The organism is Streptomyces araujoniae, from assembly GCF_050871195.1.
Classification (GTDB): domain Bacteria; phylum Actinomycetota; class Actinomycetes; order Streptomycetales; family Streptomycetaceae; genus Streptomyces; species Streptomyces bacillaris.
Genome location: NZ_CP194070.1, coordinates 1 through 111,515, shown reverse-complemented (window position 1 = coordinate 111,515; position 111,515 = coordinate 1). Strand labels below are relative to the sequence as shown.

General features: G+C 73.1%; 103 protein-coding genes and 1 pseudogene (1 of these 104 running past the window's edge). 55 read left to right on the top strand and 49 right to left on the bottom strand.

Going from position 1 to position 111,515, the window contains the following annotated elements; translation table 11 throughout:
• Positions 1–813, top strand: the 3' portion of a protein-coding gene (locus tag ACQ9ZG_RS00520; RefSeq protein ID WP_109914566.1) for an acyl-CoA synthetase. 687 nt of this gene lie to the left of the window's left edge; 813 of the gene's 1,500 nt are visible here — the last part of the coding sequence; the start codon falls outside the window, past its left edge; the stop codon is at positions 811–813.
• Between the two features lie 37 nt (positions 814–850).
• Here the strand turns inward: ACQ9ZG_RS00520 and ACQ9ZG_RS00515 are convergent, their stop codons facing one another.
• The 4 genes from ACQ9ZG_RS00515 to paaK form a co-directional block, all read right to left on the bottom strand.
• Positions 851–1,618 (bottom strand): amino acid ABC transporter ATP-binding protein, encoded by a 768-nt coding sequence (locus ACQ9ZG_RS00515; protein WP_109914565.1) that lies wholly within the window; start codon positions 1,616–1,618, stop codon positions 851–853.
• Positions 1,615–2,499, bottom strand: a complete 885-nt coding sequence (locus tag ACQ9ZG_RS00510) for an amino acid ABC transporter permease (protein WP_109914564.1) — start codon at positions 2,497–2,499, stop codon at positions 1,615–1,617. Before ACQ9ZG_RS00510 ends, ACQ9ZG_RS00515 begins: the two co-directional genes overlap by 4 nt.
• Positions 2,496–3,386, bottom strand: coding sequence for an ABC transporter substrate-binding protein (locus tag ACQ9ZG_RS00505; RefSeq protein ID WP_109914563.1), 891 nt, complete (start codon positions 3,384–3,386; stop codon positions 2,496–2,498). Before ACQ9ZG_RS00505 ends, ACQ9ZG_RS00510 begins: the two co-directional genes overlap by 4 nt.
• Positions 3,387–3,510: 124 nt before the next feature.
• On the bottom strand, positions 3,511–4,806 hold the full coding sequence (paaK, locus tag ACQ9ZG_RS00500) for a phenylacetate--CoA ligase PaaK (protein ID WP_109914562.1): 1,296 nt from the start codon (positions 4,804–4,806) through the stop codon (positions 3,511–3,513).
• Positions 4,807–5,018: 212 nt separating this feature from the next.
• Between paaK and ACQ9ZG_RS00495 the strand changes: the two genes are divergently transcribed.
• Positions 5,019–6,539 carry an alpha/beta fold hydrolase gene (locus ACQ9ZG_RS00495; protein ID WP_499279616.1) on the top strand — a complete coding sequence of 507 codons (1,521 nt, stop codon included), beginning with the start codon at positions 5,019–5,021 and terminating at the stop codon, positions 6,537–6,539.
• 84 nt (positions 6,540–6,623) lie between these two features.
• Here ACQ9ZG_RS00495 and ACQ9ZG_RS00490 read toward each other — a convergent pair whose 3' ends face one another.
• The gene (locus ACQ9ZG_RS00490; protein WP_109915241.1) at positions 6,624–8,243 is read right to left on the bottom strand and encodes an acyl-CoA synthetase; all 1,620 of its coding nucleotides are present in this window, start codon (positions 8,241–8,243) and stop codon (positions 6,624–6,626) included.
• Between the two features lie 166 nt (positions 8,244–8,409).
• Between ACQ9ZG_RS00490 and ACQ9ZG_RS00485 the strand changes: the two genes are divergently transcribed.
• The 4 genes from ACQ9ZG_RS00485 to ACQ9ZG_RS00470 all read left to right on the top strand — a co-directional run bounded on the left by ACQ9ZG_RS00485 (position 8,410) and on the right by ACQ9ZG_RS00470 (position 12,461).
• Positions 8,410–9,210, top strand: a complete 801-nt coding sequence (locus tag ACQ9ZG_RS00485) for a crotonase/enoyl-CoA hydratase family protein (protein WP_099220325.1) — start codon at positions 8,410–8,412, stop codon at positions 9,208–9,210.
• A 91-nt stretch (positions 9,211–9,301) separates the two neighbouring features.
• On the top strand, positions 9,302–10,249 hold the full coding sequence (locus tag ACQ9ZG_RS00480; protein WP_109915242.1) for a Zn-ribbon domain-containing OB-fold protein: 948 nt from the start codon (positions 9,302–9,304) through the stop codon (positions 10,247–10,249).
• Positions 10,250–11,302 carry a thiolase family protein gene (locus tag ACQ9ZG_RS00475; protein ID WP_109915243.1) on the top strand — a complete coding sequence of 351 codons (1,053 nt, stop codon included), beginning with the start codon at positions 10,250–10,252 and terminating at the stop codon, positions 11,300–11,302.
• Positions 11,295–12,461, top strand: a complete 1,167-nt coding sequence (locus tag ACQ9ZG_RS00470; RefSeq protein ID WP_109915244.1) for a thiolase family protein — start codon at positions 11,295–11,297, stop codon at positions 12,459–12,461. Before ACQ9ZG_RS00475 ends, ACQ9ZG_RS00470 begins: the two co-directional genes overlap by 8 nt.
• A gap of 45 nt (positions 12,462–12,506) precedes the next feature.
• On the opposite strand, the gene ACQ9ZG_RS00465 is transcribed toward ACQ9ZG_RS00470, so the two are convergent.
• Positions 12,507–14,081 (bottom strand): hypothetical protein, encoded by a 1,575-nt coding sequence (locus ACQ9ZG_RS00465; protein WP_499279612.1) that lies wholly within the window; start codon positions 14,079–14,081, stop codon positions 12,507–12,509.
• Positions 14,082–14,396: 315 nt separating this feature from the next.
• Here ACQ9ZG_RS00465 and ACQ9ZG_RS00460 point away from each other — a divergent pair, with 315 nt between their 5' ends.
• Positions 14,397–14,897: a hypothetical protein gene (locus tag ACQ9ZG_RS00460; protein ID WP_003971159.1), complete on the top strand. Its 501-nt coding sequence runs from the start codon at positions 14,397–14,399 to the stop codon at positions 14,895–14,897.
• A gap of 207 nt (positions 14,898–15,104) precedes the next feature.
• On the opposite strand, the gene ACQ9ZG_RS00455 is transcribed toward ACQ9ZG_RS00460, so the two are convergent.
• The 3 genes from ACQ9ZG_RS00455 to ACQ9ZG_RS00445 all read right to left on the bottom strand — a co-directional run bounded on the left by ACQ9ZG_RS00455 (position 15,105) and on the right by ACQ9ZG_RS00445 (position 19,901).
• Positions 15,105–17,318, bottom strand: a complete 2,214-nt coding sequence (locus ACQ9ZG_RS00455) for a terpene synthase family protein (RefSeq protein ID WP_109914986.1) — start codon at positions 17,316–17,318, stop codon at positions 15,105–15,107.
• Positions 17,319–17,487: 169 nt separating this feature from the next.
• Positions 17,488–18,231, bottom strand: coding sequence for a transglycosylase SLT domain-containing protein (locus tag ACQ9ZG_RS00450; protein WP_109914987.1), 744 nt, complete (start codon positions 18,229–18,231; stop codon positions 17,488–17,490).
• Between the two features lie 530 nt (positions 18,232–18,761).
• Complete coding sequence (locus ACQ9ZG_RS00445; protein WP_084996825.1) at positions 18,762–19,901, bottom strand: aminoglycoside phosphotransferase family protein; 1,140 nt, start codon at positions 19,899–19,901, stop codon at positions 18,762–18,764.
• 231 nt (positions 19,902–20,132) lie between these two features.
• Here ACQ9ZG_RS00445 and ACQ9ZG_RS00440 point away from each other — a divergent pair, with 231 nt between their 5' ends.
• Positions 20,133–21,629 (top strand): DNA-binding protein NsdB, encoded by a 1,497-nt coding sequence (locus ACQ9ZG_RS00440; RefSeq protein ID WP_028417043.1) that lies wholly within the window; start codon positions 20,133–20,135, stop codon positions 21,627–21,629.
• Between the two features lie 203 nt (positions 21,630–21,832).
• On the opposite strand, the gene ACQ9ZG_RS00435 is transcribed toward ACQ9ZG_RS00440, so the two are convergent.
• Positions 21,833–23,314: a SpoIIE family protein phosphatase gene (locus ACQ9ZG_RS00435; protein WP_499279607.1), complete on the bottom strand. Its 1,482-nt coding sequence runs from the start codon at positions 23,312–23,314 to the stop codon at positions 21,833–21,835.
• Positions 23,315–23,595: 281 nt separating this feature from the next.
• On the opposite strand from ACQ9ZG_RS00435, the gene ACQ9ZG_RS00430 reads away from it, so the two are divergent.
• Together ACQ9ZG_RS00430 and ACQ9ZG_RS00425 are read left to right on the top strand one after the other, a co-directional pair.
• Complete coding sequence (locus tag ACQ9ZG_RS00430) at positions 23,596–24,420, top strand: phosphotransferase (protein WP_181398077.1); 825 nt, start codon at positions 23,596–23,598, stop codon at positions 24,418–24,420.
• 160 nt (positions 24,421–24,580) lie between these two features.
• Entirely contained in the window at positions 24,581–24,838 is a 258-nt protein-coding gene (locus ACQ9ZG_RS00425; protein WP_109914387.1) for a type B 50S ribosomal protein L31, read from the top strand.
• 223 nt (positions 24,839–25,061) lie between these two features.
• Here ACQ9ZG_RS00425 and ACQ9ZG_RS00420 read toward each other — a convergent pair whose 3' ends face one another.
• Positions 25,062–25,709 (bottom strand): DUF1275 family protein, encoded by a 648-nt coding sequence (locus tag ACQ9ZG_RS00420; RefSeq protein ID WP_499281558.1) that lies wholly within the window; start codon positions 25,707–25,709, stop codon positions 25,062–25,064.
• Positions 25,710–25,937: 228 nt separating this feature from the next.
• The gene (locus tag ACQ9ZG_RS00415; RefSeq protein WP_109916744.1) at positions 25,938–26,438 is read right to left on the bottom strand and encodes a tetratricopeptide repeat protein; all 501 of its coding nucleotides are present in this window, start codon (positions 26,436–26,438) and stop codon (positions 25,938–25,940) included.
• 158 nt (positions 26,439–26,596) lie between these two features.
• Here ACQ9ZG_RS00415 and ACQ9ZG_RS00410 point away from each other — a divergent pair, with 158 nt between their 5' ends.
• From ACQ9ZG_RS00410 to lepB, 9 genes are all read left to right on the top strand, one after another.
• A complete protein-coding gene (locus ACQ9ZG_RS00410; RefSeq protein ID WP_258312316.1) occupies positions 26,597–27,304 on the top strand; it encodes a VanZ family protein in 708 nt (235 codons plus the stop codon).
• Positions 27,305–27,427: 123 nt separating this feature from the next.
• Positions 27,428–28,219, top strand: a complete 792-nt coding sequence (locus ACQ9ZG_RS00405; RefSeq protein ID WP_028417036.1) for a DUF4389 domain-containing protein — start codon at positions 27,428–27,430, stop codon at positions 28,217–28,219.
• A 118-nt stretch (positions 28,220–28,337) separates the two neighbouring features.
• Positions 28,338–29,042 carry a DUF4230 domain-containing protein gene (locus tag ACQ9ZG_RS00400; protein WP_026238069.1) on the top strand — a complete coding sequence of 235 codons (705 nt, stop codon included), beginning with the start codon at positions 28,338–28,340 and terminating at the stop codon, positions 29,040–29,042.
• A gap of 298 nt (positions 29,043–29,340) precedes the next feature.
• A complete protein-coding gene (locus ACQ9ZG_RS00395; RefSeq protein WP_018491107.1) occupies positions 29,341–29,856 on the top strand; it encodes a lytic polysaccharide monooxygenase auxiliary activity family 9 protein in 516 nt (171 codons plus the stop codon).
• Positions 29,857–30,057: 201 nt separating this feature from the next.
• Entirely contained in the window at positions 30,058–30,729 is a 672-nt protein-coding gene (locus ACQ9ZG_RS00390) for a TNT domain-containing protein (RefSeq protein WP_084996829.1), read from the top strand.
• A 5-nt stretch (positions 30,730–30,734) separates the two neighbouring features.
• A complete protein-coding gene (locus ACQ9ZG_RS00385) occupies positions 30,735–30,968 on the top strand; it encodes a hypothetical protein (protein WP_028417034.1) in 234 nt (77 codons plus the stop codon).
• A 178-nt stretch (positions 30,969–31,146) separates the two neighbouring features.
• Complete coding sequence (locus tag ACQ9ZG_RS00380) at positions 31,147–31,659, top strand: mycothiol transferase (protein ID WP_028417033.1); 513 nt, start codon at positions 31,147–31,149, stop codon at positions 31,657–31,659.
• Positions 31,660–31,768: 109 nt separating this feature from the next.
• A complete protein-coding gene (locus ACQ9ZG_RS00375) occupies positions 31,769–32,080 on the top strand; it encodes a hypothetical protein (RefSeq protein WP_028417032.1) in 312 nt (103 codons plus the stop codon).
• A gap of 124 nt (positions 32,081–32,204) precedes the next feature.
• Entirely contained in the window at positions 32,205–32,909 is a 705-nt protein-coding gene (gene lepB / locus ACQ9ZG_RS00370) for a signal peptidase I (protein WP_109915118.1), read from the top strand.
• 31 nt (positions 32,910–32,940) lie between these two features.
• Here lepB and ACQ9ZG_RS00365 read toward each other — a convergent pair whose 3' ends face one another.
• The 5 genes from ACQ9ZG_RS00365 to ACQ9ZG_RS00345 form a co-directional block, all read right to left on the bottom strand.
• Complete coding sequence (locus ACQ9ZG_RS00365) at positions 32,941–33,384, bottom strand: protein-tyrosine phosphatase family protein (RefSeq protein ID WP_028417030.1); 444 nt, start codon at positions 33,382–33,384, stop codon at positions 32,941–32,943.
• A 105-nt stretch (positions 33,385–33,489) separates the two neighbouring features.
• Positions 33,490–35,529 carry a PTS fructose transporter subunit IIABC gene (locus tag ACQ9ZG_RS00360; protein ID WP_109915119.1) on the bottom strand — a complete coding sequence of 680 codons (2,040 nt, stop codon included), beginning with the start codon at positions 35,527–35,529 and terminating at the stop codon, positions 33,490–33,492.
• A gap of 154 nt (positions 35,530–35,683) precedes the next feature.
• On the bottom strand, positions 35,684–36,631 hold the full coding sequence (gene pfkB / locus ACQ9ZG_RS00355; protein ID WP_028417028.1) for a 1-phosphofructokinase: 948 nt from the start codon (positions 36,629–36,631) through the stop codon (positions 35,684–35,686).
• On the bottom strand, positions 36,628–37,389 hold the full coding sequence (locus ACQ9ZG_RS00350) for a DeoR/GlpR family DNA-binding transcription regulator (RefSeq protein ID WP_099220191.1): 762 nt from the start codon (positions 37,387–37,389) through the stop codon (positions 36,628–36,630). The genes pfkB and ACQ9ZG_RS00350 overlap by 4 nt, the downstream gene beginning before the upstream one ends.
• A gap of 201 nt (positions 37,390–37,590) precedes the next feature.
• Positions 37,591–37,839, bottom strand: a complete 249-nt coding sequence (locus ACQ9ZG_RS00345) for a DUF6296 family protein (RefSeq protein WP_028417026.1) — start codon at positions 37,837–37,839, stop codon at positions 37,591–37,593.
• Between the two features lie 185 nt (positions 37,840–38,024).
• Between ACQ9ZG_RS00345 and ACQ9ZG_RS00340 the strand changes: the two genes are divergently transcribed.
• Positions 38,025–38,870, top strand: coding sequence for a PepSY domain-containing protein (locus tag ACQ9ZG_RS00340; RefSeq protein ID WP_109915380.1), 846 nt, complete (start codon positions 38,025–38,027; stop codon positions 38,868–38,870).
• A gap of 93 nt (positions 38,871–38,963) precedes the next feature.
• Here ACQ9ZG_RS00340 and ACQ9ZG_RS00335 read toward each other — a convergent pair whose 3' ends face one another.
• Positions 38,964–40,217: a serine hydrolase domain-containing protein gene (locus tag ACQ9ZG_RS00335; RefSeq protein ID WP_499279603.1), complete on the bottom strand. Its 1,254-nt coding sequence runs from the start codon at positions 40,215–40,217 to the stop codon at positions 38,964–38,966.
• Positions 40,218–40,389: 172 nt separating this feature from the next.
• Complete coding sequence (locus ACQ9ZG_RS00330) at positions 40,390–42,423, bottom strand: ATP-binding protein (RefSeq protein WP_109914616.1); 2,034 nt, start codon at positions 42,421–42,423, stop codon at positions 40,390–40,392.
• A gap of 197 nt (positions 42,424–42,620) precedes the next feature.
• Between ACQ9ZG_RS00330 and ACQ9ZG_RS00325 the strand changes: the two genes are divergently transcribed.
• The 8 genes from ACQ9ZG_RS00325 to ACQ9ZG_RS00290 all read left to right on the top strand — a co-directional run bounded on the left by ACQ9ZG_RS00325 (position 42,621) and on the right by ACQ9ZG_RS00290 (position 50,350).
• Positions 42,621–43,325 carry an alpha/beta fold hydrolase gene (locus tag ACQ9ZG_RS00325; protein WP_109914615.1) on the top strand — a complete coding sequence of 235 codons (705 nt, stop codon included), beginning with the start codon at positions 42,621–42,623 and terminating at the stop codon, positions 43,323–43,325.
• An 11-nt stretch (positions 43,326–43,336) separates the two neighbouring features.
• A complete protein-coding gene (locus tag ACQ9ZG_RS00320) occupies positions 43,337–43,582 on the top strand; it encodes a hypothetical protein (protein WP_146225495.1) in 246 nt (81 codons plus the stop codon).
• 151 nt (positions 43,583–43,733) lie between these two features.
• Complete coding sequence (locus ACQ9ZG_RS00315) at positions 43,734–44,291, top strand: DUF6630 family protein (protein WP_109914614.1); 558 nt, start codon at positions 43,734–43,736, stop codon at positions 44,289–44,291.
• Between the two features lie 174 nt (positions 44,292–44,465).
• A complete protein-coding gene (locus ACQ9ZG_RS00310) occupies positions 44,466–44,627 on the top strand; it encodes a hypothetical protein (protein WP_165272765.1) in 162 nt (53 codons plus the stop codon).
• Positions 44,628–45,252: 625 nt separating this feature from the next.
• Positions 45,253–46,605, top strand: a complete 1,353-nt coding sequence (locus ACQ9ZG_RS00305) for an ABC transporter substrate-binding protein (protein WP_109914613.1) — start codon at positions 45,253–45,255, stop codon at positions 46,603–46,605.
• A 3-nt stretch (positions 46,606–46,608) separates the two neighbouring features.
• Entirely contained in the window at positions 46,609–47,577 is a 969-nt protein-coding gene (locus ACQ9ZG_RS00300) for a carbohydrate ABC transporter permease (protein ID WP_109914612.1), read from the top strand.
• Positions 47,578–47,596: 19 nt separating this feature from the next.
• On the top strand, positions 47,597–48,550 hold the full coding sequence (locus ACQ9ZG_RS00295; RefSeq protein WP_028417018.1) for a carbohydrate ABC transporter permease: 954 nt from the start codon (positions 47,597–47,599) through the stop codon (positions 48,548–48,550).
• Positions 48,551–48,739: 189 nt separating this feature from the next.
• On the top strand, positions 48,740–50,350 hold the full coding sequence (locus ACQ9ZG_RS00290; protein WP_109914611.1) for a glycoside hydrolase family 13 protein: 1,611 nt from the start codon (positions 48,740–48,742) through the stop codon (positions 50,348–50,350).
• Between the two features lie 261 nt (positions 50,351–50,611).
• On the opposite strand, the gene tsaD is transcribed toward ACQ9ZG_RS00290, so the two are convergent.
• Positions 50,612–51,685, bottom strand: coding sequence for a tRNA (adenosine(37)-N6)-threonylcarbamoyltransferase complex transferase subunit TsaD (gene tsaD / locus ACQ9ZG_RS00285; protein ID WP_165272764.1), 1,074 nt, complete (start codon positions 51,683–51,685; stop codon positions 50,612–50,614).
• A gap of 114 nt (positions 51,686–51,799) precedes the next feature.
• Positions 51,800–52,735, bottom strand: coding sequence for an aminoglycoside phosphotransferase family protein (locus ACQ9ZG_RS00280; RefSeq protein WP_499279601.1), 936 nt, complete (start codon positions 52,733–52,735; stop codon positions 51,800–51,802).
• 205 nt (positions 52,736–52,940) lie between these two features.
• Here ACQ9ZG_RS00280 and ACQ9ZG_RS00275 point away from each other — a divergent pair, with 205 nt between their 5' ends.
• Positions 52,941–53,606, top strand: a complete 666-nt coding sequence (locus tag ACQ9ZG_RS00275) for a lysophospholipid acyltransferase family protein (protein ID WP_499279599.1) — start codon at positions 52,941–52,943, stop codon at positions 53,604–53,606.
• 264 nt (positions 53,607–53,870) lie between these two features.
• Complete coding sequence (locus ACQ9ZG_RS00270; RefSeq protein WP_109917613.1) at positions 53,871–54,674, top strand: VOC family protein; 804 nt, start codon at positions 53,871–53,873, stop codon at positions 54,672–54,674.
• A 16-nt stretch (positions 54,675–54,690) separates the two neighbouring features.
• Here ACQ9ZG_RS00270 and ACQ9ZG_RS00265 read toward each other — a convergent pair whose 3' ends face one another.
• From ACQ9ZG_RS00265 to ACQ9ZG_RS00250, 4 genes are all read right to left on the bottom strand, one after another.
• Positions 54,691–55,539, bottom strand: a complete 849-nt coding sequence (locus ACQ9ZG_RS00265) for an endo alpha-1,4 polygalactosaminidase (RefSeq protein ID WP_109917614.1) — start codon at positions 55,537–55,539, stop codon at positions 54,691–54,693.
• 72 nt (positions 55,540–55,611) lie between these two features.
• Positions 55,612–57,012, bottom strand: a complete 1,401-nt coding sequence (locus tag ACQ9ZG_RS00260) for a sensor histidine kinase (protein ID WP_499279597.1) — start codon at positions 57,010–57,012, stop codon at positions 55,612–55,614.
• Entirely contained in the window at positions 57,009–57,671 is a 663-nt protein-coding gene (locus ACQ9ZG_RS00255) for a response regulator transcription factor (protein WP_084996850.1), read from the bottom strand. Before ACQ9ZG_RS00255 ends, ACQ9ZG_RS00260 begins: the two co-directional genes overlap by 4 nt.
• Positions 57,672–57,844: 173 nt before the next feature.
• Entirely contained in the window at positions 57,845–58,762 is a 918-nt protein-coding gene (locus tag ACQ9ZG_RS00250; RefSeq protein WP_109914392.1) for a LysR family transcriptional regulator ArgP, read from the bottom strand.
• A 66-nt stretch (positions 58,763–58,828) separates the two neighbouring features.
• Between ACQ9ZG_RS00250 and ACQ9ZG_RS00245 the strand changes: the two genes are divergently transcribed.
• Positions 58,829–59,440, top strand: coding sequence for a LysE/ArgO family amino acid transporter (locus ACQ9ZG_RS00245; protein ID WP_109914393.1), 612 nt, complete (start codon positions 58,829–58,831; stop codon positions 59,438–59,440).
• Between the two features lie 91 nt (positions 59,441–59,531).
• Here ACQ9ZG_RS00245 and ACQ9ZG_RS00240 read toward each other — a convergent pair whose 3' ends face one another.
• Positions 59,532–60,170, bottom strand: coding sequence for a ScbR family autoregulator-binding transcription factor (locus ACQ9ZG_RS00240; protein ID WP_028417007.1), 639 nt, complete (start codon positions 60,168–60,170; stop codon positions 59,532–59,534).
• Between the two features lie 153 nt (positions 60,171–60,323).
• Here ACQ9ZG_RS00240 and ACQ9ZG_RS00235 point away from each other — a divergent pair, with 153 nt between their 5' ends.
• The 3 genes from ACQ9ZG_RS00235 to ACQ9ZG_RS00225 all read left to right on the top strand — a co-directional run bounded on the left by ACQ9ZG_RS00235 (position 60,324) and on the right by ACQ9ZG_RS00225 (position 63,075).
• Positions 60,324–61,274, top strand: coding sequence for a ScbA/BarX family gamma-butyrolactone biosynthesis protein (locus ACQ9ZG_RS00235; protein WP_028417006.1), 951 nt, complete (start codon positions 60,324–60,326; stop codon positions 61,272–61,274).
• 76 nt (positions 61,275–61,350) lie between these two features.
• Positions 61,351–62,211: an NAD(P)H-binding protein gene (locus ACQ9ZG_RS00230; protein WP_109917013.1), complete on the top strand. Its 861-nt coding sequence runs from the start codon at positions 61,351–61,353 to the stop codon at positions 62,209–62,211.
• 177 nt (positions 62,212–62,388) lie between these two features.
• Complete coding sequence (locus ACQ9ZG_RS00225; RefSeq protein ID WP_499279594.1) at positions 62,389–63,075, top strand: ScbR family autoregulator-binding transcription factor; 687 nt, start codon at positions 62,389–62,391, stop codon at positions 63,073–63,075.
• Positions 63,076–63,093: 18 nt separating this feature from the next.
• Here the strand turns inward: ACQ9ZG_RS00225 and ACQ9ZG_RS00220 are convergent, their stop codons facing one another.
• The gene (locus tag ACQ9ZG_RS00220; protein ID WP_499279593.1) at positions 63,094–64,041 is read right to left on the bottom strand and encodes a helix-turn-helix domain-containing protein; all 948 of its coding nucleotides are present in this window, start codon (positions 64,039–64,041) and stop codon (positions 63,094–63,096) included.
• 157 nt (positions 64,042–64,198) lie between these two features.
• Here ACQ9ZG_RS00220 and ACQ9ZG_RS00215 point away from each other — a divergent pair, with 157 nt between their 5' ends.
• Positions 64,199–65,239 (top strand): NAD(P)-dependent alcohol dehydrogenase, encoded by a 1,041-nt coding sequence (locus ACQ9ZG_RS00215; RefSeq protein WP_018491071.1) that lies wholly within the window; start codon positions 64,199–64,201, stop codon positions 65,237–65,239.
• 99 nt (positions 65,240–65,338) lie between these two features.
• Here the strand turns inward: ACQ9ZG_RS00215 and ACQ9ZG_RS00210 are convergent, their stop codons facing one another.
• A complete protein-coding gene (locus ACQ9ZG_RS00210) occupies positions 65,339–65,692 on the bottom strand; it encodes an ArsR/SmtB family transcription factor (protein ID WP_109917120.1) in 354 nt (117 codons plus the stop codon).
• 155 nt (positions 65,693–65,847) lie between these two features.
• Between ACQ9ZG_RS00210 and ACQ9ZG_RS00205 the strand changes: the two genes are divergently transcribed.
• Both ACQ9ZG_RS00205 and ACQ9ZG_RS00200 read left to right on the top strand, forming a co-directional pair.
• The gene (locus ACQ9ZG_RS00205) at positions 65,848–66,966 is read left to right on the top strand and encodes an NADH:flavin oxidoreductase/NADH oxidase (protein ID WP_499279590.1); all 1,119 of its coding nucleotides are present in this window, start codon (positions 65,848–65,850) and stop codon (positions 66,964–66,966) included.
• 31 nt (positions 66,967–66,997) lie between these two features.
• On the top strand, positions 66,998–69,337 hold the full coding sequence (locus tag ACQ9ZG_RS00200) for an FUSC family protein (protein ID WP_499279587.1): 2,340 nt from the start codon (positions 66,998–67,000) through the stop codon (positions 69,335–69,337).
• Here the strand turns inward: ACQ9ZG_RS00200 and ACQ9ZG_RS00195 are convergent.
• The gene (locus ACQ9ZG_RS00195; protein ID WP_109915600.1) at positions 69,300–70,937 is read right to left on the bottom strand and encodes an FAD-binding oxidoreductase; all 1,638 of its coding nucleotides are present in this window, start codon (positions 70,935–70,937) and stop codon (positions 69,300–69,302) included. The genes ACQ9ZG_RS00200 and ACQ9ZG_RS00195 overlap by 38 nt on opposite strands.
• A gap of 61 nt (positions 70,938–70,998) precedes the next feature.
• Here ACQ9ZG_RS00195 and ACQ9ZG_RS00190 point away from each other — a divergent pair, with 61 nt between their 5' ends.
• Positions 70,999–71,655 (top strand): TetR/AcrR family transcriptional regulator, encoded by a 657-nt coding sequence (locus ACQ9ZG_RS00190; RefSeq protein ID WP_375138312.1) that lies wholly within the window; start codon positions 70,999–71,001, stop codon positions 71,653–71,655.
• A 72-nt stretch (positions 71,656–71,727) separates the two neighbouring features.
• On the opposite strand, the gene ACQ9ZG_RS00185 is transcribed toward ACQ9ZG_RS00190, so the two are convergent.
• Positions 71,728–73,626, bottom strand: coding sequence for an RICIN domain-containing protein (locus ACQ9ZG_RS00185; RefSeq protein ID WP_109915598.1), 1,899 nt, complete (start codon positions 73,624–73,626; stop codon positions 71,728–71,730).
• Positions 73,627–73,884: 258 nt separating this feature from the next.
• Here ACQ9ZG_RS00185 and ACQ9ZG_RS00180 point away from each other — a divergent pair, with 258 nt between their 5' ends.
• Together ACQ9ZG_RS00180 and ACQ9ZG_RS00175 are read left to right on the top strand one after the other, a co-directional pair.
• The gene (locus ACQ9ZG_RS00180) at positions 73,885–74,442 is read left to right on the top strand and encodes a TetR/AcrR family transcriptional regulator (RefSeq protein WP_109915597.1); all 558 of its coding nucleotides are present in this window, start codon (positions 73,885–73,887) and stop codon (positions 74,440–74,442) included.
• Positions 74,443–74,805: 363 nt separating this feature from the next.
• Positions 74,806–75,294: a DUF4430 domain-containing protein gene (locus tag ACQ9ZG_RS00175; protein ID WP_028416995.1), complete on the top strand. Its 489-nt coding sequence runs from the start codon at positions 74,806–74,808 to the stop codon at positions 75,292–75,294.
• Between the two features lie 136 nt (positions 75,295–75,430).
• Here the strand turns inward: ACQ9ZG_RS00175 and ACQ9ZG_RS00170 are convergent, their stop codons facing one another.
• Entirely contained in the window at positions 75,431–76,411 is a 981-nt protein-coding gene (locus ACQ9ZG_RS00170; RefSeq protein ID WP_499281557.1) for a MerR family transcriptional regulator, read from the bottom strand.
• Positions 76,412–76,507: 96 nt separating this feature from the next.
• Here ACQ9ZG_RS00170 and ACQ9ZG_RS00165 point away from each other — a divergent pair, with 96 nt between their 5' ends.
• Positions 76,508–78,043: an alpha/beta fold hydrolase gene (locus ACQ9ZG_RS00165; protein ID WP_499279585.1), complete on the top strand. Its 1,536-nt coding sequence runs from the start codon at positions 76,508–76,510 to the stop codon at positions 78,041–78,043.
• On the opposite strand, the gene ACQ9ZG_RS00160 is transcribed toward ACQ9ZG_RS00165, so the two are convergent.
• Entirely contained in the window at positions 78,033–78,443 is a 411-nt protein-coding gene (locus ACQ9ZG_RS00160; protein ID WP_084996863.1) for an organic hydroperoxide resistance protein, read from the bottom strand. The two genes, ACQ9ZG_RS00165 and ACQ9ZG_RS00160, sit on opposite strands and share 11 nt — an antisense overlap.
• A 116-nt stretch (positions 78,444–78,559) precedes the next feature.
• On the opposite strand from ACQ9ZG_RS00160, the gene ACQ9ZG_RS00155 reads away from it, so the two are divergent.
• The 3 genes and pseudogenes from ACQ9ZG_RS00155 (at position 78,560) to ACQ9ZG_RS00145 (ending at position 80,596) form a co-directional block, all read left to right on the top strand.
• Entirely contained in the window at positions 78,560–79,078 is a 519-nt protein-coding gene (locus ACQ9ZG_RS00155; RefSeq protein WP_109917405.1) for a MarR family winged helix-turn-helix transcriptional regulator, read from the top strand.
• A gap of 45 nt (positions 79,079–79,123) precedes the next feature.
• A complete protein-coding gene (locus ACQ9ZG_RS00150) occupies positions 79,124–79,750 on the top strand; it encodes a hypothetical protein (RefSeq protein ID WP_109917404.1) in 627 nt (208 codons plus the stop codon).
• Positions 79,747–80,596 (top strand): annotated as a pseudogene (locus ACQ9ZG_RS00145) (class I SAM-dependent methyltransferase). The gene ACQ9ZG_RS00150 and the pseudogene ACQ9ZG_RS00145 overlap by 4 nt, the downstream one beginning before the upstream one ends.
• Positions 80,597–80,822: 226 nt before the next feature.
• Here the strand turns inward: ACQ9ZG_RS00145 and thpR are convergent.
• Together thpR and ACQ9ZG_RS00135 are read right to left on the bottom strand one after the other, a co-directional pair.
• Positions 80,823–81,443: an RNA 2',3'-cyclic phosphodiesterase gene (thpR, locus tag ACQ9ZG_RS00140; protein ID WP_109914098.1), complete on the bottom strand. Its 621-nt coding sequence runs from the start codon at positions 81,441–81,443 to the stop codon at positions 80,823–80,825.
• Between the two features lie 87 nt (positions 81,444–81,530).
• Positions 81,531–82,067, bottom strand: a complete 537-nt coding sequence (locus ACQ9ZG_RS00135; protein ID WP_109914097.1) for a hypothetical protein — start codon at positions 82,065–82,067, stop codon at positions 81,531–81,533.
• Between the two features lie 427 nt (positions 82,068–82,494).
• On the opposite strand from ACQ9ZG_RS00135, the gene ACQ9ZG_RS00130 reads away from it, so the two are divergent.
• The 3 genes from ACQ9ZG_RS00130 (at position 82,495) to ACQ9ZG_RS00120 (ending at position 84,716) form a co-directional block, all read left to right on the top strand.
• Entirely contained in the window at positions 82,495–83,766 is a 1,272-nt protein-coding gene (locus tag ACQ9ZG_RS00130) for a cytochrome P450 (RefSeq protein WP_499279582.1), read from the top strand.
• A 5-nt stretch (positions 83,767–83,771) separates the two neighbouring features.
• On the top strand, positions 83,772–83,969 hold the full coding sequence (locus tag ACQ9ZG_RS00125) for a ferredoxin (RefSeq protein ID WP_053562550.1): 198 nt from the start codon (positions 83,772–83,774) through the stop codon (positions 83,967–83,969).
• Positions 83,970–84,098: 129 nt separating this feature from the next.
• A complete protein-coding gene (locus ACQ9ZG_RS00120) occupies positions 84,099–84,716 on the top strand; it encodes a DUF998 domain-containing protein (RefSeq protein ID WP_386697285.1) in 618 nt (205 codons plus the stop codon).
• An 81-nt stretch (positions 84,717–84,797) separates the two neighbouring features.
• Here ACQ9ZG_RS00120 and ACQ9ZG_RS00115 read toward each other — a convergent pair whose 3' ends face one another.
• A complete protein-coding gene (locus ACQ9ZG_RS00115) occupies positions 84,798–85,982 on the bottom strand; it encodes an SGNH/GDSL hydrolase family protein (protein WP_109917304.1) in 1,185 nt (394 codons plus the stop codon).
• Positions 85,983–86,112: 130 nt separating this feature from the next.
• Positions 86,113–86,685, bottom strand: coding sequence for a TetR/AcrR family transcriptional regulator (locus tag ACQ9ZG_RS00110; protein ID WP_109917303.1), 573 nt, complete (start codon positions 86,683–86,685; stop codon positions 86,113–86,115).
• Positions 86,686–86,771: 86 nt separating this feature from the next.
• Here ACQ9ZG_RS00110 and ACQ9ZG_RS00105 point away from each other — a divergent pair, with 86 nt between their 5' ends.
• Positions 86,772–87,263 (top strand): FBP domain-containing protein, encoded by a 492-nt coding sequence (locus ACQ9ZG_RS00105; protein WP_084996870.1) that lies wholly within the window; start codon positions 86,772–86,774, stop codon positions 87,261–87,263.
• An 81-nt stretch (positions 87,264–87,344) separates the two neighbouring features.
• Here ACQ9ZG_RS00105 and ACQ9ZG_RS00100 read toward each other — a convergent pair whose 3' ends face one another.
• A complete protein-coding gene (locus ACQ9ZG_RS00100; RefSeq protein ID WP_499279580.1) occupies positions 87,345–87,914 on the bottom strand; it encodes a DoxX family membrane protein in 570 nt (189 codons plus the stop codon).
• Between the two features lie 246 nt (positions 87,915–88,160).
• Here ACQ9ZG_RS00100 and ACQ9ZG_RS00095 point away from each other — a divergent pair, with 246 nt between their 5' ends.
• Together ACQ9ZG_RS00095 and ACQ9ZG_RS00090 are read left to right on the top strand one after the other, a co-directional pair.
• A complete protein-coding gene (locus tag ACQ9ZG_RS00095; RefSeq protein WP_499279578.1) occupies positions 88,161–88,673 on the top strand; it encodes a hypothetical protein in 513 nt (170 codons plus the stop codon).
• 85 nt (positions 88,674–88,758) lie between these two features.
• Entirely contained in the window at positions 88,759–89,601 is an 843-nt protein-coding gene (locus tag ACQ9ZG_RS00090; protein WP_109915908.1) for a DUF4097 family beta strand repeat-containing protein, read from the top strand.
• A gap of 7 nt (positions 89,602–89,608) precedes the next feature.
• Here the strand turns inward: ACQ9ZG_RS00090 and ACQ9ZG_RS00085 are convergent, their stop codons facing one another.
• Positions 89,609–90,718 (bottom strand): response regulator, encoded by a 1,110-nt coding sequence (locus tag ACQ9ZG_RS00085; RefSeq protein ID WP_109915906.1) that lies wholly within the window; start codon positions 90,716–90,718, stop codon positions 89,609–89,611.
• Positions 90,711–90,932, bottom strand: a complete 222-nt coding sequence (locus ACQ9ZG_RS00080) for a hypothetical protein (protein WP_109915752.1) — start codon at positions 90,930–90,932, stop codon at positions 90,711–90,713. The genes ACQ9ZG_RS00085 and ACQ9ZG_RS00080 overlap by 8 nt, the downstream gene beginning before the upstream one ends.
• Positions 90,933–91,347: 415 nt before the next feature.
• Here ACQ9ZG_RS00080 and ACQ9ZG_RS00075 point away from each other — a divergent pair, with 415 nt between their 5' ends.
• A complete protein-coding gene (locus ACQ9ZG_RS00075; RefSeq protein WP_258312208.1) occupies positions 91,348–92,895 on the top strand; it encodes an SNIPE associated domain-containing protein in 1,548 nt (515 codons plus the stop codon).
• Positions 92,896–93,003: 108 nt separating this feature from the next.
• Here the strand turns inward: ACQ9ZG_RS00075 and ACQ9ZG_RS00070 are convergent, their stop codons facing one another.
• From ACQ9ZG_RS00070 to ACQ9ZG_RS00045, 6 genes are all read right to left on the bottom strand, one after another.
• Positions 93,004–93,324, bottom strand: a complete 321-nt coding sequence (locus ACQ9ZG_RS00070; protein WP_109915750.1) for a hypothetical protein — start codon at positions 93,322–93,324, stop codon at positions 93,004–93,006.
• A 233-nt stretch (positions 93,325–93,557) separates the two neighbouring features.
• Positions 93,558–94,328, bottom strand: a complete 771-nt coding sequence (gene fabG, locus ACQ9ZG_RS00065; RefSeq protein ID WP_109915749.1) for a 3-oxoacyl-ACP reductase FabG — start codon at positions 94,326–94,328, stop codon at positions 93,558–93,560.
• Positions 94,325–94,594, bottom strand: a complete 270-nt coding sequence (locus tag ACQ9ZG_RS00060; RefSeq protein WP_018491040.1) for an acyl carrier protein — start codon at positions 94,592–94,594, stop codon at positions 94,325–94,327. The genes fabG and ACQ9ZG_RS00060 overlap by 4 nt, the downstream gene beginning before the upstream one ends.
• Positions 94,595–94,624: 30 nt before the next feature.
• Positions 94,625–95,581, bottom strand: a complete 957-nt coding sequence (locus ACQ9ZG_RS00055; protein WP_499279576.1) for a beta-ketoacyl synthase N-terminal-like domain-containing protein — start codon at positions 95,579–95,581, stop codon at positions 94,625–94,627.
• Positions 95,578–96,714 (bottom strand): beta-ketoacyl synthase N-terminal-like domain-containing protein, encoded by a 1,137-nt coding sequence (locus ACQ9ZG_RS00050; RefSeq protein WP_109917124.1) that lies wholly within the window; start codon positions 96,712–96,714, stop codon positions 95,578–95,580. Before ACQ9ZG_RS00050 ends, ACQ9ZG_RS00055 begins: the two co-directional genes overlap by 4 nt.
• Positions 96,711–98,747 (bottom strand): AMP-binding protein, encoded by a 2,037-nt coding sequence (locus ACQ9ZG_RS00045; protein WP_499279574.1) that lies wholly within the window; start codon positions 98,745–98,747, stop codon positions 96,711–96,713. Before ACQ9ZG_RS00045 ends, ACQ9ZG_RS00050 begins: the two co-directional genes overlap by 4 nt.
• Before the next feature lie 412 nt (positions 98,748–99,159).
• Between ACQ9ZG_RS00045 and ACQ9ZG_RS00040 the strand changes: the two genes are divergently transcribed.
• The 4 genes from ACQ9ZG_RS00040 (at position 99,160) to asnB (ending at position 104,890) form a co-directional block, all read left to right on the top strand.
• The gene (locus ACQ9ZG_RS00040; RefSeq protein ID WP_109915363.1) at positions 99,160–100,875 is read left to right on the top strand and encodes a class I adenylate-forming enzyme family protein; all 1,716 of its coding nucleotides are present in this window, start codon (positions 99,160–99,162) and stop codon (positions 100,873–100,875) included.
• Positions 100,872–101,324 (top strand): hotdog fold thioesterase, encoded by a 453-nt coding sequence (locus ACQ9ZG_RS00035; protein ID WP_109915364.1) that lies wholly within the window; start codon positions 100,872–100,874, stop codon positions 101,322–101,324. The genes ACQ9ZG_RS00040 and ACQ9ZG_RS00035 overlap by 4 nt, the downstream gene beginning before the upstream one ends.
• Before the next feature lie 191 nt (positions 101,325–101,515).
• Positions 101,516–102,988 (top strand): MFS transporter, encoded by a 1,473-nt coding sequence (locus ACQ9ZG_RS00030; protein WP_018491034.1) that lies wholly within the window; start codon positions 101,516–101,518, stop codon positions 102,986–102,988.
• 36 nt (positions 102,989–103,024) lie between these two features.
• Entirely contained in the window at positions 103,025–104,890 is a 1,866-nt protein-coding gene (gene asnB, locus ACQ9ZG_RS00025) for an asparagine synthase (glutamine-hydrolyzing) (protein WP_109915365.1), read from the top strand.
• Between the two features lie 374 nt (positions 104,891–105,264).
• On the opposite strand, the gene ACQ9ZG_RS00020 is transcribed toward asnB, so the two are convergent.
• From ACQ9ZG_RS00020 to ACQ9ZG_RS00005, 4 genes are all read right to left on the bottom strand, one after another.
• Positions 105,265–105,495: a hypothetical protein gene (locus tag ACQ9ZG_RS00020; RefSeq protein WP_018491032.1), complete on the bottom strand. Its 231-nt coding sequence runs from the start codon at positions 105,493–105,495 to the stop codon at positions 105,265–105,267.
• A gap of 315 nt (positions 105,496–105,810) precedes the next feature.
• The gene (gene tpg, locus ACQ9ZG_RS00015) at positions 105,811–106,368 is read right to left on the bottom strand and encodes a telomere-protecting terminal protein Tpg (protein WP_109914480.1); all 558 of its coding nucleotides are present in this window, start codon (positions 106,366–106,368) and stop codon (positions 105,811–105,813) included.
• A 3-nt stretch (positions 106,369–106,371) separates the two neighbouring features.
• Positions 106,372–108,489 (bottom strand): telomere-associated protein Tap, encoded by a 2,118-nt coding sequence (gene tap, locus ACQ9ZG_RS00010; protein ID WP_109914481.1) that lies wholly within the window; start codon positions 108,487–108,489, stop codon positions 106,372–106,374.
• A 56-nt stretch (positions 108,490–108,545) separates the two neighbouring features.
• Positions 108,546–110,945, bottom strand: a complete 2,400-nt coding sequence (locus tag ACQ9ZG_RS00005) for a DEAD/DEAH box helicase (protein ID WP_109914482.1) — start codon at positions 110,943–110,945, stop codon at positions 108,546–108,548.
• Between the last annotated feature and the right edge of the window lie 570 nt (positions 110,946–111,515).

Here is a 111,515-nt window from a genome sequence, read left to right as displayed (position 1 = left end):
CCGGACGCCGGCCGGATCTTCGACCTGGTCGAAGCGGGGCTGGCCGACAGCCTGTTCGCCCCGCCCACCGTCTGGATCGGCCTCTCCAACCACCCCGACTTCGCCGCCCGCGACCTCTCCGCCCTCCGCAAGGCGTACTACGGGGCGTCGATCATGCCCGTGCCCGTCCTGGAACGGCTCCGCGCCCGCCTGCCCCGCCTGGCCTTCTACAACTGCTTCGGCCAGAGCGAGATCGGCCCCCTCGCCACCGTCCTCGGACCCGACGAGCACGAGGGGCGGATGGAGTCCTGCGGCCGGCCCGTCCTCTTCGTGGAGGCCCGGGTAGTCGACGAGGAGGGCCGCGAGGTCCCCGACGGCACGGCGGGCGAGGTGGTCTACCGCTCGCCCCAGCTCTGCACCGGCTACTGGGACAAGCCCGAGGAGACGGCGGAGGCCTTCCGCGACGGCTGGTTCCGCTCGGGCGACCTGGCGGTCCGGGACGCCGAGGGCTACTTCACCGTCGTCGACCGGGTGAAGGACGTCATCAACTCCGGCGGTGTCCTCGTCGCCTCCCGCCAGGTGGAGGACGCCCTCTACACCCACCCGGCCGTCGCCGAGGCGGCGGTCGTCGGCCTGCCCGACGAGCGCTGGATCGAGGCCGTCACCGCCGTCGTGGTCCTGCGCGGAGAGGCGAGCGACGCCGAACTCATCGCCCACGCACGCGAGAAGCTCGCCCCCTTCAAGACACCCAAGCGGGTCGTCTTCGTGGCGGAGCTGCCCCGCAACGCCAGCGGGAAGATCCTCAAACGCGAGCTGCGGGACCGCCTGGCCTGAGGGCGTCACCCCGCCCGGCCGTCCCCGAGCCCCGCTTCTACAGCCGCCCCGCCTCCACGATCCGCCGCAGGAACCTCTGCGTCCGCTCCTCCCGGGGCGCGCCGAACACCTCCTGCGGGGTGCCGCGCTCCAGCACCACGCCCGCGTCCAGGAAGCAGACCTGGTCGGCCACCTCGCGGGCGAAGGCCATCTCATGGGTGGCGATCACCATCGTCATGCCCTCGTCCTTCACCTCGCGGACCAGGTTCAGCACCTCGCCCACCAGCTCGGGATCGAGGGCGGCGGTGATCTCGTCCAGGAGCAGCAGCCGGGGCCGTACCGCCAACGCCCGCACGATGGCCGTACGTTGCTGCTGGCCTCCGCTGAGCCGGTCCGGGTACTCGTCGGCCTTGGCCCCGAGCCCCAGCCGGTCCAGCAGTTCGCGCGCCTGCGCCTCGGCGTCGGCGCGGGAGAGGCCGTGGACGCGCCGCGGGGCGAGGGTGATGTTCTGCAGGACGGTGAGGTGCGGGAAGAGGTTGTACGCCTGGAAGACCACCCCGATCCGGCGGCGCACCGCGTCCGCGTCGGCCCGGGGGTCGGTGATCTCCTCGCCGTCCAGCCAGATCGCCCCGTCGTCCACCTCCTCCAGGAGGTTGGCGCACCGCAGCAGCGTGGACTTCCCGGACCCCGAGGCGCCGATCAGCGCGGTCACCGTGTGCGGGGCCACCTCCAGGTCCACGTCCCGCAGCACCAGCGACGTACCGAACGACTTGCGGACCTCCTCCATCCGCAGCACCGGGCCTCCGGGGACGGCTGCCGTGCTCATACGAGTCCTCCCTGCGCCCGCCGCCGGTCCATCCGGGCCGTCACCCAGTCGGTGAGCCGGGTCATCGGGATGGTCAGGGCGACGAAGACCAGCCCCGCCACCACGTACGGGGTGTAGTTGAAGTCCTTGCTGGCGATGATCTGCGCCGCGTACACGGCGTCGACCGCACCGGCGATCGAGACGAGACCGGTGTCCTTCTGGAGGGAGACCAGGTCGTTGAGGAGCGGCGGCACCACCCGGCGTACCGCCTGGGGCAGCACCACGAACCGCAGGGTCCTGCCGCTGCTCAGCCCCAGCGACCGGGCGGCGGCCCGCTGCGAGGGGTGCACGGACTCGATGCCGGCCCGGAAGACCTCCGCCACGTACGCCGAGTAGGTCAGCACGAGCGCCGCGCCGCCCAGCAGGACCGGGTCGTTGGTCACCCCCTCCAGGCGCAGCGCGGGCACCCCGAAGACCACCATCAACAGGCAGATGATCAGGGGCAGTCCACGGAAGAAGTCCGTGTAGGCGGTGGCCAGCGCCCGGATCGGGAAGAACACCGGGCCGCGCAGCGTACGGGCCACGGCCAGCAGCAGCCCGAGCGCCAGCACGGCGGAACCGCACATCAGCAGCAGCCGCAGGTTGAGCCAGAGGCCCTCCAGGACCTTGGGCAGCGCCTCGCGCGCGTAGTGGAGGCTGAAGAACGTCTCCTGCGTACGCTGCCAGCCCGGTGACCCCGTGATCAGGAAGTACAGCACCACCCCCGTCACCAGGGTGCTGGTCGCGGCGATGGCCGTGGCCCGCCGGGTGCGGGCGCGGCGGTGGCGCTCACGGGCGAGCCTGCGCTCGGAGGGGGTGTAGGCGTCCGTGCCCACCACGGGCGGCGTCTTGTGCAGCGTCACTTGAGCACCGGCGCGTCGACGGCGTCGGAGAGCCACTCCTTCTCCAGGGCGGCGAGGGTGCCGTCCTTCCGCAGGGCGTCCACCGCACCGCTCACACAGGAGGTGAGGGCCGACTCCTTGTCCAGCACCAGGCCGAACTGCTCAGGATTGTCGGTGGAGTTGGGGAACTGTCCGACGACCGTCGCCTCCGGCACCTCGGCCCCCGTGATGTAGAAGGCGGTGGGCAGGTCCACCACGATGGCGTCCACCTGGCCGGTCTTCAGCGCCGACTTGGCGAAGTCGTTGCGCTGGTAGACGGCGGGCTTCTGGTCCGGCTTCACCAGGTCGTCGATGAACTGCAGGCTGGTGGTGCCCACTTGGGCGCCCAGCTTGACGTCCTTCAGATCGGCCAGGCTGGTCGCCTTCGCGGCCTTCGACGACTTGAGAGCGACGACCGCCTGGCGCACGTCGTAGTAGCCCGACGAGAAGGCGACGGCCTTCCTGCGGTCCTCGTTGATGGAGACCTGGTTGATGTCGAAGTCGAACTTCTTGGCGCCGGGCGCGAACGCGCTGTTGAACGGCGTGTGCTGCCAGACCACCGCATCGCGCTCGTACCCGAGCTGCTCCGCCACCGCGTACGCCACGGCCGACTCGAACCCCTTGCCGTTGGAGGGGTCGTCGTCGGAGAACCAGGGGGCGTACGCGGGCTTGTCCGTGCCCACGGTCAGCTTCCCCGGGACCTCGGTGGCGAGCTTGCCCGGCGGGCACGCCCCGGCCGTCCCGCCGGCCTGGCCCGATGCCTTCGTCTGCGGCCCGGCCTCCGGCTGCGGGGCGCAGCCGGTCAGGGCGGCGAGGAGGACGGCGGCGGAGCAGGCGGCGGTGGCCAGGGAACGGTCGGCGAGATGCATAGCGGGAGACTTCCAGTGCACGGGCCTCCCTGTCGAGATTTTCCGGCAACTGTCCGCATGGTGAGAAGGGGTGTTGCGGACGTGTGAACTCCGTGGTGGGAGGCCTGTCTTCGGGTGGTCCCCGTCACTCCGTCCCGGTCTCCCGCAGGTCCACGATCCGCCGGATCTTGCCCACCGAACGCTCCAGCGACTCCGGGTCCACGATCTCGACGCCCACCGTCACCCCGACGCCGTCCTTCACCCCTGCCGTGATGGCCCGGGCCGCCTGCTCCCGATCGCCGGCGGTCGCGTCCGGCCGGGCCTCCGCGAGGACCGTCAGCGCGTCCAGCCGCCCGTGCCGGGTCAGCCGCAGCTGGAAGTGCGGGGCGACGCCGGGCGTACGGAGCACGATCTCCTCGATCTGGGTCGGGAACAGGTTCACCCCGCGCAGGATCACCATGTCGTCGCTGCGCCCGGTCACCTTCTCCATCCGCCGGAACGTCCGGGCCGTCCCCGGCAGCAGCCGCGTCAGGTCCCGGGTGCGGTAGCGGACCACGGGCATCGCCTCCTTGGTCAACGAGGTGAAGACCAGCTCCCCCTCCGCCCCGTCGGGCAGCACCTCACCGGTGAACGGGTCCACCACCTCCGGGTAGAAGTGGTCCTCCCAGATGTGCAGCCCGTCCTTCGTCTCCACGCACTCCTGCGCCACCCCGGGGCCCATCACCTCGGAGAGCCCGTAGATGTCGACCGCGTCGATCGCGAACCGGTCCTCGATCTCCCGCCGCATCGCCTCGGTCCACGGCTCCGCGCCGAAGATCCCCACCTTGAGCGAGGTCGTCCGGGGGTCGACGCCCTGCCGCTCGAACTCGTCCAGCAGCGTCAGCATGTACGAGGGGGTCACCATGATGATCTCGGGCCGGAAGTCCTGGATCAGCCGCACCTGGCGGGCCGTCATCCCGCCGGAGGCGGGGATGACCGTGCAGCCGAGCCGTTCGGCCCCGTAGTGCGCGCCGAGCCCGCCGGTGAACAGCCCGTAGCCGTACGCCACATGGACCTTGTGGCCGGGCCTGCCGCCCGCCGCCCTGATCGACCGGGCGACCACGTCGGCCCAGGTGTCCAGGTCCCGTTCGGTGTAGCCGACCACGGTCGGGCGCCCGGTCGTCCCGCTGGAGGCGTGGATGCGCCGGACGTCCGCCTCCGGCACGGCGAACATCCCGAAGGGGTAGTTGTCGCGGAGATCGGCCTTGGTGGTGAAGGGGAAACGGGCGAGGTCGGCGAGCGTACGGCAGTCCTCCGGCCGCAGCCCCGCCCCGTCGAAGGCGGCCCGGTAGAAGGGGACGTTCCCGTAGGCGTGGCGCAGGGTGGTGCGGAGCCGTTCCAGCTGGAGGGCCTCCAGCTCCGCGCGTCCGAGCTGCTCCGCCGCGTCCAGCATGGCTGTCATCAGGGCCCTTCCTCCCGAACCGGGCGACCGATCATTCGGTCGATCTTCCTGGGAGCAGTAATTCAGGAGGCCGGGGGCGCTGGCAAGAGCGGCGCACGGATCATCCCCGCGGGCCGGGCTCCGCTCCCCGACGCCCCGGCACCGGGATCCGCGGACCGGCTCGTGGCGAAGTACGTTGCGCGCGACGCCGTGCCCCTGTTCGGATGGGCGGTATGCCGAACTTCTCCGCGTACGACACCACCCGGCTCGCCTACCACCTGGTGGGGGAGGGCGAGCCGCTGATCTGCCTGCCCGGCGGGCCGATGCGGGCGAGCGCCTGCCTCGGGGAGCTGGGCGGGCTCGGTGCCGCGCGGCAGCTGGTCCTGCTCGACCTGCGCGGCACGGGCGACTCCGCCGCACCCGGCGACCCCGCCACCTACCGGTGCGACCGGCTCGTCGACGACGTGGAGGCGCTGCGCGAACACCTCGGCCTGGACCGGATCGACCTGCTGGCCCACTCGGCGGGCGCGAACCTGGCCCAGCTGTACGCGGCCCGGCACCCGGAGCGGCTGCGCACCCTCACCCTGATCACCCCCTCCACCCAGGCCGCCGGCATCCCCGTCACCCACCAGGACCTGCGCGACGCGGCCCGGCTGCGCAGCGGCGAACCCTGGTACGCCGAGGCCCGGGCCGCCCAGGAGGCGCTGCTCGCGGGCGGCCCCTTCGCCGAGCTGTGGCCCGCCGTCCGGCCGCTCACCTACGGCCGCTGGGACGCGGCCGCGAAGGCCCACGCCGCCGCCTCCGCGGGGCAGACCAACGCGGAGGCGCGCGGCCGGTACGACGACGGCGCGTACGACCCCGCCGCCACCGTCCCGGCCCTGCGCCGACTGACCGCGCCGGTCCTCGTCCTCGCCGGCGAGCTGGACGGCCACCCGAGCCCGGACCGGGCGGCGGAGCTGGCCGCGCTCTTCCCGTACGGCGAGTTCACCGTCCAGAGGGGCGCGGGGCACTTCCCGTGGCTGGACGACCCGGGCGCCTTCTCCCGTACGGTCACGGCCTTCCTCGACGGGGAGGTCCGGAGCGTGTCTGCGGGCGGGGTCCGGCTCGCCTACCGGGTGTGGGGCGACCCCGCCGCCCCGCCGGTCGTCCTCCTCCACGGCCGGGGAGGCTCCTCCCTCACCTGGACGCGGATCGCCGGGGAGCTGGCCGCCGACCACCGTGTGTACGCCCCCGACTTCCGGGGCCACGGGCTCAGCGACTGGCCCGGCCACTACTCCTTCGAGCTGTTCCGCGACGACCTGCACGCCTTCCTGGAGGCCCGCAACCTGCCCGGCGCCACCGTCGTGGGGCACTCCATGGGCGGGGTGGCCGCCTACCTCCTCGCCCAGCGCGAACCGGGCCTCATCGGCCGTCTCGTCATCGAGGACGCCCCACCGCTCCTCCCGCTCGACCCGCCCCGCCCGGCCGCCGAACACCCCGGAGGCGAGCTGGACTTCGACTGGCCCGTCGTCCCGCACACCGACGCCCAGCTGAACGCCCCGGACCCGGCGGCCCGCGAACGGCTGGCGGAGATCACCGCCCCGACGCTGGTCATCGGCGGCGGTACGACGAGCCACATCGACCAGGCCCAGCTGGCCCGCATGGCCGACACCGTCCCCGACGCCGAGTTCGTCACCATCGAGGCGGGCCACCTCGTCCACACCGCCCGTCCGGAGGAGTTCCTCGCCGCGCTCCGGTCGTTCGGCCTGGGGTGACCGCGCTGCTCGGCTCCACCCCGGCCACCCGGACGCCGTATCCGTGCGGGGGCCTGACGGCACAGCCCTGGCGGGCGGCGCCCCTCAGCCGTCCGCCCCGGCTGCCGCCACCGCCTTGGCCCAGCGGTAGTCCGCCTTGCCGCTCGGGGAGCGCCGGATCCGGTCGGCCAGGACCAGGGCGCGCGGGATCTTGTACCCGGCGAGCCTGGTCCGGCAGTGGGCCTGGACCGCGGCCAGGTCCAACGCCGCCGCTCCCTGGCGGAGTTCGAGGACGGCCGCGACCCTGCTGCCCCAGCGTGCGTCGGGGACGCCCGCCACGAGTGCGTCGTACACGTCCGGGTGGGACTTGAGCGCCTGCTCGACCTCCTCCGGATAGACCTTCTCGCCGCCGGTGTTGATGCACTGCGAGCCCCGGCCGAGCACGGTGACGATGCCGTCCGCGTCCACGGTCGCCATGTCGCCCAGCAGCACCCACCGTTCGCCGTCCTTGTGGAAGAAGGTGTCGGCGGTCTTGGCCGGGTCGTTGTAGTAGCCGAGCGGTACGTGGCCCCGCTGCGCGATGCGGCCGACCTCGCCCGGGGCCACCGGCTCGTACGTCACCGGGTCGACCACCGCCGTACGGGCGTTGACCTGGACCCGGAAGCCGCGCTCGGGGCCGGAGTCGGCGGTCGCCGTGCCGTTGAAGCCGGACTCGGAGGAGCCGAAGTTGTTGAGCAGCATCACCGTCGGCACCAGCGCCTGGAACTCGGCCCGCACCGAGTCCGACATGATCGCCCCGGAGCTGGAGACGGAGAACAGCGACGAACAGTCCGTCCCCCGCATCGGTCCGTCGAGGGCGTCGATCAGCGGACGCAGCATCGCGTCCCCCACCAGGGAGACGCTGGTGACCTTCTCCCTCTCGATCGTCCTCAGCACCTCCTCCGGCGCGAACTTGCGGTGTACGACCACCCGCTGGCCGAAGTTGAAGCCGATGAACGCGGTGAGCGTCGAGGTGCCGTGCATCAGCGGGGGAGTGGGGAAGAAGGTGATGCCGTCGCCGCCCGCCGCCACCCGCTCGGCCAGCTCCTGCGGGCTCTTCACCGGCTCCCCCGTCGGCGCGCCACCGCCGAGGCCCGAGAAGAACAGATCCTCCTGACGCCACATCACCCCCTTCGGCATACCGGTCGTGCCGCCGGTGTAGATGATGAACTGGTCCTCGGCGGAGCGGGGTTCGAATCCGCGTGACGGCGAGCCGGAGGCCTCGGCCTCGGTGAAGGGCACCGCCCCCAGGGTCACGGATGCCTCGGTGGACCCTACCCGGACCAGATGGCGCAGCGCCGGGGCCTGCGTGGACGCCGCCGCCACCCGCTCGTCGAACTCGCCGTCGAAGACCAGCCCGGCCAGATCCGCGTCCCGGTACAGGTAGACCAGTTCCTCCTCGACGTAGCGGTAGTTGACGTTCACCGGCACCAGGCGGGCCTTGAGCGCTCCCAGGACCGTCTGGAGGTACTCGATCCCGTTGTACAGGTGCAGGCCCAGGTGTTCGCCCGGGCGCAGGCCCGCGCCGATGAGGTGATGCGCGATCCGGTTGGCGGCCGCGTCCAGTTGGAGGTAGGTGAGACGCCGTTCGGCGCCCGTGCCGGGATGGTCGACGTACAGGAGCGCCTCTCGGTCGGGGACCACGTCCACGACCGACTCGAACAGGTCGGCAAGGTTGTACTCCACCGTTCCTCCTGACCCCGGATGACTGGCGACTCGGCCGTCATTAGAGCGCCGGTCGGCACAAGTGGGAAGGGGCGGCGCCGAAGGAATCTGACTGACAGTCAGAAAACTATTGAACTGTGGAGCCGCCTCCTGCAACCTGTTCCAGGTCCGCAGAGGGGAGTTCGTCATGGGCGGAACGGAACACCTGACCGTGGAGCGTGAGGGCGCCACGCTGGTGCTCACCCTGAACAGGCCGGAGGCCAGGAACGCGTTGTCGCTGCCGATGCTCGTCGGCCTCCACGACGGCTGGCTCGCGGCCGACGCCGACGACCGGATCCGCTCGATCGTCCTCACCGGCGCGGGCGGCGCGTTCTGCTCCGGCATGGACCTCAAGGCGCTGGCGGGCGACGGCATGGCGGGGCAGGAGTACCGCGACCGGATGGCCGCCGACCCGGACCTGCACTGGAAGGCGATGCTGCGCCACCACCGCCCGCGCAAACCGGTGATCGCCGCCGTGGAGGGCCCCTGTGTCGCCGGCGGCACCGAGATCCTCCAGGGAACGGATATCCGCATCGCCGGGGCGGGCGCCACCTTCGGGCTCTTCGAGGTCCGGCGCGGCCTCTTCCCGATCGGCGGCTCCACCGTCCGGCTGCCCCGCCAGATCCCCCGTACCCACGCCCTCGAAATGCTCCTCACCGGCCGCCCGTACACCGCCGACGAGGCCGCCGCGATCGGCCTCGTCGGACGCGTCGTGCCCGACGGCGCCGCCCGCGATGAGGCCCTAGCCGTCGCCGAACGGATCAACGCCTGCGGCCCGCTCGCCGTGGAGGCCGTCAAGGCCTCGGTCTACGAGGGCGCCGAGCTGACCGAGAGCGAGGCGCTGGCCGCCGAACTCAAGCGCGGCTGGCCCGTGTTCGCCACCGAGGACGCCAAGGAGGGCGCCCGCGCCTTCGCCGAGAAGCGCCCGCCCGTCTACCGCCGCGCCTGAGCCCGCGCCCCGAGTCCTGAACCCCACGCCCCGGGTCCTGAACCCCGGGCCCGGAGACCGGAGTTCTGATTCCCGAGCCTAGGAGAGAGCCATGACCGAGATCCTCAGCGCCCCGCTGGTGGTCGAGTTCCCCTTCACCCGCTCCCTGGGCCCCGTCCAGAGCGCCTTCCTCACCGGACTGCGCGAGCGCACCGTCCTCGGCGTCCGCACCGACGACGGCAGGGTCCTCGTCCCGCCCGTCGAGTACGACCCCGTCACCGCCAACGAACTCCGCTCACTCGTCCGGGTCGCCCCCACCGGCACCGTCACCAGCTGGGCCTGGAACCCCTCCCCCCGCCGCGGCCAGCCCCTGGGCACCCCCTTCGCCTGGGTGCTCGTCCGCCTCGACGGCGCCGACACCGCGCTCCTGCACGCCCTGGACGCCCCTGGACCCGACGCCGTCCGCACCGGGATGCGCGTCCGGATCCGCTGGGCCGCCGCCCGTACCGGAGCCATCACCGACATCGCCTGCCTCGAACCGTACGGCGGTGAGCCGGAGACCGCCGAACCCGTGCCCCACGACGGGGAGTTCGCCGACCCCGTCACCGGCATCACCGTCCCCGCCCGCCTGGACTACGTCCACACCCCCGGCCGCGCCCAGAGCGCCTACCTCAAGGCGCTGGAGGACCGCCGCACCGTCGGCGAACGCTGCCCCGCCTGCCGCAAGGTCTACGTACCGCCGCGCGGCGCCTGCCCCACCTGCGGCATCGCCACCGCCGAACAGGTCGAGGTCGGCCCACGCGGGACCGTGACCACCTTCTGCATCGTCAACATCAAGGCGAAGAACCTGGACATCGACGTGCCCTACGTCTACGCCCACATCGCCCTCGACGGCGCCGACCTCGCCCTGCACGGCCGCATCGCGGGCATCCCCTACGACGAGGTCCGCATGGGGCTGCGCGTCGAGCCGGTCTGGGCCGAGGGCGCCCGGCACGTGGACCACTACCGGCCCACCGGGGAGCCCGACGCCGACTACGACACGTACAAGGAGCTGGTGTAGATGCGAGACGTGGCGATCGTCGCCTTCGCCCAGAGCCCGCACCGACGGCGTACGGACGAACTCTCCGAGGTCGACCTGCTGATGCCCGTCCTCCACCAGGTGCTGGAGACCACCGGCCTCAGGGCCAACGAGATCGGGTTCACCTGTTCCGGCTCCGCCGACTACCTCGCCGGACGGGCCTTCTCCTTCACCATGGCGCTCGACGGCGTCGGCGCCCACCCCCCGATCTCCGAGTCCCATGTCGAGATGGACGGGGCCTGGGCGCTGTACGAGGCCTGGGTGAAGATCATGACGGGGGAGGCCGACACCGCGCTCGTCTACGGGTACGGAAAATCCTCGCCCGGCCAGGTCCGCGACGTCCTCACCCGCCAGCTCGACCCCTACTACCTCGCACCCCTCTGGCCCGACTCCGTCTCCCTCGCCGCCCTCCAGGCGCAGACGCTCCTCGACGCCGGCCGCACCGACCGGGCCGCCCTCACCGCCATCGCCACCCGCAGCCGCGCCGACGCCACCGCCAACCCGTACGCCCAGCTCACCGGGGACGTCCCCGTCGGGGACCTCCTCGTCCACCCGCTGCGCACCGGCGACTGCCCGCCCATCGGTGACGGCGCCGCCGCCGTGGTCCTCGCCGCCGGGGACACCGCCCGCGCCCTCTGCGCCCGCCCCGCCTGGATCCGGGGCATCGACCACCGCATCGAGGCCCACGGCCTCGGCGTCCGCGACCTCACCGACTCACCCTCCACCCGGCTCGCCGCCCGGCATGCCGGAGCCTTCGAGCGCCCCGTCGACACCGCCGAGCTGCACGCCCCCTTCACCGCGCAGGAGGTGATCCTCCGCAGGGCCCTCGATCTCGGCGACGACGTCCGCGTCAACCCCTCCGGAGGAGCCCTCGCCGCCAACCCGGTCATGGCGGCGGGCCTCATCCGGCTCGGTGAGGCCGCCGCCCGCATCCACCGCGGCGCGTCCGACCGGGCCCTCGCCCACGCCACCTCCGGACCCTGCCTGCAGCAGAACCTGGTCGCCGTCCTGGAAGGGGAGAGCACCCATGGCTGAGGAGCCCGTCGCCGTCGTCGGCATCGGCCAGACCAAGCACGTCGCCGCCCGGCACGACGTCTCCATCGCCGGACTGGTCCGCGAAGCGGCGGTCCGTGCCCTGGAGGACGCCGCACTGACCTGGAGCGACATCGACGCCGTCGTCATCGGCAAGGCCCCCGACTTCTTCGAGGGCGTGATGATGCCGGAGCTGTATCTCGCGGACGCCCTCGGGGCCGTCGGCAAGCCGATGCTCCGCGTCCACACGGCCGGTTCGGTCGGCGGGTCCACCGCACTCGTCGCGGCCAACCTGGTCGCCGCCCGCGTCCACCGGACCGTCCTGACCCTCGCCTTCGAGAAACAGTCCGAGTCCAACGCGATGTGGGGGCTCTCCCTGCCCGTCCCCTTCCAGCAGCCGCTGCTGGCCGGGGCAGGCGGCTTCTTCGCCCCGCACGTCCGCGCGTACATGCGCCGTACGGGAGCCCCCGACACGGTCGGCTCCCTCGTCGCCTACAAGGACCGCCGCAACGCCCTCAAGAACCCCTACGCGCACATCCACGACCCGGACCTCACCCTGGAGAAGGTCCAGGCCTCGCCCATGCTCTGGGACCCGATCCGCTACTCCGAGACCTGCCCCTCCTCCGACGGGGCCTGCGCGATGGTCCTCACCGACCGCGACGGCGCGAGCCGGGCCCCGCACCGGCCCGCCTGGGTGCACGGCGGCGCGATGCGCAGCGAACCCACCCTCTTCGCGGGCAAGGACTTCGTCTCCCCGCGGGCGGGCCGGGACTGCGCCGCCGACGTCTACCGGCAGGCCGGGATCACCGACCCGCGCCGGGAGATCGACGCCGTCGAGATGTACGTCCCGTTCTCCTGGTACGAGCCGATGTGGCTGGAGAACCTCGGCTTCGCCGCTGAGGGCGAGGGGTGGAAGCTCACCGAGGCGGGCGTCACCGAACTCGACGGCGACCTCCCCGTCAACCCGTCGGGCGGGGTGCTGTCCACCAACCCCATCGGTGCCTCCGGCATGATCCGCTTCGCCGAGGCGGCGCTCCAGGTACGGGGACGGGCGGGCGAGCACCAGATCGACGGGGCCACCCGGGCGGTCGGCCACGCCTACGGCGGCGGGGCGCAGTTCTTCGCCATGTGGCTCGTCGGCTCCCAGCCCCCGCCGGGATGACGGCCCGGGGCCGGACCTCCCGGGCGCACCCGGGGAGGCACCGGCTCAGGCCAGCGGGCAGCTGACCGGCAGCACCCGTTCGGTCAGCCGCCCCCGGAGCAGGCCGTCGGCGGTGAACTCCGCATCGGTGAGCCAGTCCGCCACCGTCAGCTGCTCCACCAGCGGCTCCAGCCCCTCGGGCCCGGCGCAGCACCAGGAGGCGAGGGGCTCCACCTCGACACCCTCGCCGTCGGGCCCCAGCCGGCCGTCGGCGCTGGTCCGCACGGCCAGGGCCAGGGCCAGCAGCCGGACATCGGCGCCGGTCTTCTTCTTGCGGAGCTTCTTGTCACCCACCACCCGCTGGGCCCACCCGCTCAGCTTGGGGCGGGTCTTGCGGCCGAAGACGAACGGACCCGGGCCGTCCTCGTCGGGCATCAGGGACGGGATGGTGATCGGGGTGGGGCTCTCGGGGCGGGAGGCGAGCAGCTCCTCGACCGTACCGGGGAAGGAGAGCCAGCCGCTCTCCACGAGCTTGCCGATCAGCTCCTCGGGATCCGTCAGGGGCAGCCCCCTGACGTCCTGCCCCACCAGGTTGCCGGTGCCGGTGAGCGCCGAGCGCAGGGTCAGCAGCACCGCCAGGAGACGGGCCTCCGCGCCGGGCGCCGGGGTGTGCCCGGCGACATGGGCGAGGATCGCCCGGGCGTGGTCCCACTGCGTGAGGCCCGGCAGCAGCCTGCTGGTGACCTGCCCGTCGCCCGCCGGGCTCTGGCCGGTGCGCTGCTGGTGCTGGAGGAGGGCGGCGGCGGCCGCCTGCTCGGCGCGCTCCGCCTCCAGCCGCAGTTCGGTCTCACCCGTCACCTCCGCCCAGGTCCGGAAGGCCTTCGCCTTGCGGGAGTGGAGCTCGGAGAGTTCGACCAGATCCGGTTCGGGGCGCTGCTGGTAGGCGCGGAAGAGATCGCCCAGCTCGATCAGCTCCTCGCGCAGGGCGACGGGGTGCAGGTCGAACGGCACGATCCGCTGCGCGATCTTCCCGGACCGGCGCTTGCGGCGGGGCCGGGGAGGGCGGGCCGCGGGCACCCCCTCGGGGACGGGGGCCGGGGCCGACGCGGCGTGGGAGAACTGCGGGCCGATCTGGGCGGGCGGCCGGGGCGCGGCGGACCGGGCCCCACCCGCCGGAACCCCCGGCGCGAGGGCGGCGGACGGCGCGGCGACCGCCGGGGCGGTGGCGACGACCTTCGCCGAGGGGTGGGCGGCCGCACAGCGCGCGCAGCACTCCAGGGCCCGCCACCAGCGCCCCTGCCGGTCGTTGATGACGGCCAGGACGACCGGGCCCCCGCACCGCGACGCCGGGGCGCGGTCGCGGGGGCCGTCGGTCCGCACATGGGTGTGGCAGTCGTCGGCCCGGCAGGCGCAGTACGCCTCGGGCCGGGGCCCCGACGCGGCCCGCAGATGCGTCGCCAGGTGCGCGACGGCGGCGGTACGGCCGACGGCGGCGGACGGCAGGACCTGGGGGGCGCAGCCCGGACGCCCGCACGAGACGCGTACCGCCGTACCGCCCCGGTCGGCCGGGTCCAGACGCACCATCCACGCGCGCCCCGCCACCCGCTCTTCCAGCCCGCCCACTGTGCCCTCCACCGTCATCCTGTCCTCTCCTCCGGCGCATCGCCGTACCCGTCTCGCGGCGCACCGCCGTTCCCGCATCCGCCGCTGCCACGGCGGACCGGGCACAGCGGTGATCCAACGGTATGCGTCACACGGGCCCGTCGTGCAGGAACTTGCGCCGATTCCACGCGGAAGAGTCGAGGGTGTGCCCGAACGTGCCCCGACGCGGTGCCGGAAGGGTAAGGGCAGGGGGCCGGGCACGATGTCACCGGCGGCCGGGAGGCCCGGCCCGGGGGCGGCGGCCGGGCCCGGGCCCGGCTCCCCGACGTGGGCCGGGCCACGTACCATGTCAGCATGTCCTTCCTCCGCCGCCGCAGCGCCGCAACACCCGCGGGCCCGGACTTCGATGTCCTGGCCATGGACCCGGGGGACTGGCCCGGCAACCTGGGCGCCGGTCTGCTCCCCGCGCCCGACGGCAGCTGCCAGGGCGTCTTCCTCCGTTACGACCTGTACGGCGGCCGCGGCCCGGCCATGATCATCGGCAATCTCCCGGAGGGCTCGCCCGCCCGGGAGACCGAGGAGGGCCAGGTTCCCTTCGAGGTGGCGCAGCTGCTGCTGGCCCTGGAGAACGACGAGCCGATCGAGGTCGTCAGCAGCGAGGACGTCCCCGTGATGCAGGGCGACAACCTGCTGATCGTCCGCCGGGTGAAGCTCTCGGAGAGCCGTATCGCCTGCGTCCAGTTCGACCGCAGCGACGGGGTGCTCGTGACCATCGCGAGCTGGGACCGGCCCATCACCGACGACCTCTACACCCTTCTGAAGCCCCTGCCCGCCGAGCTCTTCCAGCAGGGCTGAAACGTCACTGCATAGGCCGCCCGAATATGCCGGACGGCCTGTCCGGCCCGGCTCCTCTCCGGGCCTCTCTTCCGCTCACGGTCTCTCGCCGGCTCCGACCACCGGAGCGTCCGGGCTCCAGAAGTGTCCGGAACGGCGAACGGCCCGCCGCGCGTGTGGCGCGACGGGCCGTACGGCGTACGGCGGTGGCCGTGCCGTCCCCGGGAACTACGCCCTGCTGCCCGCCAGTTCCGTCATCAGCCGGGTCACCTGGGCCGCCGAGGTGCCGAGTCCGGTCGGCCCGGCGAGGATCTGCGGTGCGCCGTGCCCGCGGCGCAGATCCTCCTCGCGGTAGCGGCGGCAGCCCCGGTGCCAGATGAGGATGCCCGCGAGCCAGTGCTTCAGCTCCTGCACATAGCCCGCCAGCACCTCCCGGGCCTCGGCGTCGAGGGCGAAGTCGTCGTACAGCACCGGGAGTTCCACCTCCGCCACATGCAGGAACTGCCGCAGCCGGGACTCCATCAGGTCGTGCACGATCCGCACGCCCGTCGGATAGTCGACGCCGAAGAAGTTCTGGACGACCAGGACGCCGTTGTGCACCTCGCCCTCGTACTCGATCTCCTTCTGGTACGAGAACAGGTCGTTGAGCAGGCACGCGTAGTCCGCGGCAGCGTTCTCCAGCGAGCGCATCGGACCGCTCCGGTAGACCGCCTCGGGCACCTTCCTGCCGTGGGCGAGCCGGCACAGGCTCATCGTCAGGTCCGACCCGAAGGTCGCCCGCCGCATCTCTGTGTAGTCGACCGGGTCAGGGATACGGTTCTGCGCCTGGTTGGCCAGCTCCCACAGCCAGCTCTCGGTCATCGACTCGATCGCGGTCCGGAAGGCGCGCCGCGCGTCCAGGTCCATCGGCCCCGCCGTCCGGAGCCACAGATCGCCCAGCGACCGCTCCAGCGCGTTCACCGGCTCGGGGGTCGCCTCACCGTCCAGCGGCATGAAGAGCGAGAGCCGCTCGTTGGCCAGCCGGGCGCCGGCCAGGTCCCTGGTCCGCCCGTGCACCACGGGGAACCAGTCGTCACCGTACGTACCCCAGGCGAGCCACGCCGAGGAGATGTCCAGCTCCTCCGGCGAGGCGTCCGGATGGATGCCCGCCGCGCAGAGGGGGAGGTCGATCGCGAGGATCCGCTCCTCGTCCCAGATGTGCGAGCCCGGGACCCCCGGCTGCGCCTCCAGGATGCCCATGCGGCGCGCCCAGTCGACCAGTCGGAGCCTGGCCCCCTCCAGATGCGGGCTCAGCGTCGTGGAGAACGGCAGCTTCAGGTCGGGGACGATCGAGGGGCCGACGTGCTGGAAGGGCCGGTGGCTGTGGCTGCGGGCCCGCGCCGTCTCCGAGCGGAGGGTGAACTTGATGGAGGCGGCGGACATGCCGAAGCCCGCCACGGCCTCTCCGGCCCCGCCGCCGTTCATGTACCGGCTGGAGCGCATGTGCCACTCGTGGCCGCCGGACTGCCAGTCCTGGAGCCCCTTGACGTACGCGAGGACGGAAGCGGTCTGCGCCGGGTCGAGGCCCTTCTCCGCGCAGAGCGGGCCCAGTTCGGTGAGGGCGGTGTTCTCGAACTGGTGGAGCCGCGAGGTCAGCAGGTCGTTGACGGCCTCGGCGGCCTCCTGGGTCGTGCACCCGAGGAACTTCTCCAGGACCAGGACCCCGTTGCTGTTCTCGCCCTCGTCCTCGACCTCGCGCTGGTAGGAGAAGAGGTCGTTGCGCAGGTGCACCCCGTCGGAGAAGGCGTCCCGCAGGACCCGCAGCGGGCGCGACCCGGCCACGGCCGCGGGCACCTCGGCGTCGGCCGCGTACTCCACGAGCCCGGCCGACCAGGGGGCGCCGCCGACCTTGCGGCGCATCTCGATGTACTCGACGGGGTTGGCGATGCGGCCCTCGTTGATGTTGGAGAGCTCCCACAGCGACTCGTTGAGGAGGTTCTCCGTCGCCACCGCGAACCGGGCGCGCCACGCGTCCGACATCGAGGGGACCGTCCGCTCCCACAGGTCGGCGAGGCCCGCCTCGACGGGGTTCTCCGGCTCGGGCACGGCCGCCCCGCGCTCCATCGGCATGAAGGCGGGCAGCCGGTCGAGATAGCGCTTGGCGCCCTCACGGTCGGGCGTGCGCTTGAACAGCTCCAGGAAGTGGTCGTCGAAGAAGAAGACCCACACGTACCAGTCGGTGACCAGGGACAGGGCCTCGGCCGAGCAGTCGGGGTGGGTGTAGGCGCAGAGCAGGGCGTAGTCGTGCGCCTCGAGGTCCTTCTCCTCCCAGATGCCGGATCCCTCCAGCATCCCCATCCCGCGTGCCCACTCCCGGGTATGCGTCCGTGCCGCCTCCACATGAGGGTTGAGCCGGGCCGGATACGGAACATAGAAGTCCGGCAGTGAGAAGGGCTGTGCCATGTGCGATAGGCCTTTCCGGAAGGCTCCGCGCGGCGAGGGCGCGGATCGATGGTGTCCGCGCCAGCCCTACCCTTCGGCCAACCGGGGCACGCACCAGGGGGATTAGTCGGATAATCGCGGTCTGGTCTGTGCCTCTTCGGTGTGGCGGCCTGCGATGTGCGGCGTCCGCTCAGTAGGCGGAGTCGACGTTGTCGATCGAGCCGTACCGGTCGGCTGCGTAGTTGGCGGCGGCGGTGATGTTGGCGACCGGGTCGGTGAGCTTCTTCGGGGTGCCCTTGACGTGGTACGCGTCGAAGGTCGGCTGGATCACCTGGAGCAGGCCCTTGGAGGGGATGCCGTTGCGGGCGTTGATGTCCCAGTCGTTGACGGCGTTCGGGTTGCCGCTGGACTCGCGCATGATGTTGCGGTGCAGCCCCTCGTAGGAGCCGGGGATGTTCTTCTTCTTCATGATGTCGAGCGACTCGCGTATCCAGCCGTCGAGGTTGTCCGCGTACTTCTTGGGAGCGGCCTTGGGGGCGGCCTTCTTCGGGGCGGCCACGGCCTTGCGCTCGGTGGAGCGGTTGGCGGCCTGCTTCTCGGAACGCGCCTTCTCGGCCGCCTTCTTCGCCTCGGCCTCGCGCTCGGCGACGGCCTTCGCGGCGGCGGCCTTGCGGTCGGCCGCGACCTTCTTCGCCGCGGCGGCGTCGGCGGCCGCCTTCTTCGCGGCGCTCTCCGCCGCAGCCTTCTCCGCCGCGATCTCCTGGGCCGTCGGGGCGCCGGTGGCGGCCTTCCCTGCGGTGGCGGAGGACGTGGCGGCGGTGGGCTGCGCCTCGCTCTGCCCGCCGGTCGCGGTGATGGCCGTGACGGAACCGGCCGCGACGAGCGCGGCGGCGGCGAGCTTGTGGGAGCGGGTGACGCGGATGGTGCGGGGCATGCGGAACTCTTCCTGTGGGGGACGGGGCCTGCGGCCATGGGCCGCGTGGGCGGAGACCGGGGGATGCCGGCCGCGACCGCCGTGGGGCGCTCGTCGCGGGATCGGTCTCGGTGTCTGCCGGGATCCATGGTTAACGGCCGTCGAGACAGGAGGCAATGACCCTATTTACTAGGGTGAGTAGTTGATGGGGTGGAATATCCCTTTTGGCGTCTTCTTCGCGCCGCAAGGGAGCGGTCGCACCCACTACTCCGGCTCGTAGGTGACATGGGTCTCGTGGCGCGCCTCACCCGGGGGCGCCCCTCGGGTGGCGATCGGTCAATGTCCCGTCACGGAGCGGCACCGCCTTTCGCGGAGTTCGCCGCCGCCCCGGAGCCCGTTCCCGCTATGCCGTGCCCGCTATGCCGTGCCCGTGTGCCCGTGTGCCCGTACGTGCCCCCGTCCGGACACAGCACAACGCGCTGCGGGACCGGTGTGTCGGCACCGGTCCCGCAGCGCGCTTCCTTACACAGTGGCCTTCTGGCCGCCCGGACTCAGCGCGTCCCGACCGCCGCCCGCACCGCCCGCCGCGCCATCGCGCAGTCGTCGTGCAGCCGGCGCAGCAGCAGCCTCTGCTCCTCGCCCGAGGAGAGCACCCCCGGCCGGTCCTGCCCCGCGCTCACCGGGGGCGCCTCGCGCATGGTGCGCTGGACGGCCGTCTCGTAGTTACGGATCTCGCGGGTCAGCACGAGCATCAGGTTGACCAGGAACGCGTCCCGCGCGGCCGGGCCCCTGGCCTGCGCCAGCTGGCTGATCTGGCGCCGCGCCGCCGGGGCGTCGCCCAGCACCGTCCACAGCGTCGCCAGGTCGTAGCCCGGCAGATACCAGCCCGCGTGCTCCCAGTCGACCAGCACCGGGCCGGTCGGCGACAGCAGGATGTTGGAGAGCAGCGCGTCACCGTGGCAGAACTGGCCCATAGACTGACGGCCGCCCGCCTGGGCCAGACCGTGCAGCAGCTTCTGGAGGTCGCCCAGATCCCGGTCGGTGAAGAGACCGAGCTCGTGGTAGCGGGCGATCCGCGAACCGTAGTCGAGCGGCGCCTCGAACAGCCCGGGCGGCGGCCGCCAGGCGTTCACCCGGGCGATCGCCCCGAGCGCGGCCCGGATGTCGGCCCGCGGCGGGGCCTCCGCCGGATGCCGGGTCAGCGCGGCCACCCGTCCGGGCATGCGCTCGATCACCAGCGTGCAGTTCTCCGGATCCGCCGCGATCAGCCGGGGCACCCGCACCGGGGGGCGGTGCCGGACGAACGCGCGATATGCCGCTATCTCGTGCTGGAACCGTTCCGTCCAGGCGGGGGAGTGGTCCAGTAAACACTTGGCCACGGCGGTGGCCCGCCCGGTGGCGCCCACGATCAGCACGGAACGGCCGCTGCGCCGCAGCACCTGGACGGGGTTGAACTCGGGGCAGATGCGCTGCACGGAGGCGATGGCCATCCGCACCTGTGCGCCCTGCGGCCCGGAGAGGTCGATCCTGCCGCTGAGAGGTCCGGCACCCGGTCCCGCCGCCCGCCGGGTCCGGCCGCCCAGGCCCTGTGCCGGCGCACCGGCGTGGGGGGCGAGATACGGCCCGCCGCCCGTCCCCATGGGACGGAGCGGCCGGGGCGGGGCGGACACGGAGGACGATGCTGTGTACATGGGCGAGACAGATCCCTTCGTGCGCCGACAAGTTACGTACGCCAACCCGGCCGACGGCCGTTCGGCACCCTGGGGAGTACCTAGGGCTGCCGGGCGGGGTGGCGCTTTCCTACCTGACACCGGAGCGCGGGTGGCAGACCATCTGGCGGACCCTGGCGAACCCTGGCGAATAGTCACGGCGCATCTGACAGGGGGTTAGTGTCAAGTCAGCCGAGAACCTGGGGGCTTGACGTGACCGGAGAACCCAACACCCGTCTTTCCGACCTGTTCGGCCTGGCCGGCTGGTCCAAGGGCGAACTCGCGAGAATGGTGAACCGGCAGGCGGCGGCCATGGGCCACCCGCAGCTGGCCACCGACACCTCGCGGGTCAGGCGCTGGATCGACATGGGGGAGTCCCCCCGTGATCCCGTGCCGGAGGTGCTGGCTGCCCTGTTCACCGAGCGGCTCGGCCGTGTCGTGACCATCGAGGACCTCGGGTTCGGCCGACGCGGGCGTGCAGGGAAACGGCGTGACTCCGGGACGGAACGCGATCCCGATCAACTGCCGTGGGCGCCCGAGCGGACGGCAGCGGTCCTCACCGAATTCACGGGAATGGACCTCATGCTCAATCGACGCGGCTTGGTGGGTGCGGGCGCCGCGCTCGCCGCCGGCTCGACCATCGCCGGCCCCATGTACGACTGGCTGCACAGCGACCCCGTCCTGGCTGCCGACGCGCCACGCGCCAACGAACCGCAGCACGCCGACCCCGCCGGTCTCGACCGGTACGAGGCGGCGCCCGTGGGCTCCGAGGAGATCGAGGCCCTCGAGTACTCGGTCGAGGTGTTCCGGGCCTGGGACGCCTCCCGGGGCGGCGGTCTCCAGCGCAAGGCCGTGGTGGGCCAGCTCAACGAGGTGGGCGGCATGCTCGCCTACCGCCACCCCGACCACCTCCAGCGCCGCCTGTGGGGCGTCGCCGCCAACCTCGCCGTCCTCGCGGGCTGGATGTCCCACGACGTCGGCCTCGAACCCACCGCCCAGAAGTACTTCGTCATCGCGGCCCACGCGGCCCGTGAGGGCGGCGACCGGCCGCGCGCCGGTGAGGCGCTCTCCCGCGCCGCCCGCCAGATGGTCCACCTGGGCCGTCCCGACGACGCCCTCGACCTGATGAAGCTCGCCAAGTCCGGCTCGGGCGACGAGACCCTGCCCCGTACGCAGGCGATGCTGCGCACCATCGAGGCCTGGGCCCACGCGGCGATGGGCAAGGGCCAGGCCATGCGGCGCACCCTCGGTGAGGCCGAGGAGCTGTTCGTCTCGGACAAGGGCGACGTGCCCCCGCCCAGCTGGATGCAGATGTTCGACGAGGCGGACCTGCACGGCATGCAGGCCCTGGCGTTCCGCACGCTGGCCGAGCACGACCCGGCCGCCGCCGTCATGGCCCAGCGCCACGCCAAGCAGGCCCTGGAGCTGCGGGTGGGCGGACGCCAGCGCTCCAAGCTCTTCGACCACATCTCGCTCGCCTCGGCCTGCTTCATCGCCAACGACCCCGAGCAGGGCGACCGGTACGCGAGGCTCGCCCTGATCTCCATGGGGGAGACCTCGTCCCACCGCACCTGGGACCGGCTCCGCGCGATGTACCGGCTCACCGGCCAGTTCGCCGGGCATGCCAGGATCCAGGACCTCCGTGAGCAGATCGAGCGGTCGTTGCCGCAGAGCCCGATCGCGAGGAAGGCCAAGGGGGCCCAGGCGTGAACTCCGTACGGGTCCGCCGGCGGAGACCGTAACCGCCGCGCGCACCCCACGTCCTGACGCCCCGGCGATCCGAGGCCTCGGCGTATCCATGACCTGGTGTACCCACGACCTGGCGTGCAGAGGTCACGACGGTCCTCCGCCATGGCACCCGGCGGTCCTCCGTCAGGCAGTCCGGCAGCCCCGAGGGCCGGACCTCAGCCCCGTCATGCCCTGATACGGGCGACCAGCACACACGCGTCGTCCAGGCGCTCGGCCCCGCCGAACTCCTCGACCACGCCCCGCACGCACTCCTGTGCCGTACGGGCGTGTGCGAACCGGGGGGCGAGGGCGAGCAGCCGCTCCGGGCCCGCACCCCGGTCGTCGCGGCGGGTCAGGCCGTCCGTGTGCAGCATCAGCACATCGCCGGGGAGCAGCCGCACCTCCTCCTGTTCGTACGCGAACTGGGACCCGGCACCGAGGAGGACCCCGTCCGGGGGCGGCAGCTGTCGAGCCGTCCCGTCACGGAAGAGCAGGGGCGGCGGGTGTCCGGCCTGCGCCCAGGAGAGCACCCCGCCCGCGGAGTCGTACCGGCAGCACAGGGCGCTGCCCAGGGCGGACCGCATCGACGATTCGAGGAGGTGGTCGAGGTGACCCATCAGGGCACCCGGCTCGATACCGGCGAGGGCCATGCCGCGCAGCGCGCCGAGGACCAGGGACATGGCCGAGGTGGCGGGGAGCGCGTGCCCGGTCAGATCGCCGACGGTCAGCAGGGTCCGGCCGCCGGGCAGCTCCATCGCGTCGTACCAGTCGCCGCCGATGAGGCCGCCGGATGCGGAAGGGCGGTGGTGCGCGGCGATGTCCAGGGTGCCGGGGCGGTCTCCGGGAGGAGGGAGGCGCAGGGAACCGCGCCACGGCGGCGCCACGGACCCTTGAGGCTCCGCGGCCGTCGGCTCCTCCGCCTGCCCGGGGGAGACGCGTCCGGTAGCCCCGTCGTGCGGCGCCGCTTCGTGCGGGGCCGTGTCGTGGTGCCCGTCGCGCAGGGCCGCGTCCCGGCTCCGGTCGACGCTCTCCTCGCCACGGCGCAGCTCCCCGACGTCCCGGAGCACGGCCCACATGGCGGCGGTGCAGCCCTCGGCGTCGAGCACCGGTTCGCCGGTCATATGGAGGGTGCGGACCCGGTTGTCGGGGAGCACGATGCGGAACTCCCCGTCCATCGGCCGTCCGTCGACGAGACAGCCCGTCACCATGGCGGTGAGCTTCGCCTGGTCGTCGGGGAGGAGGACGGACGGCAGGTCGTCCAGGGAGAGCGGCGGTGAACCGGGCGGCCGGCCGAAGATCTCGTACAGCTCCTCGGACCAGCTGACCTCGTCGGTGAGGAGGTTCCATTCGGCGCTGCCCACCCGCTGCGGCGCGGGGCCGTCCGCGGACGGGCCGTCCGCGGGAGCGTGCCGTGCGCCGGAACGCCGGGCGGGGGGACCGGCCCTGAGCTGGCCCAGATGCTGGTCGAGGTCGTCGAGATGCTGGACGGCGAGGTCGCACAGGGCGCGCTGCCAGCGGGCCTGGGGGTCGTCCTCACCGGTCGCCGCGTCACGTCCCACGGCCGCCACGTCCCCGCGCAGCTGCCGGGCGCGGTGGATCAGCGCGTCGACGGCTTCGTGCGCGGGGGGCTGCGGTGCGGGGCGGTCCGCGAACAGATGGGACGGCATCTCGTACTCCGATACAGGCGCGGCGCGGCCGGGTCTCAGGGCGGCCGCTATCGACTTTCGCACAGCCCGCGGCGGCCCGTAAGGCATTCGACAACACTCGTCACGTAGTTGCTTCTGGCATATGCCAGCGGCTGTACGCGACCGGCGACGGTCCGAACGGACGTACGGGTCAAGGGTGTTGGCCTGTCCCTGTGGCACGGGCGTCGGCCGGCGGTGCCCGGTCGAGGGGCCGGGCCGGAATCCGCGTGCGGGCGGTGGCGCGGCCCGGGAGGATGGCCCGCATGCCCGGACCGCCGCGTGCTCCCCTGCCCCCGCAGTGCGTTCTCGACGCCTTCGGCCTGCGGGGCGTACCCGAGCCCCTGGCGGGTGGCCAGGGTCGGAGCGTGCGCGTCGGCGGGGCCGTCCTGAAGCCCGCGGAGGGGGCGGTGGAGGAGTCGGAGTGGGCGGCGTCCGTGGTGGAGCGGCTGCCCCGGGGTGCCGGGTTCCGGGTGCCCCGGCCCCTGCGGTCGGCCGACGGGGACGCCGTGGTTCACGGCTGGACCGCCGCCGAGTTCCTGGACGGGCGGACCGGCCCCCAGCGGCAGTGGTCGGGGGTGCTGGCGGCGGGCCGCGCTCTCCATGCCGCCCTGCGGGAGGAGCCCCGCCCCGACTTCCTGGACCGCCGGACGCACCCCTGGGCGGTGGCCGACCGGGTCGCCTGGGGTGAGCGGGAGTCCGACGTGGTCGCGGAACTGGCCGAGCCGCTCGCGCTGCTGCTCTCCCGGCGGCGGCCCGTCGAGGCGACGGCGCAACTGGTCCACGGTGATCTGGCCGGCAATGTGCTCCTCGCGCCCGGCAGGGACCCCGTCGTCATCGACTTCACCCCCTACTGGCGCCCGCCCCTCTACGCCGAGGCCGTCGTGATCGTGGACGGCCTGCTCTGGTACGACCTGCCGCCGGGCCTCCTGGCCGCCGGTGCGGGCGACCCCCGCCGGCGCCAGATGCTGATCCGGGCGCTGATCTTCCGGCTCGTCGCGCTGAGCGGGCTCGCCGGACCGTCCTGGAGCGCCGGGGAGAAGGAGGCCGCCCGCTTCCTCACGGTGGCGGAGGCCATCGAGCGCGGCTGATCCGGCCCGGGGAGTGCCGGCTGATCCGGCGCGGGAATGCCGACGGGGCGAGGCGCGTTCTTCCAGCAGAACGAAAACGAATCCCATCACCGTTACGGCGGTGGCGCCAGGCTCCTCCGGGCCTCGGCCGCCCGCCCCGCAGCGAGGAAGGAACGCATCGATGAAGCCCCGTATCCACCCCGTCTCCCGCCCCGTGGTCTTCCGGGACCGCGCAGCGGACGTCGCCTTCCTCGCCCGCTCCACCGCCGACTCCGGCGAGCGCGTGACCTGGGAGGACGGCAACACCTACCCCGTCATCGACGTGGAGACCTCGTCGGCGAGCCACCCGTTCTACACCGGGAGCCGGCAGGTGCTCGACGCGGCCGGCCGCGTGGAGCGGTTCCGCCGCCGTTACGGCACCGAGGCGCCGCGCGGCTGACCCGCCGCACCCCGAACCGCCGGCGGAACCGGGCGTTCCGTGTCATGGGTCACAGGGGCGGGGGCCCGGTTCCCGGGAACAACCCGAGATGGTTTATCGTTCACCTATACGTGGGAGCGAACGGCCGGCACCGCCGGGCCGCACCGACACCCCAGGGGAGAGCCGCGAGGCCGAGACCCGTCGGAGTCCTCCGCCGTGAGGCGGCCGCGCGTGACACCCACCCTCAAGCCGCCCCGGCTGGATTCCCCCGATCCGGCCGGGGCTTCCCCTTCGCCGGCGCTGCCCGCCACCCTCCGCGGCGCACGCCTTCGAGAGCCAGCGCCGCGATGACCAGAGCCACCGCGCCCAGCGCGGCCCCGGGACTCCAGCACCGCTCCGTCACCGCGGCGAGCCCCGCCCCGGCCACCACCGCGCCCAGCCGGCCCAGCACCCATCCGTCGCCCGGTCCCAGCTCCCGCGCCGCCGCTCGGCCGGCCAGGGAGGTGAGGGTCCCGGTGAAGTAGTTCGTCGGCGTCACCCGGGCGCGCCCCTGGATCCCCATCGCCAGCGAGACGAGTGCCAGCAGCCCGAGCCGGTCACCGTACGACGGCACCAGGCCGAACCCCCAGAGCGCGGCCGCCACCCCGAGCAGGACGGCCTCGGCGAGCAGCACCACGGCCAGGGGAAGCCGGGCCATCAGCGCACCGCACGCGGCCCCGCAGGCATACGCCGTCAACGCCGTGACCACCCGCAACGCCACACCGTCCTCGCCCGCCCCGGCCGCCGAGGCCCCCAGCAGCACCAGATTCCCGGTCATCACGCCCGCGAAGACCTGGCCCACACAGAGGAAGACGAACGCGTCCGCCGCGCCGGAAGCCGCGGAGAGAAGCAGCAGAACCGCCTCACCCCGCCGGGAGAGAACGTCGGTCCGGGGCGCGGCGGCGGGGGAGCCGGGTGGAGGGGACGAGGGGGACGCGGGCGGGGGAGGGGAGTGCACGGGAGCATTCTCGATAGGTACGGGCCCGGGGCCGCACTCCACGGCGGACGCGGCGCGCCGCGAACCCCCGTCCCCGCCGCGCCCCTCCGGCGCCCCGCGCCGTCGACACCCGGAACGCGCCGGTCACACCGTCTCGTCGAGGTCCTTCGCGTAGTGCTCGATCGCCGGACGGTACTGCTGGACGGACGGGTCGTCGCTGGTCGACGCCACCAGCCGCAGCAGCAACCGCATCGCCTCGTGGTGCTCGCCCGTGTTGAACAGCGCCATCGCCAGGAACGTCCTGAGCGCGCCGTCGTCCGGGAACTCCTCGACGCCCCCGCGCAGCGTCTCCACGGCCTGCCCGAACCGCCCCAGTACCCGGTAGGTACTGCCGAGGCCCAGCAGCGCTCCCCGCCGGTCCTCCACAGCCAGCCCCGTCCCCGCCAGGGCGCGTTCGTAGTAGGCCACCGCCTCGGACTCCAGGCCCAGGACGTCGTGGACCCACGCGGTGCGGTAGGCCACCTCCGCGTCGTCGGGGAACCGCGCCGTCAGGGCCAGCAGCTTCTCCCGCGCCTCCCCGGCCCGGCCCCCCTCGCGCAGCCGGTCGGTCTCGGCCAGCAGGTCCTTCTTCTCGCGTGCGCTCATACGCCCATCGTCGCAGGCGCCACCGGACGGCCGGACGAATTTCCGTGCCGGGGCGGCCGACCGGGTGTCTTCCGCCCCGGCGGGGGCACCAGTCCGCCATGACTGCGGAGAAGAACACTCCTGCGCGACAGGGGACATGGACACGCGTACTGCTGAGAATGACCGTCCTGACGGTGGTGCTGCTGGGGCTGGTGGCCTTCTCCGTCCTGCTGGCCAAGGTGACGCTCACCCCGTCACCGGCCTCCGCGGACATCGTCACCTCCAACCTGCAGCCGGGACGGTCCCTGCGCCAGTACGCCGAGGACTACACCTTCCTCGCCGCCTGCAAGCAGGCGGGCGGAAACATCCTGCTCGGCGTGCCCTTCGGGCTGCTGCTGCCGTTCCTCGTGCCGCGCCGTCTGCGGATGGTCACCATGACGCTGCTGACCGCCGCCCTGATGGTCATCGTGGAGTTGGTGCAGGGTGCCCTGGTCACCGGACGCGCCTTCGACATCGACGACGTCATCCTCAACACGACGGGTGCCCTGCTCGGCTACTTCCTGCTGGGCCGCCGGCTCAGCCACCGCTACCACGTCTACGCGCACCCCTCCCCGGCCGAGGCGGCGAGGGCCGTACAGGAGCCGCGGACGTCCGAGCCGGAGACGCCGGAGCCCAAGGCGCGGGACGCGAAGACGCCGGCCTCCAAGGCGGCGGGGTCCAAGGCGGGGGAGCCGAAGACGGCGAAGCCGAAGGCGGGCGACCGCACCGGGACGAAGACACTGGCGGCGTCCGGAACCGGTGCCAGGGGCGCGGGCGGCCGCCCGGTCGGGGACGCCGCCAAGCCGGGCTCCGGCCGCGCACTGCTGAACCGGATCCGCAGGCGCTGACCGCGTCGGCACCCGCTCCACCCGTTCGGGCCGCGGCCGTTTGCGGGTCGCGGCGCGCGGACGCAGCGTGGGGGCATGTCCTGCGCGCGGACGCCGCAGGGCCCCCTGCCGAGGAGGAGCGACATGGCCGATGGCCGGTGGAGCCCGGGCCGCAAGGAGGCCGACGCCGACGAGTTCAGGCCGGTCCTCGACATCGTCGAGCCCGGCCACCAGCGCCGGCTGACGGTCCTGCTGCGACTGCTGCTGCTGATCCCTCAGTTCATCGTGCTGTTCTTCCTGCACATCGCGGCCTTCTTCACCGTGATCGCGGGCTGGTTCGCCGCCCTGGTGCTGGGGCGGCTGCCGGACCCCGTCTTCCGGTTCCTCTCCGGGTTCCTGGGCTACGACATGCGCGTGTCGGCCAGCCAGATGCTGCTGGTCGACCGCTATCCGCCCTTCGCGCTGACGCCGCCGCCGGACTACCCGGTCCAGACCGAGGTACGGCCCACGGCCCTCAACCGCCTCGCCGTGCTGTTCCGCATCTTCCTGATGATCCCGGCGGCGATCGTGCAGAGCCTCGCGGTCTACGGCTGGTGGGCCCTGGCCTTCGTCTGGTGGGTGATCACGCTGGTCCTGGGCCGGATGCCGCGCCCCCTGTTCGAGGCGACGGCGGCCACCCTGCGCTACCGGATGCGGTTCTCCGCGTACACCATGATGCTCACCCCGGCCTACCCCAAGGGGCTCTTCGGGGACGACGGCCTCGCCGTACCGCAGGGGCACCCCCGCTCCGCCACCCGGCCGCTGGTCATGAGCAGCGCCGGGAAGTGGCTCGTGGTGCTCTTCCTGGTGCTCGGCCTCCTGGGCAACGTGACCACCTCGGTCACCACCGCGACCTCCGACCCCGACGACACCACGCGGCTCTCCGGCACCCCCTGAGACCACCCCGGGTCCCCCTCGGCCCCCGCGGGCCCCGGCGTCTGCATCCGCCTACCCGAACTGGCCGATATAGCGCGGAAGATGGGTTGAAAGAGCGGGCGCGGGTCACATGCAGTCCATGACGTCCAGCGACGCACCCACGGATACCGCCGCACAGAGCGGGAAGAAGCCCACACGCCGTCCCGGGCGGGGCCTGCTGAAGGTCGTCGGCATCGGCGCGGCCGTCCTGGCCCTGCTGTTCGCCGGCGGCCGGCTCAGCCTGCTGCCCAGCCTCGACGGCCTCTTCGGGGAGCGGACCAACGACCGGTCCGGTCCCGCGGTCCTGAAGTCGATCCAGGACATGAGCGCGTACGAGGCGGCCTCGGGCAACTTCCAGGTCGTCGTCGACCTGGAGAAGGACGCCAGGTTCCTGCCCGATGCCGTACGCGGCACCCGCACCCTGTTCGTCGGCGCGGGCACGGTCGGAGCCTCCGTCGACCTGGGCAAGGTCACCGAGGACGGCGTGGTCGTCGACGAGGACCGGACGACCGCCGAGATCCGGCTGCCGCGCGCGGTGCTGGGCAAGCCGGCCCTGGACCCGGACCGCTCCTACGCCGTGTCGAAGCAGCGCGGACTCCTCGACCGGCTCGGTGACTTCTTCTCCGACAACCCGAGCAGTGAGCAGGCGGTCAACCAACTCGCCGTCCGGCACATCGGTGAGGCGGCGAAGGAGAGCGGACTGACCGCCCGCGCCGAGAAGAACACCGCGGAGATGCTGAAGGGTCTGCTCGGTTCCCTCGGCTTCGAGCGTGTCACCGTCCGGTACGGCGACGACCAGGGCTGATGGCGCCCCGGCGCCGGGCGCGGTGACCCTTCGTCGCGGCCCCGCGCCCGGGGCCGCGCCCCTCCCGTCGCCGCCCGTCCCTCCCGCCCCATCGCCACCATGCCCTTGACGCGTACGCGACGCAGAGTATGGTCTAGGCCAAGTGCAAGGCCTTTCCGGCACCGGTCATCCGGCCTGTCCGGCAAGGGACTTGCGGACCTTCGCGCCTCGTAGGCCCCACACTCACGAGGCCTCGCCGCCGAAGCCGGGTCCCCCACGACCCGCCACCGCGCGGTGCGGTCTCAAGTGAAGGAGAAGCATGCACACGAAGAGGAAGACCGCACTCGCCGTCGGCGCCGTTCTCGCCCCGGTCCTCGCCCTGAGCCTCCCGGCGACCTCCGCCAGCGCCCACGGCTACATCTCCAACCCGCCCAGCAGGCAGGCCCAGTGTGCCGCCGGCACGGTCAGCTGCGGCTCGATCAGCTACGAACCGCAGAGCGTCGAGGGCCCCAAGGGGCTCACCAGCTGCAGCGGCGGGAACAGCGGCTTCGCCGAACTCGACGACGACTCCAAGGGCTGGGCGGTCACCCCGGTGAACCGCTCGCAGGAGTTCGAGTGGAAGATCACGGCCCGGCACTCCACCAGCACCTGGCAGTACTTCGTCGGCGGCGAGAAGATCGCCGAGTTCGACGACGGCGGCGCGCAGCCCGGCGCGACCGTCACCCACCAGGTCGACTTCGGCGACAAGACCGGTCAGCAGAAGGTCCTGGCGGTCTGGAACATCGCCGACACCGTGAACGCCTTCTACGCCTGCATCGACGTCAACGTCAGCTAGCCGCAGGCTCCGTCCCCACCGTCGCGCCCCGGCCGGGCCCGTGCTCCACCCGGCCGGGGCGCGACCGCGTCCTGACGCGGACCGCGGGGCGGGCCGCGCGGTGTGGCCGGAAAGCGGCATGGCGCGATAGCCATCGGTAGCGCAACGGTTACCCTTCGTCAGCTGTCTGATTGATCATCAGTGCTCCGAGGGGATTCCCGAATGAACCGCATCCGTACCGTACTTGCCGCGCTCGGCATCACCGCCGGACTGATCACCGCGCCCGCCGCGAACGCCGCCCCGCAGATCGACGCCACCGCGGCCGCCGCCGAGCGGCACGCCCCCTGCACCGGCGAGTACCGGGGCGACGCCCGGCTCGGCCCGAAGTGGCTGCCGAACAACCGACTGGCGCCGGTCGGCCCCCTCCTCAAGGGCTACCAGCGCACCGGCGACCTCTCCCCGCAGGCCTTCCTCAAGAAGTACTGGGAGGGACCCGCGGACACCGGAAGCTGGAAGTACCCGCCCAACGACGGCTTCGCCGAGGTCAACGGCGAGATCGACAAGGAGCCCGCCAAGCTCCGCACCGGCCAGCGTCTGGACCGCTTCGGCTCCGAGTACGGCGGCTACCTGGCTCCCGCCGGAGACGCCTACGCCGAGCGTGCGCTGCCCCCGCAGAACCTCAACACCCGCGAAGCGGCCACGCCTTGCGACTACCGCGTCTACAAGGTTGCCAAGCCCTTCTGGGTCTGGCAGGGCAGCATCGCCCCGTGGTTCGAGCAGCCCGGCGGCGGGCAGCAGATCAAGCTCGACCCCGTCCTCCTGAACCCGGGCGCGGGTGAGCGGCTGAACGTGAAGTGGCTGCTGGACAACGGCTACCTCACCCCGGCCGCGTAACCTCCGTGGACCGCCAGGCGCTGCACGCCGCGCTCGTGGAGGCCCGGATCCCCGGTGGCTACTACCGGATCGAAGGCGTCCACGAGCCCGTCCCCACCCCGCCCGACTTCCTCTTCCTGCGCCGGGCGACCGGCGGAGGATGGGAGACCGGCGCGTACGAACGCGGCCGGGACGAGATCCTCGCCCACCACCCGGACGAGGCCACCGCCTGCGCCCACCTGCTGGGGCTGCTCGTCTGACCGTCCGCCCGGGGCCGCCCGCCCCGCCGGCCCAGGCGGCGGCCCCCGGCAGGAAGGGCTGCGGGTCGCCGCGCCGGCCCCGGGAAGAGCCCGTACGTCGGCGCGGTCGAGCCGACCGCGCCGACGTACGTGTGTGTCGGAGCCCGGTTCGCGTCGGGCAGCGGGCGAGGGTGAGGGGATGAACAGTGCGAACATGCTGGCCGAGGCGTTCGAGCGGATCCGGGAGGCGGTCCACGGGGCGGCCGGGGGACTCGGCGCCGACGACCTCAACGCCCGCCCCGACGGGGACGCGAACTCGATCTCCTGGCTGATCTGGCACCTCACCCGGGTCCAGGACGACCACATCGCGGACGCCGCGGGCACCGGCCAGGTCTGGCACACCCAGGGCTGGGCCGACCGCTTCGGGCTCCCGTTCGACGAGACGGCCACGGGATACGGCCACAGCGGCGACGAGGTCGCCGCCGTCCAGGTGGACTCCGCCGACCTCCTCCTCGGCTACCACGACGCCGTCCACGAACAGACGCTCGCCTTCGTCCGCGGACTGGACGGCCGGGGACTCGACCGGATCGTCGACGAGGCCTGGTCACCTCCGGTCACCCTGGGCGTCCGGCTGATCAGCGTCATCGCCGAGGACCTCCAGCACGCGGGCCAGGCCGCGTACGTCCGCGGCCTGCGGGAACGCCACCGGTAGAGGGCGGCGGACCGAGCGCTTCCGCACCCCGTGCACCTGCCGGACGGCGGTGCCATACTCGAAAGCAGTCCGCCGCAGAGGCTTGTCATCGTCCGAAAGGCGGCACGTCATGAGCTGGGCATCGTGGACGACCAGCGGTGTCTTCGCGGGAACAGGCGGAGTCCGCACCGAAGAAGCAGGCATCCTGAGCGGCGACCTCACGGTGCACACGACGTGGTCCGACGGCCAGGCGTCGGTCGCCGTGCAGTACAGCGGTTCGTCGGACTGGTTCACCCTGGCGGGCAGCCCCGTCCCGTGCGCCTCCGAGGAGGAGAGCCGGTCGTTCCACCAGAGCGTGGTCGAGGCCGTGCGCGTCGGAGCCGGAGCCACGCTCCCGCCCGACGGCACCGCCCCCGCCGCACCACCCGCCCCCGCCTCGTAGCACCCCGGGTTCCCCACGGATACGGAGCCGCGACACACCGTGCCCGCCGCGCCCCATAGAGTGGCCCGACAAGATCCGTTCCCCACCGGGGCGGGTGCGCGGGACACGGGGCGAGGAGCGGCAGATGGCGCGTGCGGGCGGACGGCGGACGAGGAAGCACCGGCCGTTCTGGGTGGAGTTCCCGCTCCTCGTCGGGATCGCCCTGATCCTGGCCCTGCTCATCAAGACCTTCCTCGTCCAGGCCTTCTCCATCCCGTCGGACTCCATGCAGAACACCCTGCAGAAGGGCGACCGGGTCCTCGTCGACAAGCTGACCCCCTGGTTCGGCTCCGAGCCGGAACGGGGCGAGGTGATCGTCTTCCACGATCCGGACGGCTGGCTCGACGGCGTGGCCGTCGACCCGCCCAACGCCTTCCAGGAGGCGCTGAGCTTCATCGGCCTGATGCCGTCGGCCGAGGAGAAGGACCTCATCAAGCGGGTGATCGGCGTCGGCGGCGACACCGTGGAATGCGCGGGCGACGGACCGCTGAAGGTCAACGGCAAGGCCCTGGACGAGCCCTATGTGTTCCCCGGCAACACTCCGTGCAGCAACGACCCCGGGGGCTCCTTCGAGGTGACCGTCCCGCCCGGCAGGCTCTGGGTGATGGGCGACCACCGGCAGGCGTCGTCGGACTCCCGCTACCACACCGACGACCGCAACGACGGCATGGTCCCGGTCGACGAGGTCGTCGGCCGCGCCGTCGTCGTCGCCTGGCCGGTCGGCCGCTGGTCCACCCTCCCGATCCCCGACACCTTCAAGACGGTCCCCGCCGCCCCCGGGACGAACTGACGGGGGCGGCCCCTGGCCACCCGGCCCGGCGCTACCGCGCCCGGCGCCCGGTGAACCTGCGGACGTACCGCCGCTGCCACGGGGTCTCCACCGCCCGGGGGTGGTAGCCGCTCCGGACGAACGCCACCGCTTCCCCGGCGGGCACCCCGTCCAGCACCGCCAGACAGGCCAGCGCCGTCCCGGTCCGCCCCATCCCGCCCCCGCAGGCGACCTCGACCCGCTCGTGCGGTGCCCGGCGCCACACCTCCTCCAGCACGTCCCCGGCCTCGTCCGGGTCGGCCGGAAGCCGGAAGTCCGGCCAGCGCAGCCACCGCGACTCCCACCGGACCGGGGGAGGCGTACGCCCCAGCAGATGGACGGCGAACTCCGGCTCCGGCCCCTCCGGCAGGGGGTTGCGCAGCCCCCTGCCGCGTACCAGACGCCCGGAGGGCAGCGTCAGGACGGCCCGATCGGCCGGGTTCCAGCTCTGTGTCATGCCCTCAACCTAGCGGCAGGGGCGGAGCCGTGACCGCGGAAGGGACGGATGACCAATGACCATCCGTCCCCTTCCGCGGGCCGTGGGAGAGAGCGCGCCCGGCCGTCAGGCCGCTGCGCCCACCCGTGCCTCGGGAGCCGTGGTCGCCGCCTCCCCGGCCGGGACCGCCGTCGTGCGCCGGGCACCCTTGAGGAGGACGACCAGCGCGGTCGCGACCAGGGTGCCCGCGGCGATCGCCAGCAGGTAGAGGAACGGTTCACCGATCAGCGGTACCACGAAGATCCCGCCGTGCGGGGCGCGCAGCGTGCACCCGAAGGCCATCGAGAGCGCGCCGGTGACCGCGCCGCCCGCCATCACCGACGGGATGACCCGCAGCGGATCGGCCGCGGCGAACGGAATCGCGCCCTCCGTGATGAACGAGGCCCCCAGCACCCAGGCCGCCCGCCCGTTCTCCCGCTCGGTCTTGGTGAACAGCTTCTTCCGTACGGTGGTGGCGAGGGCCAGCGCCAGCGGCGGGACCATCCCGGCCGCCATGACCGCCGCCATCACCTTGAGGCTGCCGTCGGTCGGATCGGCCAGACCGCCGACCGCGAACGCGTACGCCACCTTGTTCAGCGGGCCGCCCATGTCGAAGCACATCATCAGCCCGAGGACGACACCCAGGATCACCGCGTTGGAGCCCGACAGACCGTTCAGCCAGTCCGTGAGCGCGCCCTGCAGCGCCGCGATCGGCTTGCCGACCACGATGAACATCAGGAACCCCACCACCGCCGAGGCGATCAGCGGGATCACCAGCACCGGCATGATCCCGCGCAGGGTGGGATGGACCGGGACCCGCTGGATGGCCATCACCACCGCACCGGCCAGCAGACCGGCGACCAGACCGCCGAGGAACCCCGCCTCGACGGTGAGCGCGATCGCCCCGCCGACGAAGCCGGGCACCAGCGCGGGCCGGTCCGCCATCCCGTACGCGATGTACCCGGCCAGCACCGGCACCAGGAAGGCGAAGGCGGCCGAGCCGATCTGGTTGAGCAGCGCGGCCCAGCTGTCCGCCTGGCCCCAGACGAAGTGGTCGGCCACGGACTTGGCGTCCACGATCTCGTAGCCGCCTATGGCGAACGACAGGGCGATCAGCAGCCCGCCCGCCGCGACGAACGGCACCATGTAACTCACGCCGGACATCAGATACGTGCGCAGCCGGACCCCGAAGTGCGCACGGTCCGCGCCCGAGCCGCCTCCGTCACCGGCCTCCGGCCCGTCCCCGCCCTCCGGCACGGCGGGGATCTCCCCACGCTCCGCCTTGCGACGGGCCTCGGCGATCAGCTCGGCGGGACGGTTGATGCCCGCCTTCACCCCGACGTCCACCAGCGGCTTGCCACGGAAGCGGACCTTCTCCCGCACCTCGACGTCGTGCGCCCAGACGACCGCGTCGGCGGCGGCGATGACGGCCGGGTCCAGCTTGCTGAAACCGGCCGACCCCTGGGTCTCCACCGTCACCTCGACCCCTGCGGCACGCCCCGCCGCCGTCAGGGACTCGGCGGCCATGTAGGTGTGCGCGATGCCGGTGGGGCAGGAGGTGACCGCGACGATACGGAAGGGGGCGCCGTCGTCGGGGGAGACCGCCCGGTCCCGTGCTCCGGCCCCGGCCGCCTCGTCCTCCGGCGCCCCGGCGGCCTCCGGAGCCGCCCCGGTCTCCGGTACCGGCTCCTCGCCGCGGATCAGCGCGGCGACCGCGCCCGGGTCGTCCCCGGCGCGCAGGGCGGCCGTGAACTCCGGGTCCATCAGCCTGCGGGCCAGCCCCGACAGGATCGTCAGATGGTCGTCGTCCGCCCCGGCGGGCGCGGCGATGAGGAAGATCAGGTCCGCCGGGCCGTCGGCCGCGCCGAAATCGATGCCCCGGGCGCTGCGCCCGAAGGCCAGGGTCGGGGCGCTCACATGCTCGCTCCGGCAGTGCGGGATGCCGATCCCGCCGTCGAGGCCCGTCGGCATCTGGGCCTCGCGGGCGGCGACATCGGCCAGGAAGCCGTCGAGGTCGGTGACCCGGTGGGCGGCCACCATCCGCTCGGCGAGCGACCTCGCGGCGGCGTCCTTCGTTGCGGCGGACAGATCGAGGTCGACCAGTTCCGCGGTGATCAGCTCACTCATCGCGGTGCTCCTTGCTCGGGGACCGCCCTGCGGCGGTTCGGGGGACGTGGGGCGGCGGGCTCGTCGGGGCGGGCCCCGGGGGAGAGGACGGTGGTCATGGGGGACGGGTGACGACGGTCGTGGGGCGGGCCGTGGGGTGCCCGGGACACGGCGGTCACGGGACGGGCTCCGTCAGCGGGCGGTCCCGGGGGACGTCGGCGCTCGACGTGACCGCAGGCAGGTCGAGATCGGCCGGGGTGGGCATCAGGCTCCCCGCCAGCTGCACCGCCGCCGCCCCGTGGGCGACGGCCGACGCGAGCGCGCGCGGCCCCTGCCCGCCCGCCGTCAGGAACCCGGCGAGGGAGGCGTCCCCGGCGCCGACATTGCTGCGCACGGTGGCCACACGGGCGGTCGCGAAATAGGCGCCCGACGCCTCCACCAGCAGCTGGCCGTCGGCGCCCAGGCTGGCCAGCACCGCTCCGGCCCCGCGCTCGCGCAGCTCCTCGGCGGCCTTGAGCGCGTCGCCCACCGTGGCCAGCGGGCGGCCGACGGCCTCGGCCAGCTCCTGGGCGTTCGGCTTGATCACGTCGGGTCCCTCCCGCAGCGCGGCGGTCAGCGCCGGCCCGGAGGTGTCCAGCGCGATCCGCGCCCCGGCCCGGTGGCTCCGGGCGACCAGCTCCGCGTACCACCGAGGCGGCAGTCCGCGCGGCAGGCTTCCGCAGCAGGCGATCCAGTCGGCGGCTGCGGAGCGGGTCCGCACCGCCTCCAGGACGTCCTCGGCCTCGGCGTCGCTCAGTTCGGGACCGGCCGCGTTGATCTTGGTGAGGGTGGCGTCCGGCTCGACGAGCGTGACGTTGATCCGCGTGCTGCCGGTGACCGGCACTCCGGCGGCCTCGATGCCGTGCTCCCCGAGCAGCCGGGCCAGCAGGTCGCCCTCCGGGCCGCCCATGGGGGCGACGGCGACCGTGCGATGGCCGGCCGCCGCGACCGCGCGGGAGACGTTGATGCCCTTGCCGCCCGGGTCGACGCGGTCCGCCGTGGCCCGCAGGACGGTGCCGCGGACCAGGCCGGGCAGCTCGTAGGTGCGGTCCAGGCTGGGGTTGGGGGTGACGGTGAGGATCATGCGCGTACCACTTCCGTGCCCCGGCTCTCGATGGAGCGGGCGTCGTCGGGGCTGAGCCCCGTGTCGGTGATGAGGAGGTCCACATCGGTGAGGTCACCGAAGCGGGCGAAGTGCCGCTGCCCGAACTTGCCGGAGTCGGCCAGCAGCACGACCCGGCGGGCGGCCCTGACCACCGCGCGCTTCACGGCGGCCTCGGCCAGGTCGGGCGTGGTCAGGCCGCTGTCGGGCGCGAAGCCGTTGGTGGCGAGGAAGACGACGTCGGCGCTGATCTCCGCGTAGGAGCCGAGCGCCCAGGCGTCCACGGCGGCCCGCGTCCGGTGCCGGACCCGGCCGCCGACCAGATGCAGGGCGATGCCCGGGTGGTCGGCCAGGCGGGCGGCCACCGGCAACGCGTGCGTCACCACGGTGAGCGAGGCGTCGACCGGGAGGGCCGCGGCGAGCCGGGCCGTCGTCGTCCCGGCGTCGATGACCACGTTGCCGTCCGGGGGCAGCTCCGCGAGCGCCGCCTGCGCGATCCGGTCCTTCTCGTCGGCGGCCACGGCGTCCCGCTCGGCGAGGTCCGGCTCGAAGTCGAGCCGCCCCACCGGGATGGCACCGCCGTGCACCCTGCGCAGCAGGCCCGCCCGGTCCAGCGCCTTCAGATCGCGCCGGACGGTCTCGGCGGTCACCTGGAACTCCTCGGCCAGGGAGAGCACGTCGACCCGGCCGCTCTCCTGGGCGAGGCGGAGGATCTCCTGCTGACGCTCCGGTGCGTACATGTGGTTTCGTGTCCGTTCCATGCCTGAGTCTGTTGTTTCGCGGTCAGGTTACGTCCGTGGTTCGGGAAAGTAAACACATTCGGGCGAGGGGTGGGCATGGGCGGGCAGGAAGAGGGGTGGGGCGTATGTTCCGTGCGTACGTCGGCGGGGCGCACCGTCCAGTCGGTGCGCCCCGCGCGTCCTCGAGCCGTCCCCGGCCGATCAGCGCCTGCCGGAAACGCCTTCGCTCAGCGGCCGGGCGAGCAGAGGGGTGCCGGGGACCTGGTGGCCGCCGCTGGCGAGCATCCGCACCTCGCCCCGGTCACTGATCTCGGCGCGGACGATCCCGGTCTCGTCCTCGTACACCGGGGATCCGCCGGCCCCGGTCCGGGCGGTCAGCCGGACCGTGACCACGTCGTCCTCGGCGCCGGACATCCGGAAGATGAGTTCGTAGCGCTCCGTGTGCTCCATGACGGCCTCCCGGCGGGGCCACGACGACCGGCCCTGTCCCCATTGTTTCGCACCCGGGCGCACGCTGCCCGGGCAGAGGTGAGGAGCCTCGCGGCGGCCAACGGGTGGAGGCGCGACCGGTCGATCGGGTGACTCCGACCGACAGGACAACATGACCGACGGCGGCAGGGGCTAGGCATCGGTACATGAGACTTGACCCCCGACGAAAAAATCGTCCTTCCCCACGCTCCCGCAACCTCAAGGTCACCGGCGCCGCCGCCTGCGTGGCGGCCGCCGCTCTGCTGCTGACGGCCTGTGGTCAGAGTTCGGACAGCGCGACGTCCTCGGCCACCGAAGCGGCCAAGGTCCTCCCGCAGAAGACGACGGCGTCCCCGTCGGCCAGCGCGGACCTCACCGAGGCCCAGCAGGAACGCAAGAGGGTCCTGGACGCCACCAAGACCACCTTCGACGACGCCGCGACGACCGCGGTCGGTGAAGTGGCCGGCGGCAAGCTCGTCGACCTGGACCTGGAAGGTGTCGACGACGACGACCGGGACGAGAGCCCCAGCCCGACCGGGACCGGGAGCCCCACCGGCAGCCCGAGCCCCACGGACGCGGCGAGCCCGACCGGCAGTCCCACGGGCAGCCCGACCGGCAGCCCCACCGCGAGCGGTTCGCCCAGCGCGAGCCCGGGGGCCGAGGGCCCGGTCTGGGTCGCCGAGGTGGCCGAGAAGGACGGCACCATCCACACGGTGCGGATCAACGCGGTCGACGGCAAGGTGATGGACGCCCGCGTCGACGAGGACCAGGACGACCAGGACAAGCAGCAGACGGCGCGGTGGCTCGCCGAGGCCACGCAGACGCCCGAGCAGGCCGCCAAGGTCGCCACGGAGAAGAAGAAGGGCACCGTCACCTCCGTCAGCCTGGACGACAACGACGGCAACGGTGTGATCTGGTCGGTCGACGTGGTCGGCTCCGACTGGAAGAAGACCACGTTCGACGTGGACGCCAAGAACGACACCATCGTCCGCGAGGAGACCGACAACGACTGACCCGTCCCCGGACGGGCCGCCGCTCCATCGAGGACCCGAAGAAGGGGCACGCCGGACACCCGGCGTGCCCCTTCTTCCCGTACCCCGTCCCTCCTACGCCCCGTGCGGCTTCGGCCGCTTCAGCAGCCGGCAGACGAAGTCCTCCTGGAGGACGCGCAGGGTGGCCAGCAGGCGCGGGTTCGTGACGCTGTTGACCTGGGAGGTGAGCGAGACGGTCAGCGACCGCCTGCCGTCCTCGGTGGCCGCCGCGAGCTGGGTGTAGCCGGGGAAGTTGCCGGTATGGCCGTACACGGTCCCGCACCGCGTCCGGTACGCGAAGAGGGCGAGCCCTGCCTCGTTGCGCCCGGGACCCGCCGGTTCGGAACTGCCCGCGACGAACGTCAGCTGCCGGTGCCGGACCGCCGGACCCAGGCCCCGGCCGTCGGCCCAGGCGCGGATGAAGGCGCCCAGGTCGCGCGGGGTCGAGACGATGCCGCCCGACGCCCACACCCCGGAGGCGCTGATCGCGGTGGAGAGGTCCTCCGGCGGGGTGGGCGGGTCCAGGGCGTACCCGTGCAGATACGGCCGGGGCAGCCGGTACCCCTGGGGGAGCGAGGTCTCCCGCAGCCCGAGCGGCCGGTACACGATCTCGTCGAGCAGCCGCTCGTACCGGGTGCCCGTGGCGGCCTCCGCGATCAGGGCGACGGCGATGTTGTCCGAGTTGGAGTAGTGGTACGCCGAACCCGGCCGGAACCGCAGCGGCTCCCCGGCGACGTACCGCAGCAGCGTGCGCGAGTCGAAGCGGCGGCGCGGATCGGCCGCGAACTCCTCGATGAACGCGGGGGACCGGGTGTAGTCCGGCAGCCCGCTGGTGTGGTCGAGGAGCTGGGCGACCGTGACCCGGTGCCAGGCCGCGGGGAGCCGGGGCAGCCACCGGCCCAGGGTGTCGTCCAGCGAGATCCGCCCCCGGTCGGCCAGGTGGAGCGCGACCGCGCCGCTGAAGGCCTTCGCCACGCTGGCGATCCGCATGTGGTCCGTGGTCCGGGGCGGCCGCCCGGTGCCGACCTCGGCCGTACCGGCCCGGTACACCTCGCTGTGCCCGCCGGCGGTCAGTACGGCGATGGCCCCGGGCGGACCGCCGGGGGTGTCGACGAACGCCTGGAGCCTGCGCTGCAACTCCCGGTCGGCGGGGCCGCCGTCGCCTCCTTCCCCGCCATCACCGCCCGCGCGGGCCGGACCGGCCATCAGCCCGGCGAGCGAGGCGGCGGCCACCGCGGCGACGACGGCTCTGCGCACCAGCGGCCGGGGCGCCGGCGACCGGCGCACCGGCCGACGGGAAGGGGTGCGCGGCAGGGGACGTGTGGGCACGGGCGTACCTCCTGGAGGTGTGGTCGGGGCGGCGGACCGTGCCTCGGGAGGTCGGTCACGCCCCTGGCCACCGGCTGCCGCGAGCCCAGCATCGGGCGGCCGGCCGGGACCTGCCCGCGAGGTGGACCATCCGGCCGATCACCGCCACCCGTCCAGCGGCCCGAGCGGCGGGTCAGGAGGGGAGCTGCCGCTCCAGGGCGTGGGCCAGACCGCGCTCGGCGTCGTCGGCCGAGGCCCGGCGGTAGGCCCGTTCGTACGCCGTGTCACCGGCCGCCTGCCGGGCCCGCAGCTCCCACTGCTCCCGGATCGCCCCCAGCTCGGGGGTGCCGCGGTGGGGGTGGCCGATGATCCGCCAGTACGTGTGTCCCGTACCGGAGGTGCGGGCCGCCTCGACCCCGTCCCCCCGGGCGGCGATGGCACCGGCGAGCAGATCGAGGCCGAGGGCGATGCCCAGGCTGTCGTGGAGCCGGTGCTTGCTCGCCAGCATCGCCCGGGCATGGCTCTCGGCCTGCCGGGGGCGGCCCTGGAGCAGGTGGATCAGGGCGAGTTGGTGATCGGCGTAGGCCCGCGCCCAGTGCTCTCCGAAGCGCAGGCTCAGCCGCTGGAGCCGGGTGGCCTCCCCGTACGCCTCGTCCAGCCGGCCGAGGGCCGAGAGGGCGAAGAGACGTATCACCCGGCAGCGCATCCGGGAGGGGGCGTCGGCCGGGTCCCCCGGGTGGCGGCGCAGGGCGTGGTCGCTGACCAGGTGTGCGGTCTGCGGCCGGCCCATCATCAGATACGTGAAGCTCATGGAGTGGGCCGCCGCGAGCGCCCCCTCAACGTCCCGGCCGAGCCGGGCCGCCTCCTCGCACTCCTTGCCGACCCGGCGGGCCGCCTCGTGGTCCCCCTGGAGGGTCAGCGTGATGCCGAGGGCCCAGAGCGCGCGGGTGCGGTGCGGACCGGCCGAGAGGGGCAGCGCGAGCACCCGCTCCAGATAGGTGCGGGCCTGGTGCAGATGGCCGCAGCAGCTCCAGAACAGCCCGGCGCACCCGGCCATCTCCATCGCCCGCTCGGGGTCCTCGGCCAGCAGGTGCTCCAGTGCCGCGCAGAGATCCGCGTGGGTGGCGGCGACCCTGCCGTACCACTCGACCTGGCGCGGGCCCAGCCAGCCCGCGTGCGCCTGCACGGCCGTCTGGGCGAAGTGCCGGGCGTGCCGGTCCGTGAAGAGCGCGTCCTCCGCCAGCTCGGCCAGCCACATCGCCCCGTACTCGCGCAGGGTGTCGAGCATCCGGTAGCCGTCGCCGCTCCGCCGGAGCACGGACTGCTCGGCGAGGCTCTCCAGCGCGGGGGTGATCGTCCCGGCGTCCAGGGGGCCGCCCGAGCAGACCGCCTCGGCGTCGGCCGCCGTGATGACGCCCCGGAAGACCGAGAGCCGCGCCCAGAGCAGCCGCTCCAGCGGGGCGCACAGCTCATGACTCCAGCCGATCGTGGTGCGCAGGGCGCGGTGGCGGCGGGGCCAGAGCGTGTCGTCGCTCAGCGCGTCCAGCCGGGAGACCAGCCGCCCGGTGATCTCCTGGGCGCTGCTCTCGCGGAGCTGGGCGCAGGCCAGCTCGACGGCCAGCGGTATCCCTTCGAGCCGCCGGCAGATCTCGGCCACGGCGGCCGCGTCGCCGGGGGAGTCGAGCGCCAGCCCCGGGACGACGTCGGCGGCCCGGTCGTGGAAGAGCCGGACGGCCTCGTCGCCGTCCTCACCCGCGGAGAGCGGATGGACCTCCAGGGCGTGCTCCCCCTCAGCCCCGAGCGGCTGACGGCTGGTCGCGAGGACGGTCAGCCCCGGTGCGGCGGCGAGGAGTTCGGTGACGAGCTGCCGGCAGGAGTCGACGAGCCGCTCGCAGCAGTCGAGGACGAGCAGCAGCCGGCGGTCGGAGAGCCATTCGCAGAGCGCGGCCACCGGACGGCGGGCGCTGTGGTCCAGCAGCCCCACACCGTCGCAGACCGTCGTGGTGAGCAGCTGGTCGTCGTCCAGATGGGAGAGGTCGGCCCACCACACGCCGTCCCCGTACCGGTCGCGCACCCGCCCGGCGGTCTGCAGCGCGAGGCGGCTCTTGCCGACGCCGCCGCTCCCGCTGAGGGTGACCAACCGGTGGTCCCGAAGTGCCCGGTCGATGCTGTCCAGTTCGCTGTCGCGGCCGACGAAGCTGGTCGTCACGACAGGGAGGTTGCCCATCACACAGGCCATCCTGCCTCGCCCGGTCCCGCGGCCTCCGTCCATAGCGAAAAGCAGTCAGAAACGGCTGACAATGGCCGATGTCCGATCGGAAGTCGGCAGATCCGGAAGGGCGGTCCGTGCGGTCGACGGTGCGCTTCCGGCGGCGTCCCCGGGAGGCCCGGGGCATTGTCGGACCCCTGCGTTACGTTGCTGCCATGACGAACTTCGTACTCGTGCCGGGCGCCTGGCTCGGCTCATGGGCCTGGAGCGACGTGCTCCCCGGCCTCCGTGCGGCCGGGCACGGGGTCCACCCGCTGACGCTCTCGGGCCTCGCCGACAAGCAGGGCGTGAAGGCCGGGCAGCAGACCCATGTCGACGACATCGTGGGCCTTGTCGAGCGCCTCGATCTGCGGGACGTCGTGCTGGTCGGACACAGCTACTCGGGCATTCCGGTCGGGCAGGCGGCGGGCCGGATCGGTGACCGGCTCGCCCGCGCGGTCTTCGTCGACGCGAGCGTTCCCGTCGAGGGCGGCTCGTTCGTCTCCAGCTGGCCGGAGGGCCGGGCGCAGGTCGAGGCGTCGATCGCGGCGCACGACGGCTTCTGGCCCCCGCTGACGGCGGCGGACTGCGCGGGCCAGGGGCTCAGCGAGAAGGAGGTCGCCCGGCTGGTGGCGGGGGCCACCCCGCACCCCGGCGCCACCCTGACCGAACCGGCCGTCCTGACGACCCCGCAGGCCGACCTCCCGGCGACGTACGTCAAGTGCCTGCTCGACGGGGACCGGCCGAGCCGCGAGGTGGCGGAGCTGCTGGCGGGGGAGCGGTGGGAGCTGGTCACGATGGACACCGGGCACTGGCCGATGTTCTCCCGCCCCCGTGAGCTGGCCCGTGTCCTGCTGGACGCCGCCGGAGAGGGGCGCTGACGGTGGGTACGGTGCCGCATGACCCGAAGCCCGGGCAAAGCCCACGGACCGAGCCGCAGCCGCCGCGCCCCGAGCCCGCGGCGGCCCGCGCCGAGCCGGGGACGGAGCACCCGGAGATCACGTACATCGGATGCGCCCGGTGCGGCACCCAGATCGCGGGGCTCGACGGCCGTTACGCCTGCTCCGGCTGCGGCTGGGTGAACGAGTGGACCGAGGGCCACCGCCCCCTGCCCACGGCGGGACGACGGCGTCGCTAGCGCCGGGGCCCGTCCGGGGCCCCTCCCGCACCCCACCACCCCGCACGACCGCGGGGACCGCACCACCCACCCCGGCCGCACCCCGAAGCATGCGTGCCGAAGCGCGCCCGCCGAAGCCCGCGCGCCGGACGCAGGAGGAGAGAGCACCACCATGTCCGCACCCCACGAGTCCCGCGCACCCCGCACCCCCGAGGACGTCCGTGACGCCCTCGCCGGGATCGCCGCGCTGCTGGCCCCGGCGCACCCCTCGGTCGCCGAGGAGGTGCTGCAGGCCCACGACCGCCCCCGCGACTACGTGAGCGCCTTCGAGGACAGGCTCGACCAGCGCGGCATCGACGAGCCGGTGGAGAACCTCGCCTGGATCGCCCTCATCGACGCGCTCCATGCCCACGGGCTGCTCGCCGAGTTCGACTGGAAGGAGGACGCCCACGAGATCCGGGCCCAGCTGGAGGGGCTGGGGGCGCGGCCCTCCGCGGACCCGTGGAAGCTCTCCGGGGTGCCGGAGCCGGCCCTGCCGACGGACGCCTTCCTGCACGCCTGCGGCCGCCGCTACCGGGAGGTCGGCGCGGCGCTGGCCGTCCTCGACATCGAGTCCGACTGCTACCCGGTCGCGGTGCTGCCGGCGGCCCGCGCCCAGGAGCTGACCGCGCTGGCCGCCGTTGCCGGATTCCCCGTACAGCACCTCGGCACGGGCCCCGGCGGAGGCTGAGCCGACCGCCCCGGGACGCCGCCGGGGCACGGCCGGGTCGCCGTTCCGGCAGGTCCGGGGCCGTCTCGGTCCCCGGACCGGGAATCGCGGGCTCCGCCGCCCACCACGTACACTCGCCCCCGCTCCGCCGACCGGCGGGGCTTTTCGCACCCAGACCCGACGGGGAAAATGATCATGAGTTCCGCAGACAGCATCGAAGCGCCGATCTACGCCGGCCTCGTGGAGGAGCAGGGAGACGTGCTCGCCGAGGTGCGGCGCGTGGCCGAGGAGGTTCTGCGCGACGCGGACCGCGCGGTCGACTTCGGCGGCGTACGGCCGTCCGCCGCCGCCCGCTAGACCCGGGCCCGTCGCCGACGGTGGGCATGTCCATCACGAGGCGATAAACGTCGTGCAACTATTGCCGCATTCTTGCGTATCCAAGGCGATGGCTTACTGAGCAGCCGTCGGCGACATGAATGGGTGGGGTCGCGGTCCGGCCGAGTGCCCGAGAGGCGCCGGCATTACCGCGGCCACCCGGCGGCCGAGCCTGACAGGCGACCTCGGAAGGGTCCTGAAAGGTTCGTCTCCGCCCCGGTGAGCGGCCCGCACGTCCTTGCGGAGAGCGCTCCCAGAACGTCCTGACCCCACAGGGTGGCGTTCGGCCCGGCGGCCCGGGGTCCGCCGCCTCTACGCGGCGCATCGCCCTCCCCGCTCCCGCCGGTCCGCGGCGGAACCCGGTTCTCCCCCCCGCACTCCCCGCGCCGGCGCGTCTCCCGCCGCCCGCAACCGTCCGGCCCTCGTGGCCGCCTCGGCTTGCGGGCGCTTGTCGTCGGCTTGTCGTTCGTTACGGGGTATTGCTGTCAATGATTTACGAAATCAGCGCGACATCTTGCGGACATTAGTCGGCGGTGGTTGAGTGTGCTCCGCCGCACAGCCCGGGGGCTGTGGGCTTCCCGCACTCCTGCCCAAGAGGGGTCCTCCGATGAGAAGTTCCGTGCTCCGCCGTACCTGCACCGCCGCCGTCGCCACCGCACTGGCCGTCACCGGACTGGCCGCCTGCAACTCCGAGGGCGGGAGCGCGGCGGACGGCAAGACGCGCATCACCGTCAACTGCTGGCCCCAGCCGAGTGCGAAGATCGACCACCAGCGGTTCGACGAGGACGTCAAGACGTTCGAGAAGCAGAACCCGGACATCGACGTCGTCGCACACGACGCCTTCCCGTGCCAGGACCCCAAGACGTTCGACGCGAAGCTCGCCGGCGGTCAGATGGAGGACGTCTTCTACACGTACTTCACCGACACCGAACGCGTCGTCTCCATCAACCAGGCCGCCGACATCACCGAGTACGTCGAGGACCTCAAGGCGTACAAGGACATAGCCCAGCCCCTGCGCGACGCCTACACGGTCGACGGCAAGATCTACGGCATCCCGCGCACCAACTACTCCATGGGCCTGCTCTACAGCAAGGCGCTCTTCACCGAGGCCGGCCTCGACCCGGCCGACCCCCCGGCCACCTGGCCCGAGGTCCAGGCCGCCGCCAAGAAGATCGCGGCCCTGGGCGACGGCACCGTCGGCTTCGCGGAGTACAGCGCCCAGAACCAGGGCGGCTGGCACTTCACCGCCCACATCTACTCGCAGGGCGGCTCGGTCGTCAGCGAGGACGGGAAGAAGGCCACGGTCGACACCCCCGAGGGCCGGGCGGTCCTGCAGAACCTCAAGGACATGCGCTGGCGCGACGACTCCATGGGCACCAAGCAGCTCCTCGTCATCAACGACACCCTCCAGATGATGGGCTCCGGCAAGCTCGGCATGTACCTCGCCGCCCCCGACAACGTGCCGCGCATCGTGAAGGAGGCCGGAGGGAAGTACGAGGACCTCGCGTTCGCCCCGATGCCCGGCGGCAAGGGCACCCTCATGGGCGGCGACGGCTACATGTTCAACAAGAAGGCCACCCCCGAGCAGATCAGGGCCGGCCTCAAGTGGCTGGAGTGGACCTTCCTCACCCCCGGCCAGGGCTACATGAACAACTACGCGCGCGCCGCCGAGGACAAGTCACCGGTCGGCCTGCCCGAGCCCCGCCTGTTCACCGGTGCCACCGACGCCAAGGACCAGGAGCTGAAGAAGGCCTCGGCCAACGTGCCGGTGGAGAACTACCGGGCGTTCATCGACGGCGGCCAGCAGCTCGACATGAAGCTGGAGCCCAAGCACGGCCAGCAGATCTACGCCGTCCTCGACGGTGCCGTCTCCGCCGTCCTCACCAAGAAGGACGCCGACATCGACCGGCTCCTCAAGGACGCCCAGTCCAAGATCGACGGAATCCTCTCCCGGGGCTGAGGCATGAAGACCACGTCCCAGCCCGCCCCACCCGCGGTGACGCGGCCCGTCGGCACGGCGCCTCCTCCGGGGGACGCCCGCCCGGCGGGCCGCGGGCCCCACCGCCCGTGGCGCCGGAGGATCGCCGACCAGGCCACCGCCTACGCCTTCCTGGCCGGCGGCCTCCTCTGCTTCATCCTCTTCTCCTGGTACCCGGCCGTCCGGTCGGTGATCATCGCGTTCCAGAAGTACACGCCCGGCTCCGACCCGCAGTGGGTGGGCACCGCCAACTTCACCCGGGTCTTCCAGGACCCCGAGTTCGCCGCCGCCTGGCGCAACACGCTCACCTTCACCGTGCTCGCCCTGGTCATCGGCTTCGCCGTCCCGTTCGTCATGGCCCTCGTCCTCAACGAACTCCGCCACGCCAAGGCGTTCTTCCGGGTCGTCGTCTACCTCCCGGTGATGATCCCGCCGGTGGTCAGCGCCCTGCTGTGGAAGTGGTTCTACGATCCGGGCGCGGGCCTCGCCAACGAGGTCCTGCGCTTCCTCCACCTGCCGACCTCGAACTGGACCAACGGCGCCGACACCGCGCTCCTGTCCCTGGTCATCGTCGCCACCTGGGCCAACATGGGCGGCACCGTCCTCATCTACCTCGCCGCGCTCCAGGGCATCCCCGGCGAGCTGTACGAGGCGGCCGAGCTGGACGGCGCGTCGCTCTGGCAGCGCGTCCGGCACGTCACCGTCCCGCAGACCCGGTTCATCATCCTGATGCTGATGCTCCTGCAGATCGTCGCGACGATGCAGGTGTTCACCGAACCCTTCGTCATCACCGGCGGCGGACCGGAGAACTCCACCGTCACCGTGCTCTACCTCATCTACAAATACGCCTTCCTCTACAACGACTTCGGCGGCGCGTCCGCCCTGAGCGTGCTGCTCCTGCTGGTGCTCAGCGCCTTCTCCGCCCTGTATCTGCGACTCACCCGCACCGACTGAGCAAGGAGGGCCCGCCACCATGACCCAGACAGCTCCGCCCCCGGTACAGCGGCCCCCCGCCGCCCCGTCCCGGCGGTCCGCGGACGCCACCGCCGAGCGGTCCGTACGTACGCTCGTCTCCCCGCTCGCACTCGCCCGGCGGCGCGGCAAGGTCACCTACTGGGCGGTGTTCGCCCTGGTCACCGCCCTCTTCGTCTTCGCGTTCCTCTTCCCCGTCTACTGGATGGTCACGGGCGCGATGAAACCGCCCGAGGAGGTGGTGCGCACCCCGCCCACCCTCGTCCCCGAGCAGTGGCGGGTCACCGGCTACACCGACGCCTGGGACCTGATGCGGCTGCCCACCCACCTGTGGAACACCGTGGTCCAGGCGACCGGGGCCTGGGTGCTCCAGATCGTCTTCTGCACGGCCGCCGCCTACGCCCTCTCCAAGCTGAAGCCGGTCTTCGGCACGGTGATCCTCGGCGGGATCCTGGCCACCCTGATGGTGCCGGTCCAGGCCCTCGTCGTACCGAAGTACCTGACCATCGCGGACCTGCCGCTGATCCACGTCAACCTGCTCAACGACCCGCTCGCCATCTGGCTCCCGGCCGTCGCCAACGCCTTCAACCTCTATCTGCTCAAACGGTTCTTCGACCAGATCCCGCGCGACGTCCTGGAAGCGGCGGAGATCGACGGCGCGGGCCGGCTCCGTACGCTCCGGTCCATCGTGCTGCCCCTGTCCCGCCCGGTGCTCGGTGTCGTCTCGATCTTCGCGCTCGTCGCCGTGTGGCAGGACTTCCTCTGGCCCCTGATGGTCTTCTCCGACACCGGCAAACAGCCGATCAGCGTCGCCCTGGTCCAGCTCTCCCAGAACGTGCCCCTGACCGTGCTGATCGGCGCCATGGTCATCGCGAGCATCCCGATGGTCCTGATGTTCCTGGTCTTCCAGCGGCACATCATCGCCGGGATCAGCGCGGGCTCCACGAAGGGCTGACCCGCCGCACCCGCCCCACCTCCGAGACCCCGCCCTGAGAGCCCGCACCGAAGGCCCACCCGGACCCGCCGCCGCCCCCGCCATCCCGCCCCGCTCCGGGGCGGCGGCGCCAGAACCCCCAGCTCCTCCCTGTTGCGCGGACCGGCACACCCCGCCGGCGACCGCGCCCGTCCGAAAGGAACCCGCCTTATGGAAGGCAGCCAGCTCGCCGCCGACGACTGGTGGCGCTCGGCCGTCATCTACCAGGTCTACGTGCGCAGCTTCGCGGACGGAGACGGCGACGGCACCGGCGACCTGACCGGCGTACGGTCCCGGCTGCCCTACCTGGCCGAACTCGGCGTCGACGCCCTCTGGTTCACGCCCTGGTACCTCTCCCCGATGGCGGACGGCGGCTACGACGTCGCGGACTACCGGGTCGTCGACCCGGCCTTCGGCACCCTCGCGGAGGCCGAGAAGCTCATCGCGGAGGCCCGCGAGGCAGGCATCCGCACCATCATCGACATCGTCCCCAACCACGTGTCCGACCAGCACGTCTGGTTCCGGGCGGCCCTGGCGGCAGGCCCCGGCAGCCCGGAGCGCGAACTCTTCCACTTCCGCCCAGGCCGAGGGGAGAACGGCGAACTCCCGCCCAACGACTGGGAGAGCGAGTTCGGGGGAGTGCCCTGGACCCGGGTGGAGGACGGGGAGTGGTACCTCCACCTCTTCGCCACCGAACAGCCCGACCTCAACTGGGCCCACCCCGCCGTACGCCAGGAGCACGAGGACGTCCTGCGCTTCTGGTTCGAACGCGGCGTCGCCGGGGTCCGCATCGACTCCGCCGCCCTCGTCGCCAAGGACCCCGCCCTGCCCGACCTCGCCGGGCACCCCGGACCGCATCCGTACCTCGACCGGGACGAGCTGCACGACATCTACCGGAGCTGGCGGGCGATAGCCGACGAGTTCGGCGGCGTCTTCGTCGGTGAGGTCTGGCTCCCCGACTCCGAACGCTTCGCCCGCTACCTCCGCCCCGACGAGCTGCACACCGCCTTCAACTTCAGCTTCCTCAGCTGCCCCTGGGACGGCGAGCGGCTGCGCCGGTCCATCGACGAGACCCTCGCCGAACACGCCCCCGTCGGCGCCCCCGCCACCTGGGTGCTGTGCAACCACGACATCACCCGTACCGTCACCCGCTACGGCCGCGAGGACACCAGCTTCGCCTTCACGAGCAAGGCGTTCGGCGTCCCCAGCGACCCGGCTCTGGGCACCCGCCGCGCCAGGGCCGCGGCCCTGCTCTCGCTCGCCCTGCCCGGCTCCGTCTACCTCTACCAGGGCGAGGAGCTGGGCCTGCCGGAGGCCGACGTACCGCTGGACCGCATCCAGGACCCGATGTACTTCCGCTCCCAGGGCCGGGCCCCCGGCCGCGACGGCTGCCGCACCCCGCTGCCGTGGGCGGCGGACGAACCCTACGCGGGCTTCGGCTCGACCGTGGAGCCCTGGCTGCCGCTCCCGTCCGACTGGGCCTCCCGCGCCGCCGACCTCCAGGCCGCCGACCCCGGCTCGATGCTGGCCCTCTACCGCGAGGCGCTGCGGCTGCGGCGCTCGCTGCCCGGACTCCACAACGGGCAGCTGCGCTGGCTGAGCGAGGACCGGGACGTCCTGGTGTTCGCGCGCGGCGCCACCCTGGTCTGCGCGGTCAACCTGGCCGACACCCCCGCCGGACTCCCGCCCCACAGCCGCGTCGTGCTCGCCAGCAACCCCCTGGACCCCGACGGCCGGCTGCCCAAGGACACGGCGGTGTGGCTGGCGGTCCGGGAGGCGTGACCCACACGCGTACGGGGACGTGACCGACCCGTACGTGAGCAGATCCCCGACCCCGTACGCGAGCAGGCACCCGACCCCGCACCGGAGGGCAGCCCCCTCCGGTGCGGAAGCCCGTGCCCGGTCCCGTACGGGGGCACTCACCCGACGCCGCAGGGCCAACGGCCCCGGACCCCCTACCGGCGTCCGGGGCCGTACCGGTCGGCCGACGGCCCGCGGTCGAGGGCCCACGCCGGTCGCCCGGCACGGTGCGGCCGGCCCGGCTCAGGCGGCCCGGACCGCGCCCCGCGACGCCACCGGATTCAGCGCCGCATACTCCAGCGGCGCCGACGGGTCGATCGACACGTCCATCGGCGCGGGCTCGGCCCCCGCCCGGACGAGCAGGTCACCGACGGCCGCGATCATCGCCCCGTTGTCCGTGCAGAGCCGCAGCGGAGGTACCCGCAGCGTGATCCCGGCCGTCCGGCACCGCTGCTCGGCCAGCTCCCGTACCCGCGAATTGGCGGCCACCCCGCCCACCACGACCAGCGTGGACACCCCGTGGTCCCGGCAGGCCGCCACCGCCTTGCGGGTCAGCACGTCGGCCACCGCCTCCTGGAGCGAGGCCGCCCCGTCGGCCACCGGCAGCTCCCCGCCCTCGGCGCGCCGCTGCTCGGCCCACCGGGCGGCGGCCGTCTTCAGCCCGGAGAAGGAGAACGCGTACGGGGCGTCCCGCGATCCGGTCATCGGGCGCGGGAGGGCCACCGCACGCCGGTCGCCCTCCCGCGCCACCCGGTCGATCGCCGGGCCGCCCGGATAGGGCAGCCCGAAGACCCGGGCCACCTTGTCGAAGCACTCACCGGCCGCGTCGTCCACGGTGTCCCCGAGATGGACGATCGGGTCCCGGGCCAGATCGCGCACGAGCAGCAGCGAGGTGTGGCCGCCGGAGACGATCAGCACCACGCACGGGTCGGGCAGCGGGCCGTGCTCCAGGGTGTCCGCGGCGACGTGCCCCGCCAGGTGGTGGACCCCGTACAGCGGCACGTCCAGCGCGTACGCCAGCCCCTTCGCCCCGGCCAGCCCCACCTGGAGCGCCCCGGAGAGCCCGGGACCGGTGGTGACGGCGACCGCTCCGATGTCCGACATGCGCAGCCCGGCGCTGTCCAGCGCCTGCCGGACGACCGGGCCGAAGGAGTGCAGATGCGCCCGCGCGGCGATCTCGGGCACCACCCCGCCGAAGCGGGCGTGCTCGTCCATGCTCGACGCGAGCGCATGGCCGAGCAGCCGTCCGTCCCGGACCAGGCCCGCCCCGGTCTCGTCGCACGACGACTCGATACCGAGCACCACGGGTGAGCCCACGGAGGCCTCCCTGCCTAGACAAGTAGTTGCGAATGATGTGCAACAAGGTAGCCGACGGGCCGCCCCGGCCGTGTACCGGATCATGCTCCGCACCGGCTCACGCCGCGTACCGGATCACGAGGACCGGTGCGCCAGCAGCGTCGTGGCCAGGGCGACCTGGGCGGGCTCGAGCCGGTCCTTCCCGTCCTCGACGTCCCACAGGGCGTTCTGGAGCACCCGCCCCAGCGTCCAGCCGGTGGCCCGCGCCCGGTCCAGGCCCAGCGCCTCGGTGAGCAGATCGAACCGGCGCAGCACCGGGCCCGTCACCCCGCCCCTCACCACGCTCTCCCAGCGGATGTCGAGAGCGGGCCACAGTTCGAACCCCGGGTCACCGGCCAGCGGTTCGGGATCGATGGCGAGCCAGGGCTCGCGCTGCCCGGCCAGGACGTTGCCGTCGTGCAGATCCCAGTGGAGCAGCCGGTCACCCGCCTCACCGGCCAGCTCGGCCACGGCCGCCGCGCAGCCGCGGACGAGCCGTCGCTCCGCCGGATCACGCAGCAGCGCCGACGCCTCGGGCGCCTGTCGGACCATCGCGGCGGCGATGCCGGCGAGCCCGCGCATCCCCGGCGGCGCGGGCACGGCCGACAGCCGCGCGATGAGCCCGGCCAGCACCTCCATCACGACGGCCTCGTCCGGCTCGGCCGACAGCGGGCGCCCCGCGTCCAGCCGCTCCAGCAGCTGCGCGCCCGCCCCCGGATCGACGTCCAGCAGCCGTACCGCGCCGTCGCCGTCCCAGGCCCGCAGCCCGGCGGCCACCCCGGAGGTCTCCTCGCCGGGCGGCTGGAGCTTGAGCACCGCCGGCGTACCGTCCGCGCGGACCACCGGCAGCACCAGCCCCGCCATGCCGTGGCCGGGCGGCCCGTCCCGCCGGAGCTCCCAGCGGCCGAGGAACTCCGCGGCCAGGCGGGGCAGCCCGGTCAGCCAGGCCCGGCCCCGGGCGTCACCGGGGGATCCGTACGACGTGATCAGAGCATCGGGGACCTCGACGGCGGGAGAGGGGGTGGGGCTCATACGGCGGCGACTCCTCGGTCGGACATGCCCGTAGTCTGCCGTCCGGTCCGGGCCCCACGCGCACCGCATGCGCACCCGTGCCACACCTACCCATCCCCGCTGAGTACGCGGACTCAGGTCCGGCCCCCCGGCCGCCGCGACGATGAAGGCGCCCGACCGGGTGACCGACCACAGGTCACCACACCGACCTGATCCCAGGAGAGCCGTGCTCAGCAGCGTCGCAGCCGCCGTCGTCCCGTGCCTCGGCCGCCTCACCGTCACGTCCGACCACCGCAGCGCCCCGGAGCCCGGCTCCATCATCGTCGCCAACCACACCTCCCTGGCCGACCCCGGCGTCGTTCTCGCGGCGCTGCGGCGGCTCGACGTCGAACCGGTCGTCCTGGCCACCGCCGGACTCTGGCGCATCCCGGTCCTCGGCCGGCTCCTGGAGCGCGGCGGCCATGTCCCCGTGCACCGGGGAACCCACCGGGCGGCCTACGCCCTCGACACGGCCGCCGCCGCGCTCGGGGCGGGCCGGCACGTCCTGATCTACGGGGAGGGGCGGATACCGCCGCGCGAGGACGCCGCCGAGGCGCCCCCGGAGAGCTTCCGCAGCGGCCTCGCCCGGCTGGCGCACGCGGCGGGCGCCCCCGTCGTCCCCCTCGGCCAGGCCGGTGCCCGCCGGGTGACCTCCGGCTCCACCGCCAAGCAGCTCGCCGGGTTCCTCACCGCCCCGGCCCGGCGCCCCCGGCTCCACGTCCACCTGGGCCGGCCGGTCCACCTGCCCCCGGGCGTCGAGGCGGCCACCGCCACCGCCCGCGAGGCCGTCACCACCGCCTGGCGCACGGCCGCCCGGCATCTGGGAGAACCCGCGGCGGCCTCCGCACGGTGAAGCCGCGACGTCGGCCCCGCACGGTGACGGCAGCGGTCTCCGTACGGTGAGAGCCATGGAGCCCGAACGGCGAAGGCCGCAGGGCCCCGGCGGCGGAACCGCAGGGACCGGAGGCCTCCGCCCAGGAGCCCGCGCCGGAAGCGCCCGGGCAGGAGGGCCGCGTTCAGGAGTCCCGCCCAGGGGTACCCGCCCGGGTGGCGCCGCCGACCCGGGCAGCGTAGGTATGTGTAGGGCATGGTGTTCCGGCGAGGAGACGGATCGGCGATGACGGCGGCAGAGCGGACCACTCCCGCGCACGGCGTGCCCTGCTGGGTCAGCCTGATGTCCCGCGACCCGCACGCCGCCCAGGACTTCTACGCGGCCGTCCTCGGCTGGACCTACCGCTCCGGCACCCTCGGCGAGGCGTTCTCCGTCGCCCACGCCGACGGCCTGCCCGTCGCCGGGATCGGCCGGATCGGTCCGGGCCTGCCCACCGTCACCACCTGGACCCCGTACTTCTCCGTCTCCGACGTGGACGCCACCGCCGCCCGCGTACGGGAGCGCGGCGGCACCATCGCCGTCGGCCCGATCCGGGTCGGCCCCGGCCGGGGAGCGCTGGCGGCGGACCGCGAGGGAGCCGGGTTCGGCTTCTGGGAGGGGCGGACCCCGCCCTGGTCGATCGGGTGCGGCAGCGCACCCGCGGCCCTCGAACTGCGCACCGGCCACGCCTTCGACGCCGCGATCTTCTACGCCGAGGTGTTCGGCTGGGACCCCCTCGAACCCGACGGCTGCGAGGTCGGCTACGCCTACCGGCGGGACACCGTCGTCGTCCGTCACCGAGGCCACACCGTGGCCACCCTGCGCGGCGGCGGCGACGGGGCGTCCCCCGACCCCCGGCTGCGCCCCCGCTGGCACGTCCGCTTCCAGGTCGACGACCTGACGGCGGCCACCGAGGCCGCCCGGAAGGCGGGCGGCGAGGTCTCCCCGCCGGCCGTCTCCCCGGACGACGGGCCCGAGTCGATGATCGAGGACCCCGGCGGCGCGCTCTTCACGGTCAGCGCCCGCCGGTCACCCGCACCGCCCGGATGACGGGCATCCGCCGGGATCAGCAGGTGGCGAAGACGTACCCCCGCTGCCCCGCGGGCCGCACGTCCAGGTCCCGCTGGACCACGGAGACCTTCGCGCCCACGGCGGAACAGGCCTTGGTGAAGTCCCGCGCGGTGTACTCGACGACGAAGACCCGGTTGCCGTACGCGGTGGCGTAGTCGGCGCACTCGTTGTAGCGGCCGCACTCCTCCGCGACCGCGAAGTCGAAGCCGATCTCCTTGCGCTGCTTCAGCAGGTCGGTGGTGTTCTTCTGCCCGATGGCCAGCCCCGCCGTGTGCGCCCGCGCGGCCAGCAGCTTGGCGAACGCGGCGTTGTGCGCCCGTGTGAGCCGGCCGCCGGAACGCTCGTAGGAATCCAGGTTGTCCGGCTCCACCGCCTGGAACCCGGACTTCGCGCAGCCGTCGATCCAGCCGCCCACGATCTTCGCGAGCCGGGTGCGCTTGGCGGCCGTGGAGGTGTCGAGCAGCGCCTCGCCCCATGCCTCGTCGTTGACGGGCTCGCCGCCGCTGTCCCGCAGCAGCAGGTCCGGGTGCTGCTTCTCCCACCAGTCCAGGGCGTCCGGCTGGGTCTGGAAGGCGTTGACGTAACAGACGTTGTACAACCCGGCTACGGGCTTGGCGCCCCGGTCCCGCGAGAGCGCCTTCACCCCGGCGGGCGGGGTGTAGGCCCCGCCGATCTGGTAGTCGAAGGTCGCGTTCGCCTGCGGGAGGACGACCTCCGGCGCGGGCCTGGCCGCGAAGGCGCTGGAGAGCAGGACCCCCGCGCCGGCCGCCACGGCGACCCCGCCGGCCAGGGCCGCGAGGGTCGACCTGCGGCGGAGGAAGGGGGTGGCGGCGTGCTTGGACATGGGGACTCCCGGGCGTGGTCTGCGTACCTGCCCCTGCATCATGGACGGCCGATCATGAGCGAATCGTGAGCGTCACCCTCCGGCCGGTCCGTCCGCCCGCCCCGAATCCCTCCTCCGCCGCGAGCGGGCGGGCGCGAGCCGCAGCACGAACACCGCACCGCCACCGGGCCGGGCGCGGACGGTCAGAGCGCCCCGGTGGGCGAGGGCCACCCGGTGCACCAGCGAGAGCCCGATGCCCGTACCGCCGCCCGGCGAACGGAAGCGCTCGATCAGCTCCGGCAGCCGGCCCGGCTCCACCCCCGGCCCCCGGTCGGCCACCGACACCTCCGGCCCGTCGACGGTCACCAGGAGACCGGCCCGGCCGGGCTCCCCGGCCGCGGAACCGTCGCGTTCGGGGCTGCCGAGCGGCCCGCCCGCCTCCTCCCCGGCCGTCCGGCCGTGCCGCACGGCGTTGTCGAGCAGGTTGCGCACCGCCACCCGGACCAGCGCCGCGTCGGCCTCGACCACCGACTCCACCGCCCGCAGCTCCCACCGGTGCCCGCCCTCCGACAGTTCGGCGCAGACCTCCTCCACGAGCTGGTCCAGGCGCAGCGGCGCGGCCCGTACCGCCTCCACGGCGGCCTCCAGCCGGCCCCGGGTCAGCAGGTTCTCCACCACATGGCCCATCCGGTCGGCCGCCCGGCGGATCCCCGGCAGATACGGGTCCGCCCCGCCGGGACGGCGCTCGGCCAGCTCCACCGAACCGCGCATCACCGCCACCGGCGTCCGCAGCTCGTGCGCCGCGTCGGCGAGCAGCCGCTCCTGCTGCTCCAGCGCCTGCCAGGCGGGCCGCATGCTCCGCCCGGAGAGCACATGGCCGGTGAGCGCGGCCAGGGCGGTGAGGGCCGCGCACCCGACGACCAGGGAGAGGACCAGGCTGCGGTGCTCGGCCGACCCGTACGCCGGGTCCCCGACCGCGACGGCCGCGCCCGCCACCTCGTCGGTCGCGTCGTGCCAGAAGGGCACCGCCAGCAGCCGGACGGGCCCGCCCGTACGGTCGCGGGCCTCCTGCCGCACGGTCTCCTCCCCGCGCGTCGCCGCACGCGCCGCCCGGGCGAGTGCCGTGGCCGGTACGTCGAACTGCTGGACGCCGCCCCGGAACACCACGGCCGGGCCGCCCCCGGGCCGTTCCTCCAGCACCAGGATCTGGGGCGTGCCCGCCGTCGCCTCGTCGTCGGCCAGGCCGTCGAGCCGGATGCGGTCGTCCTCGTAGTAGACGAGCGAGGCCGCGACGGAGGCCCGGCGGCGCATCTCGTCGTACTCGGCTGCCTCCCGCGACCGGTCGTCGGTACGGATCACCAGCCAGGCCAGGCAGCTCAGTCCGGCGAGGGTGATCAGCGTGTACGCGGCGGTCAGGCGCAGCTGGAGCCGGCGCAGCCGGTCCCGGGCGGGGGAGCGGCGCCGTGCCGACCCGGAGCCCCGCGGCCGGTTCACCGGGCGCCCAGCAGGAACCCCTGCCCGCGCACGGTCCGTACGAGGGGCGGGGAGCCCAGCTTGCGCCGCACCCCGGCGATGACGGCGTCCACCACGTTGGAGACCGGGTCGGCCATCTCGTCCCAGCAGTGCTCCAGCAGAGCCGTACGGGTGACGACGCTGCCCCGGTGGACCAGGAGCTGCTGGAGCACGGCGTACTCCTTCGGGCTCAGCGAGAGCAGCACCCCGCCCCGCCGCACCTCGCGCCGGGCCAGGTCCATCACCACGTCGGCGCAGCTCAGGAAGGAGGGCAGCCGCTCGGCCGCCCGCCGGGTCAGACTCCGTACGCGCAGGACGAGTTCACGCATCACGAAGGGTTTGGCGAGGTAGTCGTCGGCCCCGCTCTCCAGCCCGTGCAGCCGCTCGTCCAGAGCGTCCAGGGCGGTGAGGCAGAGCACGGGCACCGCCCACCCCGCCCGGCGCCGGTCCTCCAGCCGCGCGAGGGAGTCGCCGGAGGGGAGCATGCGGTCCAGGACCACGCAGTCGTACGCGGTGACATGGAGCATCACGTCCGCCTCCGGCCAGTCCTCCGCCCCGTCCACGGCGAACCCGGCCTCGCGCAGCCCGGCGGCGATCACCGCCCGCAGGTCGTCGTCGTCCTCCACCAGCAGCACGCGCAAGGAGACACCTCCGGGTCGCTCGGGGCCGGCCCCGCACCGCCGCCGTGCCGGCAACGGCAGCCCGACCTGGGGGAAGACCCGCCATCCTAAGGCGTGGCCCGCCCCGGCTGCCTTCCCGGCCGGCCGCGGCCCGTGCTTGCGCGCGTTCCCCATCGCGCGCCGCCCGCCCGCGTTCAGCCGCCGCCACCGCCGAGCGCTCGTGCGGCCTCCGCGGCCACGGCCTCGGCCACGGTCGCCAGGGCCGGTGAGTCGAGCTTCCACTGCTGCCAGTACAGAGGGACGTCGATGTGCCGGTCCGGGGCGAGGACGACCAGCCGTCCGGAGTCCAGCAGCGGGCGGGCGTGGACGTCGGGCAGCATCCCCCACCCCATCCCCGCCGCCACGGCGTCCACGAACCCCTCCGAGGTGGGGACGAAGTGACGGCGCGGGGCTGCCCGCCGCCCGCATCCGAGGGCCCGGGTGAAGGAGGCCTGGATGTCGTCGCGCCGGTCGAAGTCCACCACCGGCGCGTCCACGATCAGCTCGCGCAGCGGGGTCGCCGTTCCTCGCCCGAGCCACCGCGCCGCGAAGGCCGCCGTCGCCACCGGCAGATAGCGCATCCTCCCCAGACTCCGCACCGAGCACCCGCTCACCGCCTCCGGGGACGAGGTCACCGCGGCCATCACCAGCCCCTCGCGGAGCAGCGCGGCGGTGTGGTCCTGGTCCTCCCGGCGCAGCTCGTAGCAGATGCCCAGCTCCTCCGGCACCCGGCCGAGGGCGGGCAGGAACCAGGTGGCCAGCGAGTCGGAGTTGACCGCGATCGTCAGCCGGGTCGGCTCGCCGGGGCCGGTCAACCCGAGGGCCGCCTGCGCGTCCTGCTCCAGCCGGGCCAGCTGCCGGGCGAAGCGGACCACGACCTCGCCGGACTCGGTGGGCCGCACCGGCTTCGTCCGCATCAGCAGCACCCGGCCGGTGCGCCGCTCCAGGGCCTTCACCCGCTGGCTGACGGCCGACGGCGTCACCCGCAGGGCGCTCGCCGCGGCGTCGAAGGTGCCTTCGTCGACGACGGCCAGGAGGGTCCGCACCTGATCGAGGGGGAGTTCCGTCATCACAACAGCTAATGATAGTTAAGAATCTTTAGCTGTACAGGGATGTCGGGGCTCTCTAACGTCTGGGCCATGACCAACGCTCTGACCACCGCGGCCGCCGGGTTCGGTACCGGCCTCTCACTCATCGTCGCCATCGGCGCCCAGAACGCCCTGGTCCTGCGCCAGGGCGTCCGCCGGGAGGCGGTTCTCGCGGTGGTCGCCATCTGCGCGCTGTCCGACGCGGTCCTCATCACCCTGGGTGTCGCCGGGGTCGGGGCCGTCGTCGTGGCCTGGCCCTCCGCCCTGACGGTGGTCTCCCTGCTGGGCGCGTTGTTCCTGATCGGCTACGGCCTCCTGGCCGCGCGCCGGGCCTTCCGCCCCTCCGTCCTCCTGCCTCAGGACGCGCCCTCCGGGGCGACGCGGGGTGCCGTGCTCGCCTGCCTCGCGATGACCTGGCTCAACCCGCACGTCTATCTGGACACCGTCTTCCTGCTGGGCTCCGTCGCCGCCGACCGCGGGCCGCTGCGCTGGACCTTCGGTCTGGGCGCGGTCCTCGCCAGCGTCTGCTGGTTCACCGCCCTCGGCTTCGGCGCCCGGCTGCTGAGCGGGGTGCTGGCCCGCCCGTCGTCGTGGCGGGTGCTGGACGGGCTGGTCGCCGCGATGATGATCGGCCTCGGCGTCCGCCTGGCCCTGACCGCCTGACCGCCTGATCGCCCGGCCGCCTGATCGCCCGGCCGCCTGACCGCCCGGCCGCCCGGCCGCCCGGCCGCCCGGCCTCCGGACGGCCGGGCGGTCAGTGCGCGGGCGCGAGCCGGGCGAGGTCGGTGGTGCGCTGGGGGGTGAGGTCGAGTGCGGTGAGGATGGAGGGTGTGGCGATACTGGGGAGGATGTGCCGCTGGAGTGCGATGTAACGCTGTTCCAGATCGCGGTAGTTGGTCAGGGTCTGGGAGACCGCCTGGATGCCGGTGAACGCCGCGACGTAGAGGCCGGCTGTCTCCATGGGGTTGACGTGCGGGAGGAGTTCGCCGTTCTGTTTGGCGTGGGCCAGGAGGTCGTGGGTGGTCTGCTGCCAGCGGAGGAACGGACCGGTCCGGTCCAGCCCCTGGGCCTGCTGGTCCATGGAGAGCCGGACCCCGGCGCGGGTGAGGAGGCTGGTGTGGAGGCGGTGGCTGAACATCATCCCCATGTCCACCAGTTCCTGGAGTTTGAGCGGCTGGTCGGGGGTGGGCGGCGGGGGCTCCTGCGCCTCCAGCACCCCGAGCGCGAGTTCCTCCTTGGACGGGAAATGGAAATAGAGCGCGCCTTTCGTCACCCCGGCGATTCTCAGTATTTCCGTGATGGTCGCGGCCCGGTACCCGTGTTTCTCGAAAGTCTCCGCCGCGGCCAGCAGGATCGCCTGGCGCGTGCGGATCGCCCGGTCCTGCTTGGCCATCCCTGTCTCCTTCGTGGGGCTGTGCCGGACGTGGGCCGGGCGGGCGGTTTGTGGGGGTCCTGGGGATAGAAAAAAAACCGCTTAGTCTGTATCTTATCAGCGCGTGTGCACCGCAGGAACGGCTCGCCCATCACATAACCCCTGGGGGGAGTTATGCCCGAAGCAGCAGTTTTGACCGATCCTGTAACGGCGTCAGCCGTGGGTCCGGAGCCCCGAGTGGCGCATCCGGTGCCCATGGAACTGGTCCACCGGAGCAGGGCGGAGGACGCGTTCCCGCGCAACTGGGTGCGGCTGGCCCCCGACCGGTTCCTCGTGGAGGCGGTGCTGCCGCACGACCACCCCTTCTTCGCCCCGGTCGGGGCGGACCGCCATGACCCGCTGCTGGTGACGGAGGCGATGCGGCAGGCCGCGATGCTGGCCTTCCACGCCGGGTACGGAGTCCCCGTCGGCCATCACTTCCTGATGGCGGATCTGGACTACGCGACCCACCCCGAGCACCTGATCGTGGGCGGTCTGCCCACCGTGATCGACGTCGAGGTGACCTGCTCCGAGCTGAAGTGGCGTGCCGGGCTGCCGGTGCAGGGCCGGGTCGACTGGGTGGTGCGCCGCGCCGGGCAGCTGGTCGCGACGGGGATGGGCGCGACCAGGTTCACCAGCCCGCGGGTCTACCGGCGGATGCGCGGCGGATCGGCGGAGCCGGGCGTGGCGATACCGTGCACGGTGCCGGTCGACCCCGCCCGGGCGGGCCGCGACCGGGTCGAGGACGTGGTGCTGTCGGGGGGCGCGCGCGAAGGGGTCTGGGAGCTGCGGGTGGACACCCGCCACCCGACGCTCTTCCAGCGCCCCAACGACCATGTGCCGGGCATGCTGCTGCTGGAGGCGGCCCGTCAGGCGGCGTGCCTGGCCGCCGGGGACGGCAGGTTCGTCCCCGCCGAGGGGCGTACGCACTTCCACCGGTACGCGGAGTTCGGTACCCCGTGCACGATCGCCGCGGACGTCCTGGCGGGCGCCGCGCCGGGCGAGGCCAGGATCCGGGTGACGGGCCGTCAGGACGGCGAGCCGGTCTTCGATTCGGTGCTGACGGGCCCGTCCGGCACCATCTGAGGCACGCGTCCGGACGGCGCGGTGGCGACGGGCGGCCCTGCGGCGGCCCGCTGACGGTTCATGAGGAGTACGTGACGTGATTCTGGTGACAGGGGCGACCGGGGCGGTCGGCGGTGAGGTCGCGCGACTGCTGGCGGCCGAGGGCCCGGTACGGATCCTGGCGAGGCGGCCGGAACGCGTGACGGTGCACGGCCCCGGTGTGGAGGTCGTGGCGGGGGAGTACGCGGACCGTGAGGCGCTCGACCGGGCGCTACGGGGGATCGACGCGGTGTTCCTGGTGACCAACAGCCCCACGGAGCCGGACGACTCGAGGGTCGCGACGGCCGCGCGCGCGGCGGGCGTGCGCCATCTGGTGAAGCTGTCGATGATGTCGGTGGAGGAGCCCGGCGCCGACGACCTGATCACCCGTCTCCAGCGGGGCAACGAACAGGCCGTACGGGAATCGGGGGTTGCCTGGACGTTCGTCCGCCCCAGGACCTTCATGTCCAACACGCTCTCCTGGGCCGCGGGCATCGCGTCGGACGGCGTGGTGCGAGCCCTGTACGGCGACTCCCCGGTCGCGTGCGTCGACCCGCGGGATGTCGCGGCGGTGGCGGTCGCCGCCCTCACCGGCACGGGCCACGAGGGGCGGGCGTACGCGGTGTCCGGCCCGGAGCCCGTCACCGCTCGCGAGCAGACGGCCCACCTCTCGGAGGTGCTGGGCCGGCCGCTGCGCTTCGAGCAACTGCCCCTGGACCGGGCGCGCGAGGCCCTGCTCGCGAAACATCCGCGCCCCGTGGCCGAGGCGTTCCTGGAGAGCGCCGAGCGCCAGCGCGCCGGAGTCAAGGCGGCCGTGGTGCCCACCGTCGAGGAGCTGACGGGCCGTCCCGCCAGGAGATTCCGTACCTGGGCGTCGGATCACGCGGAGTCCTTCACCGCGGCCGACCTGGGCGTCTAGCGGAACGCACGCCCGCACGGTGGCCGACCGCGCACACGTTCCCCTGGAAATCAAACCGGTAAGTTGGTTTGATATTCTCATGACGCTGCTTGCCCGCTCCGGCGGAGAGTGCCCGGCCCTCGCGGCCCCTGGCCCAGGCCCCCTTCCCATCCGCTTCTCCCCCCGGCGGAGGCTCCGGTGACCAAGCAGGTGCGTGCCGCGCGTACCCGCCAAGCCCTGATCCGCTCCGCCGCGATCGTGTTCGAGCAGCACGGGTACGCGCAGGCGCGCCTGGCGCTGATCAGTTCCGGCGCGGGGGTCAGCACGGGTGCGCTGCACTTCCACTTCGAGAACAAGGCCGCGGTCGCCCAGGCCGTGGTGGCGGAGGCCTCGCACGGCCTGCTGGCGGTGTCCGGCTCCATCCGCCGCCGGACGGACACGGCCCTGCAGACCCTGGTCGACACCTCCCACGCCCTGGTCGACCTCCTCGCCCGCGACCCGGTCACCCGGGCCGGCTTCCGGCTCAGCTGTGACGGGGTGCGGGGCGACGAACCGGGCCTGCCCACCCAATGGCAGCGCTGCGTAGGCGAGTTGCTGGACGAGGCGGCCGCCGCCGGCACCCTCGCCGAGGACGTCTCCCGTAAGGACGCCACAGCCGCCACGGTGGCCGCGACCACCGGGTTCGAGGTGCTCGGACGGTACGACTCCGAGTGGCTCTCCGCCCCCACCCCCACCGGCTTCTGGCGGCTCCTGCTGCCCCGCCTCGCCACCCCGGAGACCCTGCCCCTCCTGGACCCCTCGGGCACCGCCGCGGCGACGGAGGCCGTCGCCACGGGCCCGGACGGGCACCGCGCGTCCGGGGTGGGGGCCGCCGCCCCCATCTGACCGTGCGGCGGCGGAGGTTCAGGCCGGAGTCCGGCCCGCCCCGCCGCCGAACCCGGCCCGGCCGGCCCCGCCGACCGCCTCGGTCCGTCCCGCGTCCGCGCCCCAGCTCGCCAGCAGGCGCAGCGCCTGGGCCGACTCCGAGCCCGGCTCCGCGTGGTAGGTGACCAGATACTGCTCCGGGTCGTCCGGCAGGTGCAGGGTCTCGTAGGAGAGAGCCATGTCCCCGACGAGCGGATGGCGCAGGAGCTTGACGCCGTGGCCCTTCTCCTTGACGTTGTGCGTGGCCCACAGCCGCCTGAACTCGTCGTTCTTGACGGAGAGTTCACCCACCAGCGCGGAGAGCTGCGGATCGTCCGGGTGGCACCCCGCGTACAGGCGCAGATAGCTGACCATGTCCGAGGCCTTGGTGTCCCACTCCACGAACAGGTCCCGGTAGCCGGGGGAGAGGAACACGAGCCGCGCCCAGTTGCGCTCCTCGGGCGGCAGCGCGCCCCAGTCGCCGAACACCGCCGCCGCCATCGGGTTCCAGGCCAGGATGTCGGAGCGCGCCCCGCTGACGTACGCGGGAACGCCCTCCAGGCTCTCCAGGAGATGGAGCAGCCCGGTCCGCACCCGCTGCACCCGGGCCGGACGGCGCTTCTTCTTGTGCTGCCCGGGCTTGGCCAGATGGGTCAGATGCGCGTGCTCGGCGTCGCTGAGCCGCAGCGCCCGGGCGATCGCGTCGAGCACCTCGGCCGAGACGTTGCGCCCGTTGCCCTGTTCCAGCCGGGTGTAGTACGCCACGGAGACCCCGGCCAGCTGCGCCAGCTCCTCCCGCCGCAGCCCCGGCACCCGGCGGGCCCGTCCGAACTCCGGCAGCCCCACGTCCTGCGGCCGGAGCCGGGCCCGCCGGGTGCGCAGGAACTCGCTGAGTTCGGCGCGCCGGTCGAGCGGCTCGGGGGCGGAGGTGCCTGGCTGATCGTCCATGGCTCCCATTATTCCTGGTCGTACGCACAGGAGCCTGTCCCTGCCAGAAGTAGGACCGGCGGACGTAGGCAAGGTGGTGACCTGGGTAAACGCTGCGGGTCCCGTGATGCTGGATGACGTTCGTTCCTACCGCATCACCCAGAGGAGAACCTCCGGCATGACCACCGTTGCCGCCTACGCCGCTCCCCGTGCCAAGGCCCCGCTGGAGCGCACCACGATCGAGCGCCGCCCGGTGGGCGAGTTCGACGTCCTCATCGAGATCAGGTTCGCGGGCATCTGCCACTCCGACATCCACCAGGCCCGGGACGGCTGGGGCGAGGGCATCTTCCCGATGGTGCCCGGCCACGAGATCGCCGGGATCGTCACCGAGACCGGCCCCGGCGTCACCCGCTTCACGGCCGGCGACCGCGTCGGCGTCGGGTGCATGGTCGACTCCTGCGGACAGTGCGACGCCTGCCGCATGGGCCGCGAACAGCACTGCGCCGAGGGGAACACCCAGACGTACAACGCCCTCGACCGCAGCGGCGAGCCGACGTACGGGGGCTACTCGACGCACATCGTCGTCCGCGAGAGCTTCGTCGTCTCCATCCCCGAGGGCATCGCCCTGGACGAGGCCGCGCCGCTGCTCTGCGCGGGCATCACCACCTACTCCCCGCTCCGCCGCTGGGGCGCCGGCCCCGGCAGGAAGGTCGCCGTCATCGGCCTCGGGGGTCTCGGCCACATGGCCGTCAAGATCGCGCACACCCTCGGCGCCGAGGTCACGGTCCTCTCCCAGTCCCTGCGCAAGAAGGACGACGGGCTCAAGCTGGGCGCCGACCACTACTACGCGACCAGCGATCCGAAGACCTTCGAGGAGCTGGCCGGAACCTTCGACATCATCCTCTCCACGGTCTCCGCCCCGCTGGACTTCGGCGCCTACCTCGCCCTGCTGCGCACGGACGGCACCCTCGTCAACGTGGGCGCGCCCGAGGAGCCGGTCTCGCTCAACCTCTTCTCGCTCATCGGCGGCAACAAGTCGCTGGCGGGCTCGGCGATCGGCGGCATCGCGGAGACGCAGGAGATGCTCGACTTCTGCGCCGTGCACGGGCTCGGCGCCGAGATCGAGGTGATCGGCGCGGACCAGGTCAACGAGGCGTACGAGCGCGTTCTCGCCAGCGACGTCCGCTACCGCTTCGTGATCGACACGGCGACCATCTGACCGGTCCGGCAGCCGTACGCGGGTGCGCCGTCCAGGGTTCCCGCACACGCACGCGGGGGTGCCCCGGGCCCTCAGAGGGCCCGGGGCACCCCCGCGTGCTCACGAGCCGGGGGAGGTCCGCCGCGCCGCCGACAGCACGGCCGCCAGCAGCCCGGGGAAACGCTCCTCCAGGTCGGCCTCGCGCAGCCGGCTCAGGCGGGAGGTCCCCTCGTAGCGCTGGTGGATGACGCCCGCCTCGCGCAGCACCTTGAAGTGGTGGGTGGTGGTCGACTTGCTCACCGGGAGGCCGAACGCGACGCACGCCATGTCCGGGTGCCCGTCCGCGAGCCCCCGGACGATCCGCAGCCGGACGGGATCGGCCAGCGCCCGCAGGACCCCCTCCAGGCCGATCTCGGCCACGGACGGATGGGCGAGCGGGCGCCCGGACGCGGCGGCGGGTTCGGTGGGGGGCATGGAGCCTCCTGGAGGTCCGACAGGCCACTGAAAGTACGACAATCATCGTAGTTTGACAACTACCGTACTACGAGGATTTCGTACGGGTACGGCGCCACCGCCCCTCCCGGCCGGCCGGGCGCCCGGCCCTGCGCCCGACCCCGAGGAGACATCCCGTGAGTGCCCTGTTCACGCCCCTGACCCTGCGGTCCCTGGAGATTCCCAACCGCGTGTGGATGTCCCCGATGTGCATGTACTCCGCGGCCGCCGAGGGGCCCGATGCCGGGGCGCCCACCGACTTCCACCTCACCCATCTGGCGGCCCGCGCCGCCGGGGGCGCCGGGCTCGTGATGGCCGAGGCCACCGGCGTACGCCCGGACGGCCGGATCACCCCCTGGGACCTGGGCCTGTGGAACGACCGCCAGCAGGAGGCCTTCGCCCGGATCGCCGCGGCGATCGCCTCCCACGGGACGGTCCCCGGCATCCAGATCGCCCACGCCGGGCGCAAGGCCTCCACCGAACGGCCCTGGATCGGCGACGGCCCCGTCCCCGGGAGCGAGGGCGGCTGGGGCGCCGTCGCCCCCAGCCCCGTCGCCTTCGACGGCCTGCCCGTCCCGCACGAGCTGACCGGGGACGAGATCCAGCAGCTGGTGGAGGACTTCGCCGCGACTGCCGAACGCGCCCTCGCCGCCGGATTCCGCGTCATCGAGATCCACGGCGCCCACGGCTACCTCATCAACTCCTTCCTCTCCCCGGCCGCCAACCACCGCACCGACACCTACGGCGGCAGCTGGGAGAACCGGGTGCGCTTCCCGCTCCAGGTGGTCGACGCCGTCCGCCGGGTCTGGCCAGACGACCTCCCCGTCCTCTTCCGCACCTCCGCCACCGACTGGCTGTCCGAGAACCCCGAGGACCCGCGCGAGGGCTGGACCGGCGACGACACCGTCCGCCTCGCCAAGGAGCTGACCGCCCACGGCGTCGACCTCCTGGACGTCTCCTCCGGCGGCCTGGTCCCCGACGCCCGGATCACCGCCCGCCCCGGCTACCAGGTGCCCTTCGCCGAACAGGTCCGGCAGGCCACCGGAACCCCCACCTCCGCCGTGGGCCTGATCCTGGAGCCCGCCCAGGCCGAGGAGATCGTCGCCACCGGGCAGGCCGACGCCGTCATGCTCGGCCGCCAGCTGCTGCGCGACCCGCACTGGGCCCACCACGCCGCCGCCGCCCTCGGCGCGGAGCCCCGCTGGCCCGACCCGTACGGCTACGCGGTGGCCCGCCGCCTCAGCGCCAAGTCCTGACACCGGGCGGGCGGCCCCGCGCGGGCCGACAATGGCGGATGTGATCCCCACCGGGCAGGAGAGGGCGACCATCGTCCGCCGGGCCGTCCGGGTCGCCGTCGCGGCGGGCGCCGGGTTCTACCCGCTGCTCCACGGCGCCGGACTCCCGGTCATGGCGCTGTACGCCCTCTTCGCGCCCATCGCCGTCGGGCTGCTCTCGCCCGTCCCCGGCTCCGGCCGCCAGCGCGCCTCCGTCATGGTGTGCGCGCTCCCTCCGGCCCTCGCCCTGGCGACCCTGGGCACCCTGCTCGCGGTGGACACCTGGGCGGCCGTGGGCGGCATGCTCGTCGTCGGCTTCCTGCTGGCGTTCGCCGCCGTCGGAGGCCCCCGCCCCGCAGGCGTCGGGCCCGGCCTCCAGCTCTTCTACATCCTCGCCTGCTTCCCGCCGTACGCCCCCGACACGCTCGCCCAGCGGCTGTCCGGCCTGACCATCGGCATCCTGCTCCTCACCGCCCTCGAACTCCTGCTGCCCGACCCACCCGCCGCCCCCTACCGGGAACGCGTCGCCCGCGCCCTCGACGAGGCGGCCCGCGGCACCGCCCCCGGCGGCGTACCGCCGGAACGGCTCCGCGCGGCCGGAGCCCTGCTGCGGCTGTCGGCCGTACCACCGGCGGAACGCCCGGCCGGGGCAGGGCGCAGGCACCGCGCCCTCGAACAGAGCGGCCGCGCGGTCCGCCGCCTCCTCGACCAGCTGGCCACCCTCGCCGAGACCTCACCGACCGGCACCGACCCCGCGTCCGCCGCCCTCCTGGACCGGGTCTCCCGGCTGTGCACCACCGGCGCCCGCTTCCTGCGCACGGGGGAGGACCCGCCGGTGCCCGGCGCCCTGGAGGCGGCGATGCGGGAGTTCCAGGCCGAGCGGGTGCGCCAGGCCTCGGCGGCTCCCGGCGAGCGGCCTCCGGCCGAGGCGGAGCGGCGCCATTCACGGGTGCTGGCACTGGCCGAGTCGGCCCGGATGGTGGAGATCACCACCGACATCGGCGTCCACGGCAGACCCACCGAACCGGCCCTCCCGCGTCGCCTCTTCTGGTACGCGGACCTCTCCACGCCGAGACTCTGGGCCCGGCGCGTCATCGGCAACGCCACGTTCCGCTCGGTGCTGTTCCAGAACGCCGTACGGACCGCAGTAGGCCTCGCGGCGGCCCGCGCGGTGGCCGGTTCCCTCGACCTCTCCCACGGCTTCTGGGTGCTGCTCGCCGTCCTGACCCTGGGCCGCACCACGGCCGGCGCGACCTGGCAGGCGGTCCGCCGGGCGGTGGCCGGGAACGCGGCCGGCGCGCTCGTCGCGGGAGCGCTCCTGGTCGGCCTGGGCCCGCACACCGAGGTCTACGCGGCCCTGCTCGCCCCGGTCATGCTGATCGCGTTCTCCCTGGGCCCGCTGCTGGGCGTGGCCTGCGCACAGGCACTGTTCACGCTGGTCGTCGCCACCGCATTCGCCCAGATCGAACCGGTCACCTGGCGGCTCTCCGAGGCCCGGATGATCGACGTCGTCACCGGCAGCGTGATCGGCCTGCTCTGCGGCCTCCTCGCCTGGCCGGCCGGGGCACGGAGCGAGGTCCACCGCGCCATGGCGGACCTGCTCCGCACCTGCGCCGACCTGGTGCCGGGCACGACGGAGGCGCTGCTGAAGGGGGCGGGGGCGGTGCCGGGGGGCATGCCGGGGGCGGCGGTGCGGGGCGGGCAGGCCGCGCCCCGGACCCGGCCGGGGGGCTCGCGGTCCCCGTCGGAGGACGCCCGGAGCGGTTCCCACCGCACGCCGGAGGGGCCGCGGGGTGGTGCGCGGGCGGCTCCCGGAGCCCGGCCGGAGGGCTCGCACCCCCCGCCGCACCCCCCGCCACCCGTCCTCCCCGGCGAAGACGGTTCGCAGGCCGCGCCGCAGACCCTGCCCGCAGTGCACAAGCTGCGCCTCGCCGAGGCCGCGTACGCCCAGTACCGCACCGAGACACCCGCCGAGGACACCCGCGCCGACTGGCACGCGATGCTCATCGCGGCGAACCACATGCTCCTCGGCGCCCACTACCTGCCCCGGTTCGGCCTCCGCCCACCGGCCGACGCGACGGACGCCTCCGCCGCCTGGGCCCGCACCACGGCCCGGGAGGCGGTCGCCGAGGTGGACCGGATCGCCGCGCTGCTCACCGGCGCCGCCCCGGAGCCCGTACGGCGGCGGACCCCGGCGGACGACCGCCCGCCGACGCCCCTGTCGGTGGACCTGGAGGTGTGGCTGGTGAGCCTGGACCAGCAGCTCACCCGGATCGACGCCTCGCTGGTGCCTCCTGCCCAGCCGCCGCCGCCCGTCACGCCGCCGGGGCGTCGAACAGCACCCCCGGGTTGAGGATCCCGGCCGGGTCGAGGGCCTGCTTGGCGGCGCGCAGCGCGAGCGCGAACGGCTCCGGGCGCTGCCGGTCGTACCCCGGGCGGTGGTCGCGGCCCACCGCGTGGTGGTGGGTGACGGTCGCCCCCTGCGCGCCCAGGATCTCCATGGCGGCGGCCTTGATCTCGTCCCACATCGCGACCTCCGCCCCGCGCCGCCCGGGGGCGACCACTGTGAAGTAGGGAGCGGGACCGTCCGGATAGACGTGGGTGAAGCGGCAGTTGATCAGCCCGGACGCACCCGTCACCTTCTTCACGGCCGCCCCCACCTCCCGGTGCACCGCCTCGTACAGCTCCGGGAACCGGTCCCAGGTGCAGGCCGTCTCGAACGTCTCGCTGATCACGCCCATCCGGGCCAGCCCGTCACGGATGTACGGCATCCGCAGGAACGCCGAACGCCAGGTGGCGGCGGCCGAGTCACCCGAGGACGGGTCGCTCGCGGCCGAGGCCGGGGTCTGCGCCGCCGGGGAGCCGCCGTGGTCCCGGGCCAGGGCCACGAGTTCGGCGATCCGGCCGTCCACCGGGCCGTGCGCCGACTCCACCCCCAGCACCAGCACGCTCCCACCCCCTGCGGCGATGCCGGACAGGGCCGCCTCTCCCGGGTCCAGCAGACGGCAGTTGGCCGGGTGCAGACCCGACTGCGCGATGGCCCGGACGGCCTCCACCGCATCGGGGAACCGCTCGAAGACCACCGAGGCCGAGGCCTTGTGGGAGGGGCGGTCCTGGAGCCGCATCCACGCCTCCGTGATGACGCCGAGGGTGCCCTCCGAGCCGAGGAACAGCCGGTCGGGGGAGGGCCCGGCCCCCGAACCCGGCACCCGCAGCGACTGGCTCACCCCCGAGGGCGTGACCACGCGCAGGGATTCGACGAGGTCGTCGATGTGCGTGTGGAGGGTGGCGTAATGACCGCCGGCGCGGGTGGCCAGCCAGCCGCCGAGGGTCGAGAACGCGAAGCTCTGCGGGAAGTGGCGCAGCGTCAGCCCGTGCGGCCGCAGCTGTGACTCCAGGCCGGGCCCCGGCGCCCCCGCCTGGATGAGCGCGGCACGGCTGACCCGGTCGACCTCCAGGACCCGGTCCAGCCGGGACAGGTCCAGCGACAGGACCCCGCGATGCTCGCCCGCCCGGTACTCGACCCCGCCGACCACCGAACTGCCCGCCCCGTACGGCACCACGGCGACCCCCGCACCGGCGGCCCAGTCGAGCAGGTCCACCACGTCCCGCTCGTCCCGGGGGCGGGCGACCAGATCCGGGGCGGCCGCCATCTCGCCGTACAGCGCGCGCACCACGTCGCGGAAGGCCTTGCCGTAGGTGTGGGCCGCCCGGTCGGCCGGGGCGGAGGACACCAGCCGGGCGAGGGCGGCCGGGGCGTTCACCCGGACCGGGGGCAGCTCCAGTGAGGCGACCTCCGGCACGGGCAGCGCCGCTTCCGCCGCCCCCGGGACCAGAGCGGCGAGCGAGGCGCACTCCGCGTCGGACAGGGCCTGATCACAGGTGCCCCACCCCCACCAGGAACGGGTGGGGGCGCTCTCGGGCCGGGGAGCAGGAGAGGTGCGGTCCGCCATGAGCGTATGACCTTCCAGTAATTTACCTATCGGTAATTTACGGCAACGTATAGTGCGGCTCATGAACACGGCAAGAGGTGCGTCGCCTTCCGCCCGTCCCGCAGACGGCTCCCGCCCGCCCGGCGGTGGCGCCGGGACCAAGGGCATGCCCCGCGCCCGCCGCGAGGAACAGATCCTCGCCGCCGCCGTCGAGGAGTTCGGCCGCCACGGCCACGCATCGGCGTCGATGGCCGAGATCGCCCGCCGCGTCGGGGTCACCAAGCCGATGCTGTACACCTATTTCGGCTCCAAGGACGGGCTCTACCTCGCCTGCCTGGAACGCGTCGCGCCCCGGCTCGTCACCGCGATCGAGGCGGCGATGGCACCGCAAGGGCCCGCGGCGGAGACCCCGCACCGCGTGCTGAGCGCCGTCTTCGGCGTCCTGGAGGGGCAGCGGGGCGCCTGGTTCGTGCTGTACGACCGGACGCTGAGGCCCGGGACCGACCTGCACACCGCCGCGCACCGGCACCGCCGGGCCATCGACGAACTCGCCGCCTCCGGCACCGCCGGCCTCCTGCGCGGCCACGGCAACGACGACCCGCTGGACGCCGACGCGCTGAAGCACGTGTGGACCGGAACGGTCGGCGCGCTGGTCGGCTGGTGGACCGCACACCCGGACGAGTCGGCGGCGGACATGGCCGCGCGCTGCGCCCGGCTGCTGACGGCGATCCGCGGCTGAGCGGTCCGCGAAGGGTGTGAGGGCATGGAGCGGGCCCCGCCGGAACGCGGCGGGGCCCTGAGGGAGACGCGGTCAGCCGGTCAGCGCGAACGACTGGGCGGCGGCCCCGTTGCACGGCTGCTGGGAGAGCCGTGCCCCGTCGGCGGTGGAGGAGCCGTCCACGGTGAGGCACTTGCCGCTGTGCCGTGCGACGAAGCGGTACCGGCCGTTCGCGGCCAGGGCCTCCGGCCGCCACTGCTGGTTGGTGGAGCCGACGTAGGACCACAGGTGGACCCTGGTGCCGTCGGCGGTCGCCCCGGCGCCGCCGTCCACGTCCCAGACCTTGCCGTTGTGACGGTTCACCACCTGGTAGTGGCCACCGCTCGTCGGCCGGAACTGCCAGCCCTGGTTGGCCCCGGTCCCGCACGCCCACTGCTGGAGCGCGGTGCCGTCCCCCGTACCCCAGTCGGCGGCGTCCAGGCAGGCCCCGCTGTTGGTGTTCTGCACCCGGTACCAGGCGGCCGGGTCGATGGAGCCGGCCGGGGGCTCGCCCGTACCGCCGTCCCCGGGCCAGGTGAAGGTGGCGACGGCCCCGGCGGGCAGGGTGTACGCCAGGGACCTCCCGTTGTCCGTCAGGGAGAACCGCTGGGCACCGGAAGCCGTGTTGACGACGACGGCCGCACGGGTCCCGTCCGGGTTCTGGAACGCCACGTTCTGCACACCCCCGGCGCCCTGGCTGGTGGAGCCGATCCGGGTCGCGCCGGGCCTGATGAACTTGGTGACGTGCCCCAGGACGTAGAACTCGGCGTTCCGGGTCACCTGGCCGCCGGCGATCTCGACGACGCCGTTGCAGCGGGTGCCGCAGTGCCCCTGGTGGGGGCCGCCGTTCCGGTCCAGGGCCAGGTTCCAGTTGATGACCGTCTCGCCGCCGTTGCGCATGTTCTGGACGACGAGGTTCTCCGTGTGCCACCTGAGCGTGTCACCGAAGGTCGTGGCGGGGTTCGCGCTGTCGGTGCCGGAGCACTCGGTGAAGAAGACCCGCTTCCCCGCGTTGACGATCTGCTGCTGCGCCGACGGGACTCCGCCGTAGCAGTGGAAGGCCGCGCCGATGACGCGCTGGATGCCTCCCGTCCGGGCGAAGACGTCCAGCGGATAGTTCGGGTGGTCCCAGTTGTGGTCGTACGCCAGGAGGCCGGTCGGCAGGTTCGCGGCGGTGAGCGTACGGTCCAGCACCCGGAAGAAGTCCGCCTGCTGCGCCGAGGTCATGCTCATCGACGGGTAACTGGTCGCGAACTCCGGCTCGTTCTGCGCGGTGAGGTCGGTGAGGGTGATGCCCTCCTGCCCGTACGCCCTGATCGCCTTCACCAGGTAGTCGGCGTACGCCTGGTGGTGCTCGGTCCGAAGGCTGCCCCCGTTGAGGGAGTTGTTCGTCTTCATCCAGGCCGGGGGAGACCACGGGGAGCCCATGAACCGGATGCCCGGGTTGATCGCGGTGGCCTGCTTCAGGACCGGGATGATCTGCGCCCGGTCCCGGTCGATGGAGAAGGAACCCCGGGTGTCCTCGTAGGTGTACGGGTCGGAGTTCGCGTCGAAGTCGGTGCTGCCCAGCGGCTGCCGCAGATAGTTGAGCCCGATGCCGTCCCCCTCCGAGGAGAAGAGCGACCGCAGCAGCGTGGTGCGCTGTGCCTGGGGGAGGCCCTGGATGAGCTGGGCGGAGGCGCCGGTCACCGAGGCGCCCGCCCCGGTGAACCTCTGGCCCTTGCTGCCCGCGTCGATACGGATGTCGACGCCCTGCGGGGTGCCGTTGAACGGGACGTTCCCTTCGGCGGCGAGCTTCTTGCCGCCGTCGGGGGTGGTGACCCAGACCTGCGCGACGGGGTCGGCGGCCCGGGCGGTGGTGACGCCGGCGTTGAGGCCGAGCCCGGTGACGGCCAGGACGAGCGCGGCGACGGCCGCGCGTGCTCTCGGACGTGGGGGACGGGGGTGGGACATGTGCGGCTCTCCTTCGGTCGGTACGCGTACGCATGAGGGGGCAACGACGTGAAGCGGAGGGGCAACGGCATGAAACCACACCCACTAAGTGGTTAGTAAGTAGTAGGCGTGCGGCTCCCGAAGAGCCGTCCGGCGCGGGCTTAAGCTGATCCGGTGAACAACCAGTCAGTGGGCAGACCGGCACGCCGTCCCGCGCGGCCCCGTACGCCGCGCAGCCCCGAAGCCCAGCAGCGGCAGCAGGACATCCTGGCCATCGCCATGGACACCTTCGCCGCCCGCGGCTACAACAACGCCTCGCTGGCGGAGATCGCGGACCGCGTCGGCCTCACCCAGGCGGGCGTGCTGCACTACTTCCGGTCCAAGGCGCTGCTCCTGACCAGCGTTCTCGAACTCCGCGACCGGGCCGACATCGAACAGCTCGGCCCCGACCGCCCGCAGGGGCTGGAGTTCCTCCGCCACCTGGTGAACACCGCGCTCCGCAACGCCGAACGCGAAGGGATCGTCCGCCTGTACGCGGTCCTCTCGGCGGAGTCCGTCACCGACGACCATCCCGCCCAGGAGTACTTCCGCGACCGCTACGACGGCCTGCGGGCCTTCGTGGCCGACGCCCTGCACGAGGCGTGCGACCTCCCCGCCGACCGGGCGGGCGCCACCCGGGACGCGGCCAACGCCGTCATCGCGGTCATGGACGGCCTCCAGGTCCAGTGGCTGCTGTCACCCGACTCCGTGGACATGGCCGCCTCCACGGACCTGGTGGTCACCTCCCTCCTCGCCACCCTGGCCCCCGGCCGCTTCGGCCCCGCCTCCCCCCACTGACCGGCAGGGGGACGGGGAAGGGCCGCCGCCCACCCGCGTATTGGGGCGTTCCCCGGCCACGCACGCTCAACTGGCCGTAGCATGCGAGGGCTTCGGTGATCCGGAGCGACAACTGAATGCGTGCGCGACTGGGGGAAGCCGGTGGGAATCCGGCGCTGACCTGCAACCGTGTGCGGCCGTTCGGGCCGCGAGTCGGACAGCCCGGCGCGTGACGCGTACCGCTTCCCCTGTCATGGTCTGCAGTGCGAAGCCCCGCGGCGGCGCCCCGCTGCGCGTACGCCGTGCGACGCACGGACGGGACGCGCCGTGGACGGCCGTCCCCGGTGCGGCACGGCAGGCCGCCCCGTACCGGAAGGCACACCCGTGCATCTGACATCCGCCCGCCGCACCCTCGTCGTCACCGCAGCCCTCGGCCTCGCCCTCGCCTCCGCCCCCGCCGTGGCCCAGCCGCGGACCACCGCCGCCACGAACACCCCCGTGAAGGTGACGGTCACCGTGAAGGGGCCGGACGGGCTCCTCTTCAAGGGGAGGATCAAGACCAAGGGGCATGACGTCACCACCGCCACCGGCGGCACGCACCGCTGCGACGGCACCAACGGCGGCGCGAACCCGAGCGCCGTTCCCACGCCCACCGCGGCCCTGGACGACGCCGCCAGGAAGAGACACTTCACCTGGGACGGCACCTGGTACGCCTCGTTCGACGACTACTCGGTCGACACCATAAAGAACGTCAGCGGCGGTGGTGCCGCCTACTGGAACATCGCCGTCAACGGCACCTCGATCCCGGTCGGCGGCTGCCAGTTCAAGCTCAACGCCGGGGACAAGGTCGCCTTCACCTGGACCGCGTTCTAGGGCCTGTCGTCGCACGGCAGGCGGCAGTTTGACGACAGGCCCTAGCAGCCGGGGGCACCCGCCCCGACACCTGGGGCGGCTCCGCGCCGCGATCCTCCCGCGGCGCGGAGCGCCCCGGCCGGGCATCGCACCGGCCTCAGCGCGCCCCCGGCACGGCCGGTTCCCCGGACCCGGCCGGCACCTGCGCGCCGAGCGCCTCCAGGAGCCAGTCGTGGGCCGACCCGGGCGTCGGCTCCACCGACCCGTCCGGGGCTCCGGTCACCTCGGCGGTCAGCTCCCAGTACCGGTCGATCCGAGGGTCGGCCGCGAGCTGCCCGGCCAGCCGGCGGCGGAATGCCGGAGTGTCGCGGATGCCGTACGTGCTCGCGTACGCGTCCACGAAGCCGTCCAGCGCCGCACCGGGACGCGGCGTCCCACCCCGCCGCAGCTCCTCGCCCGCCAGGTCGTACGCCGTGGCGAGCCCCGCGTACAGCACGGCCGACTCGCGCGCCCCCGCCGCCTCGTGCGCGCCGGGCTGACAGGGGCCGCCCCCGCCGTCGCACGGCCGGGACACGAAGGCGTTCAGCCGGGCGAAGGCGAGCACCTGCGCGGGCCTGGGGTCCTCCGGCGGCTGCGGTACCGCCACCTCCAGGAACGCCGCGACGGACCGGGCGGGCATCCGCGCGGGCAGCCAGGCACGCCAGAACCGGACCAGCGGGGCGGTGCTCGGCGCCTCGGCCACCGCCCCGACCAGCCGCAGCCGGGCGGGGCGTTCGGCCGGCGGACAGTCCCGTACGAGCCGGAGCGCCGCCTCACGCCAACGCAGCGCCCTCAGCTCCGGGCCGAGCGTCCGCAGCCGCCCGGCGACGGCACTCTCCAGTACGTCCCCCGTACCTCCGGCGTCCTGCTCGTCGAGGATCCGGCGCACTTGCGCCACCGGCAGGCCGAGCCCCCGCAGCGACCGGATGAGGGCCAGCCGCTCCACGGCCTCCGGCCCGTATCTGCGGTGCCCGCCCACGCTGCGGGACGCCTCCGGCAGCAGCCCGCCGTCCGAGTAGAAGCGGACGGTCTTGACGCTGACCCCCGCGTACCCGGCCAGCTCACCGATCGCGCAGAGACCGTCGTGCGACGAGAACACTTGAACCTCCCCCATGAGGAGTTCCTACGGTACCGGCGAGCGCCGCCGGAACAGCCGGGCCGGTGCGCGCACGGAAGTGCCTGACGAGGAGGAACCATGACCGTATTCATCCTGGTGGCAGGGGCGTTCACCGGACCGTATGTATGGCGGGACACGGCCGCACACCTGGCGGCGGGAGGCGCGGAGGTCCGTACGGTGGCGCTCACCGGACTCGGCAAGCGCGCGAGCGGTCCGGCGGAGGCGGTCGACCTGGAGACCCATGTCGCGGACGTCCTCGCGGTGATCGACCAGGTGGTGGCCCAGGGCGGCGGTGACATCGTGCTGGTCGGCCATGACTACGGCATCCACCCGGTGCTGGGTGCGGCCGACCGGCGGGCGGCGGAGGTCGCCCGGATCGTCCACCTGGACTCGGGGATGCCGAGGGACGGTGTCCCCGCCCTGGCGGCCGTCCCCGATCAGCGCCTGCGCGAGGAACTCGCCGAGGGCGGGGGAGCGCGGACCGGCGGTGAACTGCCGCCGCCCACGCGGGACGGCTGGTCCCGGTGGGGGAGTACGGCAGGGCTCTCCGAAGCGGCGCTGGACGGGCTGACCGCCCTCGCCGCCCCGCAGCCGCTGGGCACCCTGCTCCAGCCGCTGCGGCTGACCGGCGCGGTGGCGGAGGTGCCGGTGACCGGGGTGCTGTGCACGGGCAACGGGCCGGGCATCGAACTGGTCCAGCTGATGGTGGACATGGGCGAACCCGCGCTCCAGGCCCTGGCCGAGCCCCGGGTGACCTTCTTCGAGCTCCCCACGGGCCACTGGCCGATGCTCTCCCGCCCCGCCGAGCTGGCCGGGGTCCTGGCCGAGGCGGCCGCGGGCGGAGGCCACCGGCTCACGGCCCCCGGCACCGACGGCCCGCCCCCGCACCTGCGGCCGTTCCTCCTCGACGTCCCCGGACGGCCCCGCGAACGGACCGGGAACACCGACCTGTACCTGCCCGAAGGGCCGGGACCGCATCCGGCCGTGGTGTTCGTCCACGGCGGCCCCGTACCCGTGGACGCCCGGCCGACGCCCCGGGACTGGCCGACCCTGACGGGGTACGCGCGGTACGTCGCCGGGCGCGGGGCCGCGAGCGCCGTGCTCGACCACCGCCTGCACGCCGTGACCGACTACGGGCGGGCCGCCGAGGACGTGGCCGACGCGGTGGAACGGGTGCGGGCCGACCCCCGGGTGGACGGCGACCGGGTCGCCCTGTGGTTCTTCTCCGGCGGCGGCCCGCTCACCGCCGACTGGCTGGCGGCGCCCCCGCCCTGGCTGCGCTGCCTGGCCCTCAACTACCCGGTTCTCGCCCCGCTGCCGAGCTGGGGAGTGACCGACGGACGGTTCCGGCCGGTACGGGCGGTGGCCCGGGCGGGGAGGCTCCCGATCGTGCTGGTCCGGGCGGGGCGCGAGATGCCCGAGATCGCCGCGACCGTCGAGGAGTTCCTGGCCGCGGCCGCACGCGGCGGGGCCGACGTCGAGGTGGTCGACGTACCGGCGGGCCGCCACGGCTTCGAGACCCTCGACCGGACGGCCGGGTCCCGCGAGGCCGTGCACCGCGCGGTCACGGCGGTACTGGAGCGCCTGGAGCGCGGCGGTCCGACTACTCGATGACCAGCTCGACGTCGATGTTCCCCCGGGTGGCCTTGGAGTAGGGGCAGTAGGCGTGGGTGGCCTCGACCAGCCGCTGCCCGACCTCACCGGTGAGGGAGTCCGGCAGCTCCACGCGCATCACGACCGAGAGGCCGAAGCCGTCGCCGTCCTTGCCGATGGAGACCTCCGAGGTCACGGAGACGTCCTTGGTGTCGACCTTCATCTCCCGGGCGACCGACGCCATCGCACTGGCGAAACAGGCCGCGTACCCGGCCGCGAAGAGCTGCTCGGGGTTGGTGCCCTTGCCGTTGCCGCCCAGGGCCGGGGGCAGGGCGAGCGGCAGATCGAGCTGACCGTCGGAGCTGACGGCCCGGCCCTCGCGGCCGTTGGCGGTGGCGGCGGCGGTGTACAGCGCGTCCATGGGGTGACCCTCCTTCGTCGGTACCGCGAACGGATCGTCCGCGGTCACGGAAGAAATAGTTGCACACGATTAAGTTGTGCACAACTCAATGGCGTGGTCGGCGGTACGCTGGACCCATGAAGCCGGCATCTGCTCCCCCTCCCGCCCCCGCGCCCGACCTCGCCGCCGTGCCCGACGCGGAGCTGCTGCGACTGGACCACCAGGTCTGCTTCTCGCTGCACGCCGCGTCGCGCGCGTTCGGCGGCTTCTACCGGCAGGCGCTCAAGGGGCTCGGCCTCACCTACCCCCAGTACCTGGTCATGCTGGTCCTGTGGGAGGACGGCCCCCGGCCCGTCAAGGCGATCGGCGAGCGGCTCCACCTGGATTCCGGGACCCTGTCGCCCCTGCTGAAGCGGCTGGAGGCGGCGGGACTGGTCCGGCGCGAGCGCAGCCGCGAGGACGAGCGTTCCGTGGTCGTCGAGCTGACGGGCGACGGCGTACGGCTGCGCGAGAGCGCGCTGTCCATCCCCCGGGGTGTGCTCGCGGCGACCGGTCTGTCGGTGGAGGAGGTGCTCGCGCTGCAGGAGACGCTCGGCCGGCTCACGGCCGCCTTGGGTGAGGCGGCCGACGTCCCGGCCGAACCCTCGAATGAGTGACAGTTTTGCTTGTCATTGCTCATGAATGACAGCTAAGCTTGTCGCATGGACGAAGCGATGGTCATCCCCACCCCGGCCCGCCACGACGAGAACTTCTGGTCCGTGGTCATGGCGCAGGTGGAGCCCGCCTGGAGTGAGCCCGGCGACGACGAGACGTTCGAGATGGACGGGAAGGTGCTCGACGCGGCCCGCGCCCTGGCCGAGCGGATATCGACACGTGCCCACGCCTACCGCACCGCCGGGCAGCCCTTCGACCCGGCGCTCATGGCCGCCCCCGACCTGCAGCTGGCGCTGCTGCGTTCGCTGTACGAGGCCAGGCTCTCGGTCGACCGGCTGGCCGAGAGCGCGGCCACCGCTGCCGGGCGGGGCGGGGCGAGCTACACCCAGCTGGGCGCCGCCTGGGGCGGCATCAAACGCCAGTCCGCCCGCCTCAAGTGGCCCCACGCGGTGGTGAAGAGGCCGGCCGACGAGTCCATCCCGCTCGACTACGCGGGCGGCGCCGCCGTCATCCACCACGACCCGGGCGCGGATGCCTGGTGGTACACGGCCACTGCGGCGGACCGGCAGGAGGAGGAGTCCGAGGCCGCCTACGGCACCTCGGCCGAGGCCATCGCGCGAGCGACCGAATTCCTCCTGACCCACGCCCGTCCCGCCCGGCCGGACACCGTATGACCGGCGGGCCGCCGCCCCGGCGCGACGACCGGCCCGAGGAGCCGCGGCGGGAGCGCCTGGCCCGCACCTTCGACGAGGACGCGGAGCTGTACGACCGGGCCAGGCCCGGATATCCGCTGCGGCTGTACGAGGATCTCGGGCGGCTGGCCGGTGCCGGGCCCGGCAGCCGCGTCCTGGAGGTGGGCTGCGGGACCGGCCAGGCGACCGTGCCCCTGGCCGCACGGGGCTGCCGTGTCACCGCCGTCGACGCGGGCCCCCGCATGGCCGCGCTCGCCCGCCGCAACCTGGCCGGGGCCGGCTTCGGCCCGGCGGAGGCGGAGGTGGTGACGGCCCGCTTCGAGGACTGGCCGCTGCCGGGCGAACCGTACGACGTGCTGGTCTCGGCGACGGCCTTCCACTGGATCGACCCGGCGGTACGGCTGACCAGGGCCGCCGACGCACTGCGTCCGGGCGGGGCGCTCGCCGTGGTGCGCGGCCAGCATGTGCGGGGCGGCACCGAGGAGTTCTTCGTCGAGGTCCAGCGCTGCTACGAGCGCTTCGACCCACGGACCCCACCCGGGCTGAGACCCCCGGCGGCGGCCGACATCGACGGATCGGACCATGCGCGGGAGGTCGCGGACAGCGGCCGGTTCGGCCCCACGGTCCTGCGCCGCTACGAGCAGGACCTCACCTTCACCACCTCCGGCTATCTGGACCTGCTGCGGACCTTCTCCGGCCACCGGGCCCTTCCGGACGCTGCCAGGAACGGGCTGCTCGGATGCGTCGAAGCGCTGATCGAGGGGGGGTTACGGCGGCACGGTCACCAAGCGGTACCTCATCGAGCTGGCGGTGTCGCACCGGCGCTGACGCCTTCACCGCCCCGGACGGCGGGGGTCGCCCTGGTGCCGGGCAGGTGGCGGCGGCTGATGTTCCGTTCCGGCAGCGCGGTCGAGGCCCGTACCCCGGTCGACGTGCCGGGCGTGAACTCCGGCAACCGCCCGTCGGCGTCCTTGAGTTCACTGCGCGCTGTCGATGGCGGCATGCGCGGCCGAGAGACAGGGGGAGCCGGGGAGCGCCGGCCGGGCACCGATCGTCAGGCCGTGTGGCCGAAGCGCCAGGCCTCGATGTCCCGATAGCGGATCGGCCCCGGACCCCGGCCGATGTTGCTGCCCACCAGATGCAGCCGCTCGGCCGCCCAGGTCCGGCCCGAGAACGCGGCGAGTCCCGCGGCGATCTCCACCGCCGCGCCCTGGTCGCCCCGGCGGGAGCGGGCCAGCGTCAGATGAGGGCGCAGCGGCCGCTCGGGGAAGGGGACACCGCAGGCCCGGACCAGCTCACGTACGTCGGTGGCGAGCCGGTGCAGCCCTTCGAGGTCCCCGTCGATCCCGCTCCACAGCACCCGCTCGTCGAAGTGCCCACCGCCGCCCAGCGCCAGCCGCAGGGGCCGGCGCCCGGCCGCCAGTCCGGAGAGCGGGGACATCAGGGGCGGGACGGAGGGCAGGGGGAGTTCACCGAGGAACGCCAGGGTGATGTGCCAGTCCTCGATCCGGTTCCACCGCAGGCGGGGGTGGGCCGCATAAGCGGGACGCAGGGCCCGCTCCAGCTCGTCCTTGGCATCGTCGGGCGGGGCGAGCGCCAGGAACACCCGGATCGTGGCGGCCTGGTCACGCTCGTCCACGGTGGGTCCGGTCATGGCGTCGGGCAGTTCGTTCACCTGCGTACGGTACGTGCCGGCCACGCTTCCGCCGCAACGCGGCGGAACGGACGACCAGGACGCGCCGTGGCCGGGGGAGGAACGGGCTCAGGAAGGCGTGTGCCGTGCGGCCCCCTCGGGGCTCCAGGTGGCGTTGACGACCGCGATGCTCGCATCGCCGCTCTCGAACAGGCGGGCCGGATCGGCCGGACCGACCGGTCCGCCGACGTGGTCGAGGAGCAGGACGGGCTGCGGCTCACCGTCCTGCTCGGCGGGCACGAAGTCGGTGCTGATCTCCCGGCGCAGAAGCACGACGTGCTCGCCGCCGTCGGAGGCGACGCGGGGAAGGCCGTCCAGTGCGTCGCGCAACTCCTCGCCGTACGCGGCGAGATCGTGGGCGAGGACGTCCCAGTGCGCCGTGACGGTGACGGCGAGCCGGTCGCCGCTGCGCTCGTACCGCGCGGCCAGATCGTCGGGCAGCAGGTAGAAGACCCCGTCCTCCCCCTCGTGCCCCCGGTTCAGCAGCAGGCAGACCATGCGCTCGGCCGGATCGGCCGACGCCTGGTCGAGGCCGAGGATCACCTCCCGGCTCTCCGGGTCGAGGGCCGGGATGGTGCTGATCCACATACGGGTGAGGTCGTCCATGGGCGGTATCCAAGCACGGGCCCCGGGGGGAGCGCCGAGGCGGGCGGGGAGTTGCTGCGGACCGCGCACGCACCCCGCGCGCAACGGCCGGCCCCACGGCGCGCCCCCTCGCCGGGCCGATGCCACTCCGGACCACGGGCGCACGTGGCAGCAGCCGAAACGGCATGATTCCGGCCCCGTGCCCGCGCACGGTTCAGGCCGTGGACGCCCCGGTCTGCGGTCCGACGGCGGAGTATCGGTACGCCCGGAGCTGAGCGGATGCGACACGGTTCGAACGTGTGCGAAAGACACCGGCCAGTCCGGCGGCCCTGCTGAGCTGGCCGGTCTACCTGTCGACCACATAGGTGCCTAAGGCATCCAATGGTGTCGAGGCGCGGAACGATCGGCTCCGCGCACACGACCGAGCACTGCGAGGCGACCCCACCCCATGACGGAATCCACTGCAGACCCGACCGCCCGCCGGGCCCCCGGCCCCACCGCACCCGCCACCGCGGCGGCCGTCGGCCCGGCCCCCGCGACACCCTTCCCGCAGGACCGGGGGTGCCCCTACCACCCGCCCGCCGGGTACGCGCCGCTGCGTGAGGACCGCCCGCTCAGCAGGGTGGCCCTCTTCGACGGGCGCCCGGTCTGGGCGGTCACCGGGCACGCCCTGGCGCGTCGGCTGCTGGCCGATCCACGGCTCTCCACCGACCGCACCCACCCGGACTTCCCCGCCCCGGCCCCGCGCTTCGCCAACGCGAACCGGCGCCGCGTGGCCCTGCTCGGCGTCGACGACCCCGAGCACAACACGCAGCGCAGAATGCTCATCCCGGCCTTCTCCGTGAAGCGGATCAACGCCCTGCGCCCCCGCATCCAGGAGACCGTCGACCGCCTGCTCGACGCGATGGAACGCCAGGGGCCACCGGCCGAGCTGGTGAGCGCGTTCGCCCTGCCGGTGCCGTCGATGGTGATCTGTGCCCTGCTCGGAGTGCCGTACGCCGACCACGAGTTCTTCGAGGAGCGCTCGCGGCGGCTCCTGCGCGGCCCCGGCGCGGACGACGTCGACCGGGCCCTCGACGAACTCGAGGAGTACCTCGGCGCGCTGATCGACCGCAAACATACGGACCCCGGGGACGGCCTCCTCGACGAACTGATCCACCGCGACCACCCCGGCGGACCGGTCGACCGCGAGGAGCTGGTCTCGTTCGCCGTGATCCTGCTCATCGCGGGGCACGAGACGACGGCGAACATGATCTCGCTCGGCACCTTCACCCTGCTGCGCCACCCCGAGCAGCTCGCGGCGCTGCGGGCCGGCGGGACGACGACGGCCGGGGCGGTCGAGGAGCTGTTGCGGTTCCTCTCCATCGCCGACGGCCTGCAGCGCCTGGCGACCGGGGACATCGAGGTGCCGGACGCCGGGGTGACGATCCGCAAGGGCGAGGGCGTCCTCTTCTCGACCTCGCTCATCAACCGCGACGACGACGTGTTCCCCCGGCCCGAGACGCTCGACTGGGAACGGCCCGCCCGTCACCATCTGGCCTTCGGCTTCGGCGTGCACCAGTGCCTGGGGCAGAACCTGGCGCGCGCGGAACTCGACATCGCGATGCGCTCGCTCTTCGAGCGGCTGCCGGGCCTCAGGCTCGCCGTCCCCGCGCAGGAGATCCCCCACAAACCGGGGGACACGATCCAGGGCATGCTCGAACTGCCCGTGGCCTGGTGAGCGGCATGGGCGTCCAGGTCGACCGGGAACGCTGCGTGGGGGCGGGCATGTGCGCGCTGACCGCACCGGACGTGTTCACGCAGGACGACGACGGCCTGAGCGAGGTGCTCCCGGGCCGCGCGGAGACTGCCGGAGGCCACCCCTTGGTGGGGGAGGCCGTACGGGCCTGCCCGGTGGGGGCGGTGGCCCTGTCCGCCGACTGACCGGTACGGGGTGAGGCGGCGGAGCCCGCGCGAGCCGTCGGCACGGACGCCCCGGTCGCCGTACCGGCTCGCGCGGACCCCCGCGAAGGGATCGACGAAAAGAAGAGGTGATCGATTTATGCTGCTCTGATGCGATCTGCTCCTTGGTGGGCTCTGCTCTCCTCCGGGTGCGCCCCGGTCCTGCTGGTCGGTTCCTGGGCGATCGCGCAGCAGCGGCAGGGCCCGGAGTACGACCCCGCGAAGGAGACCCTGAGCGTGCTGGCGGCCTACGGCGCCACCAGCTACTGGCTGATGACGGGCATGCTGCTGGTGCTGGGCACCTGTTACGTGGTCACGGCACACGCACTGCGGGAGGCGGCCCCGGCCGGGCGGCTGGCTCTGGCCGGCGGCGGACTGTGCGCCCTGGCGTTGACGGTGGTGCCGGCGCCGAGCAGCGGCGGGGCGCTGGAGCACGGGGCCGTGGCCGCGCTCGGCCTCGTGCTGCTGGCGGTGTGGCCTCCGCTGGCGGCGGTCCGGGGGAGGGGGCCGGTGCCGTGGGGGCTGCGGCTGGACGTGGCGCTGGGGGCGAGTGCGCTGATGGGGGCGACGGCGCTGTGGTTCCTGGCGGAGTTGCAGAGCGCGGGGGCGCCGGGCGTGGCCGAGCGGGTGGTGACGTTCGTCCAGGCGTTGTGGCCGTTCCTGGTGGTGGTCTCCTGTCGGCGGAGCGCCGGTTCGCGGAGGGGCGGTGAGGCGTGGGACCGCGGCTGACGGGGGAGTGGCCGGCCGGGCTCCGGCCCGCCCGTGGGGGCCGTGCCTGAAGGTCCTGGCCCGGGGTCCCGGCCTCTGGGGTCAGTGGCTCGTGCCGGCGAAGGGGCCGTCGTGGCCGAAGGCGAGCCGGGCGAAGCGTTCGGCGATGAGGCGGTGGGTGGCCAGGTCGGGGTGGAGGTCGTCGGGGAGCGGCAGGTCGGCGTGATCGTTCTCGCCGTAGAGGTCGAGGCCGTCCAGATGGTGGAGATGGGGGTCGGTGGCGGTGCGTCCGGCGACGAGCCTGGCGAGTTCGTCCCGGATGACGGTGAGGGTCAGCTTCCCGGCGGCTGTCTCGGCCGGATCCCCGGTGGCGGTGAACCGCAGCCGTCCCTCGCTCATCGCGCCGAGGTCGTAGGCGCTGGGGCCGGGGGTGTGCTCGTGGATGGGGCAGTGGATCGGTGAGATGACCAGCAGGGGCGTGGTGGGGTGGCCCTCGCGGACGGTGTCGAGGAAGCCGTGGACGGCCGGGCCGAAGGCGCGCAGCCGCATGAGGTCGGTGTTCACCAGGTTGATGCCGATCTTGATGCTGATGAGATCGGCGGGGGTGTCCCGGAGGGCGCGCGCGGTGAAGGGATCGAGCAGGGCGCTGCCGCTGAACCCCAGGTTGATCAGTTCCGCTCCGCCGTGGGCGGCGGCCAGGGCGGGCCAGGTGCCGGTGGGGGTGGCGGCGTTGGAGCCGTGGCTGATGGAACTGCCGTGGTGCAGCCAGACGGGCCGGCCGCCGGACCGCGGGGCGTCGACGGGGGCGTCGGTGCGCAGGGCGACCAGTTGGGTGGTCTCGTCGTGCGGCAGCCAGATCTCGATGCCCTTCTCGGTGTCGGGCAGGCCGCCGAAGCGGAGGGTTTCCACGGGCCCCGGGCGGGCGTGCGAGGCGCCCGAGGACAGGTCGATGGTGAGGGTGTCGCCGTCGGGCGCACTGGCCCGGCCGACGTGTCGGCCGTCGACGAGGAGTTCGTACACACCGTCCGGGCGGCGCGGCGCCCCGGGGTAGACGCGTTTGGTGGCGATCACGTCCAGCTCGACGGTGGTGGCCCGGCTGCGGAAGGCCAGCCGGACCCCGGCGGGCTGCGCCTCGGCCATGGCCAGCTGCCCGTCGGGGATCTGGGCCCGGGCGTGGGCGGGCAGCCGGTGGGGCAGCACGCCGCGGTCGGTGCGCTCCAGGTCGAGGGCGCCGCGCAGGATGTCGGGGCCGATGGGGGTGGTGATCCACTCGTGCGGGGTGTTCATCGTCGCGTTCTCCTCGCGAGGGTTCGTCCGGCCGGAGGGCAGGACCTGACACCGGGAATCCGAGGCCAGGGCCTGGGAGGAGCCGGGGCTTTGGGGAGGTCCGGGCTCCGGAGAGGCCGAGGGCGGAAGGTCAGGTGGCGGAGGGCCAGTTGCGCAGCAGGGCGTCGAGTGCGCCGAGGATCTCGGTCCAGCTCTCCTGGGAGGCGGGGGCGCTGTGGCTGAAGCCGCCGGCCGCCTCCAGGCCGACGTAACCGCTGAAGACGCTGCCCAGCAGCCGTACGGCATGCGTCTGCTGCTGCTCCGTCAGGTCGTAGCCGCGCAGGATGGCCCGCATCATCCGGGAGTGCCGTACGCCGGCGCCGGCGGCGGCCGCGTCGGCGTCGAGCCGGAACTGGGCTGCCGCGAAGCGCCCCGGGTGCTGGAAGGCGTAGTCGCGGTAGGCGTCGGCGAAGGCGCTGAGGGCGTCCTTGCCGGCCCGGCCCGCGAGGGCGGCGGAGGCCCGGTCCGCCAGCTCCTCCAGGGCGAGCAGGGCGATCTTCGTCTTGAGGTCGTGGGCGTTCCTGACGTGCGAGTACAGGCTCGCGGTCCTGACGCCCAGCTGCCGGGCGAGTGCGGAGGGGGTCACCCCTTCGAACCCGATCTCGTCCGCCAGCTCGGCCCCCGCCCTCACCACGCGTTCCGCGGCCGGTCCTGCCTTCGCCATGCCACCACCCATCCGAATACTTCCTCATGATTGCCTAAGGAAATATACGTTTGCCTAACCTTATTAGGCAAACTAGCGTGACAGTTATGAGACCGCTGACCGAGCAAGAGATCCGTACCGCGTTCGTGAACTGCACCAAGGGTGAGGCCAAGCGTCTGCACGTCCCCCGCGACCTGGCCGAACGGCCCTGGGACGACCTGGACTTCCTGGGCTGGCGCGACCCGCAGGCACCCGACCGGGCCTACCTCGTGGCGGCCTGGGGCAGTCGCCCGGTCGGTCTCCAGCTGCGTTCCTCGGACGCGGGTTCCTGGCAGACGCGCCGCAGCATGTGCTCGATGTGCGTGACCACCCACACGGGAGGCGTCTCGCTGCTCGTGGCCCCACGGGCCGGGAAGGCCGGCCAGCAGGGCAACTCGGTCGGCGCCTACATGTGCAGCGATCTGGCCTGCTCGCTCTACGTACGGGGCAAGAAGGACGCCGGGATCGGCGCACGGCTGCACGAGTCGCTCACCCTGGAGGAGAAGGTCCGCCGGACCGTGGCGAACCTGTCCGCGTTCATCGCCAAAGTGACCGGGTGACCCCACGGGCGGGCCGTACCGGCGACGGCGCGGAGGCCGTCCCACCGGGGCGGATGGGACGGCGGCCGTGACGGCCCGGGCTCACGGCAGGCGCTTGCGAGCCGCTTCGACGGCACCCGTGACGCTGTCCACGGCGCCCCCGGTGGCGCCGCCGACGAGGTCGGCGGCCTGGTGCGCCCGGTGGGCGACGGCGTCGGAGGCGTGAGCGGCGGCGTGGCGGGTGCGGTACGCGAAAGAGGGCTTGCCGTGGGTGTCGGCGGCGGCGATGAGGAGTCCGCCGAGCAGGGACGCGTTCTTGAGGAAATGGACCCGCTGGGCGGACCGTTCCTCCCGGTCCTCGATCTCCCAGAACCGGTGGGCCGCCAGGGTCGTCGGGACGAGGGTCACCGCCAGGGCCGCCGAGGCGAGCCGGGGCGCCCGCCCCAGCGCGAGGAGGAGGCCGGCGCCCAGCTGTACGGCGCCGTTGAGGCGTACGAGCCGCTCGGGATCCTCCGGCAGCAGGGAGGTCCGCGGCGCGACGGCCGAGGAGAGGACATCGGCCACGGGCGCGGCGGCGGGAGCCAGGCGCTGGGGATCGCGGACCGCGGCGAATCCGCCGCTGACGAACATCGAGGCCAGCAGGGGCCGGGCAACTCTGCGCAGAACAGTCATGAGGGTCGGCTGCCCCGCCGGACGGGGAGTACGCGCGCCCGTGTCCGCCGTCGAGGGCGCAGCTTTTGTGGCGCGGGTTGGCGCTCAGTGGTGCCATATGGTGCCACTTGAATGCAGGGGGAAGCCCGTCCGTATTCCTGGCAAAACGGCCATTGAAGCCCTCGCCCTTCTTTCGCTCCGCCGAATTCCTCCGGCCCCCGTAGATATGGCTTGCCTGTGGCGCCATAGTGACGCCATGATGGCGTCATGGATCTCACTCCCTATGTCGACTCCCTCCGCCGTGAACTCGCGGTGGCCGCCGAGGCGGGCGGCGACGAAGCCCGCGCCCTGGCGGACCGGCTCACCGCTCCCCTGGAGTCCGCGACCCGGCTGACCATGCTCCACGTGCTCTCCGCCGCGATGGACGAGGTCACGCGTGAACTCGCCCCGGGTTCGGTCGATGTGCGCCTGCGCGGGCTGGACCCCGACTTCGTGGTGACGGTGCCGCAGGCCGGGGACGGGGCTCCGGTGGAGCCTGCCGGGCCCGCCGGACCGGTGAGGATCCCGGCCGACGGCGACGAGGGCGGCACCGCCCGGGTCAACCTGCGGCTGCCCGCGCACCTCAAGGCCCGCGCCGAGGACGCGGCGGCCGCCGAGGGCCTGTCGGTCAACGCGTGGCTGGTGCGGGCGGTGTCGGCCGCCGTCGACGGCGGTACCCGGCCGCGTACGGCGGGGAGGGCCCCGACGGCCGGACAGAGCTTCACGGGCTGGGTGCGCTGACCGCGACCCTCCCCATACCACTCCACCACCAACAGCACGTTCCCACCGGCGGGAACGCCCCAGGACCCACGAGGACGGAACAGCCATGCCTTCTTTCGACACTCCCGAACCGATCTCCGTCACCGCGCATGTGGAGGCCGGCTCCATCCGGTTCACCGCGGGCGACGGTCCCCGTACCGTCGTCGACGTACGCCCCCGCGACCCCGAGCGGGACCAGGACGTGACGACGGCCGGGCGGACCGAGGTCACGTACGCGAGCGGCGCGCTCGCCGTCAGGACCCCCAGGCCCGGACTGCTCGGCCGCACCGGCACCGTCGACGTGACGGTCGAACTGCCCGTCGGCTCGCGCGTCGAGATGACCGGCGCCTGGGCCCAGGTGCTCGGCGAGGGCCGGCTCGGCGAGGTCCGTGTGAAGACCTCCTCCGGAGACGTCCGGCTCGACACGGTCGGCCCGCTGCACCTGACCGCATCGCACGGCTCGATCACCGTGGACCGGGTCGAGGGCCCGGCCGAGATCACCACCAGCTCCGGAAGCCTGCGCCTCGGGCACGTGGACGGCCCGGCCGTCCTCAAGAACTCGCACGGCACCACGACCGTCGGGGTCGCGCTGGACGACCTGCGGGTGCGCGGTGCCAACGGAGACATCGCCGTCACCCGGGCCGAGGGATCGGTCACCGCCACGGCGGCGCACGGCACTCTCCTCGTCTCAGAAGTGGCCCGGGGAGAGGTCCGGCTGGAGACCTCCTACGGGGCCGTCGAGGTCGGCGTCCGCAAGGGCACCGCCGCCTGGCTCGACGTCAGCTCGGGATCTGGCCAGGTGCGCAACGCCCTCACCGGGTCGCAGGCCCCGGAGGACGCCGAGGACACGGTGAAGGTCCACGCCCGCACCCGCCACGGCAACATCGACATCCGCCGCGCCGAGCGGTGACCCCGACCTACGCCGACGACGGTCGGGAGGCGGTCCTCTCCGACGGGCCGATCCGGCGTTCGAGGTGGATCTCGGTGAAGACCGCGACCTTGGCGCGCAGGGCCCAGGGGTCGAAGGGCTTGCTGATGTAGTCGACCGCGCCCGCCGCGTACCCGCGGGCGGTGTGCTCGGGGTCGACGCCCATCGCGGTGAGGAAGATGATCGGCACGTCCCGGTTGCGGGGCCGGCGCTTGATGTGGGCGGCGGTCTCGTAGCCGTCCATCTCCGGCATCTGCACGTCCATGATGATGACGGCGAAGTCGTCGTGGAGGAGCAGCGCCTTGAGGGCGTCGCGGCCGGAGGAGACGGTGACGAGCTCCTGGTCCAGCGTCTCCAGGACGGCGGCCATGGCCAGCAGGTTGTCGGGCTGGTCGTCCACGACGAGCACCTTGGGCATGCGCAGCGGCGGCGCCGCCGGCAGGGCGACCGGATGCTCCACGGCGGCGAGTTGCCGCTCCAGCAGGTCGCAGCGCGCCTCGGCGGCGTCCCGCTGCTCGTGTGCGGCCTGGAGCTCGTCGCCCAGCCGCGTCACCTCCTGCCGCAGCACGTCGCGCTCCCCCCGCAGTTCCGACACGTCGGGGTGGGCCGCCGCCAGCTGGCCGGCGCGCTCACGCTCGGCGGTGAGGGCCGCCTCCATCTGGCTGAGGCGCACTTCCAGGTTGGCGATGCGGTTCTGGCGCTCCAGGAGTGCGTCGCCCAGGATGTCGCCGCGGACGCTGGAACGGCGTGAGACGTGGTCGGCGTCGGCCAGCTGCTGTTCGATGATCTCCACCGCGTGCTTGGGGGAGGAGCTGGAGTCGAAGGCCGAGCCGTGGAGGCCGCGGATGAACTCGATGGCCTCCGGGGTGACGGTCGTGCCGCGGTGCTCGGCGAGGTCCGTCATGATGCCCATGATCACCTCCCAGGGAGGCAGCCGCGTTCCGTTGAGGTACCGGGAGAACGTGCCAGGGTCGCGGCGGTGCCTGGCCGCGTATCGGCGTACGGACACGTCCAGGCCCTCGAACAGCTCCCGCAGCGCCTGGGCGAGCGCCCGCGACTCCTGCGTCAGGTCCTCTCCGAGAGGGCGCAGCTCACCCACGGCGCCGAACCTCCCCGCGGGCGTCCCCGGCGGCCTCGGGGGCGATCAGGCGGTCGAAGAACGGAACCGACAGCCCGACGACGGCGAGCCCGGCGAGCACACCGCGCGCGACGCCTTCCCCCGCGATCCAGCACAGGCACCCCGCCGTCATGCCGCTGATCACCGCCATGAGGAACACCAGGGCCGATCTCAGCGGCAGTAAGGGCCGTTCCACGGCCTCCCCCTCTCCATCCGTCCCACGCCCGCAGGGCCGGGAGACATCCCCGCCCGGCAGGCCGCCAGGGGGGTGAGACACAGCATGAGGTGTGACGCGGCCGTTGCGTTACGTGATCGCGGCAGTGGCAACGGAACCGCCGGGCGGCGGCGAACCGGCGCATGGCCGTACACCCAGGTCAGCGGCGCCCGGCGGCACCGTGTTGCCAGTTGTGCTCGTGCAACGTTGGCAGACTCCACGGCAACACCAGGAGCCCGCCGACGGGCCGTACACCTCCGGAGCGGACCCGCCGGGGTGCCTTTTGCGCCGTTCTCCGTGATCGGCGCTCCTCCCGGCAGGTTGCGCGGCATGATCATGGGAGGTGCCGAGGGCGGGCCACCGGACGGTGGCCGGGCGGGGGAGTGTACGAGTGAGCGTGAGCGGTCTCCGGTTCAATCCACCGCCGAACTGGCTGTTGCCCGAGGGCTGGGTCCCCCCGGAGGACTGGCGGCCCGATCCGTCGTGGCCTCCGCCTCCGCCGGGCTGGCAGTTGTGGCTGGCCGACCCTCCCGAAGCCGCCCCGAGGACCGGTGCCGTCCCCCACCAGTACGCGCCCGCGCCCGAGGCTCCCGCCGGCCGGAAGCGGGGCTGGTTCGGCCGCCGGCGGCACGACGGGACGAGCGAGCTCGAAGAGCTGAGGGCCTGGATCGCCCAGGCACACGGCGCGGACGCCGCCCAGGTCGCCGGACTGGTGTACCGCACGCGCCAGGAAGCGGCCGCGCTGCTGACACAGGCCGGGGAACAGGCCGAGGCGATCGTCGAGGAAGCCCGCCGGTCCGTCAGGGACACCAGGAGCGAGGCCAAGCAGGTCGCCAAGGACACGGAGAAGACCCGCAAGGAGGCGGAACGGCACCGCCGTGAGATCTATCAGGCCGAAAGCCGTCTGACCGAGCTGCGCGCGCAGCTCGTCACCACCGACGAGACCGTTCTGCTGCAGCAGGCCGGCATCTATGCCTACCACCACCAACTCCACGACGCGGTCGCCTACCGCACGCGCCTGGACTCCCTCAAGGCCGAGATCAAGGATCTCGCGCGCAACAACCAGGCGGTCCTCGCCGCCACCGACTGGACCGTCAACGGCTCCGCCCGCGAGGGCCGCAAGATGATCCGCGACTTCTCCAAGCTGATGCTCCGCGCCTACAACGCGGAAGCCGACTACGCGGTGCGCACCATGCGCCCCCACCGCCTCACCTCACTGGTCGACCGCCTCTACAAGAGCCGGGAGACCATCGCCAAGCTCGGCGCGACCATGCACATCCGCATCTCCGACGCCTACCACGACGCCCGCGTCCGCGAACTGCGGCTGACCGCGGACTTCCTGCAGAAGAAGGACGAGGAGAAGGAAGCCCAGCGCGAGGCCAGGGCCCGCGAACGCGAGGAGGCGGCAGCCCAGCGCGAACTCGACCGCGAACGGGAGAAACTGAACAAGGAGGTCAACCACTACGAGGCCGCCCTCGAACGCCTCCGCTCCCAGGGCGACCACGACGCCGTACGCGATATGGAGGCGAGACTCGCCGAGCTCCAGCAGGCACTCCAGGACGTCGACGCACGGGCGGCGAACGTCCGCACCGGTTACGTCTACGTCGTCTCCAACATCGGCGCCTTCGGCGACAGCATCGTCAAGATCGGCATGACCCGCCGCCTCGAACCCCTCGACCGCGTCTACGAACTCAGCGGCGCCGCCGTCCCCTTCCGCTTCGACGTCCACGCCCTGATCTTCAGCAAGGACGCCGTCGGCCTGGAAACCCGCCTCCACCAGGAGTTCGCCGACCGCCGCGTCAACCGCGTCAACAGCAGGAAGGAGTTCTTCCACGTCACCCCCGCCGAGGTACGCACCGCACTGGAACGCTTCGGGGGAGAGCACCTGGTGGAGTTCAGCGAGACCCCGCAGGCGCTCGAATGGCGCGCGAGCAGCAGGGGCTGACGGATCGAGCAGGGGCGCTGCCACCCGGCCCAGCCGCTCGGCCGGTCGTCCGTGCCACCGCGCGGCCCGGCGCACGGAGCTGTGCCGGTCCCCGTACGCTCCGACCGGTCACAGACCCGGGACGTCCCTGATCTTCCTGACGACGGACTCGACGCTCTTCAGCACGCCGTTGTGCCGCTTCGCACGGGCCGCCCGGTCCGCCGGCACCAGCCGGGCGGCGGCCTCGACGGCGTAGGCGTCCGGGTCACCGAAGCGGTTCTGCGGATGCTCCCCGGTCTCCGCGCAGTGCGCCGTGACCTCCTTGACCGCCTGGAGCACGACCGCCCGGTCCACACCGGGCTGCATGGCCAGCCCCACCTGGAAACGGGCCATCCACCGCTCGGAATCCTTCTCTCCCGTCGGGTCCGTCGTCCTGTCCCTGCGCGCCACGTGCTCTCCCTGATGATCGGCCGGTTGCCCGTCATGGAGTCAGACGCAGCGGCGCCCGAACGGGTTGGTTCCCGGAGCGGGGCCGATCTGCTCGCGCGCCCGCCGCACCGGCCGCGGACCCCAGTACGTCGCGTACGAGGGTCCGCGGCCGGCGCGCCGGGAGCACGCGCCCGCTGCCGTGCGGCCGTCCTCGGGCCACGGACGGGAAGGGCCTGGCCCGGGCCCGGCAGCGGTCAGCTCGGCAGGCCGCCGTTGATCTCGACGACCTGGCCGGTGATGTAGGCGGCGCGGTCCGAGACCAGGAAGGAGACCAGGTCGGCGACCTCCCCCGGCGTGCCGGCCCGGGCGAGCGGAATGCTCTTGAGGTGCCGTTCGGCCACGTCGGCGGGGAGGGAGGCCGTCATGTCGGTGGAGATCAGACCGGGTGCGACCACATTGGCGCGGATGCCGTAGCGGCCGCATTCCCGGGCCAGGGAGCGGGTGAAGCCGATGATCCCGGCCTTGGACGCCGCATAGTTGGTCTGGCCCGCGCTGCCGTGCACACCGGCGATGGAGGAGAGCGTGACGACGGCTCCACGCCGACGGCGCATCAGCGGGTACACGGCGGCCCGGCAGACGTTGTACGTGCCGTCGAGATTGGTGTCCATGACCGAACGCCACTCGTCCTCGGCCATCAGGGCGAGCGGACGGTCCCGCGTGATCCCGGCCGAGGTGACGACGGCCGTCAGCGGCCCGAGTTCCTCCTCGGCCGCGGAGACGAACCCCCTCACCTGCTCGGCGTCGGACACATCGACGGGCCGGTGCAGGACCCGGGCCCCGGCCTTCTCCGCGATCAGGGCCGCCTCCGCGGCGGCCTCCGCGTCGGAGCGGTAGCAGAAGGCGATGTCGTACCCGTCCTCGGCGAGCCGGGCGACGACGGCCCGCCCGATGCCGCGCGAGCCGCCGGTGACCAGGGCCACCGGGCGCGCCGAGGCCTCCCCGCCCGTGGTGCCGGTGCCGCTCACGTGGCGGACGCGCCGTTCAGCTCGGCCTCGATCAGCTCCCGTACCAGCCGGAAGCTGCCGATCTCGGCCAGCCGCGACTCGTCGATCTTCACGCCGTAGCGCTCCTCGACCCGGACGGCGATCTCCAGCGAGATCAGCGAGTCCACCTCCAGATCCTCCTTGAACCGGGCGTCGTCGGTGACCTCGTCCAGGGGCAGTTCCAGCGCCTCGGCGACGACGGTGCGCAGCTCCTCGGCGTCGAACGCCTGGTCGGTGCGGGCGGTCATGGGGCACTCCTCTTCTTCGGGGGCGGATTCTCAGGGGGTGTGATCGGGGCCGGTCAGGAACACCGCGGCGACGCCGTCGCCCTCGGGCCCGCCGCAGGTGGCCAGGACGGTGTGCCCGCCGTGCGCGTCGAGGTGGGCGACGGCGGCGGCCGCCTGGAGCACACCGAGCGCGCCGGAGGTGGCGCCGAGCCCGGCGGCGGGGTCCAGGACGGATTCCGCGGGCGGCCCGGCCGGGTCGTCCGCCGCCTCGGTCAGCCACAGGTCGGGGGCCAGCCCCCCGGCGCGGGCGACCGCACGGGCGAGGTCCGCCTCCCGGGCGCAGCCCGCCACCGTGGCGCGGATCCCGGCGCCGCGCCCGGCGGCGCGGTCGGCCGACTCCAGGACGAGGGCGGCGGCGCCGTCCAGGGCCGGGGTGCCGAGCAGCTTGGTCACGATCTCACCGGCCGGCTCCACGCCGATCACGACGGCGGTGTCGGCCCGCCCCGTGACGATCAGCGCACGGGCCCAGTAGAGGGCGTCGAGGCCGCTGGTGGGGCCGTTGCACAGGGTGACGTTGGGGCCGCGCAGACCGTGGGCCATGGCGACCGATCCGGCGATGACGTTGCTGGAGGTCTGCGGCAGCCCGAGCGGGCTGAGGCCGAGGACGGTGTCCCGGGCGATGGTGTCCGCGAAGGAGCAGACGTTCTCCAGGATGCCGACGTTGGTGCTGACCACCACGGCGGTGCTGTCACCGGGGCCCGTATAGCGGTCGCCGTCGAACAGACCGGCGTCCCGCAGGGCCGGGGCGGTGGCGCGCAGGGCGAGCCGGGAGGCGCGGTCCTTGTGCCGCAGGTCCCGCCCGACCAGACCGGTGGCGGGGTCGAAGCCGCCCTCGCGGACGGTGCCGAGGAGTTCGTCGGGCAGGGTCAGCCCGGGAACGGCGAGTCCCGCCCCGGTGACGACCGCCACGCGAGCCGGGGACGGGGCGGCGGGGTGCGCTGTGCTCATCGGGCTGCCTCCAGGATCGCGGCGGCGTTGATCCCGCCGAAGCCGAACGCGTCGACCTGGGCCAGCGTCAGCTCCGGTGCGGTGGCCGCGTGTTCCTGGACCAGCCGCAGACCTGCCGCCTCCTCGATCGGGTCGGTGAGGCCGAGCACGGGCGGCACCTGCCCCCGCTGGAGGGCGAGCACCGCCATCGTCAGGCTGAGCAGACCGGAGCCGCCGAGCGTGTGGCCGGTCATCGACTTGACCGCGGTCATGAGCGGCCCGCCCCCGGACGGGAAGATCCGCGAGAGCACCGTTGCCTCGGTGGAGTCGTTCTTCGGGGTGCCGCTGCCGTGCAGCATGACGAGGTCGATCTCCTCGGGGGCGGCCCCGGCGAGCCGGTAGGCGTCGCGCAGGACGCGGGTGATGCCCTCGGGGTCGGGGGCGGTGGAGTGCTGGGCGTCGCAGTTGACGCCGACACCGCGCAGCCGGGCGTGCACCGGGCGGCCGGGGGCGGCGGCGCGGGTCAGCACCACGGCGACGGCGCCCTCGCCCATCAGCATCCCGCGGTGGGAGCGGTCGAACGGGCGCAGCGCGTCGGGCACGTCGTTCTGGACCCGGTCCAGGGTCCCGAAGGCGCTCTCCCCGATCGCGTCGGTGCCCGCCACCACGACCGTGTCCGCCTCACCGAGTTCGATCAGATCGGTGGCCATGGCCAGCGCGTACAGACTGGCCGCGCAGGCGTTGGCGAAGGTGTAGGTGCGGGCCGCCCCGTACTCCTCCCGCAGCGCGGTGCCGAAGTGCAGGTCGGCGGGGTCGAGGGCGGCCCCGTGACGCCACCAGAGTTCGGCGCTGCGCTGCTCCTGGAGGGTGGTCCCCACCAGGACCGGCACATCGGTGAGATCGCGTGCGTGGCCCGCGTCGGCCAGGGCCTGGTCGATCGCGTCGACCAGCCAGCGGGTGGCGCGGCCCGGTTCGTCGACGCCCGGGAGGGCGCGGTCGCTGATCTCGTAGGCGTTCCGGGCGCGGTACTTCTCGTGATCGAAGACCTGCAACGGCCCGCGGCCGTCGCGGCCCGCGCAGAGCGCCTCGAAGACCTCCGACGGGGTGGTGCCGTTGCAGGCGACCGCCCCCATCCCTGTGATGTCCCACGTCATGATGCCTGTTCACGCAATCTGTAGGCGGCCACCTTGCCGGTGGCCGTGGATGGCAGTGCGTCGACGAACTCGACCCGGGCCGGGCGTTTGTAGAGGGCGAGGTCGGCGCGGACCGTTGCCCGGAGGGCGCGGCGAATCGTTTCCTCGTCGGCCCCCGCGTCCGGCACCACGAAGGCGACGGCACACTCCAGCCCGTCGGCGTCGAGACCGCCGACCACGGCGCAGTCGCGGAGACCGGGGACGGTACGGAGCACCGCCTCGATCTCCGCGGGCGGCACCTTGTAGCCGCCGAGGTTGAGGATGTCGTCGGCCCGGCACAGATGGGTCAGGGTGCCGTCGGCCGCGCGGCGGACCAGGTCGCCCGTGTAGGCGCCGCCGTCGGTGAAGGTGGCCCGGTCGTCGTCGGGGCGGTCGAGGTAGCCGAGGGCGACGGTCGGTCCCGCGATGTGCAGGCGGCCCTCGGTGCCGTCGGGCACCGGCCTGCCGTGGTCGTCGCGGACGGTGGCGGTGGTGCCGGGCACCGCCAGCCCGGCCCGCCCGGGCATCGCCCGGTCGGGCGGGGTGGCGACGACGACGTGCATGACCTCGGTGGCACCGAGGCAGTTCATCACCGGGGCGCCGAAGACGTCCTGGATACGGTGGTTCAGGTCGGCCGGGCAGTTCTCACCGGCGGTCAGGCACAACCGCAGCGCGGCCACCGCCTCGTCCCCCGGGCGGAGCGTGTCGAGCAGCGCCGCGTAGAGGCGGGGGACGGAGCAGAGCACGGTGGGCCGGTGACGGCGCAGCGCGGCCCGGACGCTGTGCAGGTCGACGGCACCGCCGATCAGTACGGCGGTGGCCCCGGCGTCGAGCGTGCACAGGACGGAGCTGCCGAAGCCGTAGCCGAAGGACATCCGGGCGGTGGAGAGCACGATGTCGTCGGCGCCCAGGGCGAGCAGGCCGCCGAAGCCGTCCAGCATCGCGGTGATCGCTGAGGTCGCGTGCCGGACGCCCTTGGGGCGGCCGGTGCTGCCGGAGGTGTACTGGATCAGGGCGGTCTGACCGGGACGGTGCCCGGCTGAGGGCCGGGCGAGGTCGGGGCGGTTCGCCGCGTTGGGGCCGCCGGTACGGATGCCGGCGCGCACGGCGTCACCCGTGAGCAGCACCCCCGCCGCGGGCGGGACGGCGGGTTCGGTGTCGAGGTGGACGACCTCGGCCGCGCAGTCGGCGGCGACGGGAGCGAGACCGGCCTCGCCGAGCATCGGGCTGACCGGGACGGGCACACAGCCGTGCCACCACAGGCCGAGGACGGCGGCGACGGTGGCCACGGAGTCCTCGGCGACGACCAGGGCACGGGCCCCGGGGGCGACACCGTGGGCGAGCAGCGCACCGGCGTAGCCACGCGCTGCCTCGTACAGTTCCCGGTAGGAGACCGCACCGAGGCCGGGGTCGAGATAGGCGGTCCGGCCACCGTGGCCCGCCGCGAGGTGCCGGCCGACGAGTCTGTCCATCAGGTCGATCCCGGCGCCCCGGTCGATCCCGGCGGAGACGGGTGCCCCGGCCGGCCGGCCGGCCGATGCGGAGGCACCGGTTCCCGCGTACGGAGCCGCGGGGCGCCCGGCCGGACGCGGTGAGCGCGGCGCGGGCCGTGGGGAGGACAGCGGGGACGGCCCGGCAGGAGCCGCGACGGTCGGGGACGGCGCGGTCCGGACCCCGGCGGAACGCGCGGCCTCCGGAACTGCGACCCGCGCCTCGGGAACCGTGCCCCCGGCCTCGGGAACCGTGCCCCCGGCACCCGCCGCGGGCGGAAGCCGGGATTCCAGCAGGACGGCGGCGGCGCGAGCACTGTCGATCCCGCTCGCCTCCTCGTCGCTCAGCGCAACACCGAAGGCCCACTCGACCCGGGCCGCGAACTCCACCTTCTCCAGCGAATCCATCTTCAGGTCGTGCTGGAAGGAAGCTCCGGCCGTCACCTCCACGAGGTCCAGTTCGAGGACGGATGCCACGATGTGGCGCAGCCGCTCCACGGCATCGGATATCCGTTCAGACGACACGCGACGCGCTCCTTGTCGGGCTGCACGAGGTCCGGCAGCCGCGGCTTGCGGTCGGCTCCGGTGGAATTCGGCAGGAACGTAGCCGGGCGTGCCTCGGCCCGTCAGCGACCCCGCGCTGAGTTCGTCAAGTCCGATCCAGCCGCGTACAGACACCTTTCGGCCCTTCCCCAGGCCCATCGGGGTCCCGCAGCTCGGTAGATACGGCATTTCCGGCGCCACACCCCTGCGGCAGCGCCGACCTGACGCACTTTCGGCGGGCGTTGGCCATGGCGGAGAAGCCGCTTGTACCTTCTGCACGCGCTGCCGCCGCGGACCGCCCCCCCGCAGGTCCGTCGCGGCGGCCGGCACGCGTTGCGCGGAGGGGAGCGCAGCCGACACCGGAAAGCCCGCCCGACCGAGACCAGGGGAATCGATGCCGCTCACGTCCACACCGCTGCTGTCCCCCGAAGCACGTCTCCGGCTCGCGGAGCTCCCCGGTCTCGGAGGCGGCAACGCCTGGCGGATCGCCGCGGAGACCAACCCCGCGGCCGACCTGCCGGTCCTGCTCGCCGACCGGCCGCTCGCGGGACCGGACGGCACCCTCCGACGGGAGTTCAGCCTGCGCGAACTGGACGCCCTGGCGGACGCCTGGTCGGCCTGGTACCTGGACCGGGGAGTGGGGCCGCGCGACCGGGTGTCGGTCTACCTCGAGGACACCTTCGCCTACCAGGTGCACCTGACCGCGCTCGCCCGCATCGGTGCCATCGGAGTCCTGATCAACGGGCGGATGCGGCCCGAACTCGCCCTCGGGCTGGTCCGGCGCACCGGATCGGCGGGACTGTTCACCGACGGGGAACGGCTCGCCCTGCTCGCCGGCGGGGAGCGCGAGCTTCCGGAGCTGCGCTGGACCGCCCTGGACGAGGAGGTGGGCACCCTCGGCGTCCGCGCCCCGAAACCCTCCCAGCTGTTCCGGCACGGCGACGACGACCCCGTCGTCATCTGCCACTCCTCCGGCACCACCGGCAACCCCAAACCGGTCGTCTGGGCACACCGGCAGAGCGTCGCCGGCGCCCGCTTCCGGCTGGTCAACCACCCGGAGCAGGAAGGCACCCTCGTACTCGCCGGAGCCCCGCAGTCGCACTCCAGCGCCATCGCGTTCACCTTCTACTCGCTGCTGGCCGGGGTGCCCACCATCGGCTGGTCCGACCCGACCGGACCGGGCATCGCACGCGGCTGCGCCACCCACCGGCCGAACGTCGTGCTCGCCTTCAACGAGGCGCTCTCGCACCTCGCCACGCACGACCCGGAGCCGGCCGACTTCGACTCCGTCGCGGTGTGGGTGAACCTCGGTGACTGCGGCCACGACGCGCACATGCGCCGGCTGATGCGGCTCGGGCACACCACCGCGCCCGACGGCACCCGCACCCCGGGCTCGATCATCGACGACGGTCTCGGCTCCTCGGAGCTGGGCTGGGCGGCGCTGCGCCGCGTCCTCACCGCCGACACCCCGTCCCGGGCCCGGCACCTGGGCACCCAGGTGCCGATCGGCGAAGTCGCGGTCCTGCGCGAGGACGGCACCGAGGCGGCGGCCGACGAGGTGGGCCTGCTCGGAGTCCGCAGCGAGGCGCTCGCCCACGGCTACTGGAACGACTCCGACACCACGTACCGCACCATGCTCGCGGGCTACTGGCTCTCCGGCGACCTGGTGCGCCGCTCGGCCGACGGCGAGTTCTTCCACGTGGACCGGGCGGTCGACCGAATCCGGACCGAGACGGGCGACGGCTACTCGGCGCTCATGGAGGAGGAACTCCTGCTCGCCGTCGAGGAACTGGCGGACTGCTCCGTCGTCGCGGCCCAGGACCGCGGCCGGACCGTCCCGGCGGCGATCGTGACACTGCGCCGGGAGACCACGGCCGAAGACCTGCTGCATCGGGCCAACGCCGCCCTGGACCGGGCCGGTCAGCCGCGACTGGCCCTGCTGGAGATAGCGCCCACCCCAGAAGCGATTCCGCTCGGCCCGACCGGCAAGGTACTGAAGCGCCGGCTCCGGGAGAAATACGCCGCGCTGGAGGAGTACCGCCCCGCCGACCCGAAGGCGGTGGCCGTCACGACAACGGCGGGCCACGGCTCCACGGAGGCCCTGGCATGACCACCTTCGCCGCTCCGCCCGCCCCCGAAGCAGGCCCGGAGGCAGCCGCCGCCTGGGTGAACGAGGCAGGTTCCGGCACCCTGGCCGGCCGGATGGGCCTGACCTTCCTGGAGGCGGCCCCCCGGCGGGTGGTGGCGACCATGCCGGTCACCGGCAACACCCAGCTGCAGCGGATGCTGCACGGTGGTGCCTCCGCCGTCCTGGCCGAGTCGCTGGGCTCGCTGGGCGCGGCGCTGCACGCGGGGGAGGGCCGTATCGCCGTCGGGGTGGACATCAACGCCACCCACCACCTGCCGGTCCGCTCGGGCACCGTCACCGGAGTCGCGACAGCCCTGCACCTGGGCGGGAGCACCGCCAGCTACGAGGTCGTGATCACCGACGAGGCGGGCCGCCGGGTCTGCACCGCACGGATCACGTGTGCGATCCACGGGAGGCGGAAGCGCGGCTGACCGGAGGCCCCGGCCGAAGACGCCCGGCCCCACCCCACTCCCGTACGGGAACGCCACGCACCCCGCGCACATCGCGAGAACGCCGCGCACCCCCCACCCAAGCCCCCTCTCTCTTTCCGCCCCGAGCCACGCAGTGCCCCTTCTTCCCCGTCCGTCACAGCCGCCGGGCCGCACCGGCCCCGAGGAGTGCCATGACCACGCTTCACGAACCGAACGAGCCGGACACGGCCGCTCCTCCCCTCCTGCGGCGCACCGGGCCGGTGCTGCTCGTCCTGCTGTCGGCGATGTTCTTCGCCCAGTTCGACTTCTTCGTGGTGAACGTGGCGGCTCCCTCGCTGGAGAGCAGCATCAACGCCGACGCGGCCGCGCTGGAACTCATCGTCGGGGGCTACGCGTTCGCGTACGCGGGAGGGATGATCACCGCCGGCCGGCTGGGTGACCGCTACGGGCACCGCCTGCTGTTCATCATCGGCACACTCGCCTTCGGGTTCACCTCGCTGCTGTGCGGACTGGCCGTCACCCCCGGGCAGCTGATCGCCGCCCGTCTGGCCCAGGGACTCGCCGGGGCGGTCATGGTGCCGCCCGTGCTGGCCGTCATCACCGCCTACTTCCCCAACGAGAAGAAGGGGAAGGCGATGGCCTGGTACGGCGCCGCCGCCGGTCTGGGGTCCATCGCGGGCCAGGTTCTCGGCGGTGCGCTGATCTCGGCCGACTTCGCCGGACTCGGCTGGCGCACCATTTTCCTGATCAACGTGCCGTTCTGCCTGGTCATCGCCTTCGCCGCCCTTCGGGTGCTCCCCGCGCACGTCAGCCGGATCCGGGCGGGTCTCGACCCGGTCGGCGCGGTCGGCGTCTCGTTCGCGCTCGCCCTGCTGCTGGTTCCGCTGACCATGGGTCACGTCTCCGGCTGGCCGGCCTGGACCTGGGTCAGCATGGCCCTGGCCGTTCCCGTCATGATGGCGACGCTGTGGTGGGAGCGGGCCCTGGAGGCCCGCGGCGGCAATCCGGTGCTCGTGCTGTCCCTGTTCCGCAGCGATTCCTTCCGCGGCGGGGTGATCGCGGGCGCCGCGTTCATGCTCTACTTCGGCAGTTTCATGTTCACCCTGACGCTGCTCCTGCAGTCCGGGCTGAACCTGGACCCGTTCGAGGCCGGACTGATGTTCTCGCCGATGGGTGTGCTGTTCACCGCCACCTCGATGATCGGCGGCCGGCTGACGGCACGCTGGGGCATGAACGCCCTGGTGGTCGCCGGAGGGGTGACCGCGCTCGGACTGGCGCTGCTGGCCGTGCCGCTGGCCGTGTCGGACTCCGCGGTCGGCCTGCCCTGGGTGGTCTTCTGCCTCTGCCTGATCGGCGCGGGCAACGGTGTCGTGCTGCCCGCACTGTTCGGCGCCGCGCTCATCAACGTCCCCCCGCAGGACGCCGGGACGGCCTCCGGCATCCTCACCACCACCCAGCAGTTCGCCAGCGCGGCCGGAGTCGCGGCGATCGGCGCGCTGTTCTTCACGGTGGCGGGCAACCGGCCCACCACGGCCGACTGGTCCCTCGCGATGGCCTGGGCGACCGCCGCGAGCTTCCTGCTCGTCCTCGTCGTGATGTGGACGACCTGGACGTTCAAGCGCTTCAGCCCACCCCCGGCCAAGCGGTCCGCCGCGAAGGCCTGACCCCCGTCCCACCACGTCGAGAGAGGCCACATCAACATGTGCGGAACAGCAGGATGGGTCTCCTTCGACCCGGAAGCCCCTGTCACGGCCCCGGTGGCCGACGCGATGACCGCGACCATGGCGTGCCGGGGGCCGGACGCGCACGGCCTCTGGCTCGGCGGGCCCGTCGCCCTCGGCCACCGCCGGCTCTCCGTCATCGACCCGGCGGGCGGCAGCCAGCCCATGGTGTTCGAGGAGAACGGCACGCCGGTCGTCGCCGTCAGCTACACCGGTGAGGTCTTCAACTACCGCGAGCTGCGGAGGCAGTTGCAGGTCCGCGGACACGGCTTCCGCACCGAGAGCGACACCGAGGTCGTCCTCCACGCCTACCTGGAGTGGGGCGAGGCCTTCACCGAGCACCTCAACGGCATGTACGCCTTCGCCCTGTGGGACGCCCGCACCGAGGAACTCCTGCTCGTCCGCGACCGGCTGGGGATCAAGCCGCTCTACTACCACCCGCTCCCCGGCGGCGTGCTGTTCGGCTCCGAGCCCAAGGCGATCCTGGCCCACCCCTCGGTACGGCCCGCGATCGACACCGAGGGCTTCGCCGAACTGCTCGGCTTCACCAAGACCCCCGGCCACGCCGTCTACAAGGGCATGTACGAGCTGCGCCCCGGCCACACCCTGCGCGTCGGGCGCGGCGGCCACACCCTGCGCCGTTACTGGGCGGTGGAGTCCCACGAGCACACCGACGACCTCGACACCACCATCGGCCGCGTCCGTGAACTGCTGGAGGACATCGTCGCCCGGCAACTGGTGGCCGACGTCCCGGTGGGATCGCTGCTCTCCGGCGGACTGGACTCCAGCATCATCACCGCCCTCGCCGCCCGCCACCGGGCCGCCGAGGGCGCCCCGCCGATCCGGTCCTTCGCCCTCGACTTCGACGGCCACGGCGACGGCTTCCGGGCCGACGACTGGCGTGGCACCCCCGACGCACCGTTCGCCGAACTGCTCGCCCGGCATGTCGGCTCCGACCACCGGACCGTCACCCTTTCCCCCGGACAGTTGCTCGGCCGGGAGGCCCGCGAGGCGATCATGCGCGCCCGCGACCTGCCCTTCGACCTCGGCGACGGCGACACCTCGCTCTACCTGCTCTTCCAGGAGGTCCGCCGGCACTGCACGGTCGCGCTGTCCGGCGAGGCGGCCGACGAGGTGTTCGGCGGCTACCGCTGGTTCAACCACCCCGACACCGTCGCCGCCGACACCTTCCCCTGGCTCGCGCCGCCGTTCGGCACCGGCATCTCCGGCCCCGGCAGCGGCCCCGGCGAGTCCCTGATCGAGCCGGCCCTCCTGACCAAGATCGATCTCCGGGGCTACCGGGCCCAGCGCTACCACGAGGCGCTCGCCGAGGTCCCCCGCCTGGCCGGGGAGTCCGCCACCGACCGGCGGATGCGCGAGATCGGATACCTCCACCTCACCCGGTTCCTGCCCTGGATGCTGGACCGCAAGGACCGGGCCAGCATGGCTGTCGGCCTGGAGGTACGTGTGCCGTTCTGCGACCACCGGCTGGTCAGTTACGTTTTCAACACCCCGTGGGCGATGAAGTCGTTCGACGGCCGGGAGAAGAGTCTCCTGCGCGCCGCCACCCGCGACCTGCTCCCCGCGGAGATCGCCGACCGGGTGAAGGCCCCGTACCCGACCAGCCGGGACCGGCGCTACCTCGAGGGCCTGCGGACCGCACTCAAGCGCGCCACCGAGGGCCCCGACGCCCCGGTACGCGAACTCCTGGACGAGTCCGCCCTCGCCGCCGCCACAGCCGACGACCCGCAGCCCGGCTACCGCACCGGGACCGAACTGGTGCTGGCCCTCGACTTCTGGCTGCGGGGCCAGAACGTCGGCCTCGGCGTCGACCTGGAGCTCTGAACCGCACCGGGAAGCGGACACACGGCCCCGAGCCCGCACCGACCCGGACGAACACGGATGACGAACTGCACCGTCAGGCCCATGGACCCCAGGCCCCAGGTCCGATCCGGGACGGCAATGCTCCTCCGACTCCCCGCGGCGGACGGTTCTGCCCATGTCGTACCGGAGTCCCGGCGTCGGCACGGGATACCGGGCGGTGATCCGGGGCCGGGCCGATGGGATCTCGGCGCTCGCGCAGAACAGGCCACACGCCCGGGTCGAATCCCGGGGCCTGACCGGTTGGTGACGACATGAGTGAGGGGCCTGTGCCACGACGGCACAGGCCCCTCACCCTCATCCGGAACTACGGGGTTGCGCGCCCCCGGCTCCCGAGGTCAGCGGACCATCCACCCGCGCTCCGCGTCGAAGTACGCCGCCTGACCCTTGATGGTGGTGATTCCGTACGGGCCACCCAGGTTCTGGTACTCACCGATGGCCCAGCCGCCCTCGATGCCCGCGTGACCGCCACCGGCATGGCCGTCCCAGCCGCTCGCGGAAGCCGGGGCCGCGGCGACGAAACCGGCCGCGGCGACAGCTGCCAGGGTGATCGCGATACGACGAATCATGAACGCTCTCCTTCGAGTTAGCGGCATATGCCTGCGAAGCCACCTTGGCCGGCCGACCCATCCGCGGCGCCCGCGGCGCGCGGAGACATCGGCGTAGAGAACCCGATTGGCTGCGATATCCCGCACGGGGAACGCCCTTGAGGCCCGACTGATCATCCCCTCACCCTCCGAGACGATGGCCGAAACGCAGAGTGCGACCGGCCACACACCGAGCACTACCGTCCGCGCAACCTTTGAGGGGGAGTACAGCGAGGACTTGGCCACAGCTTCGTACCGGCCGGTGGTGTTGTTGCTGGCGGGTTGTTGTTGTTGGGTTTAGTAGTTGAGGTCGAGGTAGTCGATGTTGTTGAGGGTGATGTCGGAGAGTCCTGCCGCTCGGTTTCCGCTGTCCTGGAAGTAGATGTTTTTGAGGCCTTCGGCGATGATCTGGCGCATTTGCTGGTCGTCGGCGCCGGTGTCGCGGGCGTCGAAGAGGCGTTGTGCGTACGACGGGGGCAGGTGGACGGTGAGGCGTCGGAAGCGTCCGTCGTCGGTGGTGCCGATGGGTGCGGTGTAGCCGAACCGGGCCCGGGTCTCCACGGTGATCCCGCCCGTGGCGGCGGCCTGTTTCCGCCGGCGTTTACGCACCATCGGCTGCCACCGCTGCCGTACGGCGGTGTCGATCCGTGCGGTGATGGCCTGGGGCGGGTGTTTGCGTTCGCCTTTGCGGTAGCGTTCCACCGACCGTTGGCTGACGCCGATCTCGGCTGCGACGGCTTTGGTCGTCTTGAGCTGTTTCATCAGGAAGTTGATGCGTGCCTGGAGGGTTTTGGGCGGCTGACGGGTGAAGCTTTCCTGGTCGGCGCGTTCGATCGCGTCGTCGATCTCTCCCATGGTCTACTCCCCTTCGTCCAGCACGGCGTCGCCGCCCTTGATGTGTCGGGCCGGGTTGTAGCCCTGTTCCATGAGGCCGACTGCCCACAGCATCGACTGGACACCTTCCAGCTTCGCCAGGCCCGGGGTGGGCCCGAGGCGGAAGGCGCCGGGCTGCGGCTTGCCCGAGGCGGCGTAGGGGAGGAAGTCGAGCGGGCTCTCACCCGGGCTCGGGTAGACGACGCAGTCGGAGAGCACGGCGAGCGGGTACAGCCCGGTCATCTTGGCCGTGTTGCTGAGCTTGCGGTGCATGTTGACCCGGGCCTTGCTGATCACGGCGGCCCGGATGTCGGGGCGCCATGTGGGCCGGGACAGGGCCGGCCACGTCTCGCCCTCTTTGTAGGACTTGCCCTGCGGGCGTTCGCGGAGCTTGCCGACCCCGCCCTTCACGGTCGCTTTGACCGCTGCGAGGACGGCTGCCAGCGCCGGGTCCTTCTCCTTGTGCTGCTCCATCGCCGCGAGGAACTCCACATCGGTGAGGTCCTTGGTGACGCCGAGATCGGCGAGGGTGTCGACGTAGGCGTTCTTGAGCCGGTCGTGCCACGGGTCGAGGTAGGCGCCGGTCTCGCGGCGCAGGTACGCCTCGACCGGGTGCACGTCGTGCCCGAGCTCCTGGGCGTAGGCGAGCGTGTGCGTCTGGTACCAGGCCGGGCCGGTGGGCCGGCTGCCGTCCGGGGTGAACGGTGAGGGCAGGCGCGGGTCCAGCTCGATGCGGCTGAGATCGGCGAGCCAGCTTCCGGGGATCTTGGGGTTGAACTTCGGGGCGTGGAAGTGGTCCGGGGCGGAGAGGCCGACAACGAGGCGGGCCGCGGCAGCGAGGAACGCGGTGTTGAGGTCCAGGCCGACTGCGAAGGGCAGGGTGCACTCCTCGTCGGAGAGCGTGTCCACGTCCCGCACCCACTGGTAGGCCTCTTCGTTCAGGAAGCCGCCCTTCCAGCCCGCGTTCACCACGACGGGGTGTTCCGGCGTGGCCTCCGGAGGCGCCGGGTCCATCGGCTCCGTCCCGAGCGAGCCCGTGTTGTAGCCGGACACCCAGTTCCCGGTCTCCTCGTCCCGTACGGCCTTCGTCGGCGGGCGCAGCGCCGTCATCAGCTCCAGCCCGGACACGGCGGTGGACCCGCGCGGCGTGATGACCCGCATCGCGTACACCCCCAGAACGCGAGCGATATCGGCCGGCTCCATCTCGCTGACACCGGGCCAGGACCGCTCATCGAGCGCGTCCCACGACAGGACCGCCAGTTGTACGCACTGCCGCTCGCGGCCCTGCGCCTTGCGGTAGATCCGCGCCCACGGGCCAAAGCCCCGCTGGGTGAGCTGCCACTTCGCCTTGGCGACCTGTTTGACGACGGGGTGGTCCTGCGCCAGGCGCAGGGAGCGGCGCTGCTCGTGGCCCTCCAGGCGCTCGGGCAGCCCGAGCTTCACGGCGGCGGCCGCGGTGAGCACGATCAGCGGGTCGGAGTCCTTGCCGTACCGGTTCAGCTTCGCGGCACCGAGGCCGGACTCCTTGAGGGTCCACTCCACCAGCTCCGGGACGTTGGTGGCCGGGCAGTCCAGCACGATCCCGTCCACGCCGTACGCGCAGCCGTCACCGTCCAGCACGGCGAGGGGCCCGTGGGGGAAACGCGGGTCGGCAGCGGGCCCGGCAGCCTTCTTCGCCGCCGAACGCCGCGACGTCACCGAATCCGCGGGATGTTCGGGCGCCGCCAAGGCGGCCGGGACCTTAACCGGCGAGGCCACCTTTGCCCGCTCCGGGGCGGCCGAGCCGGTGAACGCTTTCCGCTCCTCCGGCTGCGGCGCGACGACCGGCGCGGCCGCTGCGGCCGAGGAAGTGTGCGCGGGGTACTTCGCTGCCCACCCCTTCAGGAGCCGCTGGTAAGCCTCCAGACGCGGCGACTTCGGTTCTGAGCGGCCGTTCTCGTAGTTCTTCACCGTCTGCGTCGATGTCTTCAGCGCGACCGCGAGGCGGGCCTGCGTGATGCCGGCGGCCTCACGCAACCGTGCACGCTCCGCCGGAGGCGGAAGCTGCGGCTCCTCCTCCAACAGCGCGTCCACGCTCGCGAACAGCTCTTCCTCAGACGCCATCCCCTGCACCTCACGTCAGGAATCGATACCGCTTAACCAAAAAATTACCCTACTCTTTAACCCTGTCGCGCCCATTCCAGCCCGAGCGTGGCGAGTGCCTGGAGTTTGTCGGGGGTGAGCTTCGCGCGGCGTCCCTTCTGATTCATGATCCAGACTCCGAGCTTGACGGGGTACTCCTGGCCACCGACCTTGACCCCCTCTACATGGGCCCTGGGCACCTTCACAGACCCTTCGCGGCCCTTGTACTGCTCCAGGGCGGCCACGCCCTTCTCGAAGGCCCCCAAGGGTGGCGCGGACGGCTTCGGGAGTTCCGAGTCCGGCGGCGTGATGCCGAGCCGCTCCAGGCGTTCGCGCTGTCCGCCCGTCAGGGCCTGCCAGACCTCCGGTCTCCGCTGCCGGGCCAGCCACTTGCCGATGTCCATGCCGTGGACGGTGAAGCCGGGCACGACCTCCACCGCACCGGCCTGGCCTCCTTCGCCGGCCACCAACTCGCGCAGAGCGGCGTAGCGCCGCTGCCACTCAGCCGACCACGAGGGGTTCCAGTCCGCGTCCACGGCCTCCAGCGCCGCCCCCCACTCCGGGTGGCCGTCCAGCGCACCGGGACGCCGCAAATTGCTCAACCACTGTCCTACCGGCCTGGACAGGGCCACCGCGGACCGCGGAGCACAGAGGGTCCAGTACTGGCCGTAGTACGCCTTCGCGGCCTCCAGGTTCTCCTGGAACCGCTCATCGGCCGGCGACCAGACCATGCCGAGTTGTTCGAGCCGACGGGCGCGTTGGCCGGTCATCTGCCCGGCCGCGTAGGCCCGTCGCTGCTCAGCGACCCACTGCCCAAGGGGTGTCGCACCCTCCCGGTGCCCGTACGGCACCCGTGCGTTCCCGACCCGCTCGACGTACGCCTTCAGTTTCGCCCAGCCGCGAGCCCAGTCCTGGCGTTCGGTGTCGATCACGTTGAAGGAGACCCAGTCAGCGACCATCACGGGATCCCTGGGGGCGGCGAAACGGAGCAGCAAGCGGGATTCTTCTTCGCCGTCTGCCGGCGCGACACCGATGTTCACAGACGGTTGCGCAACGTCCTTCTGCGGCTCCTGGGGGATGGCAAGCAGTTCCACGGCCTCTTCATCGTGGGCCCGCAGGCCCTCCAGGACTTTCACCAGGGGCCGGTAGGACCCAGAGGTAAACATGTCCTCGGGCTGCTCTCCGAGCTGGAGGAAGACAGGCACGATCAAAGAGGCGAGCTTGCCCTGTCCCGGCTTCTGGCGGAGTGCCCGGCCGATGGCCTGGACGATGTCGTGCGGCGCGCCCTTCGGGTCCAACAGGGCTACCGAATCCACGCTTCGAATATCGACGCCCTCGCCCAGGACCCGGCAGTTCGAGAGCACGGCCCGCTGCGCCGTGGTCCCGAACGAACCCAGGACCTCTCGCCGACGTTCGGCGACGTGCTCGCCGCAGAGCCAGTCCGCCCAGATGCGCTTCGGATAGGTCTCGGGCTGGTCGGCGTGCAGCTTGGCCGCGACGCGCTCTAGGCCCTCCGCGTAGGCCTGTGCCTCGATGGTCCGCTGGTGGAAAGTGATGCAGGTCAGGAGGTTGTGCTGCGCCATCGTGTGCAGCAACGCGGCCTGGAGGGCTCCAAGGCGCTGCCCGCGGACCTCTTCGGTGTGCCGCTCCTCGCCCATCAGCCGTTCCGGGGTGACGACGGGGTCCTGGAGCTCGAGGACGATGATCTGGTACCGCGCCAACAGGCCCCGGGAGACGGCAGATGCGAGCGAGAGCTTGTAGAGGACGGGCCCGAAGACCTTCTCGTCATCCATGCTCGCCGCCATCTCCCGCGGCAGCGGGTCCCGCACCCCCTCGGCAACCTCGCGGTTCAGCCGCTCCTCCCAGATCCGCGGCGTCGCCGTCAAGTACAGCCGCCGGTACGCCGGGATGACGCTCTGATCATGGATGTCCGCCCACGCCTTACCCATCGACCCACTTGTCCGGTGGGCCTCATCAACTACCGCGAGGTCTACCGGGTCCAACTTCTGGCCGCAAACGCCCTCGAACGCCTCTGCCAGGACACCCAGAGACGCATAGGTGGCGTAGATGGTCACGGGCTCGGAGCCGTGCCACAGCGCCAACTGGATGGGGTTCGTCGTGGAGCGCACCTTCAACGACCACAGCTCCGGGTCATCCTGGAGCGAACACACGGCCACCGCCGGCCCCTTGTGGCCGGCCTCGTGCCACGCCCTCACCGTTTGCGCCAGCAGATCTAGCGTCGGCACCAGCACGAGCACACGCCCCTTGGGCACAAGCCGCCTCGCCGACGCGGCAGCCATGATGGTCTTCCCCGTGCCACACGCGGCGTGCACCTGCCCACGAAGACCATCCCAGGGAATACCACCTGGCGGAACATCCAGACCGCGCACAATGGCACCCACGGCCTCGATCTGGTGATCACGCAACTTCACGGCCATGCCCCATGTCCTCCTTTTCGCGGAATGCAGCGCGTAATAGCAAATGGAATGCAGGTGCAAGGTGCGCGGCGATAGGGGTGTAGCACCTGATCCCAGACCCTACACAGAAATGATTCGTGATGCATCACAGCGCAAAACTTCTGCGACCGAGGGTGACACCTGACTCAATCCCATCCACGAACAGCCAGGCTGTCCTATATGCCGACAGGGTGTTTGGTGAACACGTCGGGACAGTCAGACGACGGGGGAGGGGTTCAGGGTGGAGCGCAGCGGAACCCGTCGCTACCGTGAGGCTGACATCCCATCAGGCCGACGGTTTGTCACATCCATTGCGAGGATGGTGGGGAATCCCAAGCCCTACACAGACCCGCGCGTGATGCACCTACCCCTCGTTACCAGCCCCAAGAATCCCGCTTGCGGGATTCCATCAATTCGCGCTTGCGCGAATTAATACGCATTTAGAATTCCGCTTGCGGAATTCGATTCTCGCGCTTGCGCGAGAATCTGGCGGAGCGTCAGCGGAGCCATTCCCTATGAAGCGCGCCAGCGCTTCATATCCCGCTCCGCGGG

Bases quoted from the DNA above. Each gene is read 5' to 3' on its own strand.
- ACQ9ZG_RS00515 (WP_109914565.1), bottom strand. From the start codon at position 1,618: ATGAGCACGGCAGCCGTCCCCGGAGGCCCGGTGCTGCGGATGGAGGAG.
- ACQ9ZG_RS00505 (WP_109914563.1), bottom strand. From the start codon at position 3,386: ATGCATCTCGCCGACCGTTCCCTGGCCACCGCCGCCTGCTCCGCCGCC.
- paaK (WP_109914562.1), bottom strand. From the start codon at position 4,806: ATGACAGCCATGCTGGACGCGGCGGAGCAGCTCGGACGCGCGGAGCTG.
- ACQ9ZG_RS00495 (WP_499279616.1), top strand. From the start codon at position 5,019: ATGCCGAACTTCTCCGCGTACGACACCACCCGGCTCGCCTACCACCTG.
- ACQ9ZG_RS00485 (WP_099220325.1), top strand. From the start codon at position 8,410: ATGGGCGGAACGGAACACCTGACCGTGGAGCGTGAGGGCGCCACGCTG.
- ACQ9ZG_RS00480 (WP_109915242.1), top strand. From the start codon at position 9,302: ATGACCGAGATCCTCAGCGCCCCGCTGGTGGTCGAGTTCCCCTTCACC.
- ACQ9ZG_RS00475 (WP_109915243.1), top strand. From the start codon at position 10,250: ATGCGAGACGTGGCGATCGTCGCCTTCGCCCAGAGCCCGCACCGACGG.
- ACQ9ZG_RS00470 (WP_109915244.1), top strand. From the start codon at position 11,295: ATGGCTGAGGAGCCCGTCGCCGTCGTCGGCATCGGCCAGACCAAGCAC.
- ACQ9ZG_RS00465 (WP_499279612.1), bottom strand. From the start codon at position 14,081: ATGACGGTGGAGGGCACAGTGGGCGGGCTGGAAGAGCGGGTGGCGGGG.
- ACQ9ZG_RS00460 (WP_003971159.1), top strand. From the start codon at position 14,397: ATGTCCTTCCTCCGCCGCCGCAGCGCCGCAACACCCGCGGGCCCGGAC.
- ACQ9ZG_RS00455 (WP_109914986.1), bottom strand. From the start codon at position 17,318: ATGGCACAGCCCTTCTCACTGCCGGACTTCTATGTTCCGTATCCGGCC.
- ACQ9ZG_RS00450 (WP_109914987.1), bottom strand. From the start codon at position 18,231: ATGCCCCGCACCATCCGCGTCACCCGCTCCCACAAGCTCGCCGCCGCC.
- ACQ9ZG_RS00445 (WP_084996825.1), bottom strand. From the start codon at position 19,901: ATGTACACAGCATCGTCCTCCGTGTCCGCCCCGCCCCGGCCGCTCCGT.
- ACQ9ZG_RS00435 (WP_499279607.1), bottom strand. From the start codon at position 23,314: ATGCCGTCCCATCTGTTCGCGGACCGCCCCGCACCGCAGCCCCCCGCG.
- ACQ9ZG_RS00430 (WP_181398077.1), top strand. From the start codon at position 23,596: ATGCCCGGACCGCCGCGTGCTCCCCTGCCCCCGCAGTGCGTTCTCGAC.
- ACQ9ZG_RS00425 (WP_109914387.1), top strand. From the start codon at position 24,581: ATGAAGCCCCGTATCCACCCCGTCTCCCGCCCCGTGGTCTTCCGGGAC.
- ACQ9ZG_RS00415 (WP_109916744.1), bottom strand. From the start codon at position 26,438: ATGAGCGCACGCGAGAAGAAGGACCTGCTGGCCGAGACCGACCGGCTG.
- ACQ9ZG_RS00410 (WP_258312316.1), top strand. From the start codon at position 26,597: ATGACCGTCCTGACGGTGGTGCTGCTGGGGCTGGTGGCCTTCTCCGTC.
- ACQ9ZG_RS00405 (WP_028417036.1), top strand. From the start codon at position 27,428: ATGGCCGATGGCCGGTGGAGCCCGGGCCGCAAGGAGGCCGACGCCGAC.
- ACQ9ZG_RS00400 (WP_026238069.1), top strand. From the start codon at position 28,338: ATGACGTCCAGCGACGCACCCACGGATACCGCCGCACAGAGCGGGAAG.
- ACQ9ZG_RS00395 (WP_018491107.1), top strand. From the start codon at position 29,341: ATGCACACGAAGAGGAAGACCGCACTCGCCGTCGGCGCCGTTCTCGCC.
- ACQ9ZG_RS00390 (WP_084996829.1), top strand. From the start codon at position 30,058: ATGAACCGCATCCGTACCGTACTTGCCGCGCTCGGCATCACCGCCGGA.
- ACQ9ZG_RS00380 (WP_028417033.1), top strand. From the start codon at position 31,147: ATGAACAGTGCGAACATGCTGGCCGAGGCGTTCGAGCGGATCCGGGAG.
- ACQ9ZG_RS00375 (WP_028417032.1), top strand. From the start codon at position 31,769: ATGAGCTGGGCATCGTGGACGACCAGCGGTGTCTTCGCGGGAACAGGC.
- lepB (WP_109915118.1), top strand. From the start codon at position 32,205: ATGGCGCGTGCGGGCGGACGGCGGACGAGGAAGCACCGGCCGTTCTGG.
- ACQ9ZG_RS00365 (WP_028417030.1), bottom strand. From the start codon at position 33,384: ATGACACAGAGCTGGAACCCGGCCGATCGGGCCGTCCTGACGCTGCCC.
- ACQ9ZG_RS00360 (WP_109915119.1), bottom strand. From the start codon at position 35,529: ATGAGTGAGCTGATCACCGCGGAACTGGTCGACCTCGATCTGTCCGCC.
- pfkB (WP_028417028.1), bottom strand. From the start codon at position 36,631: ATGATCCTCACCGTCACCCCCAACCCCAGCCTGGACCGCACCTACGAG.
- ACQ9ZG_RS00350 (WP_099220191.1), bottom strand. From the start codon at position 37,389: ATGTACGCACCGGAGCGTCAGCAGGAGATCCTCCGCCTCGCCCAGGAG.
- ACQ9ZG_RS00345 (WP_028417026.1), bottom strand. From the start codon at position 37,839: ATGGAGCACACGGAGCGCTACGAACTCATCTTCCGGATGTCCGGCGCC.
- ACQ9ZG_RS00340 (WP_109915380.1), top strand. From the start codon at position 38,025: ATGAGACTTGACCCCCGACGAAAAAATCGTCCTTCCCCACGCTCCCGC.
- ACQ9ZG_RS00330 (WP_109914616.1), bottom strand. From the start codon at position 42,423: ATGGGCAACCTCCCTGTCGTGACGACCAGCTTCGTCGGCCGCGACAGC.
- ACQ9ZG_RS00325 (WP_109914615.1), top strand. From the start codon at position 42,621: ATGACGAACTTCGTACTCGTGCCGGGCGCCTGGCTCGGCTCATGGGCC.
- ACQ9ZG_RS00315 (WP_109914614.1), top strand. From the start codon at position 43,734: ATGTCCGCACCCCACGAGTCCCGCGCACCCCGCACCCCCGAGGACGTC.
- ACQ9ZG_RS00310 (WP_165272765.1), top strand. From the start codon at position 44,466: ATGAGTTCCGCAGACAGCATCGAAGCGCCGATCTACGCCGGCCTCGTG.
- ACQ9ZG_RS00305 (WP_109914613.1), top strand. From the start codon at position 45,253: ATGAGAAGTTCCGTGCTCCGCCGTACCTGCACCGCCGCCGTCGCCACC.
- ACQ9ZG_RS00300 (WP_109914612.1), top strand. From the start codon at position 46,609: ATGAAGACCACGTCCCAGCCCGCCCCACCCGCGGTGACGCGGCCCGTC.
- ACQ9ZG_RS00295 (WP_028417018.1), top strand. From the start codon at position 47,597: ATGACCCAGACAGCTCCGCCCCCGGTACAGCGGCCCCCCGCCGCCCCG.
- ACQ9ZG_RS00290 (WP_109914611.1), top strand. From the start codon at position 48,740: ATGGAAGGCAGCCAGCTCGCCGCCGACGACTGGTGGCGCTCGGCCGTC.
- ACQ9ZG_RS00280 (WP_499279601.1), bottom strand. From the start codon at position 52,735: ATGAGCCCCACCCCCTCTCCCGCCGTCGAGGTCCCCGATGCTCTGATC.
- ACQ9ZG_RS00270 (WP_109917613.1), top strand. From the start codon at position 53,871: ATGACGGCGGCAGAGCGGACCACTCCCGCGCACGGCGTGCCCTGCTGG.
- ACQ9ZG_RS00265 (WP_109917614.1), bottom strand. From the start codon at position 55,539: ATGTCCAAGCACGCCGCCACCCCCTTCCTCCGCCGCAGGTCGACCCTC.
- ACQ9ZG_RS00245 (WP_109914393.1), top strand. From the start codon at position 58,829: ATGACCAACGCTCTGACCACCGCGGCCGCCGGGTTCGGTACCGGCCTC.
- ACQ9ZG_RS00240 (WP_028417007.1), bottom strand. From the start codon at position 60,170: ATGGCCAAGCAGGACCGGGCGATCCGCACGCGCCAGGCGATCCTGCTG.
- ACQ9ZG_RS00235 (WP_028417006.1), top strand. From the start codon at position 60,324: ATGCCCGAAGCAGCAGTTTTGACCGATCCTGTAACGGCGTCAGCCGTG.
- ACQ9ZG_RS00220 (WP_499279593.1), bottom strand. From the start codon at position 64,041: ATGGACGATCAGCCAGGCACCTCCGCCCCCGAGCCGCTCGACCGGCGC.
- ACQ9ZG_RS00215 (WP_018491071.1), top strand. From the start codon at position 64,199: ATGACCACCGTTGCCGCCTACGCCGCTCCCCGTGCCAAGGCCCCGCTG.
- ACQ9ZG_RS00210 (WP_109917120.1), bottom strand. From the start codon at position 65,692: ATGCCCCCCACCGAACCCGCCGCCGCGTCCGGGCGCCCGCTCGCCCAT.
- ACQ9ZG_RS00200 (WP_499279587.1), top strand. From the start codon at position 66,998: ATGGCGGATGTGATCCCCACCGGGCAGGAGAGGGCGACCATCGTCCGC.
- ACQ9ZG_RS00195 (WP_109915600.1), bottom strand. From the start codon at position 70,937: ATGGCGGACCGCACCTCTCCTGCTCCCCGGCCCGAGAGCGCCCCCACC.
- ACQ9ZG_RS00190 (WP_375138312.1), top strand. From the start codon at position 70,999: ATGAACACGGCAAGAGGTGCGTCGCCTTCCGCCCGTCCCGCAGACGGC.
- ACQ9ZG_RS00185 (WP_109915598.1), bottom strand. From the start codon at position 73,626: ATGTCCCACCCCCGTCCCCCACGTCCGAGAGCACGCGCGGCCGTCGCC.
- ACQ9ZG_RS00180 (WP_109915597.1), top strand. From the start codon at position 73,885: ATGGACACCTTCGCCGCCCGCGGCTACAACAACGCCTCGCTGGCGGAG.
- ACQ9ZG_RS00165 (WP_499279585.1), top strand. From the start codon at position 76,508: ATGACCGTATTCATCCTGGTGGCAGGGGCGTTCACCGGACCGTATGTA.
- ACQ9ZG_RS00160 (WP_084996863.1), bottom strand. From the start codon at position 78,443: ATGGACGCGCTGTACACCGCCGCCGCCACCGCCAACGGCCGCGAGGGC.
- ACQ9ZG_RS00155 (WP_109917405.1), top strand. From the start codon at position 78,560: ATGAAGCCGGCATCTGCTCCCCCTCCCGCCCCCGCGCCCGACCTCGCC.
- ACQ9ZG_RS00150 (WP_109917404.1), top strand. From the start codon at position 79,124: ATGGACGAAGCGATGGTCATCCCCACCCCGGCCCGCCACGACGAGAAC.
- ACQ9ZG_RS00135 (WP_109914097.1), bottom strand. From the start codon at position 82,067: ATGGACGACCTCACCCGTATGTGGATCAGCACCATCCCGGCCCTCGAC.
- ACQ9ZG_RS00130 (WP_499279582.1), top strand. From the start codon at position 82,495: ATGACGGAATCCACTGCAGACCCGACCGCCCGCCGGGCCCCCGGCCCC.
- ACQ9ZG_RS00125 (WP_053562550.1), top strand. From the start codon at position 83,772: ATGGGCGTCCAGGTCGACCGGGAACGCTGCGTGGGGGCGGGCATGTGC.
- ACQ9ZG_RS00120 (WP_386697285.1), top strand. From the start codon at position 84,099: ATGCGATCTGCTCCTTGGTGGGCTCTGCTCTCCTCCGGGTGCGCCCCG.
- ACQ9ZG_RS00115 (WP_109917304.1), bottom strand. From the start codon at position 85,982: ATGAACACCCCGCACGAGTGGATCACCACCCCCATCGGCCCCGACATC.
- ACQ9ZG_RS00110 (WP_109917303.1), bottom strand. From the start codon at position 86,685: ATGGCGAAGGCAGGACCGGCCGCGGAACGCGTGGTGAGGGCGGGGGCC.
- ACQ9ZG_RS00105 (WP_084996870.1), top strand. From the start codon at position 86,772: ATGAGACCGCTGACCGAGCAAGAGATCCGTACCGCGTTCGTGAACTGC.
- ACQ9ZG_RS00100 (WP_499279580.1), bottom strand. From the start codon at position 87,914: ATGACTGTTCTGCGCAGAGTTGCCCGGCCCCTGCTGGCCTCGATGTTC.
- ACQ9ZG_RS00095 (WP_499279578.1), top strand. From the start codon at position 88,161: ATGGATCTCACTCCCTATGTCGACTCCCTCCGCCGTGAACTCGCGGTG.
- ACQ9ZG_RS00090 (WP_109915908.1), top strand. From the start codon at position 88,759: ATGCCTTCTTTCGACACTCCCGAACCGATCTCCGTCACCGCGCATGTG.
- ACQ9ZG_RS00060 (WP_018491040.1), bottom strand. From the start codon at position 94,594: ATGACCGCCCGCACCGACCAGGCGTTCGACGCCGAGGAGCTGCGCACC.
- ACQ9ZG_RS00055 (WP_499279576.1), bottom strand. From the start codon at position 95,581: ATGAGCACAGCGCACCCCGCCGCCCCGTCCCCGGCTCGCGTGGCGGTC.
- ACQ9ZG_RS00050 (WP_109917124.1), bottom strand. From the start codon at position 96,714: ATGACGTGGGACATCACAGGGATGGGGGCGGTCGCCTGCAACGGCACC.
- ACQ9ZG_RS00040 (WP_109915363.1), top strand. From the start codon at position 99,160: ATGCCGCTCACGTCCACACCGCTGCTGTCCCCCGAAGCACGTCTCCGG.
- ACQ9ZG_RS00035 (WP_109915364.1), top strand. From the start codon at position 100,872: ATGACCACCTTCGCCGCTCCGCCCGCCCCCGAAGCAGGCCCGGAGGCA.
- ACQ9ZG_RS00030 (WP_018491034.1), top strand. From the start codon at position 101,516: ATGACCACGCTTCACGAACCGAACGAGCCGGACACGGCCGCTCCTCCC.
- asnB (WP_109915365.1), top strand. From the start codon at position 103,025: ATGTGCGGAACAGCAGGATGGGTCTCCTTCGACCCGGAAGCCCCTGTC.
- ACQ9ZG_RS00020 (WP_018491032.1), bottom strand. From the start codon at position 105,495: ATGATTCGTCGTATCGCGATCACCCTGGCAGCTGTCGCCGCGGCCGGT.
- tpg (WP_109914480.1), bottom strand. From the start codon at position 106,368: ATGGGAGAGATCGACGACGCGATCGAACGCGCCGACCAGGAAAGCTTC.
- tap (WP_109914481.1), bottom strand. From the start codon at position 108,489: ATGGCGTCTGAGGAAGAGCTGTTCGCGAGCGTGGACGCGCTGTTGGAG.
- ACQ9ZG_RS00005 (WP_109914482.1), bottom strand. From the start codon at position 110,945: ATGGCCGTGAAGTTGCGTGATCACCAGATCGAGGCCGTGGGTGCCATT.